Source organism: Streptomyces sp. HB132 (genome assembly GCF_016909575.1).
In the GTDB taxonomy this organism is placed as follows: domain Bacteria; phylum Actinomycetota; class Actinomycetes; order Streptomycetales; family Streptomycetaceae; genus Streptomyces.
Window position 1 is genome coordinate 228,856 of the sequence record NZ_JAFBGA010000002.1, and the last position, 113,515, is coordinate 342,370.

The 113,515-nt window shown below is 70.7% G+C and carries 108 protein-coding genes, 1 tRNA gene and 5 pseudogenes (2 of these 114 running past the window's edge); 54 read left to right on the forward strand and 60 right to left on the reverse strand.

Going from position 1 to position 113,515, the window contains the following annotated elements:
- Both recR and JOC24_RS05295 read right to left on the reverse strand, forming a co-directional pair.
- Positions 1–521, reverse strand: partial view of a recombination mediator RecR gene (gene recR, locus JOC24_RS05290; protein ID WP_031090791.1) — the 5' portion only. The gene continues 79 nt to the left of window position 1, outside the view; only the first 521 of its 600 coding nucleotides appear in the window; its start codon is at positions 519–521; its stop codon lies off the left edge, out of view.
- 61 nt (positions 522–582) lie between these two features.
- Positions 583–918 carry a YbaB/EbfC family nucleoid-associated protein gene (locus JOC24_RS05295; protein WP_205019322.1) on the reverse strand — a complete coding sequence of 112 codons (336 nt, stop codon included), beginning with the start codon at positions 916–918 and terminating at the stop codon, positions 583–585.
- 357 nt (positions 919–1,275) lie between these two features.
- Between JOC24_RS05295 and JOC24_RS05300 the strand changes: the two genes are divergently transcribed.
- Entirely contained in the window at positions 1,276–2,061 is a 786-nt protein-coding gene (locus JOC24_RS05300; protein ID WP_205018937.1) for an SLATT domain-containing protein, read from the forward strand.
- A 40-nt stretch (positions 2,062–2,101) separates the two neighbouring features.
- Here JOC24_RS05300 and JOC24_RS05305 read toward each other — a convergent pair whose 3' ends face one another.
- From JOC24_RS05305 to JOC24_RS05315, 3 genes are all read right to left on the reverse strand, one after another.
- Positions 2,102–2,752, reverse strand: a complete 651-nt coding sequence (locus JOC24_RS05305; protein WP_205018938.1) for a hypothetical protein — start codon at positions 2,750–2,752, stop codon at positions 2,102–2,104.
- A 98-nt stretch (positions 2,753–2,850) separates the two neighbouring features.
- The gene (locus tag JOC24_RS05310) at positions 2,851–3,564 is read right to left on the reverse strand and encodes a GntR family transcriptional regulator (RefSeq protein ID WP_205018939.1); all 714 of its coding nucleotides are present in this window, start codon (positions 3,562–3,564) and stop codon (positions 2,851–2,853) included.
- 91 nt (positions 3,565–3,655) lie between these two features.
- Positions 3,656–5,029: an aspartate aminotransferase family protein gene (locus JOC24_RS05315; RefSeq protein ID WP_205018940.1), complete on the reverse strand. Its 1,374-nt coding sequence runs from the start codon at positions 5,027–5,029 to the stop codon at positions 3,656–3,658.
- Positions 5,030–5,204: 175 nt separating this feature from the next.
- Here JOC24_RS05315 and JOC24_RS05320 point away from each other — a divergent pair, with 175 nt between their 5' ends.
- From JOC24_RS05320 to JOC24_RS05330, 3 genes are all read left to right on the forward strand, one after another.
- The gene (locus tag JOC24_RS05320; RefSeq protein WP_205018941.1) at positions 5,205–5,849 is read left to right on the forward strand and encodes a DJ-1/PfpI family protein; all 645 of its coding nucleotides are present in this window, start codon (positions 5,205–5,207) and stop codon (positions 5,847–5,849) included.
- Positions 5,846–6,340: a MarR family winged helix-turn-helix transcriptional regulator gene (locus JOC24_RS05325; protein ID WP_205018942.1), complete on the forward strand. Its 495-nt coding sequence runs from the start codon at positions 5,846–5,848 to the stop codon at positions 6,338–6,340. The genes JOC24_RS05320 and JOC24_RS05325 overlap by 4 nt, the downstream gene beginning before the upstream one ends.
- Before the next feature lie 77 nt (positions 6,341–6,417).
- Positions 6,418–8,166: a serine/threonine-protein kinase gene (locus JOC24_RS05330; protein WP_205018943.1), complete on the forward strand. Its 1,749-nt coding sequence runs from the start codon at positions 6,418–6,420 to the stop codon at positions 8,164–8,166.
- 5 nt (positions 8,167–8,171) lie between these two features.
- Here the strand turns inward: JOC24_RS05330 and JOC24_RS05335 are convergent, their stop codons facing one another.
- Entirely contained in the window at positions 8,172–9,632 is a 1,461-nt protein-coding gene (locus JOC24_RS05335) for a helix-turn-helix domain-containing protein (protein ID WP_205019323.1), read from the reverse strand.
- 366 nt (positions 9,633–9,998) lie between these two features.
- Between JOC24_RS05335 and dnaN the strand changes: the two genes are divergently transcribed.
- Positions 9,999–11,117, forward strand: a complete 1,119-nt coding sequence (gene dnaN / locus JOC24_RS05340; RefSeq protein WP_205018944.1) for a DNA polymerase III subunit beta — start codon at positions 9,999–10,001, stop codon at positions 11,115–11,117.
- A gap of 24 nt (positions 11,118–11,141) precedes the next feature.
- On the opposite strand, the gene JOC24_RS05345 is transcribed toward dnaN, so the two are convergent.
- Complete coding sequence (locus JOC24_RS05345) at positions 11,142–11,630, reverse strand: hypothetical protein (protein ID WP_205018945.1); 489 nt, start codon at positions 11,628–11,630, stop codon at positions 11,142–11,144.
- A 184-nt stretch (positions 11,631–11,814) separates the two neighbouring features.
- A complete protein-coding gene (locus JOC24_RS05350; protein ID WP_205018946.1) occupies positions 11,815–12,699 on the reverse strand; it encodes a glycoside hydrolase family 19 protein in 885 nt (294 codons plus the stop codon).
- 264 nt (positions 12,700–12,963) lie between these two features.
- Between JOC24_RS05350 and JOC24_RS05355 the strand changes: the two genes are divergently transcribed.
- Together JOC24_RS05355 and JOC24_RS05360 are read left to right on the forward strand one after the other, a co-directional pair.
- The gene (locus tag JOC24_RS05355) at positions 12,964–14,496 is read left to right on the forward strand and encodes a substrate-binding domain-containing protein (RefSeq protein ID WP_205018947.1); all 1,533 of its coding nucleotides are present in this window, start codon (positions 12,964–12,966) and stop codon (positions 14,494–14,496) included.
- Between the two features lie 141 nt (positions 14,497–14,637).
- Positions 14,638–16,833, forward strand: coding sequence for a serine/threonine-protein kinase (locus JOC24_RS05360; RefSeq protein ID WP_205018948.1), 2,196 nt, complete (start codon positions 14,638–14,640; stop codon positions 16,831–16,833).
- A 63-nt stretch (positions 16,834–16,896) separates the two neighbouring features.
- Here the strand turns inward: JOC24_RS05360 and JOC24_RS05365 are convergent, their stop codons facing one another.
- Positions 16,897–18,180: an adenylosuccinate synthase gene (locus JOC24_RS05365; protein WP_205018949.1), complete on the reverse strand. Its 1,284-nt coding sequence runs from the start codon at positions 18,178–18,180 to the stop codon at positions 16,897–16,899.
- 186 nt (positions 18,181–18,366) lie between these two features.
- Here JOC24_RS05365 and JOC24_RS05370 point away from each other — a divergent pair, with 186 nt between their 5' ends.
- Positions 18,367–19,203 (forward strand): diacylglycerol kinase family protein, encoded by an 837-nt coding sequence (locus tag JOC24_RS05370; RefSeq protein ID WP_205018950.1) that lies wholly within the window; start codon positions 18,367–18,369, stop codon positions 19,201–19,203.
- A 17-nt stretch (positions 19,204–19,220) separates the two neighbouring features.
- Here JOC24_RS05370 and JOC24_RS05375 read toward each other — a convergent pair.
- Positions 19,221–19,734: pseudogene (locus tag JOC24_RS05375) on the reverse strand (GbsR/MarR family transcriptional regulator).
- Between the two features lie 191 nt (positions 19,735–19,925).
- Here JOC24_RS05375 and JOC24_RS05380 point away from each other — a divergent pair.
- Complete coding sequence (locus tag JOC24_RS05380; RefSeq protein WP_205018951.1) at positions 19,926–20,312, forward strand: hypothetical protein; 387 nt, start codon at positions 19,926–19,928, stop codon at positions 20,310–20,312.
- On the opposite strand, the gene JOC24_RS05385 is transcribed toward JOC24_RS05380, so the two are convergent.
- The 16 genes from JOC24_RS05385 to JOC24_RS05460 form a co-directional block, all read right to left on the reverse strand.
- Positions 20,295–21,500, reverse strand: a complete 1,206-nt coding sequence (locus JOC24_RS05385) for a cytochrome P450 (protein WP_205018952.1) — start codon at positions 21,498–21,500, stop codon at positions 20,295–20,297. The genes JOC24_RS05380 and JOC24_RS05385 overlap by 18 nt on opposite strands.
- Before the next feature lie 9 nt (positions 21,501–21,509).
- A complete protein-coding gene (locus tag JOC24_RS05390) occupies positions 21,510–22,172 on the reverse strand; it encodes a response regulator (protein WP_205019324.1) in 663 nt (220 codons plus the stop codon).
- Between the two features lie 11 nt (positions 22,173–22,183).
- Complete coding sequence (locus JOC24_RS05395) at positions 22,184–23,497, reverse strand: sensor histidine kinase (protein WP_205018953.1); 1,314 nt, start codon at positions 23,495–23,497, stop codon at positions 22,184–22,186.
- A 73-nt stretch (positions 23,498–23,570) separates the two neighbouring features.
- Entirely contained in the window at positions 23,571–24,446 is an 876-nt protein-coding gene (locus JOC24_RS05400; RefSeq protein ID WP_205018954.1) for an alpha/beta hydrolase, read from the reverse strand.
- 113 nt (positions 24,447–24,559) lie between these two features.
- Positions 24,560–25,756, reverse strand: a complete 1,197-nt coding sequence (gene kynU / locus JOC24_RS05405; RefSeq protein ID WP_205018955.1) for a kynureninase — start codon at positions 25,754–25,756, stop codon at positions 24,560–24,562.
- Positions 25,749–26,597, reverse strand: coding sequence for a tryptophan 2,3-dioxygenase family protein (locus tag JOC24_RS05410; RefSeq protein ID WP_205018956.1), 849 nt, complete (start codon positions 26,595–26,597; stop codon positions 25,749–25,751). The genes kynU and JOC24_RS05410 overlap by 8 nt, the downstream gene beginning before the upstream one ends.
- A gap of 155 nt (positions 26,598–26,752) precedes the next feature.
- On the reverse strand, positions 26,753–27,166 hold the full coding sequence (locus tag JOC24_RS05415; RefSeq protein WP_205018957.1) for a DUF3151 domain-containing protein: 414 nt from the start codon (positions 27,164–27,166) through the stop codon (positions 26,753–26,755).
- A 3-nt stretch (positions 27,167–27,169) separates the two neighbouring features.
- Entirely contained in the window at positions 27,170–28,669 is a 1,500-nt protein-coding gene (locus tag JOC24_RS05420) for an MFS transporter (RefSeq protein ID WP_205018958.1), read from the reverse strand.
- Positions 28,670–28,915: 246 nt separating this feature from the next.
- Positions 28,916–30,094 carry a MalY/PatB family protein gene (locus JOC24_RS05425; protein WP_307792634.1) on the reverse strand — a complete coding sequence of 393 codons (1,179 nt, stop codon included), beginning with the start codon at positions 30,092–30,094 and terminating at the stop codon, positions 28,916–28,918.
- Positions 30,095–30,179: 85 nt separating this feature from the next.
- Complete coding sequence (gene fbaA / locus JOC24_RS05430) at positions 30,180–31,211, reverse strand: class II fructose-bisphosphate aldolase (protein ID WP_205018960.1); 1,032 nt, start codon at positions 31,209–31,211, stop codon at positions 30,180–30,182.
- A 178-nt stretch (positions 31,212–31,389) separates the two neighbouring features.
- Positions 31,390–31,929 (reverse strand): orotate phosphoribosyltransferase, encoded by a 540-nt coding sequence (gene pyrE / locus JOC24_RS05435; protein ID WP_205018961.1) that lies wholly within the window; start codon positions 31,927–31,929, stop codon positions 31,390–31,392.
- A gap of 30 nt (positions 31,930–31,959) precedes the next feature.
- Positions 31,960–32,754, reverse strand: a complete 795-nt coding sequence (locus JOC24_RS05440) for an aldose epimerase family protein (protein ID WP_205018962.1) — start codon at positions 32,752–32,754, stop codon at positions 31,960–31,962.
- A gap of 30 nt (positions 32,755–32,784) precedes the next feature.
- Positions 32,785–33,672 (reverse strand): SRPBCC domain-containing protein, encoded by an 888-nt coding sequence (locus JOC24_RS05445; protein ID WP_205018963.1) that lies wholly within the window; start codon positions 33,670–33,672, stop codon positions 32,785–32,787.
- Positions 33,673–33,757: 85 nt separating this feature from the next.
- Positions 33,758–35,356, reverse strand: a complete 1,599-nt coding sequence (locus JOC24_RS05450; protein ID WP_205018964.1) for a polyamine aminopropyltransferase — start codon at positions 35,354–35,356, stop codon at positions 33,758–33,760.
- A 117-nt stretch (positions 35,357–35,473) separates the two neighbouring features.
- Entirely contained in the window at positions 35,474–35,995 is a 522-nt protein-coding gene (locus JOC24_RS05455) for a DUF2617 family protein (protein ID WP_205018965.1), read from the reverse strand.
- Between the two features lie 301 nt (positions 35,996–36,296).
- Complete coding sequence (locus tag JOC24_RS05460) at positions 36,297–36,572, reverse strand: hypothetical protein (protein WP_205018966.1); 276 nt, start codon at positions 36,570–36,572, stop codon at positions 36,297–36,299.
- 125 nt (positions 36,573–36,697) lie between these two features.
- On the opposite strand from JOC24_RS05460, the gene JOC24_RS05465 reads away from it, so the two are divergent.
- On the forward strand, positions 36,698–37,879 hold the full coding sequence (locus JOC24_RS05465; RefSeq protein ID WP_205018967.1) for a pyridoxal phosphate-dependent aminotransferase: 1,182 nt from the start codon (positions 36,698–36,700) through the stop codon (positions 37,877–37,879).
- A gap of 83 nt (positions 37,880–37,962) precedes the next feature.
- Here the strand turns inward: JOC24_RS05465 and JOC24_RS05470 are convergent, their stop codons facing one another.
- The 3 genes from JOC24_RS05470 to clpB form a co-directional block, all read right to left on the reverse strand.
- Positions 37,963–38,508 (reverse strand): type III secretion system chaperone family protein, encoded by a 546-nt coding sequence (locus JOC24_RS05470; protein WP_205018968.1) that lies wholly within the window; start codon positions 38,506–38,508, stop codon positions 37,963–37,965.
- 70 nt (positions 38,509–38,578) lie between these two features.
- Positions 38,579–39,847, reverse strand: coding sequence for an MFS transporter (locus JOC24_RS05475; protein ID WP_205018969.1), 1,269 nt, complete (start codon positions 39,845–39,847; stop codon positions 38,579–38,581).
- 332 nt (positions 39,848–40,179) lie between these two features.
- Entirely contained in the window at positions 40,180–42,786 is a 2,607-nt protein-coding gene (gene clpB, locus JOC24_RS05480) for an ATP-dependent chaperone ClpB (RefSeq protein WP_205019325.1), read from the reverse strand.
- A 136-nt stretch (positions 42,787–42,922) separates the two neighbouring features.
- Here clpB and JOC24_RS05485 point away from each other — a divergent pair, with 136 nt between their 5' ends.
- Complete coding sequence (locus tag JOC24_RS05485) at positions 42,923–43,324, forward strand: pyridoxamine 5'-phosphate oxidase family protein (protein ID WP_205018970.1); 402 nt, start codon at positions 42,923–42,925, stop codon at positions 43,322–43,324.
- Between the two features lie 200 nt (positions 43,325–43,524).
- Here the strand turns inward: JOC24_RS05485 and JOC24_RS05490 are convergent, their stop codons facing one another.
- The gene (locus tag JOC24_RS05490) at positions 43,525–43,845 is read right to left on the reverse strand and encodes a Rieske (2Fe-2S) protein (protein WP_033296620.1); all 321 of its coding nucleotides are present in this window, start codon (positions 43,843–43,845) and stop codon (positions 43,525–43,527) included.
- Positions 43,842–44,075 (reverse strand): hypothetical protein, encoded by a 234-nt coding sequence (locus tag JOC24_RS05495; RefSeq protein WP_307792636.1) that lies wholly within the window; start codon positions 44,073–44,075, stop codon positions 43,842–43,844. Before JOC24_RS05495 ends, JOC24_RS05490 begins: the two co-directional genes overlap by 4 nt.
- A gap of 125 nt (positions 44,076–44,200) precedes the next feature.
- On the opposite strand from JOC24_RS05495, the gene JOC24_RS05500 reads away from it, so the two are divergent.
- Together JOC24_RS05500 and JOC24_RS05505 are read left to right on the forward strand one after the other, a co-directional pair.
- The gene (locus JOC24_RS05500; protein WP_205018972.1) at positions 44,201–45,211 is read left to right on the forward strand and encodes a helix-turn-helix transcriptional regulator; all 1,011 of its coding nucleotides are present in this window, start codon (positions 44,201–44,203) and stop codon (positions 45,209–45,211) included.
- A gap of 186 nt (positions 45,212–45,397) precedes the next feature.
- Entirely contained in the window at positions 45,398–46,402 is a 1,005-nt protein-coding gene (locus JOC24_RS05505) for a helix-turn-helix transcriptional regulator (RefSeq protein ID WP_374104481.1), read from the forward strand.
- A gap of 31 nt (positions 46,403–46,433) precedes the next feature.
- Here the strand turns inward: JOC24_RS05505 and JOC24_RS05510 are convergent, their stop codons facing one another.
- From JOC24_RS05510 to dnaK, 4 genes are all read right to left on the reverse strand, one after another.
- Positions 46,434–46,880, reverse strand: a complete 447-nt coding sequence (locus JOC24_RS05510) for a heat shock protein transcriptional repressor HspR (RefSeq protein ID WP_033296623.1) — start codon at positions 46,878–46,880, stop codon at positions 46,434–46,436.
- 1 nt (position 46,881) lies between these two features.
- Positions 46,882–48,078 (reverse strand): molecular chaperone DnaJ, encoded by a 1,197-nt coding sequence (gene dnaJ, locus JOC24_RS05515; protein WP_205018974.1) that lies wholly within the window; start codon positions 48,076–48,078, stop codon positions 46,882–46,884.
- 93 nt (positions 48,079–48,171) lie between these two features.
- A complete protein-coding gene (gene grpE / locus JOC24_RS05520; protein ID WP_205018975.1) occupies positions 48,172–48,822 on the reverse strand; it encodes a nucleotide exchange factor GrpE in 651 nt (216 codons plus the stop codon).
- On the reverse strand, positions 48,819–50,672 hold the full coding sequence (dnaK, locus tag JOC24_RS05525; protein WP_205018976.1) for a molecular chaperone DnaK: 1,854 nt from the start codon (positions 50,670–50,672) through the stop codon (positions 48,819–48,821). The genes grpE and dnaK overlap by 4 nt, the downstream gene beginning before the upstream one ends.
- Positions 50,673–50,967: 295 nt before the next feature.
- On the opposite strand from dnaK, the gene JOC24_RS05530 reads away from it, so the two are divergent.
- The 3 genes from JOC24_RS05530 (at position 50,968) to JOC24_RS05540 (ending at position 55,206) form a co-directional block, all read left to right on the forward strand.
- Entirely contained in the window at positions 50,968–51,702 is a 735-nt protein-coding gene (locus tag JOC24_RS05530) for a sugar transferase (protein WP_205018977.1), read from the forward strand.
- Positions 51,703–51,794: 92 nt separating this feature from the next.
- Positions 51,795–54,077, forward strand: a complete 2,283-nt coding sequence (locus JOC24_RS05535; RefSeq protein ID WP_205018978.1) for a (Fe-S)-binding protein — start codon at positions 51,795–51,797, stop codon at positions 54,075–54,077.
- 202 nt (positions 54,078–54,279) lie between these two features.
- On the forward strand, positions 54,280–55,206 hold the full coding sequence (locus tag JOC24_RS05540) for a Yip1 family protein (RefSeq protein ID WP_205018979.1): 927 nt from the start codon (positions 54,280–54,282) through the stop codon (positions 55,204–55,206).
- A gap of 85 nt (positions 55,207–55,291) precedes the next feature.
- On the opposite strand, the gene JOC24_RS05545 is transcribed toward JOC24_RS05540, so the two are convergent.
- On the reverse strand, positions 55,292–55,792 hold the full coding sequence (locus JOC24_RS05545; RefSeq protein WP_205018980.1) for a phosphoribosyltransferase: 501 nt from the start codon (positions 55,790–55,792) through the stop codon (positions 55,292–55,294).
- 6 nt (positions 55,793–55,798) lie between these two features.
- On the reverse strand, positions 55,799–56,374 hold the full coding sequence (dcd, locus tag JOC24_RS05550; RefSeq protein ID WP_205018981.1) for a dCTP deaminase: 576 nt from the start codon (positions 56,372–56,374) through the stop codon (positions 55,799–55,801).
- 475 nt (positions 56,375–56,849) lie between these two features.
- Here dcd and JOC24_RS05555 point away from each other — a divergent pair.
- The 10 genes and pseudogenes from JOC24_RS05555 to JOC24_RS05600 form a co-directional block, all read left to right on the forward strand.
- Positions 56,850–56,923: transfer RNA gene (locus tag JOC24_RS05555), tRNA-Gly, on the forward strand.
- A gap of 380 nt (positions 56,924–57,303) precedes the next feature.
- Positions 57,304–58,050 carry a hypothetical protein gene (locus JOC24_RS05560; protein WP_205018982.1) on the forward strand — a complete coding sequence of 249 codons (747 nt, stop codon included), beginning with the start codon at positions 57,304–57,306 and terminating at the stop codon, positions 58,048–58,050.
- Between the two features lie 130 nt (positions 58,051–58,180).
- Entirely contained in the window at positions 58,181–58,429 is a 249-nt protein-coding gene (locus JOC24_RS05565; protein ID WP_205018983.1) for a type II toxin-antitoxin system CcdA family antitoxin, read from the forward strand.
- Entirely contained in the window at positions 58,426–58,827 is a 402-nt protein-coding gene (locus JOC24_RS05570) for a DNA-binding protein (protein ID WP_205018984.1), read from the forward strand. Before JOC24_RS05565 ends, JOC24_RS05570 begins: the two co-directional genes overlap by 4 nt.
- A 785-nt stretch (positions 58,828–59,612) precedes the next feature.
- Positions 59,613–64,409 (forward strand): RHS repeat-associated core domain-containing protein, encoded by a 4,797-nt coding sequence (locus JOC24_RS05575; RefSeq protein WP_307792638.1) that lies wholly within the window; start codon positions 59,613–59,615, stop codon positions 64,407–64,409.
- A 14-nt stretch (positions 64,410–64,423) separates the two neighbouring features.
- Positions 64,424–64,795: a DUF6193 family natural product biosynthesis protein gene (locus JOC24_RS05580; RefSeq protein ID WP_205018985.1), complete on the forward strand. Its 372-nt coding sequence runs from the start codon at positions 64,424–64,426 to the stop codon at positions 64,793–64,795.
- A 478-nt stretch (positions 64,796–65,273) separates the two neighbouring features.
- A complete protein-coding gene (locus JOC24_RS05585) occupies positions 65,274–65,468 on the forward strand; it encodes a type II toxin-antitoxin system Phd/YefM family antitoxin (RefSeq protein WP_200695608.1) in 195 nt (64 codons plus the stop codon).
- A gap of 28 nt (positions 65,469–65,496) precedes the next feature.
- Positions 65,497–65,862, forward strand: coding sequence for a hypothetical protein (locus tag JOC24_RS05590; RefSeq protein WP_205018986.1), 366 nt, complete (start codon positions 65,497–65,499; stop codon positions 65,860–65,862).
- 29 nt (positions 65,863–65,891) lie between these two features.
- Positions 65,892–66,182 (forward strand): hypothetical protein, encoded by a 291-nt coding sequence (locus tag JOC24_RS05595; protein WP_205018987.1) that lies wholly within the window; start codon positions 65,892–65,894, stop codon positions 66,180–66,182.
- A 631-nt stretch (positions 66,183–66,813) separates the two neighbouring features.
- A pseudogene (locus tag JOC24_RS05600) lies at positions 66,814–67,086 on the forward strand (STAS domain-containing protein); the annotation flags it as partial.
- A gap of 17 nt (positions 67,087–67,103) precedes the next feature.
- Here JOC24_RS05600 and JOC24_RS05605 read toward each other — a convergent pair.
- A complete protein-coding gene (locus tag JOC24_RS05605) occupies positions 67,104–67,613 on the reverse strand; it encodes a DUF5994 family protein (protein ID WP_205018988.1) in 510 nt (169 codons plus the stop codon).
- A 332-nt stretch (positions 67,614–67,945) separates the two neighbouring features.
- On the opposite strand from JOC24_RS05605, the gene JOC24_RS05610 reads away from it, so the two are divergent.
- Positions 67,946–68,644, forward strand: a complete 699-nt coding sequence (locus tag JOC24_RS05610) for a hypothetical protein (RefSeq protein ID WP_239579772.1) — start codon at positions 67,946–67,948, stop codon at positions 68,642–68,644.
- On the opposite strand, the gene JOC24_RS33050 is transcribed toward JOC24_RS05610, so the two are convergent.
- Positions 68,612–68,893: a DUF5994 family protein gene (locus tag JOC24_RS33050; protein WP_239579774.1), complete on the reverse strand. Its 282-nt coding sequence runs from the start codon at positions 68,891–68,893 to the stop codon at positions 68,612–68,614. The two genes, JOC24_RS05610 and JOC24_RS33050, sit on opposite strands and share 33 nt — an antisense overlap.
- 285 nt (positions 68,894–69,178) lie before the next feature.
- Here JOC24_RS33050 and JOC24_RS05615 point away from each other — a divergent pair.
- The 3 genes and pseudogenes from JOC24_RS05615 to JOC24_RS05625 form a co-directional block, all read left to right on the forward strand.
- Positions 69,179–69,715: pseudogene (locus JOC24_RS05615) on the forward strand (DUF5994 family protein); the annotation flags it as partial.
- Between the two features lie 63 nt (positions 69,716–69,778).
- The gene (locus tag JOC24_RS05620; RefSeq protein WP_205019328.1) at positions 69,779–70,042 is read left to right on the forward strand and encodes a hypothetical protein; all 264 of its coding nucleotides are present in this window, start codon (positions 69,779–69,781) and stop codon (positions 70,040–70,042) included.
- A gap of 37 nt (positions 70,043–70,079) precedes the next feature.
- Positions 70,080–70,356, forward strand: a pseudogene (locus tag JOC24_RS05625) (hypothetical protein).
- A gap of 605 nt (positions 70,357–70,961) precedes the next feature.
- Here the strand turns inward: JOC24_RS05625 and JOC24_RS05630 are convergent.
- Both JOC24_RS05630 and JOC24_RS05635 read right to left on the reverse strand, forming a co-directional pair.
- On the reverse strand, positions 70,962–71,225 hold the full coding sequence (locus JOC24_RS05630) for an STAS domain-containing protein (RefSeq protein WP_205018989.1): 264 nt from the start codon (positions 71,223–71,225) through the stop codon (positions 70,962–70,964).
- Positions 71,226–71,660: 435 nt separating this feature from the next.
- Positions 71,661–71,945 (reverse strand): hypothetical protein, encoded by a 285-nt coding sequence (locus JOC24_RS05635; RefSeq protein WP_205018990.1) that lies wholly within the window; start codon positions 71,943–71,945, stop codon positions 71,661–71,663.
- A gap of 18 nt (positions 71,946–71,963) precedes the next feature.
- Here JOC24_RS05635 and JOC24_RS05640 point away from each other — a divergent pair, with 18 nt between their 5' ends.
- From JOC24_RS05640 to JOC24_RS05660, 6 genes and pseudogenes are all read left to right on the forward strand, one after another.
- Complete coding sequence (locus JOC24_RS05640; RefSeq protein ID WP_205018991.1) at positions 71,964–72,356, forward strand: hypothetical protein; 393 nt, start codon at positions 71,964–71,966, stop codon at positions 72,354–72,356.
- A gap of 683 nt (positions 72,357–73,039) precedes the next feature.
- On the forward strand, positions 73,040–73,279 hold the full coding sequence (locus tag JOC24_RS33055; RefSeq protein WP_239579776.1) for a colicin immunity domain-containing protein: 240 nt from the start codon (positions 73,040–73,042) through the stop codon (positions 73,277–73,279).
- Positions 73,280–73,310: 31 nt separating this feature from the next.
- On the forward strand, positions 73,311–73,853 hold the full coding sequence (locus JOC24_RS05650) for a hypothetical protein (protein WP_239579778.1): 543 nt from the start codon (positions 73,311–73,313) through the stop codon (positions 73,851–73,853).
- A 112-nt stretch (positions 73,854–73,965) separates the two neighbouring features.
- The gene (locus JOC24_RS05655) at positions 73,966–74,412 is read left to right on the forward strand and encodes a hypothetical protein (RefSeq protein ID WP_239579780.1); all 447 of its coding nucleotides are present in this window, start codon (positions 73,966–73,968) and stop codon (positions 74,410–74,412) included.
- Positions 74,385–74,471: pseudogene (locus JOC24_RS33060) on the forward strand (DNA-binding protein); the annotation flags it as partial. The gene JOC24_RS05655 and the pseudogene JOC24_RS33060, both read left to right, overlap by 28 nt.
- Before the next feature lie 313 nt (positions 74,472–74,784).
- The gene (locus tag JOC24_RS05660) at positions 74,785–75,618 is read left to right on the forward strand and encodes a PIG-L family deacetylase (protein ID WP_205018995.1); all 834 of its coding nucleotides are present in this window, start codon (positions 74,785–74,787) and stop codon (positions 75,616–75,618) included.
- An 863-nt stretch (positions 75,619–76,481) separates the two neighbouring features.
- On the opposite strand, the gene JOC24_RS05665 is transcribed toward JOC24_RS05660, so the two are convergent.
- From JOC24_RS05665 to JOC24_RS05685, 5 genes are all read right to left on the reverse strand, one after another.
- Positions 76,482–77,003 (reverse strand): GNAT family N-acetyltransferase, encoded by a 522-nt coding sequence (locus tag JOC24_RS05665; protein WP_374104482.1) that lies wholly within the window; start codon positions 77,001–77,003, stop codon positions 76,482–76,484.
- A 325-nt stretch (positions 77,004–77,328) separates the two neighbouring features.
- Positions 77,329–77,538, reverse strand: a complete 210-nt coding sequence (locus JOC24_RS05670) for a hypothetical protein (protein ID WP_205018996.1) — start codon at positions 77,536–77,538, stop codon at positions 77,329–77,331.
- Positions 77,539–77,782: 244 nt separating this feature from the next.
- Positions 77,783–78,553 (reverse strand): polysaccharide deacetylase family protein, encoded by a 771-nt coding sequence (locus tag JOC24_RS05675; RefSeq protein WP_205018997.1) that lies wholly within the window; start codon positions 78,551–78,553, stop codon positions 77,783–77,785.
- 603 nt (positions 78,554–79,156) lie between these two features.
- Entirely contained in the window at positions 79,157–79,756 is a 600-nt protein-coding gene (locus JOC24_RS05680) for a hypothetical protein (RefSeq protein ID WP_205018998.1), read from the reverse strand.
- Between the two features lie 391 nt (positions 79,757–80,147).
- The gene (locus JOC24_RS05685; RefSeq protein ID WP_205018999.1) at positions 80,148–80,291 is read right to left on the reverse strand and encodes an SH2 domain-containing protein; all 144 of its coding nucleotides are present in this window, start codon (positions 80,289–80,291) and stop codon (positions 80,148–80,150) included.
- A gap of 600 nt (positions 80,292–80,891) precedes the next feature.
- Between JOC24_RS05685 and JOC24_RS05690 the strand changes: the two genes are divergently transcribed.
- The 4 genes from JOC24_RS05690 to JOC24_RS05705 all read left to right on the forward strand — a co-directional run bounded on the left by JOC24_RS05690 (position 80,892) and on the right by JOC24_RS05705 (position 86,732).
- On the forward strand, positions 80,892–81,128 hold the full coding sequence (locus JOC24_RS05690) for a hypothetical protein (protein WP_205019000.1): 237 nt from the start codon (positions 80,892–80,894) through the stop codon (positions 81,126–81,128).
- Positions 81,129–81,475: 347 nt separating this feature from the next.
- Positions 81,476–82,402 carry a protein kinase family protein gene (locus tag JOC24_RS05695; protein ID WP_205019001.1) on the forward strand — a complete coding sequence of 309 codons (927 nt, stop codon included), beginning with the start codon at positions 81,476–81,478 and terminating at the stop codon, positions 82,400–82,402.
- Between the two features lie 4 nt (positions 82,403–82,406).
- Positions 82,407–84,608 (forward strand): protein kinase domain-containing protein, encoded by a 2,202-nt coding sequence (locus JOC24_RS05700; RefSeq protein ID WP_205019002.1) that lies wholly within the window; start codon positions 82,407–82,409, stop codon positions 84,606–84,608.
- A gap of 36 nt (positions 84,609–84,644) precedes the next feature.
- Positions 84,645–86,732 (forward strand): serine/threonine-protein kinase, encoded by a 2,088-nt coding sequence (locus JOC24_RS05705; RefSeq protein ID WP_205019003.1) that lies wholly within the window; start codon positions 84,645–84,647, stop codon positions 86,730–86,732.
- Positions 86,733–86,916: 184 nt separating this feature from the next.
- Here the strand turns inward: JOC24_RS05705 and JOC24_RS05710 are convergent, their stop codons facing one another.
- The gene (locus JOC24_RS05710; RefSeq protein ID WP_205019004.1) at positions 86,917–87,798 is read right to left on the reverse strand and encodes a sulfurtransferase; all 882 of its coding nucleotides are present in this window, start codon (positions 87,796–87,798) and stop codon (positions 86,917–86,919) included.
- 274 nt (positions 87,799–88,072) lie between these two features.
- Here JOC24_RS05710 and JOC24_RS05715 point away from each other — a divergent pair, with 274 nt between their 5' ends.
- From JOC24_RS05715 to JOC24_RS05725, 3 genes are all read left to right on the forward strand, one after another.
- Entirely contained in the window at positions 88,073–89,191 is a 1,119-nt protein-coding gene (locus JOC24_RS05715) for an NADH:flavin oxidoreductase (RefSeq protein WP_205019005.1), read from the forward strand.
- 378 nt (positions 89,192–89,569) lie between these two features.
- Positions 89,570–91,234 (forward strand): ABC-F family ATP-binding cassette domain-containing protein, encoded by a 1,665-nt coding sequence (locus JOC24_RS05720; RefSeq protein ID WP_205019006.1) that lies wholly within the window; start codon positions 89,570–89,572, stop codon positions 91,232–91,234.
- A gap of 78 nt (positions 91,235–91,312) precedes the next feature.
- A complete protein-coding gene (locus JOC24_RS05725; RefSeq protein ID WP_205019007.1) occupies positions 91,313–92,005 on the forward strand; it encodes a class E sortase in 693 nt (230 codons plus the stop codon).
- A 78-nt stretch (positions 92,006–92,083) separates the two neighbouring features.
- Here JOC24_RS05725 and JOC24_RS05730 read toward each other — a convergent pair whose 3' ends face one another.
- Both JOC24_RS05730 and JOC24_RS05735 read right to left on the reverse strand, forming a co-directional pair.
- Positions 92,084–94,513, reverse strand: coding sequence for a glycoside hydrolase family 65 protein (locus JOC24_RS05730; protein ID WP_205019008.1), 2,430 nt, complete (start codon positions 94,511–94,513; stop codon positions 92,084–92,086).
- Entirely contained in the window at positions 94,513–95,274 is a 762-nt protein-coding gene (locus JOC24_RS05735) for an HAD family hydrolase (RefSeq protein ID WP_205019009.1), read from the reverse strand. The genes JOC24_RS05730 and JOC24_RS05735 overlap by 1 nt, the downstream gene beginning before the upstream one ends.
- Positions 95,275–95,449: 175 nt before the next feature.
- On the opposite strand from JOC24_RS05735, the gene JOC24_RS05740 reads away from it, so the two are divergent.
- Positions 95,450–95,668, forward strand: a complete 219-nt coding sequence (locus JOC24_RS05740) for a hypothetical protein (protein ID WP_205019010.1) — start codon at positions 95,450–95,452, stop codon at positions 95,666–95,668.
- A gap of 84 nt (positions 95,669–95,752) precedes the next feature.
- Here JOC24_RS05740 and JOC24_RS33770 read toward each other — a convergent pair whose 3' ends face one another.
- Positions 95,753–96,589: a LysM peptidoglycan-binding domain-containing protein gene (locus JOC24_RS33770; RefSeq protein WP_205019011.1), complete on the reverse strand. Its 837-nt coding sequence runs from the start codon at positions 96,587–96,589 to the stop codon at positions 95,753–95,755.
- A gap of 125 nt (positions 96,590–96,714) precedes the next feature.
- Here JOC24_RS33770 and JOC24_RS05750 point away from each other — a divergent pair, with 125 nt between their 5' ends.
- Positions 96,715–97,080: a PH domain-containing protein gene (locus JOC24_RS05750; RefSeq protein WP_205019012.1), complete on the forward strand. Its 366-nt coding sequence runs from the start codon at positions 96,715–96,717 to the stop codon at positions 97,078–97,080.
- Between the two features lie 6 nt (positions 97,081–97,086).
- On the opposite strand, the gene JOC24_RS05755 is transcribed toward JOC24_RS05750, so the two are convergent.
- Together JOC24_RS05755 and JOC24_RS05760 are read right to left on the reverse strand one after the other, a co-directional pair.
- A complete protein-coding gene (locus JOC24_RS05755) occupies positions 97,087–97,821 on the reverse strand; it encodes an N-acetylmuramoyl-L-alanine amidase (protein WP_205019013.1) in 735 nt (244 codons plus the stop codon).
- 93 nt (positions 97,822–97,914) lie between these two features.
- On the reverse strand, positions 97,915–98,556 hold the full coding sequence (locus JOC24_RS05760) for a ScbR family autoregulator-binding transcription factor (RefSeq protein ID WP_205019014.1): 642 nt from the start codon (positions 98,554–98,556) through the stop codon (positions 97,915–97,917).
- A gap of 105 nt (positions 98,557–98,661) precedes the next feature.
- Between JOC24_RS05760 and JOC24_RS05765 the strand changes: the two genes are divergently transcribed.
- Positions 98,662–99,573, forward strand: a complete 912-nt coding sequence (locus tag JOC24_RS05765) for a ScbA/BarX family gamma-butyrolactone biosynthesis protein (protein WP_307792639.1) — start codon at positions 98,662–98,664, stop codon at positions 99,571–99,573.
- A gap of 4 nt (positions 99,574–99,577) precedes the next feature.
- On the opposite strand, the gene JOC24_RS05770 is transcribed toward JOC24_RS05765, so the two are convergent.
- Positions 99,578–100,342: an SDR family oxidoreductase gene (locus JOC24_RS05770; RefSeq protein ID WP_205019016.1), complete on the reverse strand. Its 765-nt coding sequence runs from the start codon at positions 100,340–100,342 to the stop codon at positions 99,578–99,580.
- Positions 100,343–100,606: 264 nt separating this feature from the next.
- On the opposite strand from JOC24_RS05770, the gene JOC24_RS05775 reads away from it, so the two are divergent.
- A complete protein-coding gene (locus JOC24_RS05775) occupies positions 100,607–101,515 on the forward strand; it encodes a quinone oxidoreductase family protein (protein WP_205019017.1) in 909 nt (302 codons plus the stop codon).
- Positions 101,516–101,592: 77 nt separating this feature from the next.
- Here JOC24_RS05775 and JOC24_RS05780 read toward each other — a convergent pair whose 3' ends face one another.
- The 4 genes from JOC24_RS05780 to JOC24_RS05795 all read right to left on the reverse strand — a co-directional run bounded on the left by JOC24_RS05780 (position 101,593) and on the right by JOC24_RS05795 (position 104,691).
- Positions 101,593–101,901 carry an SCO5918 family protein gene (locus tag JOC24_RS05780; protein ID WP_205019018.1) on the reverse strand — a complete coding sequence of 103 codons (309 nt, stop codon included), beginning with the start codon at positions 101,899–101,901 and terminating at the stop codon, positions 101,593–101,595.
- A 64-nt stretch (positions 101,902–101,965) separates the two neighbouring features.
- Complete coding sequence (locus JOC24_RS05785; RefSeq protein WP_205019019.1) at positions 101,966–103,534, reverse strand: DEAD/DEAH box helicase; 1,569 nt, start codon at positions 103,532–103,534, stop codon at positions 101,966–101,968.
- A 303-nt stretch (positions 103,535–103,837) separates the two neighbouring features.
- Positions 103,838–104,041, reverse strand: coding sequence for a cold-shock protein (locus JOC24_RS05790; RefSeq protein ID WP_014155340.1), 204 nt, complete (start codon positions 104,039–104,041; stop codon positions 103,838–103,840).
- Between the two features lie 305 nt (positions 104,042–104,346).
- Positions 104,347–104,691, reverse strand: coding sequence for a MerR family transcriptional regulator (locus JOC24_RS05795; RefSeq protein ID WP_205019020.1), 345 nt, complete (start codon positions 104,689–104,691; stop codon positions 104,347–104,349).
- Between the two features lie 364 nt (positions 104,692–105,055).
- Between JOC24_RS05795 and JOC24_RS05800 the strand changes: the two genes are divergently transcribed.
- Both JOC24_RS05800 and JOC24_RS05805 read left to right on the forward strand, forming a co-directional pair.
- Entirely contained in the window at positions 105,056–105,640 is a 585-nt protein-coding gene (locus JOC24_RS05800; protein ID WP_205019021.1) for a hypothetical protein, read from the forward strand.
- 134 nt (positions 105,641–105,774) lie between these two features.
- Positions 105,775–106,008 carry a hypothetical protein gene (locus tag JOC24_RS05805; RefSeq protein ID WP_205019022.1) on the forward strand — a complete coding sequence of 78 codons (234 nt, stop codon included), beginning with the start codon at positions 105,775–105,777 and terminating at the stop codon, positions 106,006–106,008.
- Here the strand turns inward: JOC24_RS05805 and JOC24_RS05810 are convergent.
- Both JOC24_RS05810 and JOC24_RS05815 read right to left on the reverse strand, forming a co-directional pair.
- Positions 106,002–107,696: a SpoIIE family protein phosphatase gene (locus JOC24_RS05810; RefSeq protein ID WP_205019023.1), complete on the reverse strand. Its 1,695-nt coding sequence runs from the start codon at positions 107,694–107,696 to the stop codon at positions 106,002–106,004. The two genes, JOC24_RS05805 and JOC24_RS05810, sit on opposite strands and share 7 nt — an antisense overlap.
- Positions 107,697–107,772: 76 nt before the next feature.
- A complete protein-coding gene (locus JOC24_RS05815; RefSeq protein ID WP_205019024.1) occupies positions 107,773–108,516 on the reverse strand; it encodes an alpha/beta hydrolase in 744 nt (247 codons plus the stop codon).
- A 162-nt stretch (positions 108,517–108,678) separates the two neighbouring features.
- On the opposite strand from JOC24_RS05815, the gene JOC24_RS05820 reads away from it, so the two are divergent.
- From JOC24_RS05820 to JOC24_RS05830, 3 genes are all read left to right on the forward strand, one after another.
- Positions 108,679–109,164: a peroxiredoxin gene (locus tag JOC24_RS05820; protein ID WP_205019025.1), complete on the forward strand. Its 486-nt coding sequence runs from the start codon at positions 108,679–108,681 to the stop codon at positions 109,162–109,164.
- A 105-nt stretch (positions 109,165–109,269) separates the two neighbouring features.
- Positions 109,270–109,791 (forward strand): hypothetical protein, encoded by a 522-nt coding sequence (locus JOC24_RS05825; RefSeq protein WP_205019026.1) that lies wholly within the window; start codon positions 109,270–109,272, stop codon positions 109,789–109,791.
- 83 nt (positions 109,792–109,874) lie between these two features.
- Positions 109,875–111,308 carry a flotillin family protein gene (locus JOC24_RS05830; RefSeq protein ID WP_205019027.1) on the forward strand — a complete coding sequence of 478 codons (1,434 nt, stop codon included), beginning with the start codon at positions 109,875–109,877 and terminating at the stop codon, positions 111,306–111,308.
- A 187-nt stretch (positions 111,309–111,495) separates the two neighbouring features.
- Here JOC24_RS05830 and JOC24_RS05835 read toward each other — a convergent pair whose 3' ends face one another.
- The gene (locus JOC24_RS05835; protein ID WP_205019028.1) at positions 111,496–111,837 is read right to left on the reverse strand and encodes a MerR family transcriptional regulator; all 342 of its coding nucleotides are present in this window, start codon (positions 111,835–111,837) and stop codon (positions 111,496–111,498) included.
- Between the two features lie 646 nt (positions 111,838–112,483).
- On the opposite strand from JOC24_RS05835, the gene JOC24_RS05840 reads away from it, so the two are divergent.
- Entirely contained in the window at positions 112,484–112,900 is a 417-nt protein-coding gene (locus JOC24_RS05840) for an ATP-binding protein (RefSeq protein ID WP_205019029.1), read from the forward strand.
- 196 nt (positions 112,901–113,096) lie between these two features.
- Positions 113,097–113,515 carry the 5' portion of a cation:proton antiporter regulatory subunit gene (locus JOC24_RS05845; RefSeq protein WP_205019030.1) on the forward strand. The gene runs 52 nt beyond the window's last position, so the window shows 419 of its 471 coding nt (coding positions 1–419); its start codon is at positions 113,097–113,099; the stop codon falls past the right edge of the window.

Consider the following 113,515-nt stretch of genomic DNA (forward strand, 5'->3'; position numbering starts at 1 on the left):
GGCAGTCCGCTGGCCAGCCGCGTGACCCGCAGGCCCATCGGCTTGACCATCCGGGCGAGGTAGGTCGCCGTGGCCTCGCCCTCGAGATTGGGGTCGGTCGCCAGGATCAGCTCCGTGATGGAACCGTCCGCGAGCCGGGCCAGCAGCTCCCGGATGCGCAGGTCGTCGGGGCCGACGCCCTCGATCGGGCTGATCGCGCCGCCGAGCACGTGGTAGCGCCCCCGGAACTCACGGGTCCGCTCGATCGCGACGACATCCTTGGGCTCCTCGACCACACAGATCACCGTGCGGTCGCGCCGGGCGTCACGGCAGATGCCGCACTGCTCCTGCTGGGCGACGTTGCCGCAGATCTCGCAGAAGCGGACCTTGTCCTTGACCTCCAGGAGGGCATGGGCCAGACGGCGTACGTCGGTGGGCTCGGCCTGCAGGATGTGGAAGGCGATCCGCTGCGCGCTCTTGGGACCGACGCCCGGCAGCCTGCCCAGCTCGTCGATCAGCTCCTGAACCACGCCTTCGTACAACGGAACGCCTCTCCTTCTTCCTGCTCGCACCGTATCCGGTACGCCCGGGTAGCCACAGGGGTCAGAACGGGAGACCGGGCATGCCGCCCAGGCCCTGGGCCAGCGGGCCGAGCTTCTCCTGCTGGAGCGCCTGCGCGTTCTCGTTCGCCGCCTGGACCGCCGCGACCACGAGGTCGGCGAGCGTCTCGGTGTCCTCCGGGTCCACCGCGCCCGGGTCGATCACCAGGCCACGGAGCTCGCCGGACCCGGTCACGGTGGCCTTCACGAGACCACCGCCCGCCTGTCCCTCGACCTCTGTCCTGGCAAGCTCCTCCTGGGCCACGGCAAGATCCTGCTGCATCTTCTGGGCCTGCTGGAGCAGCTGCTGCATGTTGGGCTGGCCACCACCGGGAATCACGGTCACTCCTGGCACTTCGACGACGGATTGTTCGGGTATGCCGAGCCTACGTGTTCGCCGGACGCGGCGCCCCACCCGCTGGGGACCAACTCTTTCGGGTGAGTTCTGAAAAGTACCTGCCGGCCTCCTATACCTGACCAGAGGCCATACCCACGCGGGAATACCGCGATTTCGACCCCGCGGCCCACCATTCGGCGGTAGGAAGAGCATGCGTTGCCGTACCTGTACGCAGGGCGAAGGTGACGCAGAGTTACCCGATGGGGCCCCGGTCATATGCCGGACTCCGCCCTTCCAGATCAGGAACCACGCCGGTCCGCGTCGACACGCGCCGGACGCAGAGTGCAGAGGAGTGCCCCGGTGAGTCAGCCGGAGATGCAGCCCGAAGGGCCGCCCCGCAAGGAGTCCGGTGCGGGATCCGGTGCAGGCACCGGAACTGATCAGTCCGGTTCGCGCTACGGTTCGGGCCCCCGGGACCTGACCGGCCGCGCCTTCCCCCTCGGCGACTGGGGTGAACCCGCGGAACGGCTCGACGAGCTCTACCGCTGGGTCGAGGCGGGCGCCATGGAGACCGCCGACTGGTATCTGCGTGACCGGGTCCGGAAGCGGCGTACCGCCAGGCTGCTCCGGCTCGGCACGGCGGCGGGAGTGGTCTCGGGCGCGGCCCTGCCCCTGCTCGACGTGACCGGGGAACTGCACGGTTCCGCCGGCTGGGGCTACCTGGCGCTGCTGCTGGGCGCCGCGTGCATGGCGTGCGACCGGTACTTCGGGCTGACCTCCGGCTGGATAAGGAACCTCGCGACGGCACAGGCCGTGCAGCGGCGCCTGCAGGTGCTGCAGTTCGACTGGTCCTCCGAGTGCGTCCGTGAGGTGCTGGGGCCGACGGAGGGCACCGCCAGCGAGGCCGCGGAGCGGTGCCTGGGGGTGCTGCGCCGGTTCTCGGAGGACATCACGGAGCTCGTCCGCATGGAGACGGCCGACTGGATGGTGGAGTTCCGGGCCGGGCCCGCGCCCATGGGGATGCAGTCGCTGGTGTCGGGCGGGCCCGGAGGCCGACCCGAGCCGGGGGCCGCGCCCGGCCGGCTCACCATGCCCGTGGCCCGGCCCAACATGCCGCGCCAGCGGCCGCCGGAGCCACCCCGCTGAATCCGGAGAGCGGGTCGTCACCGGCGGCCGGTGCCGCCCGTCAGCTGAAAATGATCATCGATCCCTGCGCGAGGCTGCGGGTGGCCGCCGCGTGCAGGCCCAGCCAGACATGCCGTTCCCGGGCGAAGGGGCTCTCGTCGTACGGGGCGGGGGCGGCCGGTTCCTCCAGGGAGGTCGGGCCGGCCGGCGGAACCGGGGTGGCCGGCGGGTTGGCCGGGTCGATGCCGATGGACGGGGCGACGAACTCCAGCTCCCGCAGCAGGCCGTGGGCGGAACCCAGCGGGCCGCCACCCTCCAGGAGCTGGTCGTCGGAGAGCGGGTGGGGGAAGTCCACCGGGACGTACGCCCCGGCGTGGTCGTAGTGCCAGACCAGGTGCGACTCCTGCGCGCTCTGCTCGAACATCTCCAGCAACTGCTCGTAGTCCCCGCCCAGTTCGTCGACGGGCGTGACGGCCAGCCCGCTCAGCTGGAGCAGGTAGGCGCGGCGCAGGAAGTGCAGGGCGTCGTAGTCGAAGCCCGCGACCGGGGCGACGTCCCCGGTGAGTCCTGGCATGTAGGCGTAGACGGGCACGGGCGGCAGCCCCGCCTCGGTCAACGCCTTGTCGTAGACGGCGATCTCTTCGGCGAAGGGGTTGTCGGGGCTGTGGCACAGCACATCGACGAGGGGGACCAGCCACAGGTCACAGGCCACGAAGTCTCGCTCTCCAACGGGTTCGTGATGGTCGGGACAGCGTAATGCGGCCGGGGCCCCTCGCACAGGGCGCGGGGTGTCCTCGGGCCGGTGCGCGCTCAGCTGTGGCCCGGGTGCGGGGGGTCGTCGGCGGCCAGCCGGTCCGCCCAGCTCAGCCCGTGCGCGTAGTAGGCGTCCAGCACCGCGCGCACGGCGGGTCCGTCGGCGGCCGTGATCGCCTCCACCAGGTCCTGGTGGCCGTTCCACAGCCAGTCGCACACGTCGGAGTCCCCCCGGAGGTAGGGAACGGCGAAGACCCACGCCTGCATCCGGAGCCGCTGCAGGAAGTCACTGATGTAGGTGTTGCCGATGACCGCGCCGAGCTCCCGCCAGAACCGCAGGTCGTAGCCGATGAGGATGTCGAGGTCGCCGCCGCGCGCGGCCCGGGTGGCCTCCTCGGCCCTGCGGCGCACGGAGACGAGCGCGGGCCGGTGGGCCGCGAGCACGGCGGGCGCGGAGCCGGTCCCGTCGAAGATCCCGCGGAACACCCCGTCTATGACCAGGGCGCGCGCCTGCACCATCGAACGGTAGTCGGCGACGGTGAACTCACGGACCCGGAAGCCGCGGTGCTGGTCGGACTCGAGCAGCCCCTGCGCGGAGAGGTCGAAGAGCGCTTCACGGACGGGCGTCGCGGACACCCCGTACTGCTCGGCGATCTGCTTGACGGTGAACTCCACCCGTGGCTGCATACGCCCCGCGAGGACCTCGTCACGCAGCGCGTCGGCGATCTGCTGCCGCAGCGTACTGCGGGTCACGCCTCCGCTCGCACCCATGACGCCCCCTCCCGTTCTCGGCTTGGGTCACCATAAGCCAGGGCAAGTGACCGGTTCCGGGCACGGGGGAGGGCGTCGTGTCGGGTACCGCCTAGACGGTGTACTCGTCGGCGACCGAGAGGGCCGTGTCGAGGGCCGCGAGACCTTCCTTCGCCTCCGCCTCGGTGATGTTGCAGGCGGGGACGACATGGGTGCGGTTCATGTTGATGAAGGGCCAGAGGCCGTTCTTCCTGCAGGCGGCACCGAAGGCCGCCATCGGGGCGTTGGCCTCGCCGGTCGCGTTGTACGGGACGAGCGGCTCGCGCGTCTCCCGGTCACGCACCAGCTCCAGCGCCCAGAACGCGCCGAGCCCCCGCACCTCGCCGACCGACGGGTGGCGGCCGGCGAGTTCCCGCAGACCGGGGCCGAGCACGTGCTCGCCGAGGTGCGCGGCGCTCTCGACGGTCTTCTCCTCCTCCATGACCTTGATCGTGGCGACGGCCGCGGCGCAGGCCAGCGGGTGCCCGGAGTAGGTGAGCCCGCCGGGGTAGGGGCGGGTCTCGAAGGTCGCTGCGATCTCGGCGCTGATGGCGACACCGCCGAGCGGCACGTAACCGGAGTTGACGCCCTTCGCGAACGTCATCAGGTCGGGCACGACGTCGTGGTGGTCGGCGGCGAACCACTTCCCGGTACGTCCGAACCCGGCCATCACCTCGTCCAGCACGAAGACGATCCCGTACCGGTCGCAGATCTCGCGGACCCCCGCGAGGTAGCCGGGCGGCGGCGTCATGATGCCCGCCGTGCCCGGGATCGTCTCCAGGACCACGGCCGCGACGGTCGCGGGGCCCTCGAACGCCAGGGTGTCCTCGAGGTGCTGGAGTGCGCGAGCGCACTCCTCGGCCTCGGACCCCGCGTGGAACGGGGAGCGGTAGAGGAACGGCGCCCAGAAGCGGACGACGCCCGCCGAGCCGTTGTCGGACGCCCAGCGGCGCGGGTCGCCGGTCAGGTTGATCGCGGTGGCGGTGCCTCCGTGGTACGAGCGGTAGGCGGAGAGCACCTTGTGGCGTCCGGTGTGCAGCCGGGCCATGCGGACGGCGTTCTCGACGGCCTCGGCGCCGCCGTTGGTGAAGAAGATCTTGTCCAGGTCGCCGGGGGTGCGCTCGGCGATCAGCCGGGCGGCCTCGGAACGCGCCTCGACGGCGAACGCCGGGGCGAACGTGACGAGTTTCCCGGCCTGTTCCTGGATCGCGGCGACGACGACGGGGTGCTGGTAGCCGATGTTGGTGAAGACGAGACCGCTGGTGAAGTCCAGATAGCGGTTGCCGTCGTAGTCCCAGAAGTACGCCCCCTCGGCGCCGGCGACGGCGAGCGGGTCGATCAGGCCCTGGGCGGACCAGGAGTGGAACACGTGCGCACGGTCGGCGGCCTTCACGGCCGCGCCCGCTGCGGGGTCGGCATACGGGGTGCGAGGGGCATCGGGGCTCATGCGGCGAGCGTATGCGGCGGCGAGGCCGTCCTCCATGGCCACTCTGTACGCCATGGGCCGCCCGGCTCGGCAAGGTGTCGGGCTCCCGTCCGCACCACGCCGACCAGTTGACAGCATGCTGTCCTGATGACAGCCTTCTGTCATAGGGTTCCGTGCTTCGCCACCGGAGGTCATCATGACCGGCACGACCGTCCACCTCGCCGTCTACGACACCTTCGCCGACTGGGAACCGGGCTACGCCACGACCCAGCTCACCCGGCACGGCCATACCGTGCGGACCGTCGGCCCGACCGCCGAGCCGGTCACCACCATGGGCGGATCGACCATCCGGCCCGATCTCGCACTGGCCGCACTGCGCCCCGAGGACAGCGAACTGCTGATCCTCACCGGCGCCTCCCTCTGGGACACCGGCGACGCCCTCTCTCCCTTCGCCCGCGCGGCGCGGACGTTCCTGGACGCCGGTGTCCCCGTGTCGGCGATCTGCGGGGCGACCGCCGGGCTGGCCCGCGAAGGGCTCCTCGACGACCGCCGCCACACGAGCGCCGTCTCGTTCTATCTCGCGGCCACGGGATACGCGGGCGGCGCGCACTACGAGGACGCCGACGCGGTGACGGACGCCGGTACGTACGCCGACGCGGCGGCGGACAGCGGTACGCGCACCCCGCGCGGCGCTCTCGTCACGGCGGGGCCGACCGAACCGGTCGCCTTCGCACGCGAGATCCTCGGACTCCTCGGGGTGTTCGGGCCCGAGAAGCTGGATGCCTGGTACCGGCTCTTCCACGACTCGGACGCGAGCGCCTACGAGGTGCTCGAGGGATGAGTGAGACCAACCCCGCGCACGACGGGAACCCCGCCCGCTTCAGCCGTGCCGCGCTGGGAGTGTTCCGCCTCAACGGCCAGTTCCTTTCCGTCGCCGAGGAGTTGGCCGGCCCCGCCGGCCTCACCGCGGCCCGGTGGCAGGTCCTCGGCGCGGTGCTGACCGAACCGCTTCCCGTGTCGGGGATCGCCCGCGCGATGGGGATCACCCGGCAGAGCGTGCAGCGGATCGCCGACCTCCTGGTGGACGGGGGCCTGGCCGAGTACGTCGCGAATCCGGCCCACCGGCGTGCCAAGCTGCTCCGGCCCACCGCGCAGGGCCGTGCCGCGGTGAGCCGGATCGACCCCGCACACGCGGAGTTCGCGGCGCGGCTGGCCGGGGCGCTGGGCGAGGAGGAGTTCGCGCGGACCGTACGGGTGCTGGAGCGGCTCTCGGCCGCCATGGACACCCTGGCGTCCCCGGCCGGAGCGCCACCGGGAACCTCAGGGGGCTGAGATCGGCCTCCTCGGCACGCCCGCCGCTATCCTCGACCCACGGTCCCGCCAGGGCCGCAAGGGGGAGGAAGCGCACCATGGAGAAGCTGGGCTCCGGCGACCCGCAACGCATCGGCAACTACCGCCTGTTGGGGCGTCTGGGCGCCGGCGGGATGGGCCAGGTGTTCCTGGCCCGCTCGGACCGGGGCCGCACCGTCGCCATCAAGCTGGTCCGCCCCGAGCTCGCCGCTCAGCAGCATTTCCGCGACCGTTTCCGGGCGGAGGTGCAGGCCGCCCGGAAGGTCGGCGGTGCCTGGACCGCGCCGGTGCTCGACGCCGGAGTGGACGCCCCGGTGCCGTGGGTGGCCACCGGTTACGTCGCCGGCCCCTCCCTCGACCGCATCGTCTCGGGCCGTCCGGGTGCCCCGGTGGCGGACTCGGGTGCGCACGGTCCGCTCCCGGAACGCTCCGTGCGCGGTCTGGGAGCCGGGCTCGCCGGGGCGCTCCAGGACATCCACGGCGCCGGGCTGATCCACCGTGACCTGAAACCGTCCAACGTCCTGGTGACCATCGACGGACCGCGGGTCATCGACTTCGGCATCGCGCGGGCCCTGGAGACCGCCACCGACGGCGGCCTCACGCGCACCGGTGCCGTGATCGGCTCCCCCGGCTTCATGTCTCCGGAGCAGGTTCGGGGCGACCGCGTGACGACGGCGTGCGACGTGTTCTGCCTCGGCTCGGTGTTGGCGTACGCGGCGACCGGCCGGTTGCCGTTCGGCGCGGCGGACCGCGGGATGCACGCCCTGATGTTCCGGATCGCACAGGAGGACCCGGACCTCACCGGCGTACCCGCCGACCTGGTCGACCTGATCCGGGACTGCCTGGCGAAGGACCCGGCCGCGCGGCCCTCCACGGACACCCTCCTGGAGCGGCTGGGCGACACGGACACGGCGGAGCCGTGGCTGCCGGGCGCTCTGATCGCCGAGCTCGGCAGGCACGCGGTGGAGCTGCTGGATTCCGAGGACCCGGAGGAGGGCCGCCCGGCGGAGGGCCGCCCGGCGGAGGGCCCCCTGGCGGCGCCGCCCGCACCCGTGCCGCCCGCGTCCGCACGCCCCGCTCCTCCCGCGCCGTCGCGGCCCGCCGCCGCGCACGGGCACCCCACGCCAGGGGGCCCCACCCCGCCGACGGCGCGGCGGACCCGGCCACCGGCGTCGTACGGCTACCCCCAACGGCCCGCCCCCACCTACGGATACGGCTACGGGCCCACGCCCCCGCACGGCCCGCGGTCCGGCTTCGCCGCGCCGGCACCCGAGCCCCGCCGCGGAACGGTCTTCACCGTGCTGCTGGTCGCCGTCGCGCTGGTCGTCGCGGTGGGGGCCTGCTGGGCGGTCTACTCCTTCATGCGGAACGGGGAGGGCGGCACCGGGGGGTCCACGGCCCGCGACGCCTCCCCCTCCGGTGCGCACCCGGACGGCACGGGCTCCGACGGCTCCGTCCCTTCCGGATTCCTGGGCGAGTGGTCCGGGAGCATCGACGGCGACTCGGGAGCCTCCACCCGCCGGCTCGTCGTCCGGCAGGGCGAGGTGGGCGAGGCCGTGCTGTCGCTCACCGCCGAGGGTCCGCTCGACACGGGTGGCTCGTACCGCTGCGTGTTCCGGGCCGACCTGGAGAGTGAGCCCGCCTTCGGCGGATCGGTCCGCATCGGGCCCTCTCGGGTCGCCGAAGGCGAACCGATGTCGTCCTGCACTCCCGGAGAGCCAACCGTCCTCACCCTGCTGCCCGACGGAAGCCTGCAACGCGAGATCACGGCCACCGGCAAGAGCCTGACGTACACGAAGTCCGGCTGAGCGGCTCACGCCGCGAGGTCCACCGCCCGGAACGCCAGCCACAGGTCGTACCGCGCACTCGGCGTCCGGAGCAGCGACCGGCTCAACAAGGCCTCCAGCCGGGTGAGCCGCTTGCGCGCGCCGGGGACGGAGATGCCCAGTTCAGCTGCGGCCGGGCTCAGTTGCGCCTCGCAGCGCAGCCATGTCCGCAGGGTCTCCTCACCCGTGGGGCCGGCCTGATCGAGGAGCCGCAGCTGCTGGACGGCCCAGTCCTGGACGCCGGGGGCGCGCAGGACGGCCTCGAGGTCTCCGGGCCCCGCCGCGGGGTCCCCGGGGCTGGGGCCGCACGGCGCCGGAGCGGCCCTGATCCGGAGCGCGAGGTCGACGGCCGCCTGGTCCGAGACCCGGTTCAGGTCCAGGCCGAGGAGCTCCCCGACGAGCTTCAGACGGGCGGCCAGGGTATTGCGGTGGATCTTCAGGTGGCGGGTGGCGTGGGAGGAGAACGCCAGCCAGGACGCGACGGTCGCCGAGAGCTCCTGGCTGCCCGGGTCCCGCGAACGGCGCGGCCGATGGGAGAGCAGGGGCGCGAGCAGTTCGTCGGCCCACCGCACGCCGGCGGCGCCGACGACCAGCGCGGGCTCCGGGGTGGCGCCGAATCCCGCATGGCGTCCGGGGAGCCCACGGGCCACGGCCAGGGCGTGGAATGCCTGTTGGTAGGCGGTCGCGGTGTCGGGCAGCCGCACTTGCTCGCTGACACCGACGACGCAGTCGTCCACCAGAGCGGCGACGGCGGGCCCGAGCGTGTGGCCGCCCGAGTGCCCCTTTGTCCCCACGTCGTCGTCCGCCGGGGTGATCAGGATCAGATGGCGGGCGTAGACCGGGCAGCGCACGATCCAGGTCCGGCCGCCGGAGGCATCCGCGCAGATCCGGGCCACCTCGTCCCGCTGCCCGCCGGAGCACTCGACGACACATACGCGTACGGGGTCGGGGAGCTTCGGCCTCAGCGCGCCCGCCACCTGGCGGGCGATGGAGAGCTGACCGGTCATCAGCAGGTGCAGCACCGCCTCCCGGCCCCTCGACTCCGCGAGGTCCACCCGCCGCCGTCTTCGCTCGACGCTCTCCGACGCCCAGGCCAGGGACAGGGGCATCATCGCGTCGGCCATCAGGGTGCTCAGCCCGTCGGGCATCGGCCTCGGTGCCACGACTGCGAGCACCGGCCCCTGGTCGTCCGTCGTCCGGTCGAGCGGGAGCAGCAGCGCGGCGTACTCCGCGGCGTCGAGGGAGTACGAGCCGGCACCCCGGGCCGTCAGCTCCCGCGCCGCGGCGGCGGCGAGGCCCGCGGCTTCGTGCGCCGGCCACCGCGCGTTCCCGGCCACCGCCTGGAGCAGGGTGCCTTCCCGGTCCAGGATCCCGGCCCAGCCCTTCGCCCGGCGGGCCAGCCCGCGCAGCAGTTCGGGCGACCCGCCGGTACGTGCCAGCCGGTACATCAGAAGCAGGTCGTCGGCCCGTTCCCGCGCACGCACGTGTCCTCCGCTCCCTCCCGGAACCGGAGTGCAGAGTACCGGCCAGGCTGTGCGGTCCGATACCCGTCGCGCGCCCCACTGTGCGAGTTGAATCTCCCCGCGCGGCACCCCTCCCCCTAAAGTCCCCTGCGTGCTCCGGGACGTACGGGAGACGTCGGGGGGCGTCGGAACGTCCCGGATCCGGGGGCCGGAGGGCATGCGAGAGGCGCCCGGGCGGCACGGCGGCAGCGGCTCACGGGGGTGGTCGCTGTCGCCGGTCCGCTGCGACTGTCAGTGGCGCCGCCTAGCGTGGTTCCCGACCAGGTCGCACACCGCACGAGGGGCCCTGCCGTGGAATTCCGCATGGAACGTGGCGCACTGACCGATGCCGTCTCGCGGGCCGCCCGGGTGCTGCCCGCTCGCTCGCCCGTTCCCGTCCTCGGCGGGCTCCTCCTCGACGCGGACTCGGGCCGGCTCCGGGTGTCCGGGCTCGACTTCGAGGCCTCCGCGCGCGTCGAGACGGAGACGCACACCGTCCGGCCGGGGAAGGTGCTGGTCATGGGGCGGCGGCTGCTCGACATCTGCAAGGTGCTGCCCGAGGGCTCCGTGGAGTGCGTGGTGGAGGGCTCGCGCCTCACGGTCACCGGAGACGGCTCCCGCTTCGGTCTCTCGGTCCTTCCCCTCGACGACTACCCGGCGCTGCCGCCGCTGCCGGACGTGTGCGGGACGGTGGACGCCGGGGAGTTCGGGGCGGCGGTCGCCCAGGTGGCGGTGGCCGCGGGACGGGACGACACACTGCCGACACTCACCGGTATCCGTCTCGGCCTGGACGGCTCCACGATGACGCTGGCGGCCACGGACCGGTACCGCTTCGCGGTGCGCACGCTGCCGTTCGAGGCGAAGTCGCCGGACGTGGCGGCCGACGTCGTCGTGTCGGCCCGCCGGCTGACCGAGATCGCCAGGTCGCTCGGCAGGTCCGGACAGGTCGACGTCTCCGTGGACGGGGGCTCGGCCGGCTTCGAGCACGCCGGGACGCGCACGACGGTGCGGCTGCTGGACGGCAGACTGCCGCGTCACGACAAGCTGTTCGCACTGGGGGACCCCGCGGTCGCGGTGCTGGACCGGGCGCGTCTGGTGGAGGCCGTCAAGCGGGTCTCCGTGGTCGCGGACGGCGGGAGCCCGCTGCAGATGACCTTCTTCCCCGGGCCGGACGGCTCCGCACTGCTGCAGGCGGGGTTCGAGGACGACGTGGCCTCGCAGCGGATTCCCGCTGCCTTCGACGGTGCCGCGGAGATGACGGTGGCCTTCAACCCGGCTTATCTGACGGACGCCTTGTCCTCCTTCGAGGACGCGACGGTGAGGATGAGGATGATGGGGCCGGGACAGCGCGCGATGATCACCGGCGGGGAGGGCACGGGCACGCCCACCCACCAGCACCTGCTGATGTCGGTGAAGCCGTCACTGCTCTGACCACCCACGTCCAGGGCCCGCGTCTCACCCCGGGAGGGTCGCCGACACCCCGACCGCGGCCAGCAGCCAGATGGGGAATTCGGGGTCGGCCTGTCCGACGGCGAGACCCAGCCACCGCGCGCCCCCGGGCACACGCCAGACCTGCATGCTGCCCGCCAGGTTGCAGAGCTGCCCGATCGGTTCCGGGGCGGCTCCCGCGTCGTCGTCCCGCTCCAGGAAGGGCCAGAGGTCGACGGTCTCCGGCTCGCCCCACCGCTCGCTCAGCGCGGTCGCCAGAGCGCTGAACTCGACCTCGATCTCCTGCTCCGCGGGCTCGACGACCTCGGGGGAACGGTCGTCCCAGAAGTCCTGGCTCGCCCGCAGGATCAGCAGGTGGTGTCCGGGTCCGCTGCTGCGCGCACCGCTGTCCTCGCTCTCCTCCCCCGCGGGGAAGGGCAGCGTCAGGACGTCGTCGATCCGGGCGAGGCGGTCCGCGGTGGTCGTGGGCGGGTTTCCGGTGCTGTCCGTGTCCATGGTGGGTGATCCTGCCAACCCCCGTGCCGGAGCACGAATCGGGGACGATCCGGGCCCGGGGGAGGCGCCAGGTGCCGGACACGCCGGGGCCCGGCGGAGGCGCCGGGCAGCGGCCGGACGCGCGAAACGGGGGCGCGTCCGGCCGCAGCCGGGCGCGCCCCCTCTCCCCGGGGTGGGGCCGGGCTCAGCAGCTCAGGTTCGAGCCGGGCGTGGTGCCGAGGATCTGGACGAACGCCTTGTACTTGTCGATGCGGCTCTGCACCTGGGCGGGGTTGCCGCCGTTGCACTCGATGCTGCCGTTGATGGACCGGATGGTCTCGCCGAATCCGGCGCCGTTCACGATGGCGTTGTGGGGCGTCATGGTGCCGGGGCCGGACTGGGTGTTCCAGTACCAGAGGCCGGTCTTCCAGGCCACGGCCGCGTTCTGCTCGACCTGCCAGGGGTTGCCGAGCAGGTCGATGCCGAGCGCGTCACCGGCGGCCTTGTAGTTGAAGTTCCAGCTCAGCTGGATCGGGCCTCGGCCGTAGTAGGCGGCCTGTCCGGCCGGGCAGCCGTACGACTGGCTCGTGTCGCAGTAGTGCGGGTAGTTCGCGGTGTTCTGCTCGACGATGTGCACCAGACCGCCGGTCTCGTGGCTGACGTTGGCGAGGAACGCCGCCGCCTCCTGCTTCTTGACCGTGTCGCTGCCGGTGTTGGCGAAGCCGGGGTAGGCGCTCAGCGCCGCGGTGAGGCCGCCGTACGTGTAGAAGGAGTTCCGGCTCGGGAACATCTGGTTGAACTGCGACTCGCTCACGACGAAGCCCGAGGGGTTCGGCTCGTCCGTACCGCCGGACCCGCAGCTGCCCCGGTCGGCCCAGACGTCGGCCGTGCCGGGCCGCTCGTTCTGGGTCCACCACTTCGCGGACCAGTTGTGCCCGTTGTACGAGGCCGATCCTCCGCCCACGTAGACGGAGGAGGCGTTCCAGGCCGGTGCACAGGCGGCGGCCGACGCCGTGGAGGCGGGAAGGACGACGAACATCGTGATGACCGCGCCCAGCGCGGCGATCAGGCTCATGACACGTTTGGCCACGTGATCACTCCTTCGTCGCGACGCCCGCGCCGAGCGTGCGCCGCCATGGGGGGTTACGGCCACTCAAGCGTCGATGGTCTGGACCTGTCAAGGTCTAGACCAGAACTCGGCCCATCGGGCCAGCTGCCAATTCCCTTTCCGCACAAGCTTGTTGAACGCAAAGCGAACTTCGCCGGAAGGAATCCGCACGCTCCCCCACCCCACGCTCCCCGGTCGTACGGTGACGCCGTCCGGCACACTCACCCACGGGGGAGCGCGAGGAACATGGAGTGGTTCAGCCCGGAGAACGTCGTCGCCGTGCTCACCGCCGGCCTGGGCGTCCTCACCTCGGCGGGCGTGCTCTGGTACGAACGCCGGGTCCCGCGCCGCAAGCGCATCGGGTACCGCGTGCAGATGGACACCCCCATCGGCAGCGAGGTCAGCCATGGCCGGGCCAACGTGCGGCTCGGACTCTTCGACGAGACCCCGGACATGGCCGACGCCACCCTCGTCCTGCTGCGCATCGAGAACGACGGATCGCAGTCGATCGGCGACGACGACTACACAGGGCGAGGCGAACTCCAGGGTCTGACGGCGGAGTTCACCGGGCGAACGGTGCGCGGGATCGCCGTGACGCACTCGCCGGACGCCGAGCATCTGATGGACCACTTCACCCCGGCCGCCGGCATGCGGCACGGCGGCTCGGTCATCCGACTGCCACGCGTCCCCCTGAACCGCAACGAGCACTTCAAGCTGCTGGTCCTGCTCACCGGTTCGCACGTGGGCGGCCCGATCAAGATCACCGGCGGAATCAGGGACGGCGTCGTGGCAAGGAACAAGGCCGCCCGCCCCGACGAGAAGCCTCCGCTGTTCGGTCCCGCCGCCCGGATCATCACCGTGGCCCTCACCGCCTGCGTCGTCACGCTCGCCGGCATCATCGTCGTACGGGACGACTCCCCGCCCCCGATGGACTGCGCCACCGGCACCCTCACGGTCACCGGCTCCACCGCCTTCAAGCCGGTCCTGGAGGAGCTGAAGGAGAAGTACGAGGACGAGTGCGAGGGCGCCACGATCCGCCTGGACGTCCATGGCAGCAACGCCGGGGTGCGGAAGCTCGACGCACTGGGCGGCGAGGCAGGCTCCACCGGTTCCCCCGCCATGATCGCCCTGTCCGACGGCCCCGGACCGGCCGCTCTCACGCAACTGCGCGAGAAACGGGTCGCGATCTCGCTGTTCTCCCTCGTCGTCAACGACACCGTGCCGGTGAACGACCTCACCCTGGACCAGATCAGACGCATCCACCGCGGCGAGATCCGCAACTGGAACCAGATCGCCGGCGGCCCCGACCTGGAGATCCGGCTCGTCAGCCGGGACGCCAACTCCGGCACCCGCGAGGTCTTCCAGCGACGCGTGCTCGACGCCAGCGAACTCGCCACGTCCTCCCGCGACTGCGTCACCAAGGACTACGCCGACGCCCCGGTACTCCGCTGCGAACTCGACGGCACGGACCAGGTCCTGGCCGAGGTCGCCGAACTGGACGGGGCGATCGGCTACACCGAACTGCGGGGCGGCGAGGTACCCGACGGGGCGCACCGCGTGTCCATCGACGGAACCGCCCCCTCGGTGGACTCGATCGCCACCAGCAGCTACCCGTACCGGGAGATCGAGTACGCGTACACCTACGGGTCGCCTCCCGCGAACTCCCTGGTCGCCGGCTTCCTGAACTACCTGGACGACTACGGCGAGGAGATCATGCGCGCCAACGGCCACCTGCCCTGCGCGACCCCGAAGGGGATGCGGCTCTGCGGGCAGGACTGAACCCGCGGAAGGACACGGACCCGCGGTACCGGACGCCGGGCCCACGCGCCCGTGGCGGTCACGCCCGACGCCGCGTAACGGAACTGCACCACAGCGTGCTGCCCCCGCCCCGGGCACAGTCCTCTGTGCGAGGATCCGATGGTGGATCAGCTGACACATGACGACCCGTCACACATCGGTCCCTACCGACTCCTCGCCCGCCTGGGCGCAGGGGGCATGGGTGAGGTGTACCTGGCGCGTTCGGCAGGCGGGCGGACCGTCGCCGTGAAGCTCGTACGCTCCGAACTCGCCACGGAACCCGAGTTCCGCCGACGCTTCGCGCAGGAGATCGCGGCGGCCCGCCGGGTCGGCGGTCTGTGGACCGCGGCCGTGCTGGACGCGGACACCGACGCCCCGGCGCCCTGGGTCGCCACCGCGTACGTCCCCGGCCCGTCCCTGCACGCGGTGCTCGCAGGACGGACCGAGCCGCTGCCGGAGCGCTCGGTACGCATCCTGGCCCACCGGCTCGCCCAGGCACTGACCGCGGTCCACACCGCCGGGCTGATCCACCGTGACCTCAAGCCCGCCAACGTCCTGGTCACCATCGACGGGCCGCGCGTCATCGACTTCGGGATCGCCCGGGCGCTGGACGCGGTGACCGCCGACGGCAAGCTGACCCGGACCGGCGCGGTGATCGGGTCTCCCGGCTACATGTCCCCGGAGCAGGTACGCGGCGAGGCGCTCACGCCCGTCAGCGACGTCTTCTCCCTGGGATCGGTGCTGGCGTTCGCCGGTACGCGCCGGCATCCGTTCGGGGCCTCCGAGAGCGGCATGCACGCGGTGATGTACCGGATCGCCCAGGAGCAGCCCGACCTGGCCGGCCTCCCGGCCGGGCTGACCGAACTGGTGGGCGCCTGCCTGGCGAAGGACCCTGCCGACCGCCCGACTCCGGCGGAGGTCGTGGCGCGTACGGACGAGGTGTCCCAGGACACGGAGCCGTGGCTGCCGGGCGGGCTGATCGCCGAGCTCGGCCGCAAGGCCGCCGAGCTGCTGGACTCCGACGGACCGGGGCAGCGGGCCCCGGCCCGGCCCGCCGGGCCGCCCCCGGGCGCGACGCCCCCGCCGCCGACGTCGGCGCCCCGGCCGACCGGGTCCACGCCACCGCTCCCGGCGGGCCCGCCGACCCCCCGGCCGTCCGCGGCGCCCACGCCGCCGCCTCCGGCCGCACCCCCGGCGCGGGCGGCCGGAGGCGCCTCCGCGACGCCTCCCACGGCGCCGCTCACCGGCCCGGACCCGACACCTCCACCGGCGTCGGCTCCCACTCCGGCGGCCTCCGTACCGACCCCGCCCGCCGCACCCGCGCAGCTGGGCGTCTTCGGCGCGCCCCTCGCGGACCCGGGCCCACAGGCCGGTACCCGGCCCGACGGCGGGAAGCCGCGACGCACCGCGCTGATCGTCACCGCGGCGGTCGCCGCCGTCGCCCTGCTCGCCGGCGGGATCACCTACGCGGCCATGCGCGACAGTTCGGACGGTTCGGACGGCAAGGGGTCGAACGCGGGCTCGCCCGGCTCCTCGGCGCCGAGCGAGAAGCCTTCCACGGACCGGGCCACGGACGGTGCCTCCCCCTCGCAGGCGTCCGCTGACCCGTCCGCCGCCGTCGAGGGCGTGGTCGGCAAGGAGTATCTGGGGACCTGGGAGGGCGCGGGCAAGGACAGCGAGCAGCAGCCGTCCTCCTTCCGCCGTATCACCATCACCCAGGGCGGGGTGGGCGCCGATGTCGCCACGACGTTCAACTCGTTCGACGACGCGCTGTGCAACGGCGCCGCCAAGCTGGTCTCCTTCGACAACCTGATGGTGCTGGAGTCCAGGGCGCTCAGCAGCATCCCCGAGGAAGCCTGCTCCGACGGCGGCCGGCAGACGATCCGAGCGGCCGGCGACGGCACGCTCATCTGGACGGACGACGACGGTGAGACCGCGGTGCTGACCAAGAGCGTCGAGAACGCCACTCCCGTCCCCGCCGAGTTCCTCGGGAAGTGGCAGTACGTGGAGACGGGCGGCTCACCGTCCCCCGACAGCTCCACGCTGGAGCTGAGTCAGGGCGCATACGGAGAGGTCGTCGCCAAGTACACCAGCGACGGGCCCTCGTACCACTGCGAGAAGGAGAGCGTCCTCGTCTACGCGAACAGCAAGGAACTGCGCCTCGGCCCGCAGGCCGTGACGGCGGCCGAGCCGGAGGACAAGTGCGAGGGCGCCGGGACCCGCACGGTCCAGATGAAGGGCGCCGACGGTCTGTCGCTCTCCTGGACGGACTCCGACGAGGAGGAGGACGCGCCGTCCACCTACCGGCGCGCCGGCTGACGCCCGACGACCACACGCGTGAGGCCCCCGGCAGCTGCTGCCGGGGGCCTCACGCGCGACGTCCTACAGGAAGGAGTTGATCTCGATGGTCTCGGTGCGGCCGGGGCCGACACCGATCGCGGAGATCGGCGCGCCGGACATCTCCTCCAGCGCCTTCACGTACGCCTGCGCGTTCTTCGGCAGGTCACCGAAGGTCTTGGCCTTCGTGATGTCCTCGGACCAGCCCGGCAGCATCTCGTAGACCGGCTTCGCGTGGTGGAAGTCGGTCTGGCTGTAGGGCAGCTCCTCGACGCGCTTGCCGTCGATCTCGTACGCCACGCACACCGGGATCCGCTCCCAGCCGGTCAGCACGTCCAGCTTGGTGAGGAAGAAGTCGGTGAGGCCGTTGACCCGGGTCGCGTACCGCGCGATCGGGGCGTCGAACCAGCCGCAGCGGCGGTCACGGCCGGTGGTGACACCGCGCTCCCCGCCGATCCGGCGCAGCGCCTCGCCGTCCTCGTCGAGAAGTTCCGTCGGGAAGGGGCCGGCACCGACGCGGGTGGTGTAGGCCTTGAGGATGCCGATGACCCGGCTGATCTTCGTCGGGCCCACGCCGGATCCGGTGCAGGCGCCGCCCGCGGTCGGGTTCGACGAGGTGACGAAGGGATAGGTGCCGTGGTCGACGTCCAGCAGAGTGCCCTGGCCGCCCTCGAAGAGGACGACCTTGCCCTCGTCGATGGCGTCGTTCAGGATCAGCGTCGTGTCGGCGACGTACGGCTTGATCTGCTCCGCGTACTGGAGCATCTCCTCCACGATCTTGCCGGCCTCGATCGCGCGCCGGTTGAAGACCTTGGCGAGGAGCTGGTTCTTCTGCTCCAGCGCCGCCTCGACCTTCTGCTCCAGGATCGACTCGTCGTAGAGGTCCTGGACGCGGATGCCCACCCGGTTGATCTTGTCGGCGTAGGTCGGGCCGATGCCCCGGCCGGTCGTGCCGATCTTCCGCTTACCGAGGAAGCGTTCCGTCACCTTGTCGACGGTGACGTTGTACGGAGTGATCAAATGAGCGTTGCCGCTGATCAGGAGCTTGGACGTATCGACGCCTCGCTCGTTCAGACCGCTCAGCTCGGAGAGCAGGACCGCCGGGTCCACGACGACACCGTTACCGATGACCGGGGTACACCCCGGCGACAGGATTCCGGAGGGGAGGAGATGCAGTGCGTACTTCTGGTCGCCTACGACAACCGTGTGGCCGGCATTGTTGCCGCCCTGGTAACGCACCACATAGTCAACGGATCCACCGAGGAGGTCGGTGGCCTTCCCCTTGCCCTCGTCACCCCACTGAGCACCGAGCAGCACAAGTGCGGGCACAGGCGTACACCCCTTCCGGGCGGGGCATGTCCAAGGTCAGGGGGCGTACGTAAAGGTCGTACCTGCCGTACGACGATGTACGGCAAAGCCTGAGCCGTCGAACCGGGTGCCCCGGAATAGACGAAGCCCCTGGCGCAATAGCGCAAGGGGCTCTTGCACCAAGATGCTACCCGAGGAAGGACCGAGGTGTCGGCTGCAGAGCCCCCCGGCGACGGCGACCACCAGCTACTCGTGCTCATCGACCCCCTTGCCCGCCGCTACGACGGCGAGTCCGTGCGCATCGCGAAGGACGTGCTGAGCGCCGGAGCGCACGCCAAGATCTGCTTCGCGGACGGCCCCGACGAGTTCGCCAGGGCCCTGTCCAGGCGGGGCTCCAGACGTCCGGTGGTCGTCGGCGACGACCACGCGCTGCTGCGCGCGGTGTCCCAGCTCCACCGTGAGCGGGAGCTGGCCGACAGCGTCCTGTCCCTGATCCCGGTCGGCGCGGCGCACACGCTGGAGCTGAGCTACGCCCTCGGCGTGCCCCGGGGAGCGGTCGCGGCGGCGCGCACCGCGCTCGACGGGGCCCGCAGGCGGCTGGACCTCCTCGTCGACGACAGCGACGGAGTGGTCCTCGGCGAGCTCCGCATCCCGGCCGCCGCGCCCTCCACCGGCCCGCCACACACGGTCTGGGACACCTGCCGCACCCTCGTCGCCTCGCTGGTGAGGCCCGCCCCTGCCTCGCCCTCCGGCCCCGCACGGGCCCACCGGCTGCGGGTGGAGGCGGACGGGGTCCTGCTGAACGACCTCGACCAGCCGGTCGAAGGGCTCTCGGTGGCCGCCCAGGGAGGCGGAGGCCTCGCGGACGTGGTGGTCCGCACGGCCTCCGGTGAGACGCGCGCGGCCGAGGCCAAGGCGGTCACGGTCTCCGGGCCCGACTTCCGCTACCGCGCGGACATACAGGTGGCGGGTCCCGTCAGGACCCGCACCTGGACCGTGCACGCGGACGCCTGGGGGCTGGTGCTCCCGACGGCGGGTGGCTGAGCCCGGCACGCACGGCCTCAGCCGGACGTCGTGCGGCTCTCCCGCCACCGGTCCAGGACGCCGACCAGTTCTGCCTGCATGAACTCGAAGAACTCGGCCGTCTCCCTGAGCCGGGCGCCGGCCGGGGTGCCCTCACCCAGGGAGCGTGCGCCGTCCCGCGGGGTGCGCTCCCACCGGGTCAGCACCGTCGCGGTCGGCGAAGGTGGCGTACCAGATCTCGTCGTGCAGGCGGTAGCGGTCCCGGCGTGAACCCGGGTCCCGTTCGCGGCCGACCATGCGGACCTGGCTGAGGTAGTTGATCGCCCCCGACACTGCGGCCGGGCCGATCCTGAGCTGTCTGCCGAGCTCCGCCGAGGTCATGGAGGCGTCGTCGGCGGCGAGGAGCGGAGCGAAGACGCGGGCGGCCATCCGCTGCATCCCGGCCTCGGTCATCTCGGTCATCTCGGCCGCGAAGCGCTCGACGAAGCGCGACACCGCGTCCTCGTCGCGGCCGGCCCCCTCCGCCCCGGGCTCGCCCTTCCCGCCGGTCATGTCTTCCGCCGCCCCCTCCGATCCGGTCACGGCCCGACTTCATACGCTTCCCTGACTTCATAGATTTGTGAAACCTTGTTGCCGGGCCCTTCGCCTCGGTACCGGACCGCATCGGGCCGGCGGGCCTCCGGCGCCGGGGCCTGGAGACGAAGTCGGGAACCGGCCGCGGGCGCGCGCTCGTCCTGAGGATCATGGAGCAGCGTGACGCGGCAGGGTACGGAGGATGTGCGACGGCGGCACTCGGGGCCGCCACGGCCCTGTACGTCTGGGGTTCCTCGGGGCGTACCCGGCGGCACATGGCCGGCGGCTTCGAGGGGCAGGGCAGGGACCTCTCCGTCCTGTGGACGGAGCTGCCCCTCGTCCTGCTCGCCGGGCTCCTGGTCCCCCCGGCCGTCTGGCTGCTGACCATGCGTCTGCTGCACGGGCACGGCCCCCTGCGTCACCGGGCCCTCGTCGCGGCGGTGTGCACGGCGGGCGTACTCGTACTGTCCGCATGGGGCCTGCACACCTGGGCGAACCCGCACGACCCGGACCACGTACGGCTGTCCGACGCCCCCGTGTCAGATCTCGACGCGTAGCTCGCGCAGCCCCCGGATCACGTACCCCGGATTCCACTCCGGCTCCGCCGTCAGCCGCATCCTCGGCGCCTTGCGCAGCAACTCCCGGAAGGATGCGGCCAGTTCGATACGCGCCAGGGGTGCGCCCAGGCAGTAGTGGATGCCCGCGCCGAACGAGATGTGCGGGTTGTCGCGGCGCGCGAGGTCCAGGGTCTCCGCGTCGGCGAAGCGCTCCGGGTCACGGTTGGCCGACGCGAAGAGCAGCGCGACCTGCGAACCGCGCGGAATGACCGTGCCGTCGATCTCGATGTCGTCCAGGACCCAGCGCGCGAACATGGGCACCGGGGTGTCGTAGCGCAGCAGTTCCTCCACGGCGGTCGGCAGCAGGCCGTGGTCGTCGCGCAGGGACGCCAGTTGCTCCGGGTGCCGGAAGAGCATCCACCAACTGTTGACCGTGGCGTTGACGGTGGCCTCGTGGCCGGCGTTGAGCAGCAGGACGCAGGTGGAGATGATCTCCTGCTCGGTCAGCCGGTCCTCCTCGTCGTGGGCGGCGATGAGCCCGGAGATCAGATCCGCCCCCGGGTCCGCGCGCCGGGCGGCGATCAGTTGGCGCAGATAGGCGGAGAACTCGACCGACGCCTGGACCGCGGCCCGCGCCATCTCCTCCGGCGGGTTCAGCTCGAACATCCCGCAGATCGCCGCCGACCACGGCCGCAGCAGCCCCCGGTCGGCCTCCGGGACACCCAGCATCTCGGCGATGACGGCCACCGGCAGCGGCTCCGCGACCGCGCTCAGCAGATCACCGCCACCCGCCGCGACGAAGTCGTCGACGAGCCCGGCGGCCAGCCGCTCCACGGTCGGGACGAGCGCCTCGACCCTGCGGGGGGTGAACGCCTTGGCGACCAGCCGCCGGATCCGGGTGTGGTCCGGGGCCTCCAGGTCGAGGATCCCGTGCCCGTTGAGCGTGTGGAACGGCTCGTGGGCGGCGGGCGGGGCGGTGACGCCGAACTCGTCGTGGCTGAAGCGGTGCAGATAGGTCCGCCCCAGCCGCCGGTCGCGCAGCAGCCCGGACACGTCGGAGTAGTGCGGGATCAGCCACTGCCGCGTCGGCTCGAAGTAGTGCGCCCTGCCGGTGGCGCGGAGCGCGGCGTAGGCGGGGTACGGGTCGGCGACGAACGCCGGGGACCAGGGGTCGAAGGACACGTGCATGGGCAGACGCTACCCGGGCGTGACCAGCCGCGCCTCGTAGGCGAACACGGCCGCCTGGGTGCGGTCCCGCAGCCCCAGCTTCACCAGGATGCGGCTGACGTGCGTCTTGATCGTCGACTCGGCGACCACCAGGTGCGAGGCGATCTCGAGGTTCGACAGTCCCTGGGCGATCAGTACGAGCACCTCCGTCTCCCGCTCGGTGAGGTCGCCGATCCTGGCCATCGCGGGCGGCCTCGGAGCTTCGGCGATCTTCGAGAACTCGGTGATCAGCCGCCGGGTCACCGTCGGGGCGAGCAGCGCCTCGCCCGAAGCCACCACGCGCACACCGTCGGCGAGCTGCCGGGCCGACGCGTCCTTCAGCAGGAAGCCCGAGGCGCCGGCGCGCAGCGCCTGGTACACGTACTCGTCGAGATCGAACGTGGTCAGGACGAGCACCTTGGCGTCCGCGTCGGCCGCGACGATCTCACGGGTCGCCTCGATGCCGTTGAGCTCCGGCATGCGGATGTCCATCAGCACCACGTCGGGCCGCAGGGCCGCGACCTGGGTGACGGCCTGCCTGCCGTCGACGGCCTCACCGACGACCTCGATGCCGGGCATCGCGTTGAGCAGCACCGAGAAACCCTCACGGACCATCGCCTGGTCGTCGACGATCAGGACCCGGATGGACGGGATGGACGCCTCGCTCACGCTCCCTCACCGGCCTCGGCCCGCTCCTGCTCCGCGGGTACGGGGAGGAACACGGCGACCTCGTAGCCGCCGTCCCCGGTGGCCCCGGCCGTCATCTCGCCGTTCAGCATCGCGACCCGCTCCCGCATCCCCGTGATTCCGTGTCCGGCGCCCGGCGACGGCTTGACCAGCCCTCGCGCGGGGCCGTTGACGATCCGCACCCCGAGCCCGCCCAGCACATAGCCGATCTCCACCTTGGCAGTGGCGCCCGGTGCGTGGCGGAGGGTGTTGCTCAGCGCCTCCTGGACGATCCGGTACGCCGACAACTCGACGCCCTGCGGCAGCACCCGCACCGCACCGGTGACCGTCTTCTCCGTCTCCAGTCCCGTCTCCCGGACGTTGTCCAGCAGTCGGTCGATCTCGGCGAGGGTGGGCTGCGGGGCGTCCGGCGCCTCGTAGTCCTCCGCGCGTACGACGCCGAGCACCCTGCGCAACTCGGTGAGCGCGGCCACGGCGTTCTCCCGGATGGTGACGAAGGCCTGTTCGAGCTCGGGCGGCGGGTTCTCCACCCGGTACGGGGCCGCTTCCGCCTGGATCGCGACGACCGACATGTGGTGCGCGACGACGTCGTGCAGCTCACGCGCAATGGTGGTGCGCTCCTCCAGCAGCGTCCGCCGGTCGCGCTCGACGGCGGTGACGGTGCGCTGCACGGTGACCTCGTGCTGTGCCTCACGGCGTACCTGCACCATGGCGACGAGCAGCAGGGCGAAGGCGGAGGTGACGGCCATCGGCGCGGTGTTGGAGAAGCCGGGGCCCATGTTCCCCAGGAAGCTCCCGACGAGCAGGGTGATCAGCCACATCCAGGCGGCGGTACGCGGCCGTGTCCTCGCCGCGACCACGACCAGCACCCCCAGGTGGCAGGCGAACGCGCTCGGCTGCCAGGGCCAGTCGCCGTCGCCCACGATCGCCACCACCGGGGTCGACACGATCGACACCCAGAACGCGAGGACGGGGCGGACCAGCGTCATCAGCAGTGTTCCGGCCGGGAGGAACGCGGTGATGAGGGTCGCGATGCCGAACGGGGAGTAGGTGTTCGCCGCGAAGACGCCCTCCAGCAGCGAGATCAGCGCGACCATGCCCACCACCGCGTGCGGGAACCAGACGGCGCCCTTGTGGAGGGGCTTCGGGAGGCGTCGGATGACGGGCCCGTCCGTGCCCAGCGGGCCCAGCGGGCGGTAGTCGAACACGTTCTGGAACAGGTCCTGCCGCAGGTTGGCTATCGCCGCTGCGGCCACCCGGCGCTCCGGGCTGTGGGTCTTGGTCTCGGTCACGCTTCCACGGTAGGGGCCGCACCCGCCCCGGTCGTCAGCAGTGATGCGGATCCTTCGCCGTCCGTCGCAAGTACTACCAGGCCAGCTGGGCGATCTCCTCGGCCACCACCGCGCAGGCGTCCGCCGCAGGATCGATCAGCGGGAAATGGCCGACCCCGTCCAGCAGCGTAAGTCCCACCATCTCGCCGGCCTTCGCCGCGGCGTCCACGAACGCCTCGGTGACGGCCTGCGGAACCGTGGTGTCCTCCACGCCCTGGACGACGGCCGTCGCGATGCCGGTCGGCAGCAACAGAGCCGGGTCGACGTGTGCGCTCCGCGCCTCGAAGTCGTCGGCGCCGCCCAGGAGCTGGTGCAGCGCGCCCGAGCAGACGTCCAGCTCCACCGCGCTCGCGAAGTCCCCGATCGGCGCCAGGGCGACCACCCCGCGCAGCGGCGGCGCGGCGGGCAGCCGCCACGGCGAACCCTCCGGCAGCACGTGCCGGGCTGCCGCCCACAGGGCGAGCTGCCCGCCCGCCGAGTGACCGGTGACCACGGTCTTGCGCAGGTCCGCCCCCGGAAGCTTCCCGGCCGCCAGCGCCGGCAGGGCGTCCATCGCCGCCGCCACGTCGTCGAAGGTCTCGGGCCAGCGCCCCGCGAGCGGGCCGGCCGAACCCTGCCGCGGGATCCCAACACCGCGCCGGTACTCGACGCTGGCAACGGCGAACCCGCGCCGCGCGAGGAAGTCCGCGAAGGGAGAGACGTGCTGCCGGTCGTACGGCGCCCGCCAGGCCCCGCCGTGCAGGAGCACGACGAGCGGAGTCCCGGTCCGGCCGTCCCGCGGCGCGAAGAAGTCGATCACCTGGTCGGGATGGCTCCCGTAGGCCGCGGACCCGTCGGGCGCGACCACCGGATGTGCGAACGCCGACTCGGTCTCGGCTGCGTCGCGATCACGCGCGGCAGAATCCGACATGCTGCTCCAACCGTCCTGGCCGTGCCCAACTGGACTGACCTGCGGGGACGGTACCAGTACGAAGGACCGCCGCCGTACGGGCCCGGAGCGCGGGCCCGTACGGCGGCGGACGCTCAGGCCGCCAGCACCTCGGCGAGGATCCGCGCCGCCCGCTCGGCGTCGGCGAAACGGACGTAGAGCGGGGTGAAGCCGAAGCGCAGGACGTCCGGGCGGCGCAGATCACCGACCACACCGCGTTCGACGAGCGCGCGCATCACCGCTTCCGTCTCGTCCGCGTTCTCGCACCGCAGCGAGACCTGGCTGCCGCGCTCCGCGTGGGCCGCGGGGGTGACCGGCGTGACCCGGCCCCCGGGCACGTACGCGGCGACGCACTCCAGGAAGAAGTCCGTCAGCGCCAGGGACTTGGCGCGCACGGCCTCCACCGCTACGCCCTCCCACACGTCCAGCGCCGCTTCCAGCGCCAGCATGGACAGGATGTCCGGGGTGCCGACCCGGCCCCGTACGGAGCCGTCCGCGGGCACGTATCCGGGGGTCATCCCGAACGGGTCCGCGTGCGACGTCCATCCGGGCAGCGGGGAGTCGAAGGCGGCCTGGTGGCGCTCGGCGACATACAGGTAGGCCGGCGAACCCGGGCCGCCGTTGAGGTACTTGTACGTGCAGCCGACGGCCAGGTCTACGCCGTGCGCGTCGAGACCGACCGGCAGGGCGCCCGCAGTGTGGCACAGGTCCCAGACGGCGAGCGCGCCCGCGTCGTGTACGGCCGCGGTGAGGCCGGAGAGGTCGTGGAGCCTGCCCGTGCGGTAGTCGACGTGATTGAGCAGGACGGCCGCCGTGCGGGGCCCGAGCGCGGCCGGTACGTCGGACGGGGCGACCGGGACGACACGGTGGCCCGTCATCCGGGCCGCCGAACCGGCGATGTACCCGTCCGTGGGGAACGTCGTCGCGTCGACGAGGATCTCGTCGCGCCCCTCGCCGGCGAGGCGGGTCGCCGCGACGACCGCCTTGAAGACGTTCACGCTGGTGGAGTCGCCCACAACGATCTGTCCGGCGCCCGCCCCGACCAGTGGGGCGATCCGGTCGCCGATCCGCTCGGGCGCGCTCCACCAGCCGCTCTCGTCCCAGGAGCGGATGCGCAGCGCGCCCCACTCACGGGTGATGACGTCCTGCATCCGCGCGGGGACGTGGCGGGGCAGAGCGCCCAGCGAGTTGCCGTCGAGGTAGACGGTGTCGTCGAGGGTGAACAGTTCGCGCAGCCCGGCCAGTCCGTCGGCCGCGTCGAGCGCCTCGGCGCGCTCCTGGAAGTCAGACATGGCTGCGCGCCGTCCACAGCTCGGGGAACACGCTCTTGGTGGCCCGCTTCTCCAGCCAGGCGACACCGGCCGATCCGCCGGTGCCCGTCTTCGAACCCATCGCCCGCCGGGTGGCGGTCAGATGGTCGTTGCGCCAGCGCCACACCAGCTCGCCGACATCGGTCAGGACCTCGCCGAGCCGTACGAGCTCGGCGTTCTGGTCCGTGTCGGCGTAGATCTCCGCCCAGACGGCCTCGACCGCGGGGGACGGCTCGTACTTCCGCGACAGGTCCCTCTCGAGCACCGACCGGGGCACCGCGTACCCACGGCGGGCCAGCAGGGCGAGCGTCTCGTCGTACAGCCCGGGCTCGTGGAGTGCCTTCTCCAGCTCGGCGTGGACGCGGGGAGCGCCGCGGTGCGGCACGAGCATGGAGGCGGACTTGTCGCCCAGCAGGAACTCCATCCGGCGGTACATCGCCGACTGGAAACCGGATCCTTCGCCGAGGGAGCCCCGGTAGGAGTTGAACTGGGCGGGGGTGAGGCCGGCCAACGGCTTCCAGGAGGCGTTCAGCGCCTCCAGCTCCCGCAGCGAGCGCTTCAGTGCGTCGCGGGCGACCGGTATGCGGTCCTCGCGCAGGGCGTGCGCCGCCGTCTCCCACTCGTGGACGATGACCGTGAACCACAACTCCATGACCTGGGTGGTGACCAGGAAGACCATCTCGCCGGGATCGTCCGAGCGAAGGTGCTGGAGGTGGGTCAGGACATCCGCCTGGACGTAGTCCTCGTACGGAGTCGTTCCCGCGAAGTCCAGGTGCGGGGTGTCCGCACCGGTGGCTTCGGGGTCGGGGTTGATGGTCGACATTTCTGTCTCCTCGACACGAGCTTCCGGGTAGCGGTCCGCCCCTTCCTCTGAGGTGGTGGAGCTCCGGTCCCCTGCTCGGCATCCTAACGGCCTTCCGCGGAACGCGTCGGGCCCCGCGGGCTGCTGCCCGCGGGGCCCGGAGGGCGGGGCCCGCCTCAGCTCAGGATGTCTGCGGCGGTCTGCGAGGAGTCGCGCAGGAACGTCGAGCAGCGCTCGTACTCCGCCTCCTCACCGATCGCCTGCGCGGCGCGCGCGAGGGCGTGCAGGGCCCGCAGGAAGCCGCGGTTCGGCTCGTGCTCGAACGGGACGGGGCCGTGGCCCTTCCAGCCCGCGCGGCGCAGGGCGTCGAGGCCGCGGTGGTAGCCGGTGCGCGCGTACGCGTACGACTCGACGACCCGGCCGCCCTCGTACGCCTCGTCGGCGAGCTGCGCCCAGGCCAGCGAGGACATGGGGTACTTCGCCGCGACATCGGCGGGCGCCGTGCCGGCTGCGAGCAGCTCGCGCGGCTCCGGGTCGTCGGGCAGGTGGGTCGGGGCAGGGCCGCCGAGCAGGTTCTCGTGGATGGACATGGCTCAAGTGTGCCCGGACCCGGGTTCCGGCTCCAAGGGCGGGGCGGTGACACCGCAGTGCGTCGAGCACGCCGGCCTGGGTTCGGGCCGGGCCGCCGGAGTCGCCCGTACGGCCCACCAGGCGATCACCGAACCCGCCACCAGCAGACCGGCGCACATCGGCATGGCCCGCCGGAACGTCGAGGCGAACTCCCCCGCGTCGCGGTACGCCTCGGGGCCCATCCCGGCCAGCAGCGGGAGCGCGGCGACCGCGAGCAGCCCGGCGGCCCGCGCCGCCGCGTTGTTGATGCCACTGGCGAGGCCCGCCCGGCCGGTTTCCACGGCGGCCAGGACGGTCGCGGTGAGGGGGGCCACGAGAGTGACCATGCCGAGTCCCAGCACCAGCACGGCCGGCAGGACGTCCAGCGGATAGGAGGCGCCGGGGCCGACCCTCAGCATCAGGAGCATCCCGGCCGCCGCCAGCAGCGGGCCCACGGTGAGCGGGATGCGCGGCCCGATACGCCGCCCGAGGTCGCCCGCCGACGCGGAGAACAGCAGCATGAGGACCGTCGTGGGCAGAAGCGCGGTGCCCGCGCCGAGCGCCGAGTATCCGGCGACCACCTGGAGCTGGATCGCGGACAGGAAGAAGAACCCGCCGAGCGCCGCGTACACACAGAACGTGACGATGTTGACGGACGTGAACTGCCGCGAGGAGAAGATCGACGGCGGGACCATGGGATCGGCCCGGTGCCGCTCCACCCGCACGAAGGCCGCGCCGAGAGCCACACCGCCGACCGCCGCGCCGATCACCATGGCGGACGCGCCCTGTTCCGGGACCTCGATCAGCGCGTAGGTGACCAGGGCGAGCGAGAGCGCCGCGAGGGCCGCGCCGAGCACGTCGAACCGGCCGTGGGCGTCGGGGTCGCGGGACTCCGGCACGTGGCGCAGTGCCACGGGCACGCAGACGGCGGCGAGCGGCAGGTTGAGCAGGAACACCCACCGCCACCCCGGCCCGTCCACCAGCCACCCGCCGAGGAACGGCCCGACGGCCGCCCCGACCCCGCCGAACCCTGACCAGAGCCCCACGGCACGAGCCCGGTCGTCGGGGTGGAAGCTCGCCTGGATGATCGCCAGCGAACCGGGGGTGAGCAGCGCGCCACCGACCCCCTGCAACGCCCGCGCGGCGACCAGCACCCCGGCGTTCGGCGCGATCCCGCACAGCAGCGAGGCCACGGCGAACCAGACCACCCCGACGAGGAAGACCCGTCGCCGCCCGAACCGGTCCCCGAGCGCACCCCCGAGCAGGATCAGCCCCGCCAGGGTGAGCATGTAGGCGTTGACGGTCCACTGCAGGGCGGCCAAGTCGGTGCCGAGGTCCTGGCCGATGCGGGGGAGGGCCACGTTGATCACCGTGGAGTCGAGCAGGGCCATGCCCGACCCGAGCACGGTGGTCAGGACGACCCACCGCCCCACGGGAGAGGCAACCCGGATCCCGCCCCGGTCCGCGCCGTTCGCGTCTGTCATACAGGCAGCATCACCGCTGCCGGTCCGACCGGCCATTCACCGCACCCCGGCCGTCGTGCGCCCCTCCCCCGTCCCGCCCGGACGAAGGGGGTAAGCCCCGGCGCTCGCGGCAGGCGGATATCCATGGCCGGTCCTTCGCCCCCAGGTCCTTCGGGCCACAGACGCTGAACAGCCGGCACGAGCGGTCTCGCCTCGGCTCTCCGCGGGTCCGCCCGCGGGGGCCGGCAGGAAATCGGGGGAGCCCGCCTACACCAGCGCCCTCAGCCCCCGAACCAGCGCCGAGACCCCCGCCTCCGCCTTGCTCCGCGCACACCCCACGTTCAGCCGCAGGAAGCCCGGCGCGCCGTACACCGAGCCCGGCATGATCGCGACCCTCTCCCGCTCGATCAGCACCCGCTGCAGAGCCTCCTCGTCCACACCCAGTGGACGCAGGTCGATCCAGGCCAGATAGCCGGCCTGCGGCGGCTTCCACGCCGACTCGGGAAACTCCGCGTTCAGCCGCTCCCCGACCATCGCCAGGTTTCCGGCGGTGTAGGCGCGAACGGCGTCCAGCCATGCCCCGCCCTCCCGGTACGCCGCGATGTGCGCGGTCAGCGACAGCACCGCGGGCGAGGCGAGTCCCTCGGCCGTCTCCATCCTGCGCAGGTACTCCGCCCGGTCCTCCGGGTTTCCGACGAGCCCGTACGAACCGGTCAGCGCCGGAAAGTTGAAGGACTTCGACGCGGACGTGATGACCGCCCAGCGCCCGTCGGCCCGACCGCCCTCCTCACCCGCGACCCGTACGTACGGAATGTGCGTGTACCCGTCATGGACGAAGTCCGCGTGGATCTCGTCGCTGATCACGGCCACCCCGTACCGCCGCGCCAGCGCAGCCGTCTCACGGAGCTCGGTCTCCGTCCACACCCGCCCGGTCGGGTTGTGCGGCGAACACAGCACCAGGACCTTCGCGTCGGTCCGCGCCAGCTCCCGTTCCAGGGCGGTCATGTCACCCACCGGCACACCGCGCAGCTCCCGCCCGAGCCCGAGGACCGCCTTGCGGAAGCCGTCGTACGTCGGCGTGTGGACGACCACGCCCTCGCCCTCGGCCGTCCACATCTGCAGCAACTGCGACAGCTGGCTGAGCACGGACGGGCCGTAGACCAGGGCGGCGGTGTCGATCGCGGTGCCGTACCGGGTCTCGTACCAGTGCGCGACGGCCGACCGGAAGTCGTCGTGCTGCCAGGTGGTGTAGCCGAGGACCCCGTGGTCGATGCGGGTCCGCAGCGCTGCCAGCACCTCGGGTGCGGTCGCGAAGTCCATGTCGGAGATGGTGAAGGGCAGCAGCCCGTCCACCCCGAACCGGTCGGCGACGTCGTCCCACTGGACGCACCAGGTGCCCCTGCGGTCGATGACGGTGTCGAAGTCGTACTGCACGGACTCACTCACGCGGATCCCCACTCTCTCGGACATGGAACGGGCCCGGCCCCCAGAAGGGAGGCCGGGCCCGCTCGTACATCAGGGACGTACGTGCCTACTTCAGCCTGGTGCCCGCGGAGCGCAGGTTGGCACAGGCTTCGGTGACGCGCACGGCCATGCCCCCCTCGGCGGACTTGCCCCAGCTGCGGGGGTCGTAGACCTTCTTGTTGCCGACCTCGCCGTCGACCTTCAGCACGCCGTCGTAGTTGCGGAACACGTGGTCCACGATCGGGCGGGTGAAGGCGTACTGGGTGTCGGTGTCGAGGTTCATCTTCACGACGCCGTTCTCCAGCGCGGTGGCGATCTCCTCGGCCGTGGAGCCCGACCCGCCGTGGAAGACGAAGTCGAACGGCTGGCTGCCGGCGGGCTTGCCGTACTTGGAGGAGACGCCCTCCTGCAGGTCCTTGAGGAGCTCCGGACGCAGGACGACGTTGCCCGGCTTGTAGACACCGTGGACGTTGCCGAAGGACGCTGCCAGCAGGTAGCGGCCCTTCTCGCCCAGGCCGAGCGCCTCGGCCGTACGCAGCGCGTCGTCGACGGTGGTGTACAGCTCGTCGTTGATCTCGTGCGTGACGCCGTCCTCCTCGCCACCGGTCGGAGTGATCTCGACCTCGAGGATGATCTTGGCGGCGGCGGCCTTGGCCAGCAGCTCCTGGCCGATGGCCAGGTTGTCGGCGAGGGTCTCCGCGGAACCGTCCCACATGTGCGACTGGAACAGCGGGTTCAGACCCTTGGCGACGCGCTCCGCGGAGACGTCGAGCAGCGGACGTACGTAGCCGTCCAGCTTGTCCTTGGGGCAGTGGTCGGTGTGCAGCGCGACCGTGATGTCGTACTTGGCGGCGACGATGTGCGCGAACTCGGCGAGGGCTACGGCGCCCGTCACCATGTCCTTGTTGTACTGGCCGCCCAGGAATTCGGCACCACCGGTGGAGATCTGGACGATGCCGTCGCTCTCCGCCTCCGCGAAGCCGCGCAGTGCAGCGTGCAGGGTCTGGGTCGACGTCACATTGATGGCCGGGTAGGCGAACTTGCCTGCCTTCGCCCGGTCGAGCATCTCGGCGTAGACCTCGGGGGTTGCGATGGGCATCTGTCCGCTCCTTGGGATGTGCGGGTGTTCAGGCTTGGTCCCTGACCTGGGGGCGACGTCATCGTCGCCCTCATCTTCCCAGACTCTCGCTCCGGCTCCACGCTGCCGGTCGGCTACGGGACAGCGCTGGGTGCCCCCGTTTCACGTGAAACGGGGGACACCGCGGGGAAGCCCCAGGTCAGGACAGGTCGAGGTCGGCCGCGGAGTAGACCTGGACGTACGGCAGACCGGCCTCGGCGATCGCCGGAGCGGCACCGCGCTCCACGATCACGGCGACGGCCACGACCTCGCCGCCGGCCTCGCGCACCGCTTCCACCGCGGTCAGCGGAGAGCCACCGGTCGTCGAGGTGTCCTCGACGACGAGGCAGCGACGGCCCTTGACGTCCGTGCCCTCGATGCGGCGCTGCATCCCGTGGGCCTTCTGCGCCTTGCGGACGACGAACGCGTCCAGACTCGTCCCGCGAGCCGCGGAGGCGTGCAGCATCGAGGTGGCCACCGGGTCGGCACCCAGCGTCAGGCCGCCGACGCAGTCGTAGTCCAGCTCGGCGGTGGCGTCGAGCATCGCCTGACCGACCAGTGGCGCGGCCTTCCCGTCCAGCGTGATCCGGCGCAGGTCGATGTACCAGTCGGCTTCCAGACCCGAGGAGAGGGTCACTTTGCCGTGCACCACGGCCTTGTCCTTGATCTGCTGGAGCAGCTCAGCGCGTACGTCAGTCATGTCAACGAGGGTAAGGGCTGACGCAGGAGGTCAGAGCCGTACCCAGCTCCAGGTCGTCGTGATCTCCAGGGGCTCGATCGGGGTGACCAGACGGGGAGCCGTGTTCAGCCCGTTCGGCGGCCCGGACTGCGGCTCCACACAGACCGCTTCCGCCTGCTCGTCGTAGATCACCACCCATTCGTCGCGGCTCCTGACCGTCAGCTCCAGCTGTTCGGGCCAGGTGAGCCGGACGTCGACGCCCTCGGGCATACCGAAGCAGTCGTCCCAGGGGCCGGGGAGGGGATCGATCCGGCTCCCGGTCGGGAGGTGGTTGTCGCCCCGCTCCTCCTGCCAGGCCGCGTCGAAGGCGATCCGCACGTCCTGCTCTCCGAGGTTGCGGAGGAACCAGGGGTGCCACCCGGCCTGTGCCGGGAAGGAGTCGCCGTACGTCTCGATGCCGAGGCTCAGCGTCAGCGATTCCTCGGTCAGCTCGAAGGACTGCGTGACCCGGCCCTCGTACGGCCATGGGTCGGCCAGGTCGTAGAAGAAGGCCGCTTCCGACTCGCCCTGCCGGGCGGACTGCCAGGAGGTGTCCCGTCCGGTGCCGTGGATGGCGTGCGGCGGGGCGTTCAGCGGCATCTGATGCGGCTCGCCGCCGTTACGGAACAGGCCGTTCTCGGTGCGGCCGCACCACGGCACCATCGGGAAGCAGCCGTACCGCTCACCCTGGCGCAGCAGTTCGGTGCCCGCGATCCGCAGGCTGCTGATCCGGCAGCCGTGGACGGGGTCAACGGTCAATTCGACGTCGCCGGCGGTCAGCCGGGCGTTCTTCACAACTCTGCTCACCCCCCGACACTACTGGCGCGGGGCGGCTCCCTACGGCCTCCTGCGCCGCAGAGCCCTGCCCACCACCACGGCCGACGCGATCGCCAGGGCGGCCGCCGGGGCCGCCCAGCGCAGTGTGATGCCCACGGCACCCGACTCGGGCGACGGCACGGGGGCGTACCGGCCGCGCGGCGGCGCGTGGTCGACCTCCTCCGTGCTGCGGCCGATCATGGTGCGGCGGGCGTGTGCGGCCTCGGCTGGAGGCTCGTCGGGCACGGTGAACTCCAGTTCCGCGGACGGATCGAGTGACGGCGGCGGCACGGGCGCGTCGAACACGGACTCCTTGCCGTTCATGGACGGCGAACCGGCGGACGGCGCATCGGTGGACGGCGCATCGGGAGACGGCGAACCGGCGGACTCCGCATCGGCAGACGGCTCCTCCGCGGACTCATCGGCGAGCGGAGTCCCCTGCCCCTGGGCCCCCGGCGCCGCGTCGTCCCGCGTGGCCAGGGACTCCGTCACCAGTTGCTGCGTGAAACGGTCCAGCAAGCGCTGCGCCGCAGCGAGTGCCGCGGACGCGTCCATGTCCGCGAAGCGGCCGTCGCCGCTCGCCGTGCCGGCGAATCCGATCGTCGTTCCACCGTCCGTCTCGGTGAGGCCGATGGTCAGCGCCAGCTTCGCCGAACCCGCGCCCCGCGCCTCCACCCCCTCCCCTGTCACGGAGAAGGAGTCACCCCCGCCGGTGGGCCGCAGCGTCAGCGCCCCGCGGTAGGTGATCGTGTGGCCGTCGGCGCGGAACTTCAGCCGGCCCGCCAGCGGGCCCGCCGACATGTCGGCATCCTGCTGGAGTCCCGGCACGCAGCGTGCGACGCGGGCGGGATCGGCCAGCGTCCGCCGCAGGGACGGGACCGGAACCGGAACGAACACCTCATACTCCATACCGACCGAGCCTACTCAGCCCCGGCCGTCCCGTCAGCGCTTCCACACCCCGCACACCGTGCGGACCGCACCCACCCCGCCGCGCTCACGGTTCCTCCCGGTACCTCGGGTGGATCAGCGTGGACGGCGGCACCCCGTGCCGCAGGGTCCGCTCCGCCGGGCGCCGGCCCGCGAGGAGGTCGGGCTCACCCAGCGTCCGCAGGGCGGGCGCCCCCGGGTCCATGCCGAGCCGTCCCACCGCCTGCCTGGCCGCCAGCACGAACCCCCAGTCCCGAGGTGACTCCGCCCGTCCCGTGACCCGGTCCGGTCCCGCCGCGAATCCGGTGAGACGCCCGTCGACGCGGTACGGCCGGGTCATCAGGCCGCCCGCCCGCACCGACGCCTCCACCGTCCAGAACGTCGACGGCCTGCTGCCCGGCGACCCCGCGTGCACCACCAGCCGGCCGCCCGGCTCCAGCGCCCCGGCGATCAGCCCGTAGAACTCCGCCGCGTAGAGCTTCGTGCTCGCTGTGATCCCCGGGTCGGGGAGGTCCGAGATCACCACGTCGTAGTGGTCGTGCGTGGCCCGCAGCCAGGTGAAGGCGTCCTCGGCGACCGTCGTCAGGCGGGGGTCCTCGTAGGCCTGCCCGTTCAGCCCGGACAGCGCCGGGTCCGTGCGGGCCAGCCGGGTGACGGCCGGATCGAGCTCGACCACCACGACGGATGTGACGTCCGGGTAGCGCAGCACCTCGCGGGCCGCCAGTCCGTCGCCCCCGCCCAGGATCAGCACCCGCCGGTGGGCCCCCTTCATCGCCGGGTGCACGAGCGCCTCGTGGTAGCGGTACTCGTCCCGGGAACTGACCCGGAGCCGGCCGTCCAGGTAGAGGTCGAGCGGGCCACGCCCCGAACCCGTGAGGACGACCTCCTGCACGTCCGTCTGCACGGCGACCCGCACCTCGTCCCCGTACACCGCACGCCGCGCCGCCCGCTCGAAGTCGTCGACCAGGACGGAGGCCGTGGCCAGCAGGGCGATCACCAGGGCGTTGACGCCGATCAGCAGCCAGCGCGACCGCCGGCACAGGTCGCGGCGGAACACCCACAGCACCAGGGCCCCGCCCGCCGCCGCGTTGACAGCGCCGGTGAACAGCGCCCCGGTCAGCTGGCCCATCATCGGCAGCAGCAGGAACGGGAAGGCGAGTCCGCCGACCAGTGCCCCCACGTAGTCGGCGGCGAACAGGTCCGCGACCGCGCCGCCCGCGTCCTGCCGGTCGACCCGCTGGATCAGTGTCATCAGCAGGGGGATCTCCGCGCCGATCAGGATCCCGATGGCGAGCGAGAAGCCGACCAGCGCGTGGCGTGACTCCCCGAGCCAGGCGAAGGACGCGTACAGGATGAGTGCCGATGTGCCGCCGACGAGGGCGAGTGCGGCCTCGATGAGCCCGAATCCCACGGCGGCGCGTCCGCGTAGACGTTTCGCGAGCAGCGACCCGATTCCCATCGCGAACACCATCACGGAGAGCACGACCGAGGCCTGTGTGACCGAGTCCCCGATCAGGTACGAGGCCAGCGCCACCAGCTCCAGCTCGTACACCAGACCGCACGCGGCGCAGATGAAGACCACGGTGAGCACGAGGAACCGGCCGGTCCTCGGCCGTACGGAGAGACTCGTCGCGCCCCCTCGCAACGGCATCTGCTGGTCGATCATGAAACGAACGCTACGTGACGGAAAGGTCGCTGTTTGTCACCCACACGGGTGCAAGTGACGCGCCCGACGCGCGCCCGGCCGGCCGCGCACCACCCCGGACGCACCCGGTCCACGTCCTCACGACACCGCCGCCGGGACTCGCACCCCCACCCGCGTCCGGGTCACGACCAGCTGCCCCTCCTGGGGATAGGCGTGCCAGGTGCGCCAGCCGACCTGGCCCTCCGTCCGATGCGCGAGCATCGCGGTGAAGGCGTAGGGACTGCCGGGGAACGTCCCCGCCAGCCCGTGCGGATGGTCGGACACCAGAGCGAGCAACTCCTGGGCGCGCCCCGCGAAGGAGCCCTCGGAGAGCGTCTCGACGCGCGCCGCGAATTCGTAGTCCCAGTCGCCGAGGCTCTCGGCGACACCGAGCGGCAGCGGGGTGCTGCTGCCCGGCAGACAGGCGACGGTCTCGGAGCACGTACGGCGCTCCTCCTCCAGCAGGACCTGATGGGAGGCGCCGAGCAGCCGCAACTGCACGTTCGCGCCCCCTAGTTCGAGGTCGAGTACGGCCAGGGCGGGCAGCGGCTCCCGCCCCAGCGTCCAGGCCAGGTCGGCGGCTCGGGTATCGGAATAGGCGGTCTGGAGGGTCGTGAGCATGGATCGGCTCCGCTAAACGCACAGGGACACCGGGGCAGGGGGTACCCCCGTGCGACGCACGTGGGGGGAGGGAGCCCGATCCGGCCCAACTGGTGCCCGGGGGCTGAATGTTCTTCACAACGATGCAAGCACGAACTACGTCGCGCTCACAGCGTTTTTACCCAACTTGCCGTGGTTTCCATCCCTCAGGGGGCAGGACGGTTCACCTGTTCCCGGCGCACCCAACGAAAAGGTGTCCGGTGGGAGTTGATCCCCGCCGGACACCACAGGCACGCACCCGACAGGGGCGGGCCGACCCGTCTCAGCTACCGCCGCCCCCGCAGCCGCCGCCACCCCCGCAGGAGTGGCCACCGCCTCCGCAGGAATGCCCGCCGCCCCCGCAGGAGTGCCCGCTGGAGGCACCGCCGCCGGAGTCGCCGGCCCACCAACTGCCACCGCCGCCTCCCCCATCGCTGCCCGAACCGCGACGCGCGCGGCGTCCCGCGACCGGCTTCTTGCGGCCGCCCGACCCCGAGCGGAGGGCGGCGATCCCCACCACCACGAGCACCGCGAACACGATGTAGACGAACAACTCCATCGACCTCACATCCTTCTGTCCCCCGAAGCGAGGTCCCGCTTCTCGACTGCCCGTTGGATTCCCAAGCCCGACCCGAGCGAAAGCGGACTTGAGCAACTCCAGAGCTTGGGCACAGGATGGCGCCCATGACACAGGGACGACCGCTGCTCAACCGCCGCCTCACCGAGTTCGGCACGACGATCTTCGCGGAGATGTCGGCGCTGGCCGTACGGACCGGATCGATCAACCTCGGCCAGGGATTCCCCGACACCGACGGCCCCGAGGAGATCCGCGAGGCCGCGGTCCGCGCGCTGCGCGCCGGCCACGGCAACCAGTACCCACCGGGCCCCGGCGTCCCGGAGCTGCGCTCCGCGGTCGCGGAGCACCAGCGGCGCCGCTACGGACTGGAGTACGACCCCGACGCCGAGGTCCTGGTGACCACGGGCGCCACCGAGGCGATCGCCGCCTCCCTGCTGGCCCTCCTGGAACCCGGCGACGAGGTGATCGCCCTGGAGCCGTACTACGACTCGTACGCCGCCTGCATCGCCATGGCGGGCGGTACCCGCGTCCCCGTCACGCTCCGGCCCCACGAGGGCGCCTACCGGCTCGATCTCGACGAGCTGCGCGCCGCGGTCACGCCCCGCACCCGGCTGATCCTGCTCAACACCCCGCACAACCCGACCGGCACCGTCCTGACCCGGGACGAGCTGGCGGCCGTCGCCGCGCTCGCGTGCGAGCGGGACCTCCTGGTCGTCACCGACGAGGTCTACGAGCACCTCGTCTTCGAGGGCGAGCACATCCCCCTGGCGTCTTTCCCCGGCATGCGGGAGCGCACGGTCACCATCAGCAGTGCGGGCAAGACCTTCTCGTTCACCGGGTGGAAGGTCGGCTGGATCACCGCGAGCCCGGAACTGGTCACCGCGGTCCGCTCGGCGAAGCAGTTCCTGACGTACGTCTCAGGCGGCCCCTTGCAGTACGCCGTCGCCGAGGCCCTGCGGCTGCCCGACAGCTTCTTCGACGCGCTGCGCACCGACCTGCGCGCGAAGCGCGACCTGCTCGGCGCGGGCCTCGCCGAGGCCGGTTTCGAGGTCTACGAGCCCGCGGGTACGTACTTCGTCACCACCGACATCCGCCCGCTCGGCGACGAGAAGGACGGCCTCGCGTTCTGCCGGGCGCTACCTGAACGCTGCGGGGTCGTCGCCGTACCGAACGCGGTCTTCTACGACCACCGCGAGCAGGGCGCGCCCTTCGTGCGCTTCGCGTTCTGCAAGCGCACGGAGGTGCTCACCGAGGCGGTCACCCGGCTGAAGAGCCTGCGGGCGGCCTGACGGGCACGGCAGGGGCCCGGTTCGGGACGCCGGCCTGACCGGCCGCGCACCCCGAACCGGGCCCCTGTCGTACGTCCCGCGGATCAGGCGTCCGTGGGCTCGCCGCCCTCGTCCTTCTTCTCGGCGGGCTCCAGGCCCAGGCGGTCGACGAGCCACTTGTCGAACTCGATGGAGGCCCGCACCCAGCTGACCGTCGAGGAGACGAAGTGCTCCAGGCTGACACCGGTGCCGATGAGCATCTGCGCCTCACCGACCAGCCGTACGGAGGCCGCGGTGCCCTCCTCGCCCTCGTGGGCGTGCGTGTAGACCTTGGGCCACAGGGTGCGGCGGTTCCAGTCGTCGATCGCGTCGAGCAGAACGGCGCGCTGGTCCAGGGCGTGGGGGCGGTCGTAGAAGGTCCGGACCGAGAAGACCTGCTGCTCCTCCTCGCCGCGGAACATGAAGTACGTCCGGAAGTCTTCCCACGGCGCGGCGAGGTCGCCCTCGTCGTCGACGACGAACTTCAGCTCCATCTGCTCGAGAAGCTGCTTGACGAGGTCCTGGTCGGGGACAACGGGGCCCTCGGGTCCTGTCGCCTGCGGTTCGGGCTGGCCCCCGAAGTTGGGGATCGAGGACGGGTCGATAGACATCGCTGGGTACTCCTGTGGATCGCACGTGGTTTCCTGGCTTCGACCCTAGCCGCGATCGCGGCCGGTAGTCCTACGCGCTCAGGGGAATCGTTCCCGCGCTCGTTCCCCTGGCCCGCGACCAGGAGATCGCGACGAGGACCGCACAGAGCGTGCCGACGAGTCCCGCGCCCCCGATCGTCCGGGCGGAGGACCCCGACAGCTCGGCCGCCAGGCCGCCCGCTGCGACACCGATCCCCTGCACGGCGGTCAGCCCCGACCTGGCGAGTCCCAGTGCCTGACCGCGCTGGTCGGCCGGGGTGAGCAGGACGAAGGTCGCCCCCGCGGTGATCTGGTAGGCGGAGCAGAGGCCCGACACCAGCAGCACCAGCAGCGCCGGCCCGACGCCGGGGCCGGCCCAGTAGACGACCAGCGGAAGGTTCGCGCCGACCGCCAGTGGTCCGAGCAGCCGGCGGCGGCGCTCGACGCCGAAGCCCGGACGCCCCAGGAGAGCCGCGCCCAGAACCATTCCGGCCGGATGCGCGGCGAGCAGGAGACCCACGGACGCGGCGCTTCCGCCGGCCTCCTCCGCGAAGGGGGCCGCCAGCCCCTCCGGCAGCACGATGAAGCCCGCCAGCCAGCCGAGCGCGACCAGCGACCGCAGCCTGGGGTCCGACCAGATCAGTGCGGCCGCCCTGCCCACCTGGGTGTGCATCCGCTTCGGCCGCGCGTCGGCGCCCGGGTCGACCGGCCGCGCCTTCACGCCCAGCCTGATCAGTGCCGCGGAGATCAGGAACGTCAACGCGTTCAGCCCCAAGGAGACGTGGCTGCCGAGCCACACGACGAGCACCCCGCCCGCCGCGAATCCGATCAGCTGCCCCGCCTGGTGCGTGATCAGCATGACCCGCTGCCCCCGCTCGTACAGGCGCTCCCCCAGGACGGCCGGCATCAGGGCGCCCTGCGACGCCCCGAACGGCGCCTCGGCGAGCTGTGCCAGCACCAGGAGCCCGGCCAGCAGCGGCAAGGGGGTACCGGGCAGGGCCATCAGTCCGACGAGGACGGCGCGCACCAGGTCGCATCCGATCATGACGGTGCGCCGGGGGAAACGGTCGGCGAGGCCGGAGAGGAGCACCCCGGACAGCAGGGCGGGCAGGCTCGTCAGGGCGTAGGTCGCGGCGGTCCAGCCCGCCGACTCGGTACGTTCGTAGACCAGCAGGGACAGCGCCACCCGCGCCAGTTGGTCGCCCAGCACCGACTGGGCATATGCCGTCCAAAGCGTACGGAATTCACTCAGGCGAATAAGACTTTCACTTCTGCAATCCTTCGGCTCCGCATTCGCCTCGCCGGGTATCCGCTCCGTCATGCGCGCACCTTACCGGCCCCGGAATGCGCGACAGCCTTCCCCGTCGTCAAAGAAATGGGTCCGGAGTGTCCTGATATTGCGCGGAACACGCTCGCCCCCACAAGTACCACTCCGGCTTCCACCGAGGGTGCCGAAATGTATCGCCCCGGCACAAATACAAGGTCCGGACCTTATCGCATCCACCATCCGGCCACGGAATGCGAATTTTCGGCTCGATTTCACAGGCCGCCCCTCCGGCGGTGCGTGCTGGATGCACCCATCAAAGGGGCCGGGGCCCACACACATGTGTCCCCGGCCGGACCCTGGGGCCGGCCGGGGACACGGGAGGGTCCTCAGAGGCTCTTCGTCACCGTCGCGGCCTCCACGGTGAGCCCGTCACCGGACCGGTCCACCCGGACCGTGTCGCCGTCCTTGACCTCGCCCGCGAGGATCTCCTTCGCGAGCCGGTCTCCGATCGCGGTCTGGATGAGACGGCGCAGCGGCCGGGCGCCGTACGCCGGGTCGTTGCCTTCCTCCGCCAGCCAGGCCAGCGCGTCGGGGGTGACGTCGAGGTGGATCCGGCGGTCGGCCAGACGGCCGGCCAGACGAGCCACCTGGAGCCCCGCGATGTGCGCCAGCTCGTCCCCGGACAGGGCGGAGAACACGACCAGGTCGTCGAGCCGGTTGAGGAACTCCGGCTTGAACGAGGCCCGTACGGTCTCCAGCACCCGCTCCTTCTTCACCTCGGGATCGGTCAGGGGGTCCACCAGGAACTGGCTGCCGAGGTTCGACGTCAGGACCAGGATGGTGTTGCGGAAGTCCACCGTCCGCCCCTGCCCGTCGGTGAGCCGTCCGTCGTCGAGCACCTGGAGCAGGACGTCGAAGACCTCGGGGTGGGCCTTCTCGACCTCGTCGAGCAGCACCACGCTGTACGGGCGGCGGCGTACCGCCTCCGTGAGCTGGCCGCCCTCCTCGTAGCCGACGTAGCCGGGCGGGGCGCCGACGAGCCGCGCCACGCTGTGCTTCTCGCCGTACTCGCTCATGTCGATGCGGATCATGGCCCGCTCGTCGTCGAACAGGAAGTCCGCGAGCGCCTTGGCCAGCTCCGTCTTGCCGACACCGGTCGGGCCGAGGAAGAGGAACGACCCGGTGGGCCGGTCGGGGTCGGCGATCCCGGCGCGGGTGCGGCGAACGGCGTCCGACACGGCCCGCACGGCCTCTGTCTGGCCGATCAGCCGCCTGCCCAGCTCGGACTCCATCCGCAGCAGCTTCTGGGTCTCGCCCTCCAGGAGGCGTCCGGCCGGGATGCCGGTCCAGGCGCCGACGACGTCGGCGATGTCGTCCGGGCCGACCTCCTCCTTGACCATGGTGTCCTTGTCCTGGGCGGCCTCCTGCTCGGCCTCGTCCGCCTCGGCGAGCTCGCGCTCCAGGCCGGGGATCTCGCCGTACAGCAGCTTGGACGCGGTGTCGAAGTCGCCGTCGCGCTGGGCGCGCTCGGCCTGACCGCGCAGCTCGTCGAGGCGCTCCTTGAGCTCACCGACGCGGTTCAGGCCCTGCTTCTCCTTCTCCCAGCGGGCGGTGAGACCGCGCAGTTCCTCCTCCTTGTCGGCGAGGTCGCGGCGGATCTTCTCCAAGCGCTGCTTCGAGCCCGCGTCGGTCTCGTTCTTGAGCGCGAGCTCCTCCATGTGCAGCCGGTCCACGGAACGCTGGAGCTCGTCGATCTCCAGCGGTGAGGAGTCGATCTCCATACGGAGCCGGGAGGCTGCCTCGTCGACGAGGTCGATGGCCTTGTCCGGCAGGAAGCGGGACGTGATGTAGCGGTCCGAGAGCGTGGCCGCGGCCACCAGCGAGGAGTCGGCGATCTGGACCTTGTGGTGCGCCTCGTAGCGCCCCTTGAGGCCACGCAGGATCGCGATGGTGTCCTCGACGGACGGCTCGGCGACCAGGACCTGCTGGAAGCGGCGCTCCAGGGCGGGGTCCTTCTCGATGCGCTCGCGGTACTCGTCCAGTGTGGTGGCGCCGACCATGCGGAGCTCACCGCGGGCGAGCATCGGCTTGAGCATGTTGCCCGCGTCCATCGCCGAGTCGCCGCCGGCGCCCGCGCCGACGACGGTGTGCAGCTCGTCGATGAAGGTGATGATCTGCCCGTCGCTCTCCTTGATCTCGGAGAGGACGGTCTTGAGGCGTTCCTCGAACTCACCGCGGTACTTGGCACCGGCGACCATCGCACCGAGGTCCAGCGAGACGAGCTTCTTGTTGCGCAGGGACTCGGGCACGTCGCCCTTGACGATGCGCTGGGCGAGGCCCTCGACGACGGCCGTCTTGCCGACGCCGGGCTCGCCGATGAGCACGGGGTTGTTCTTCGTACGGCGCGAGAGCACCTGCACGACGCGGCGGATCTCCTGGTCACGGCCGATGACCGGGTCCAGCTTGCCCTCGCGGGCGGCGGCCGTGAAATCGGTGCCGAACTTCTCCAGCGCCTTGTACTGGCCCTCGGGGTCGGGAGTGGTCACCCGGCGCCCTCCCCTGCTCTTCTCGAATGCGTCCAGCAGCTTCTCCGCGCCGGCTCCCTGTCCGTCGAGGATCTCACCGGCACGACCGCCCTTCGCGGCGACGGCGATCAGCAGGTGCTCCGTGGAGAGGTAGTCGTCGCCGAGTTCCTTGGCGCGCCGGTCGGCGTCGGCCAGGACGGCGAGCAGGTCGCGGCTCGGCTGCGGTGGTGCGACGGTCGACCCGGTGACGCTGGGCAGTGAGCCGAGGAGCCGTTCGGTCTCCTCGCGCACGGCCACCTGGTCGGCCTCCGTCACGGCCAGCAGGTCGATGATGTTCGCGTTGTCCTCGCCCGCGAGCAGCGCAAGCAGCAGATGCCCGGGGGTCAGGTCCGGATGTCCGTCCTTGACGGCCCTGCTGGTGGCCGCGTTGAGGGCGTCCCGGCTCTTGTTGGTCAGCTCGGCGTCCACGGGCGCTGTCTCCTCCTCGTGCTGGTACTTCACGGAATATGACTCGAACAACGGGTACAAAGTTGAGTCTATTCCACTCAAGGCCGTCGCGGCGCCCCCACGCGCCCTGGAATCCCCGTGTCTCTAGGCTGACCCCATGCCTGACGTACGCAACCCCGGCCCCGAGTACCTCGCCTTCTGGCGGGAGCGCCACGTGTGCACCCTGACCACGCTCCGCCCGGACGGCACACCGCACGTGGTGCCCGTCGGTGTGACGTACGACCCGAAGACGCGGCTCGCCCGCATCATCACCGGCGGGGGTACGAGGAAGGTCGCCAACGTCCTGGCGGCGGGCCCGGAGGGGGCGCGGGTCGCGGTCTGCCAGATGCAGGGGCGCCGATGGGCGACCCTGGAGGGCCGGGCGGTGATCCGTACGGAGCCCGGCGAGGTCCAGGACGCGGTGCGCCGCTACGCGGAGCGCTACGAGCGCACCCCGAGGGAGAACCCGGAGCGCGTCGTCATCGAGATCGCCGTCGACCGGGCACTCGGGAATGCCTGATCGGTTCGACCGAGGAATTCGAGCGGGTAATTCATCCGGGGGGTTCAGCCGGGCAGTACAGCCGGGAATTCCAGCCGGGGGAGTTCACCCGGGAATTCGAGCGATTCCCGGACAGCACAACGGCGCCATCGTGTTCAGGTCACGATGGCGCCGCTGTGTGGGGGAAGTGCCCGAACGACATGGAACGACGGGGGAATCGTTCAGGCACTGCGGGGGGTGGCGGAAATGGCTTCTTGTTCGAACAGCTCGTGGTCACGCTGATCGAGATTCACGAAAATCATGCCGTACCTCACGGCACAGCGGACCGGCTGCGGCGCCCCGCGGGGCCGGCGAAGACAGCGGTAGGCCCGGATGTCGTCATCCGTTTCCATGACGACGACGATCGGCTCTCCGAACAGGGTGACCATCAACGAATCGCCCTGGCGGGTGAGCGCCGTGAGCAGATCGATGAAATGCCACCCTGAGCGGTAGGCCGTAGCCATCTCCCGCCGGAAGGTGCGGTCGTCCGGTGGGGTGGTCATGCGCCTGCTGCGCCCGTCGGCGCACTCCAGCTGATCTCGTCCGAGGCCGCCGCAGGCATACCCCAGCTGATCTCACCGGGCGAAGCCGCTGCCGCTCGAACGGACCAGCTGATCTCACCCGCCCCCGCCGCCTGCTCCGACCAGCTGATCTCACCGGGCCCGGATGCGCTGCCGGCCACGCCGCCCGCCACGCCAAAGGCCAGGGCCGCGGCGAAAGCGCTAGCAAGCACCAAGCGAAGCTTTCGCATATCCATAGTCGGCTTCGTCCTCACTTGTGGATTCCTCTCCCCCGCATCCACGACGATGTCTCACCGAGGCCCCACAACGCCACTGGGACGATGCATCATGTTCCTGCATGTTCAGGAACATGGGGGGTGGAGATATGCCTACAAGTAACACAATGGGGACACATGCTCACGGGGTCACCGACCTGTGCGAGGAGGGAAAACGCCTCTACGCCAGCGCCCTGCGTTCCGGCCGGATTTCCCGCACGGAGGTCGGCCCCGCACCCTGCCTGATGGACTTCGCCCTCCTGCACCCCGATCCGGACGACACGACGTGGCTCAGGCCCGTCCCCCCGTCCGCCGCGCTGGCCCAGCGCCTGCACCCCCTGGAACGGGAGATCAAGGAACGCCGGCGGCGCTCCGTCGAGCTGGCGGAGTCCTTCGAGCCGTTCATGGACATCAGCGCCCAGGACCCGCCGACCACCCACGCCATCACGGTGCTGGAGGGCGGCAACCGGATCAACGCGGCGCTTGACCTCGCCACCGCCGAGTGCCGCACGGAGGTGCTCACCGTCCAGCCGGGCGGAGACCGTGGCGAGGACCGCCTCAGCGAAGGGCTGGAACGCGCCCTGTCGGTCGTCGGCCGGGGCGTCAGCATGCGCACGCTGTACCAGCACACCGTCCGCCACAGCCAGGGGACACTGGCGTACGCGGCCCGCCTGGCCAACGACAAGGTCGAGATCCGCACCCTGGAGGAGCTCATCGAGCGCCTCATCGTCTTCGACCGGACCGTGGCCTTCATCCCCGCCCAGAAGGACGACCAGGTCGCACTCGAACTCCGCCACCCCGGTCTCGTCAACTACCTGGTGAAGGTCTTCGAGCAGCTGTGGAGCCGCGCGTCCCCTCTGCTCGGCGAGGTCGGCTACGACCCACCGACCAAGGGCATCAGCGGTGTTCAGCGCTCCATCGCCCAACTCCTCGTCGAAGGACACGTGGACGACTCGATCGCCCGCCGCCTCGGCATGAACGTCCGTACCTGCCGGGCGCACGTCGCGAAGCTGTCCGCCACCCTCGGCAGCACGAGCCGCGCTCAGCTCGGCTTCCTGATCGCGCGGTCGGGAATCCTGGACCAGGACTCCTGACCGCGCGAGACCCCGAACGTCCCAACCCGGGGCTCCGGGCGCGACCGCATGGCCTTGGAGAGGGCACGGTCACGCCCGGGAAGCGCCGGGTGGGCACGCCGCCCTCCCGACAACTCCACCCTCCCCCCGCGGCCAGGTGTGCGCCACGGTCATCTTGTTGCACTGCATGAATTGAGGGGTCGTCAAATCGCCATTCACGAGGCAAAGCAGGCGCATTCGCACGGTCCGAGAGAGCTCTGCGCCACCGGCCTGCGACTCTACGAGGAGGCAGTGGTCGTGGGGCGCGTTGCCCGCGCGGGCCTCGCGGACGCCCCCTGCCTGATCGACATGGGCCTCGTCCGGCCCGAACCGGGCGACGCCGACTGGATGCGCCCCGTCCAGCCGTCTGCCGCACTGGCGCACCTGCTGCAGCCGCTCACCCGCGAACTGGACGAGCGCATACAACTCGCGGCCGCGCTCAGCCGCTCGCTCACCCCCCTGGCCTCGGTCGCAAGCGCCGACCCCGATCTGGCGATCACCGTGCTGGAAGGGAAGTCGGCGATCGAGGCGGCCCTGCTCGAGGAGACGGCCGTCGTCAGCCATCAGGTCCTGACGGCCCAGCCGGGCAGCGACCGCCCCCAGAACGGGATGGCGCGGGGAGTCGACAACGCCAGGACGGCGATCGGCCGAGGAGCCCGGCTACGGCACATCTACCAGCACCCGGCGCGCTACAGCACGACGATCCGGGACTACCTGGACCAGATCTCCCCCGAGGACCTCCAGGTCCGCACCACGGAACAGACCGTGGAGCGGCTGATCATCTTCGACCGCACCGTCGCGTTCATCCCCGCGGCACCGGACCGCAGAACGGCTCTGCGCATACGTCACCCCGCCCTCGTGGCCTATTTGATCCAGGTCTACGAGGTGCTCTGGGCCCAGGCCACCCCCTTCGCGCAGCCACTGCCCACGGCCACGCCCGGCGCCCGGTTCACGGCCGTCCAGCAGAGCATCGCCCGGCTGCTCGGCGAGGGTCACGTGGACGACGTGGTGGCGCGCAAGCTGGGGATCAGCGTCCGCACCTGCCGCTCCCACATCGCCAAGCTCATGCAGGCCCTGGGCGCCACCAGCCGCACCCACCTCGGAGTCCTCATCGCGCGGTCCGGCATCGTGGACGCCACGTCCACGCGGGAAGGGCCCGTCCCCGAGTCATGAGACTCGGGGACGGGCCCTTCCTCCTGCCGGCTCAGTCCTTGGGCCTCTTCGGCCGCCAGACCACGAGCGCGCCGGCCTGCTGCACGTCCTGGTACGGCACCAGGTCACGCCGGTAGGAGGCGTGCACCTGGGCCTCGCGCTGCTGCATGGCCACCGCCGCGCCGTCCACCGCCGCGGAGAGCTCGGCCACGCGCTGCTGCAGCGCGGCGACCTGGTTCTCCAGCTCGATGATGCGCTTGATGCCCGCGAGGTTGATGCCCTCGTCCTGCGACAACTGCTGCACCGTGCGCAGCAGTTCGATGTCACGGGCCGAGTAGCGTCGGCCACGCCCGGCCGTGCGGTCGGGCGAGACCAGGCCGAGGCGGTCGTACTGGCGCAGCGTCTGCGGGTGCAGGCCCGAGAGCTGGGCCGCGATCGAGATCACGTACACCGGTGATTCGTCGGTCAGCTGGTACGGATTACGTCGACGGCCGTCCATCTCAAGCTCCCTTCGCAGCCTGGAACAGCTCCGCCCGCGGGTCCTCCCCCGCGGTCGCCTTCCGGTACGCCTCCAGCGCGTCCTGCGCCTCCGTGCCGAGATCCGTGGGCACCGCGACCTCGACGGTGACGAGGAGGTCGCCGCGGGTGCCGTCCTTGCGTACGGCTCCCTTGCCCCGGGCCCGCATCGTACGTCCGTTGGGCGTGCCGGCCGGGAGTTTCAGAGTGACCGCAGGCCCGCCGAGCGTGGGCACCTTCACCTCGCCGCCGAGCGCCGCCTCCGGGAAGGTGACGGGCACGGTGACGGTGAGGTTGTCGCCCTTGCGGCCGAAGACCGGGTGGGCGTCGACGTGGACCACGACGTACAGGTCGCCGGCCGGGCCGCCCCGCTCGCCCGGACTGCCCTTGCCGCGCAGCCGGATCCGCTGGCCGTCCGACACCCCCGCGGGGATCCTGACCTGCATCGTGCGGGCGGACTTCGCCCGGCCGCTGCCCTTGCAGACGTCGCAGGGATCCTGGGCGATGAGGCCCCGGCCCTTGCAGTCCACGCAGGGATCGGTCAGCGAGAACCCGCCGCCGGTACCGCGCGAGACCTGACCGGTGCCGACACACGTCGGGCAGACCCTCGGAGTGCCGTTCTTGTCGCCGGTGCCCGAACACGCCTTGCAGGGTGCCTGGCTGGACATCCGCAGCGGGACCGTGGCTCCGTCGACCGCCTCGGTGAAGCTGAGCGTGACCTCGGACTCGATGTCCTGGCCGCGCCGCGGCTGGACGCGTGTGCCCGCACCGCCGCGGTTGAACAAGCCGCCGAAGACATCGCCCAGGCCGCCACCGCCGCCGCCACCGCCGAACCCACCGGCGCCGGCGCCCTGGCCGCCACCCGGGGCGCCTCCGAAGAGGTCGCCCAGGTCGAAGTTGAAGTTGCCGCCCGCACCGCCGGGACCAGCCCGGAAGCCTCCGTTGCCGAAGAGGGCGCGTGCCTCGTCGTACTCCTTGCGCTTCTTGGGGTCACCGAGGACGTCGTTCGCCTCGGAGATCTCCTTGAAACGCTCCTCCGCCTTGGCGTCACCCTTGTTGGCGTCCGGGTGGTACTCGCGGGCGAGCTTCCGGTACGCCTTCTTGACCTCGGCGTCGGTGGCGTCCTTGGGGACGCCGAGAACCTTGTAGTAGTCCTTCTCGACGAAGTCCTTCGTGCTCATCGACGTCCCTCCTTCCGGACGATCGGCCGTGCGGCCGGCCCTGTGGCCGGCCGCACGCCCCGTCGGTGTTCACCGCAGTGGTCGGACGCGATGTCAGACCTCTTCGGTGCCACCGCTCTCCTCGTCGTCTGCCTTCTCTTCCTTCGCCGCAGCGGGCGTGGCACCCGGCTGCGGCTCGGCCACGGCCACCCGCGCGGGGCGGATCGTGCGCTCCCCGATGCGGTACCCGGGCTGCAGGATCGCCACGCAGGTCGTCTCGGTGACGTCCGGCGCGTAGCTGTGCATCAGGGCCTCGTGGATCGTCGGGTCGAAGGGCTCGCCCTCCTTGCCGAACTGCTGGAGGCCCAGCTTCGCGACGACCGTCTCCAGCGATTCGGCCACCGACTTGAACCCACCGACGAGCTCGCCGTGTTCGCGGGCCCGGCCGACGTCGTCGAGCACGGGCAGCAGTTCGGTCAGAAGACCTGCGGCCGCGACCTCCTTGACCATGACCCGGTCACGCTCGACGCGGCGACGGTAGTTCTGGTACTCGGCCTGGAGCCGCTGGAGGTCGGCCGTGCGCTCACTGAGCGCGGTACGGACCTGGTCCAGCTGGGCAGTCAGTGCCGCTGTCTGCTGTACGTCCCCGGCCGGGGACGCCACCTCCTCCTCGGAAGGGGTGGCGGCCTCCGGCTCGGCGTCGTCGGAGTTGGCGCCGGAGGGGACGTCAGGCTTCTCGTCGAAGCCCGGAGTCTCCTCGGTCACGCCGCACCGCCCTTCGTGTCCTTCTCGTCGTCCACGATCTCGGCGTCGACGACGTCGTCGTCGGCCTTGGCCTGGCCGTCGCCCGGCGCGTCGGCACCCGGCGTCGCACCCTCACCCTGGGTGTTGGCGTACATCGCCTGGCCCAGCTTCTGGGAGACGGCGGCGACCTTCTCGGTGGCCGTGCGGATCTCGGCGGTGTCCTCGCCCTTGAGCTTCTCCTTCAGCTCGGTGAGCGCGGTCTCCACCTCCGTCTTCACGTCGCCGGGGACCTTGTCCTCGTTGTCCTTGAGGAACTTCTCCGTCTGGTAGACGAGCTGCTCGCCCTGGTTGCGCGACTCGGCGGCCTCGCGACGGCGGTGGTCCTCGTCCGCGTACTGCTCGGCCTCTTCACGCATCCGGTTGACCTCGTCCTTCGGCAGCGAGGAGCCACCGGTGACGGTCATCTTCTGCTCCTTGCCGGTGCCGAGGTCCTTGGCGGCGACGTGCATGATGCCGTTGGCGTCGATGTCGAAGGCGACCTCGATCTGCGGCACACCGCGCGGGGCCGGCGGCAGACCGGTGAGCTCGAACATCCCGAGCTTCTTGTTGTACGCCGCGATCTCTCGCTCGCCCTGGTAGACCTGGATCTGCACGGACGGCTGGTTGTCCTCGGCCGTCGTGAAGATCTCGGAACGCTTGGTCGGGATCGTGGTGTTGCGCTCGATGAGCTTCGTCATGATCCCTCCCTTGGTCTCGATACCGAGGGACAGCGGGGTCACGTCGAGGAGCAGGACGTCCTTGACCTCGCCCTTGAGGACACCGGCCTGGAGCGAGGCGCCGATGGCGACGACCTCGTCCGGGTTCACACCCTTGTTGGCGTCCTGGCCGCCCGTGAGCTCCTTGACGAGCTCGGCGACGGCCGGCATACGGGTCGAGCCACCGACGAGAACGACGTGGTCGATCTCGGAGAGCTGGATGCCCGCGTCCTTGATGACGTTGTGGAACGGGTTCTTGCAGCGGTCCAGGAGGTCCGCGGTCAGCTGCTGGAACTGCGAGCGCGTGAGCTTCTCGTCCAGGTGCAGCGGGCCCTCGGCGGACGCCGTGATGTAGGGCAGGTTGATCGTGGTCTCGGTCGAGGACGAGAGCTCGATCTTCGCCTTCTCCGCGGCCTCGCGGAGACGCTGGAGAGCCATCTTGTCCTTGGACAGGTCCACGCCGTGCCCGTTGGCGAACTGCTTCACCAGGTAGTCGACGACACGCTGGTCCCAGTCGTCACCACCGAGGTGGTTGTCACCGTTGGTGGCCTTCACCTCGACGACGCCGTCGCCGATCTCCAGGAGCGACACGTCGAAGGTGCCGCCACCGAGGTCGAAGACGAGGATCGTCTGGTCGTCCTTGTCGAGGCCGTACGCCAGGGCGGCGGCGGTCGGCTCGTTGACGATGCGCAGGACGTTGAGGCCCGCGATCTCACCGGCCTCCTTCGTCGCCTGACGCTCGGAGTCGTTGAAGTAGGCCGGAACGGTGATCACCGCGTCGGCGACCTTCTCGCCCAGGTAGGACTCGGCGTCGCGCTTCAGCTTCTGCAGGATGAAGGCGCTCATCTGCTGCGGGTTGAAGTTCTTGCCGTCGATCTCGATCTTCCAGTCAGTGCCCATGTGGCGCTTGACCGAACGGATCGTCCTGTCGACGTTGGTGACCGCCTGGCGCTTGGCGACCTCGCCGACGAGCACCTCGCCGTTCTTGGCGAAGGCGACGACGGACGGCGTGGTCCTGGCGCCTTCGGCGTTGGTGATGACGGTGGGCTCGCCGCCTTCGAGAACGCTGACGACGGAGTTAGTCGTGCCCAGGTCGATGCCGACCGCACGTGCCATTTCAATTCCTCCAACTGACTACTTGAGTGGATCTGACTCAAGGATGCATGACACCCACCCCGGAGTCAAAGGACCTGAGCCACTTACGCTCAATTTATGTGCTCACACCTGTCCTGAACAGGAAGTTTTCGCGTTCGGGTAACCGGCGAAACCCGCCGGAGCACCCCCGGCCCGCGACACCTGCCCTGCACTGAGCGCCACACACACCCCACCCACCATGGCACCGTGGGATCGTTCTGTCACAAACTGCATCGAGACGGTCATACCGTCCCTTCATCGACTCCGGGCAGGTGCAATGCGGAACGCGAAGCAGACTGCGGCACGAAGGAAACGACGCTCCGCCACGCCGGGACCGGCCGGCCGCGCCACCGCGGCGTCCCCGAGCTGGAGGCCCCGGAGCCGGCAACCCCGGAGCGCCGCGACTCCGGCGGCCGCGACGGCCGAGCGCGTCGCGGGAGCCCTGGCGGCCGCGTCCGCCAAGCGGACCCTGGACCTGGTGCTGGGCTCGGCGCTCCTGGCGCTGACGGCACCCGCGCTCGCACTCGCCACCCTGGTCCTCGCCCTCCACCCGCCCCGCGGCCTGGCCCGCGCGCTGCGCCGGGAGACCCGGATCGGCCTCGGCGGCCACCCGTTCGAGCTGCGCTCGCTGCGCACCCGGCGGTTCCGGCTCGACCTGCTGTCCCGGCTGCCCCACGTCGTACGGGGAGAGCTCTCCCTGGTCGGCCCGGCACCTCTCACCCCGGACGAGGCCGCCCTCCTGGGACGCGCCGCCGGGCACTGGCGGCAGAGCGTCCGGCCCGGCCTCACCGGTCTGGCCCAGGTGCGGGCCCGCTCAGGAATGCCCTGGGACGAACCCGCCCTCCTGGACGCTCACTACGCAGAGCATCATGGAACGGGGCTCGACCTGGTGATCCTGGCGCAGTCCGTACGCATCCACCTCCGCGGGGCGGCGCACGGACCGCGGTACCCGGGGAAGGCTCACCTGAGCGACACAGATCACCGTCTGCCCGGCTACAGCGTGGCGGAGTAAGTGGATAGTGTCAGCACAGACTGATTAAGTTACTGCTTAGTAATTGCTTGTACGCGCTGGATCCCACCCTCGCAGGCCCGAGGAGCCCCCAAATGCAACTCGCCGCGATCATCGTGTCGCTGGTGCTGACCGTCGTCGGCGTTGCGCTCATCGCCCGAGCCGTCGCGCAGATCTACCGGTTCGTCCGTCTCGGACAACCGGTGCCGGCAGGCAGCCGCACCGACGACCCCAAGCAGCGCACGATCACTCTGGTCAAGGAGTTCCTCGGCCACACCCGGATGAACCGGTGGGGGATCGTGGGCTTCGCGCACTGGTTCGTCGCCATCGGCTTCCTGACCCTGCCGCCGACGCTGCTCCAGGCGTACGGACAGCTCTTCCAGGCCGACTGGGTGCTGCCGATCGTCGGCAGCTGGCTGCCGTTCGAGCTGTACATCGAGTTCATCGGCATCATGACCGTGCTCGGCATCGTCACGCTGATGGCGATCCGGCTGCTGAACCTGCCCTCCCGCGCGGGCCGCAAGTCCCGTTTCGCGGGCTCCAAGGCCTGGCAGGCGTACTTCGTCGAGTACGTCATCCTCGTCATCGGCCTCGCGATCCTGACCCTGCGCGGACTCGAAGGCGCGATCCACCACGTCGAGGGCTACGAGGCCGCGTACTTCGTCTCGTATCCGCTGGTGCTCGCCTTCAAGGGCATCGCGCTCGGCACGCTCCAGAACCTCATCTACTTCACCGCGATGGTGAAGATCGGCGTCTCGCTGATCTGGATGATCACGGTCTCGCTCAACACCAACATGGGTGTCGCCTGGCACAGGTTCCTCGGCTTCCCGAACATCTGGTTCAAGCGCAACGCCGACGGTGCGGTCGCACTCGGCGCGCTCCAGCCGATGACCACGGGCGGCAAGGAGATCGACTGGGAGGACCCGGGCGAGGACGACACCTTCGGTGTCTCCCAGGTCGAGCAGTTCTCCTGGAAGGGCATCCTCGACTTCTCCACGTGCACCGAGTGCGGTCGCTGCCAGTCGCAGTGCCCCGCCTGGAACACCGGCAAGCCGCTCTCCCCGAAGCTCCTGATCATGTCCCTGCGCGACCACGCGCACGCCAAGGCGCCGTACCTGCTGGCCGGCGGCGGCAAGGACATGGAGGGCAACGAGAAGGCCACCGAGGAACAGCTCGAGGACGTCCCGGCGGCCGCCCTCGCGGAGGCCGAGCGCCCCCTCATCGGCACGCTCGAGGAGAACGGGGTCATCGACCCCGACGTGCTGTGGTCCTGCACCACCTGCGGTGCGTGCGTGGAGCAGTGCCCGGTCGACATCGAGCACATCGACCACATCGTCGACATGCGCCGCTACCAGGTGATGATCGAGTCCGCGTTCCCGTCCGAGGCGGGCACGATGCTCAAGAACCTGGAGAAGAAGGGCAACCCCTGGGGGCTCGCCAAGAAGCAGCGCGTCGAGTGGACCAAGGAGGTCGACTTCGAGGTCCCGATCGTCGGCAAGGACGTCGAGGACCTCGGCGAGATCGACTACCTGTACTGGGTCGGCTGCGCGGGCGCCCTCGAGGACCGCGCCAAGAAGACCACCAAGGCCTTCGCGGAGCTCCTCCACATCGCGGGCGTCAAGTTCGCGATCATGGGCGGCGACGAGAAGTGCACCGGTGACTCGGCCCGCCGCCTCGGCAACGAGCCGCTGTTCCAGCAGCTCGGCCAGGAGAACGTCGCGATGCTGAACATGGCGTTCGGCGAGTCCCTCGACGAGGACGGCCGCGTGGACGACTCGACCAAGAAGGCCAAGGCGACGAAGAAGATCGTCGCCACCTGCCCGCACTGCTTCAACACCATCGCGAACGAGTACCCGCAGCTCGGCGGCGAGTACGAGGTCATCCACCACACGCAGCTGCTCCAGCACCTGGTGGACGAGGGCAAGCTCGTCCCGGTGACCCCGGTCGAGGGCCTGATCACGTACCACGACCCCTGCTACCTGGGCCGCCACAACAAGATCTACACGCCCCCGCGCGAGATCATCGCCAAGGTCCCCGGTCTGCGGAACGAGGAGATGCACCGCCACAAGGAGCGCGGCTTCTGCTGCGGTGCCGGTGGCGCCAGGATGTGGATGGAGGAGCGGATCGGCAAGCGCATCAACAACGAGCGCGTCGACGAAGCCCTCTCGCTCAACCCGGACATCGTCTCCACCGCGTGCCCGTTCTGCCTCGTCATGCTGACCGACTCGGTCAACGGCAAGAAGAACGACGGTCAGGCGAAGGAGTCGGTGCAGGTCGTCGACGTCTCCCAGCTGTTGCTGGAGTCGGTGAAGACACCCGCCGGCCCGGCGGACGACACCGAGACGGCCGACCAGCCGGAACCGGCGCCCGTCAAGTAGCCGTCTCCTCCACGGAAGCGGCCGGACCTGCCTCGGGGGCAGGACCGGCCGCTTCCGTGCGTGTACGGGGTGGCTGTGGGCGACCCCGGGGTACCGCAGGCCCCCCAGGGCCCCCCTAGGGGATGTCACAGCTAGGCCGCAAAGGCACCCCTGTTCCCCCGGCCCACACCCCGCACCAGCGCGGACCAGGTACGTTCGATGTGTGGCTGGATTCAGGATCGGACGCGGCCGGGACAACCGCACACCGCAGCAACACCCGCAGCAGCAACAGCCGTACGGCGCGCAGGCACCATCGCCGCCCTACGGCCGGCAGTCGTGGCCCCCCGCGGGAGGCAACGGCGCACCGTACGCAGGCCCCCAGGGCGCCCCGTACGGCGGCGGGCACGGCGGCAACGGACACGGGGGTGGGAACGGGCAGGCAGGCGGACACGGCGAACCGGAGTACTTCGGCGAACCGCACCACCAGCCGTCGCAGCAGGACCCGTATGCCAACGCCCCGGGGCACACCCAGGCGTTCAGCATCCACGAGGACCCCTACGGCGACGGCAACACCTACCAGGCAGGACAGGCCCCCGCGCAGCCCGCGGGCCCCAGACTGCACTGGAAGCAGCTGCTGGGCGGCATCGTGATGCGGCCGGGTCCGACGTTCTGGCAGATGCGCGACTACCCCGTCTGGGGCCCCGCGATCGTCGTCACGTTCGTCTACGGCCTGCTCGCGCTCTTCGGCTTCGACCAGGCACGCGACGAGGCGATCCACGCGGAGGTCTCCACGGCCGCCCCGTACGTCATCCTCACCGGCGTCGGCTTCGTCATCGGCGGCCTGGTCCTCGGCGCGGTCACCCACACCCTGGCCCGCCAGCTGGGCGGTACGGGTTCCTGGCAGCCGACCGTGGGCCTCTCGATGCTCATCATGTCGATCACGGACGCACCCCGCCTGATCTTCGCCCTGTTCCTCGGCGGCGAGAACTCCCTGGTGCAGATCCTCGGCTGGATCACCTGGCTGGCCGCCGGCGCACTGTTCACCTCGATGGTGAGCAAGTCGCACGACCTGCCGTGGCCCAAGGCACTGGGCGCCTCGGCGATCCAGCTGATCGCGCTGCTCTCGATCATCAAGCTCGGCACGATCTGACGACCGTACGAAAAGGAAAGGGGCTCCCGGTGCCAGGCACCGGGAGCCCCTTTTCCGCGCGGGTGCTATGCGCTCCGGCAGGCGCTCACGAGTCGAGAACCTGCCCGTCCCGACGGACGACCGGCTTCTCCACGCTCCACGGGAAGTTGATCCACTGATCGGTCTTCTTCCACACGTACTCGCACTTCACGAGCGACTGCGGCTTCTCGTAGATGACCGCGCTGCGCACCTCGGCCACGTGATCGATGCAGAAGTCCCGGACCAGCTTCAGCGTCTTGCCCGTGTCGGCGACGTCGTCGGCGATGAGGACCTTCTTCTGCGTGAAGTCGATGGCGTTCGGAACGGGCGCCAGCATGACCGGCATCTCGAGCGTGGTTCCGACCCCGGTGTAGAACTCGACGTTCACCAGATGAATGTTCTTGCAGTCCAACGCGTACGCCAGACCGCCCGCGACGAAGACCCCGCCCCGCGCGATGCTCAGCACGACGTCGGGCTCGAAGCCGTCGTCGGCCACCGCCTGCGCCAGCTCACGCACGGCGGTCCCGAAGACCTCGTACGTCAGATTCTCCCGCATCTCACCAGCCATGCCGTATCACACCTGAGTCCGATGGAAATTCATGTAGGAACGCGAGGCGGTCGGCCCTCGCTGGCCCTGATACCGCGATCCGTAGCGATCGGATCCGTAGGGGAATTCGGAGGACGAGGTCAGCCGGAACATGCACAGCTGCCCGATCTTCATTCCCGGCCAGAGCTTTATCGGCAACGTCGCCAGATTGGACAGCTCCAGAGTGACGTGCCCCGAGAAACCGGGGTCGATGAAGCCGGCGGTGGAATGGGTCACCAGCCCGAGCCGCCCGAGCGAGCTCTTCCCCTCCAGCCGCGACGCCAGGTCGTCGGGGAGCGAGATGACCTCGTACGTCGAGGCCAGGACGAACTCCCCGGGGTGGAGGATGAACGCCTCGTCACCGTCCGGCTCGACCTGACGGGTCAGGTCCACCTGTTCGACGGCGGGATCGATATGCGGATAGCGGTGGTTCTCGAACACCCGGAAGTAGCGGTCGAGCCGCACATCGATGCTCGAGGGCTGCACCATCGAAGCGTCGAACGGGTCAATGCGAACCCGCCCGGCGTCGATCTCGGCCCGGAGGTCCTTATCTGAGAGAAGCACGCACCGAGGATACGCAGAACGCGCGAGCCGACCCCAACCGGACCGCCCCGCGCGCCTGCCTCACACCCCTGACACTCCTCTAGCGCTCCTCGAACGCCACAGGCACGGCCTGCCTCAACCGCGCACAACGCGGACAGCGGATGAGCCGCCCGGGGCCGATCCGCTCGGACCCGAGCTGCTGCATCGGGAACGACGAGGTAGCAAAAACGTGCCCTTCGGCACAGCGGACGACGGTGCGCTCCATCGACTCCATCAAGTCCCTTCCCCAACCAACCATGGACGAGACCGCCACATTAGGGGATGAACAGGACGCCACTCCAGGCGGCACTCCGTCCACCCACGCTACGCCCCCAACTCCCCCCACCCGCAGCCGCATCCACACTCCGGAACGACACACGGACCCCACGGCGGACACGCCGGGGGCCTGCGATGGGGTACAGTGTGGGCGATGCGCAGCTGGTCATCGGCGCGCTTCGCGGGTGTAGTTTAATGGTAGAACATGAGCTTCCCAAGCTCAGAGCGCGAGTTCGATTCTCGTCACCCGCTCCACGAAAAAGCCCCGGGCCAACGGCCGGGGGCTTCTTTGTTGTCTGGACCAGTTCAGGTATCGCGTGCCATATCCGTGCCAGATGCCTGGTCATCCGCCTCTTCACGCCGGGCCCGCACGAGCTGGTCCATGCCAGCCGCGACCTCGCGCTGTCGCTCCAGGCGAGAACGACCAGCAGAACGACGAACCGCATGCCGCTTCCGACGTGGTGGTCCCTTCAGCACCCCTGACCGTGGTCAGCTCCGCGGCCTGCCTGGCACAGACCGCGAGATTGTTCAGATCGATGCCCCTTCGACACAGTTCAGCCTCTTCGGCCAAGAGGTCCGCCCGCACCGCCCTAGACCATGAGAATTGCATCCGCCGTCTGGTCTAGGTTTTGCCTGTGAACCACAGCTGTTCCAACGGCGGCGCACCGCGCGAGCCCGAATTGCCGCCGTACCAGGTAGTCCTGTCGGAGACTGATTGGGGTTCGCTCGAGACGCCTTTTGGGAACGGTGAGGACCTCCCCGAGGTCCTCGCACGGCTGCTGACGCCCGACCCCAGGGTCCAGGTCAACGCTCTGTCAGGACTACGTGAGATGGTCGGCCACCAGAACACCATCTACGAAGCCACTGCCCCCGCCGCCCTGTATGTCGCCGGCATCCTCACCCACCCGGCAGCTATGACCCCCCGGCCCTATCGCAACGTCCCCATTCGCGCGGCGCTGTTGAACTGGTTGGCTTCCACGGCCTACGACGCCTCCGACGAGATTGTGGGCCGCACGGAGCAGTACTCCCCTGGCTTCCTGGCCCCCGGCACCATCGTGGCGTCCTTCCGGGACCTGCGCCCGATGCTCTACCAGGCGGTCTCGCCCTTCCTTCGAGACAGCCACGAGGACGTGCGCGAAGCCGCCGTTATCGCCGCGCTCATCCTCGCCGAGCACCCCGCGCTCGCCGGACACCGCGATCACCTCGCCGTGCACGCGCGCGCCATCCTGGACACCAGCGGCGACGACCCCAACCGGCGTGTTGCCCGGAGGGCTCTCGAAGCGTGGGGCCACGACGCCCCCGACTCCGAGCCTTTCCTGGAGGAGTCCTGGGACTGGGGACCGCACGGTGATGACCGCAGCTATCTCGAACCACCCTTCTGACCGATTCGCACGTGGTCGGCGGGCTCGTACTCCCAGCGCCGGAAACCGCACCCTCCGGTCGCGAAGCCTTGACCAGAAGGATCGGTCCCGCAACGCCAAGCCTGCACGCATACTCCAGTATGCTTGACGTATGTCCTCAACGACTCGCATCACCGTCACGCTCCCCAGCGATCAGGTGGCGGAGCTCCGCAAGCTCACGGACAACGTCTCCGGGTACGTGGCGGAAGCCGTGGCCCGCCAGATCAGGCACCAGCTTCTGGGCGACGACCTCCGCCGTCACGAGGAAGAGCACGGCGGCTTCAGCGACGAGGAGCTCGCCGAGGCCCGCGCGAAGATCTTCGGCTCCGCCGGCACCTCCACGGGCGCGGATGCCGCGTGAGCGAGCGCATCGAAACCGTTGTCCTGGACTCGGAAGGACTCTCTGCCTGGATCGCGCAGGACCGCAAGCTCCTCGCGATGCTTCAGGTCTTCCACGACATGGGAGCCGACCTCGTGATCGGGGCCAACACCATCGTGGAAGCCACCCACTCCCGCACCAACATGCCCCGCCTGAACTGGGCCCTCTCCCGCATCAAGGTGGAGCCCGTCACCGAGCAAGCGGCGAAAGCGGCGGCTGAGCTCCTCAAAGCCGCCGGGCTGCACGGGCACAAGTACGCCATCGACGCCACGGTCGCCGAGGTCGCGCTCCGCCAGCCGAAACCCGTCGCCCTGCTGACCTCCGACAGCGATGACATGACCAAGTTCTGCGGCAACCAAGTCCGCATCGTCCCCCTCTGACCAGTCGGCCCGCCCGGAGCACGCGTCGCACTGCCAGCTCTCGTGCCCCATCCTTGCCCAGCAGAGCGGACAACAGCGGTCAGATACAGCTGCCAGAGACCGGGAGCCATCCACCTGCCCGTTCCGAAATCGCAGGTCAGAGCCCCTCCAACAACGTAAGAACCGTTGATTCCCAAGCTCAGAGCGCGAGTTCGATTCTCGTCACCCGCTCCATGAAAAAGCCCCAGGCCAGCGGCCGGGGGCTTCTTTGTTGTCTAGACCAGTCCAGGGATCGCGCACCAGATCCGCACCAGAGGGTTTTTCGTCGGCCTTCGCGCGGCGGCGTGCGCGGGGTCGCCCAGGCCGTCGGTACACCGTGTTCCGCGAGATAGCACTGACCAGCAGGGCGCGACTGGTCTCGCGAAGACCGCGGAACGTGAGCCATCAGCCCGTTGCTCCCCGGAGCCCCACAGAACGGCCGATGAGTGCCATGGCCATTAGCGAGTGCACCGTGAGGCCACTTTTCGGGCCCTCGTCGCCGCTCGTCCACCACCCCGCCGGGGGTCACTCGGGCAGGCGGCTCGGCCCGAAGCCATCCCGGCAGTCCCTCGCGAAAATCGCAGGCAGCCGCTCTTGGGCGCCCGGTCCCCTCGAAGGCGTGGTCCGCTTCGCCGAGACGGCGACACCGCCGCACCACCCGCTGGTGTGGGTAGGCCAAGAACGACCTTGGCCCCACAGCGCCGGAATGACATCCTGTTCGCTTACGCATTCCGCGAACACAGTTTCGTACGGGGGGAATTCGCGCTGTGGCCGTGACTGTGCCCGACTGGGCCGACACCATGCTCGACGTCATCGGCATCAGCTGGCCGAACGTCGACGAGGACGCCTATCGGGACATGGCCGTCTCGCTGCGTGAGTTCGCAGATGACGTGGAGGACGACGGCTTCCTCGCCAACCAGCATGTGCAGCGTCTGCTGTCGTCCGGCCACGGTGAGGCCCTTGATGCGCTCAACGGCCACTGGGGCAAGGTCAAGGACAAGCACATCAAGGACATCGCCGGCGCCGCCCGGACGATCGCGGGTGCTCTCGACAACGCGGCGATGGCGATCGAGGCCATGAAGTACGCGGCGCTTGTCCACCTGGGTGTCCTGGCCGGCAAGGCGGGCATCTCCATGGCGCTGATACCGGTGACCGGTGGGTTGTCCATGCTCATCGGTGGAGCGGCGATCGCCGTCGCCCAGCAGGCCATCCGCCGCGTCATCAAGGAGTGCATGGAAGAGGTCGTCGGCTACATCGTCTCCGCGATGACCGAGCCCGCCGTCGCCGCCCTGGAGAACATGGCCGCGGACCTGGTGGTGCAGATCGGCGCCAACGCGATGGGGCTCCAGAACGGCGTCGACATGAACCAGGTCGGCCAGTCGGGCAAAGAGGGCTTCAAGGAGGGCGTGGCGGGCGCCAAGGACTCCCTGCAGCTCGCTTCCGCCGGCACGGCGCCCGGTCCTGTGTCCGGCAGGGGTGTTCATATCGAGCACTCGGAGCACGACCGCGCGGGCACGAAGCTGCACCTGGTCAGCATCGACATGCACGGCAAGACCGCGGGCAAGTTGGCCACTGCGAAGTCCCACCACAGCCGGACCCGGGGCAAGGACGACATAGCCGGCGCGCTCGACCCGGTGATCGACAAGGCGATGAAAGCCCTCGGCAAGGCGAACAAAGCGATGGGAGATCACCTCGGCGAATCACTGCCGAAGGCGGTCAAAGAGATCTCCACCATCCAGAAGAAGATCGACCTCGACATCAAGGACGGGATCGGCCCCCCGGGCAAGGTTCGCGATAAGGGCGACGCCACTGACCCCCGCCCCGAGGAACGCCGCGACTCCACCCGCACCAAGCCTGACGCTCTGAACACCGCGAAGGACGATCCTCGGCGCAACAGCATTTCGCTGGAGAAGAAGACCTGCGAGAACGACCCGGTAGACGTCGCCACCGGTGAGATGACCCTGCCCCAGACCGACCTGTCACTGCCGGGGACCCTTCCTCTCGTCCTCCGTCGCACGCACCTCTCCGCCTACCGGTACGGTAAGTGGTTCGGCCGGAGCTGGGCATCCACACTGGACGAACGGATCGAGCTCGACGCGCTCGGCGCCGGTGCGGTCTGGGCCCGCGAGGACGGCTCGCTTCTCATCTATCCGCGGCTGCCGCTGCCCGACGACACCGGCGGCGTCATGCCCGTGGAGGGCGCTCGGCTGCCCCTGCTGCACGGGGGCCAGCACAACGGGCAGACCACTTACCTTGTCACCGACCCGCACTCGGGCCTGACCCGCTCCTTCCAGGGCGGCCCGTACAACGCGTCCCCGGCCTACTGGCTCAGGGAGATCGAGGACCGCAACCACAACCGCATCAGCTTCGCCCGCCTCGGCGACGGCAGCCCCACAGCGGTCGTCCACTCCGAGGGCTACCGGGTCGCCCTGGTCATCGAGGACGCCCGGGTGCGCGAACTGGCGCTGCGCACCCCGGACGGCCCAGTCACCGTCATGCGCTACTACTACGACGCTCCGGGCAACCTCGACGGCGTGGTCAATTCCTCCGGGCTGCCGCTGCGCTTCACGTACGACCCGGACGCCCGGATCACCTCCTGGACCGACCGCAACGGCTCCACGTTCCGCTACGTGTACGACGACGCGGGCCGGGTGGTCCGTACGGTCGGCCCGGACGGCTACCTGTCGTCCACGTTCGCGTACGACACCCACCCGGAGACGGGCGACCGCGTCACCCGGTACACGGACTCCCTCGGCGCAACCAAGGTCCACCAGTTCAACGAACGGCTGCAGGCCGTCGCCGAGGCAGATCCGCTGGGCGGTGTCACCCACCGCACCTTCGACCGCTACGACCGGCTCCTCTCCCGGACGGATCCGCTCGGCCGGACCACCACCTATACCTACGACGACCACGGGAATCCCACCCGCATCGAGCACCCCGACGGCAGCTCGGCCACGGTCGAGTACAACGAGCTGAACCAGCTCGCCGCTGTCACCGGTCCGGACGGCGACACCTCACGCCAGGAGTACGACGACCGGGGCAACCCGACGCTCTTCACCCGGCCGGACGGGTCCACCACTCGCCTCTCCCACGGCCCGAACGGCCACCTCACCGGCGTCGACGACTCCTTGGGCGCGCTGGACCGGCTGCGCTGCGACGCGGCCGGCCTCCCCCTGGCCATCCGCGGCCCGCTCGGCGCGGTCACCCGCTACACCCGCGACGCCTTCGGACGCGCGATAACCATCACCGATCCCCAGGGCCGCATCACCGAGCTGGAATGGACCGTCGAAGGCAAACTCGCCCGACGTACTGACCCGGACGGCGCACAGCAGTCCTGGACGTACGACGGCGAGGGCAACTGCCTCGTCCACAGCGACGCGGCGGGGGGCGAGACCCGCTTCGAGTACACCCACTTCGATCTGGTCTCCGCCCGCACCACACCTGACGGAGTGCGCCAGGAGTTCACGCACGACACCGAGCTGCGCATCTCCCGTGTCACCAATCCTCAGGGTCTGAACTGGGACTACACCTACGACCCGGCAGGCCGCCTCAGCTCGGAGACCGACTTCGACGGCTGCTCGCTCCGCTACACACACGACGCCTGCGGACAGCTCACCTCCCGCACGAACGCCGCGGGCCAGACGGTCCGCTACAAGCGCGACACGGCGGGCCGCGTCACCGCCAAGGACGCCGACGGCGCGGTCACGCGATTCACCTACGACATCCACGGCCGTCTCGCCTCGGCGACAGGCCCGGACACCGAGCTGACGTACGTACGCGACAGCTCGGGCAGAGTCCTGAGCGAGACCTGCGACGGCCGCACATTGACCAACACCTACGACGAAAGCGGGCGCCGTACTCGCCGGGTCACCCCCTCCGGGGCGGTCAGCACCTGGTCCTTCCCAGCCGGTCTGCAGGCCGAGCTGAACGCCTCGGGCCATCAGGTCGTCTTCGCCTTCGACGAGACGGGCCGCGAAACGACCCGCCGGATCGGCGACGCACTGACCGTAGAGCACGACTACGACCTTGCGGGCCGCCTCACCGACCAGCACGTCCGCGCACCGGGCGACCGAATCCTCCAGCGCCGCTCGTACACATACCGCGCCGACGGCCACCTCACCTCGGCCGATGAACTGACCGGCGGGCACAAGCAGCTGGAAGTGACTCGTGACGGCCGGGTCACGGGCGTCACAACGGAGAACTGGTCGGAGCGGTACGCCTACGACGAGGCCGGAAACCAGACCTCCGCGACCTGGCCCGGCGCGGGCGACGCCACCGGTCCACGCGAGTACTCCGGCACCCGCATCACCCGCGCGGGACGCGTCCGCTACGAACACGACGCCCAAGGGCGCGTGACCCTGCGCCAGAAGGCCCGCCTCTCACGCAAGCCCGACACCTGGCACTACGGCTGGGACGCCGAGGACCGCCTGGTCTCCGTCACCGCACCGGACGGCACGCGCTGGCGCTACCACTACGACGCCCTGGGACGCCGCACGACGAAACAGCGCCTGTCGACGGACGGGACGACGGTCACCGAGGAAGTGACCTTCACCTGGGACAGCGACACCCTCTGCGAACAGACCACCACCATCACGGGCTCCACGGACTCCGTCGCCCTCACCTGGGACCACGACGGAGTGAAGCCCATCACCCAGGTGGAGCGCCGCCTCCTCAACCGGGCGGAGGTCGACCTCCGCTTCTTCGCGATCATCACCGACCTCATCGGCACACCACGCGAACTCATCGACGAGCAAGGCAAGGTCGCGTGGCACACCCACGCCGCCCTGTGGGGAACCACCTCATGGAACCGCAGCGCCGACGCCTACACCCCGCTGCGCTTCCCGGGCCAGTACTTCGACCCGGAATCAGGCCTCCACTACAACCGCCACCGCCACTACGACCCCGAATCGGGCCGCTACCTCTCCCCGGACCCTCTCGGCCTGGTCCCGGCCCCGAACACGGTCACCTACGTCGACAACCCGATCCGGTGGATCGACCCGCTGGGGCTGGCGACGTGCCCGCATCTACTCAGTAAGGAGCACCAGCACAGTGTGGTGCTGGGGGTGAACCAAGACCCGGCCCGGGCCTCGAACTCACTGGCCGAGCACCTGCGCGCCAACGGTGATCCGGGAGCCCACACCTACAATGGCAAGCCTTACGACGAGGTCGAGGGGGGCCGGCCGGTCTGGATGACGAACGTCATGAGTGCGGTGGTCGACCGTGACACCACCCTGTCCATAACCCTCGACGGGATGCCGAACAGCAGGGGCGAAACAGGCAACTGGAACACCCCAGAGACCATCGTGGACGCGTTCCAAACCGCCGCCCGGAATGGTGAACCGTTCGGCCCCGACCGACATCAATGGCCGGACGACGGTATGGGGACCGCTTGGGAGATGAGCGTCGTTGCGCGCGGTGTGCGCATGTACGAGTCGGATGTGATGTTCAACGAGCCCGATCCACTCGGGCGCCCCTGGGAGGAAATACGTTGGTACTCAGGTAGCGAGGAAATCAAGGTCCCGAAGCCGGATATCCCCGAGATACAACCTCCTAAGCCGCGTTAGGAATGAAGTAACAGATGACAGAAAAGGAAGACCACACCCAACCCGCAGAGATCGTCGCGGCGGCATGGATGAGCCTCTTCAACCTGGGGGATGATCTGATCGACTCCGCCATGCTCCACGCCGCATACGCCGAACCCCGCCTTCGAGAACTGTTCCCGAAGGTCAGTCACGGCGCCCTGCGCTTCAGCAGGTGTACCCGTTACCCATGGACCAAGGATGTGGGTACGCTGCTCCGTCGCGCGGGCGGTGGCTTCGTAGTCCATCGGCAGTCGGACGGCGCTCTTCTGGGAGAACCCGAATCGGTGGAGGAGGCGGTGGCCCTGATCGTCTCCAACCTCCCCGACGGTTGCGGGCCGGCGATCGACGGAACAGCGGACGATCTCTGAGCGAAGGAACGCATAATGGCCCCTGCGACCCAGAGGCGGGGAACGGCTCCACGAGCTTGAGGCTCCGCACGAGGACTGATGGCCCCACGGGTGCCGACCGCTCAACAGGAATGTGGTTTGCGCCAAGGATTGCCCGCTTCTGGCGCCGTGCCCCATCCGTGCCCTTCGGAGCGGACAACAGCGGTCAAGCACGGCACCCAGAGACCACGCCACCCTTGACCGCTCCAGACAGACATGCAGGTCAGGACCACTACAACCGTTCAAGAACCGTTGATTCCCAAGCTCAGAGCGCGAGTTCGATTCTCGTCACCCGCTCCACGAAAAAGCCCCAGGCCAGCGGCCGGGGACTTCTTTGTTGCCATAAGCCCGATCAGGCACCCCGAGCCCTCTCTGTCTCCGACGTGCCCGTGGCTTCCTCCAGCCGTCGCACCCCACGGGAACGTATGTCAACTATGATAGTTGCTATATGCTTCAGCATATGGAGACGAAGACGTACACCACCATCGACCTGCGCAAGGGGATGGGCGAGATCCTGGACCGGACCCGGATCGCCGGCGAGGCCGCCGCCATCACCCGCAAGGGGAAGACGGTCGCCTACCTGGTGCCGGCCGAGTGGTTCGAGCAGATGGCCCGCGGGCGCCAGCCACACGGGGACCGACACGAGGCGGCCTGACCCACCCCCACACCAAGGAGCACGAACCATGCCCGCCCACGCACTCCACTTCGATGGGTACGAGGGGGAACCCCTTCGGTTGCCGCCCATGCCCGAACACACGCCTCAAGCACTTCGGTTGGCGATCCAGGAACACACTCCGCACCTCCTCCCGGACTTTGAGGCGCACTGGAAGCGCGTCATCGGCGACGCCTTCAACATCACGCCCGTGCCCGCCTTCATGCGCCTGTGGTGGACGCAGTACGCCGTCGCGCGGAATCCCGTCCTCGACTCGCACCTTCGCGACCTCGAAGCCCGCGCCGCCAAGTCCGAGGACCCCGAGGAGTCCCTCCGACTCCTGGAGGAGTACAGCCGCCTCCGGCACGAAGCCGCTGAGAGGAAGCCCGGAGAGTGATCGACGGACCACTCCGGCCGCCTTGGCAAATGGACTGGACGAAGCAGGCGCAGCACGACTTCCAGAACATGCCCGCCGAAGGCAATGACCTGATCATGAGTGCCCGTGCGGAACTGATCACGGCCGAAGACCCGTACTTCCGGGGGATCGACGCCGATGCCTCGCTCCCGCACTGGATGACCGTCCGACCTCTGGCCTCCACAAGCCCCGGCGGCCCCCACATCGTGGACCTGGCCGGCGGACGCGGCTGGCTCATCTACACCTTCATGCGGCGCCACCCCGATCCCCAGATCGTCGTCACCGAAGCCTTCTGGGCCTGACGTCTGCGCTACCGGAGCGTCTGCCGCACAGGTGGCTCCCGTTCCAATTTCCGTCACCCGCTCCAGCACAGAACCTCAGACTGATGCCCCCACAGTCGACGTGCCCCATCCGTGCCCAGCAGGGCGGACAACAGCGGTCAGATACGGCTCGCAGAGACAGGGGCCCATCCACCTGCCCGCCGCAAAACCCCAGTTCAGGTCCCCTCTGGCAGCCCAAGAACCGTTGATTCCCAAGCTCAGAGCGCGAGTTCGATTCTCGTCACCCGCTCCTGAACAAGGCCCCAGGTCATCGACCTGGGGCCTTGTCGTTGTCTAGACCTCTCATGACCTGCCACGCCCTCCCTATCTCGCGAAAATGCCCAGCCCAGAGGGCACGCGGCGCACCACCTCGGGCGGCACCCGGGTCCGCCGGCGGGACGCATAGTCCGTGATCCGGGCCCCTTGCCCGCCCCCCGGCGCGCTCAATGCGGTCAGATTGTGATGGCAGCGAGCAACCCACGGATCCCAAGCAGCGAGGCGCGTGTCTCCCTTCACTCCGCGCGGCGCGTCTACCGCGCCGTAAAGGGATACGCATGCGTCGAGCGTCGAGCGTGCGGGCAACGAGACATACGCGACGTGGTTTCTCCGCACGGCGGGCGAGTTCGACTCCGACACTGTCGCTTGCCTGCGCGAGGCGCTCGGCGATGCCCGTCGGGACGGCGCCGAGCGGGTCCTGCTCGATGTCTCCCAGGTGGGCTTTGGGGACTCCACCTTCCTGCACGCACTTTTCGAGGGGCGTCGCGGACCCGCCGGGCTCGTCCTCGTCGGGCCGCTTCCCTTCCAGATCCGACGCCTGTTCGAGATCACGGGCACTCTGCGTCTGTTCCCCCTCGCGACGGACCGCGGTGGCTCCGGCTTCGTCTGAGCCTTGCCCCTATCTGATCAGGTCGGCTCCGTCGGCGGGCCCGCCGACGGAGGCGGCCCGGCGAGGAGGATCTCGGCGGCCTGACTGGCGTTGTCGGCGTCTACGGCGCGGGCCATGGCCGTGCGGGCGGCCTCCGGTGGCGTGTCCGGCGGGACGACCATCAGGGAGAAGTGGTCGTTGTCACCGCGGGTGATCAGGACGGTGTCGTCGCCGACGGGGAAGGAGTCGAGGTGCACGACCCGGTCGTCGACGACGAGACGGGTCGGGATGCCTTTCCAGGCGGAGGCGTCCAGGCCGATCCGCGCGATGGGCCCGAGGTACTCGGTCAGGGCGGTGATCAGCGGCGGGATCTCCCGCTCGACGTTACGCGAGCGCGGCCACCACGCGCCGTCCAAAAGGCTCTGCCGGGATCCCGTCGTCTCCATCCGGAGCAGCGCGGTGCCCGGCCCGACCGACCGGTGGGTCTCGTCCGGCAGGAGGCGCGGGGGCGTGGGGACATGGTGCGGGGAGACGTTTGTGTCGGTCATCGGTGGTCCGCCCGTCCACGGGTGGTGCCGCTTCCGCCCGGGGCGGCGCCACATCGGACGCCGGACCGGCGGGCGGGGCGACGGCCCCGCACTTTCACCGTACTCCGGAGGACGTGCGGGCGCGCAGCCCTCCGATGGGGAACCGACCGGCGACGGGGCTTCGGACGTACCGTGAGCGTACGGAGGCGTACCGTCTGACTTCGGTCGCGCGGGGAGGGGGGCGGGAAGGACGGTGCCGTCCTAAACGCAAAGAGCCAAAAGCCGAAGCCCCGTCGCCGCCGGGGTACGCCGAAATCCGGATCGTCTCCGCCTCCCCGGACGCCGCCCGCAGAGTGGCCGACATCCTGCGCCACCGTCTCGCCGGCGGGGAGCAGCGCGGCTGCCCCATCCCGGGCAGGGACACCCGCCTCCATCTCACCGTCGACACCACCCGCACCGCCGGGCCGGTCCTGACTGACCGCCAGCCGGCCCTCGCGGGGCACCGGCCCCACGCCGAGGAACATGACCGGGCAGCCGGAGCCGGCGGGCGCACGTGGCGGCCCCGGATGACCTTCGGACGCCACGAGGACGACCGGGCCCCCGACCGCTCGGAGCGCTTCGCAGAGATGCTGCTGGGCGGGCTCCTGGACCACGCCCACGGGCTGCCGCCCGACGGGGTGGGGCCGACCCTCGCCGACGCGGTCGCCCGGATGGGGGGCCGCGATGTGCGGATCCTGCTCCAGGACTATGGGCAGCGGAATCTGGTCCCCCGCGCCGGCGACGGACTGGAGGACGGCGATCCCGTGCCGATCGACGGTTCGGCGGCCGGTCGGTGCTTCCTCACCTCGCGTGCGGTCGAGATGCCGCTGGCCGACGGAGTGCGGGTCCACGTCCCGCTGCTGGACGGCGGCGACCAGGCCGGCGTCCTGGACGCGGTCGACGACGACGGGCTCCGCCTCCTGCGCAGGCTCGCGGCCCTGGCCGCCGCCACCTGCAGACCAAGAACGGCTACACCGACCTCAGGGCGAAGTGGTCCTTGTCGCCAAGGGTGATGAAGGACCCTCCCGGGCGTGCGTGTCCAGGCCGACGCGCGTGATGGGACCGAGGTGCGAGGTGAGCACCTCGATCAGGTCGGACAGGTCGGTCGCGACGTCCCGGGAACGGGGCCACGACCCACCGACGAGAACGCCTTCGAGGCACCGCGCGGTCTGCCGCCGGAGCAGCTCCGTGCCGGGGCTTGACCGCTCTGTGGATCTCGTCCGGCAGGAGCTTCGGCGGAAAGGAGCTGCCGGACCACCCATGGTGGTCCGCCCTGTCCGCGCGTGGCTGCCGGCACCTCATGGCCGGCGAGACACCGCTGTCGTCTCACGGTACGCGCGTGCCCGCGGTCACGCCCGCGACCGCCGACCGGGCGGATGCTCCCGGCCCGGGAAAACGGCTGGACGGAGACCGCTCGTCCGCCCCCGGCGCGGAGTAGGCTGAACGCACCGGGAGTAACTCGAACACCCGCTCCCACGCGGACGTCGTTTCCGGCGATCAAGACACTGGGCCGCTCTGCAGGGCGGCCCGGAGACGGGTCCGCGATCATGACCACCACCCTCGCACCCCCACATTCGGCGCGCCTTTCGCTGACGCCGCAGACCACACCCGCCGGTCTCCTGGACGGCGCCTGGTGGCCTCGCTCGCGTGACCTCGCCGCTGAGCTTCCGCCCCTGGTCGACGCGCTTGGAGAGCGCTTCGGACGCATCACACGGGTCACGGTGAACCCCACCCGCTGGCCCGTCGTCCCGCACAAGGTTCCTGCCACCGGGCACACCGTGCACGTCGGCTGGTTCACCGAACAGGATCCCGACAAGATGATCCTGCTCTCCTACACCGTCGGCCGCGTCGACCTGCTGGTGATTCCACCCGAGACCGAACCCGCCGCAGCCACCCGGCTCATGACGGCGGCCGCCATCCCCGGCAGCGTCCTCACCGCCGGTTTCCTGATGTCCGACGAAGCCGCGACCGGCCGCCGTATGCGCGACGCCCGCAGCAGCGAGGACGCCTGGGAGACGGACGGAGGGGCCGGCCTGCCGCCCCTCCGGCACCCGGTCGTCGGCGCGCGGATGATTCCGCTGCCGAAGAACACACCCGGGACAACCCACCCGCCGGCCTCTCGCTCGCCCGTGACGGGACCACGCCCCTTGTACCGCACCGACACCCTCCTGCCCTCGGCCGGACAGGCCGAGATCCGCATCGTCGCCGCCACCCCCGAAGCCGCCCGCGCGGTCGCCGAGGTGATCCGCCGCTCGTTCGCCGGGACGGAACAGCGCAGCTACCCCGTCCTCGACGGCGGCACCCGCCTCCACCTCACCGTCGACACCGAAACCGGCGCAGAGCCCGCCCGCGCCTGGCTCACCACCAGCAGATCGTCCCCTCTCACCGGCGCCCACGTCGACGAAGTCTGAGCGGCATCGGACCTTCATGCGACGAAAGGACCTGGTCATGGCGACACTCCGCGAGCGACAGCTCCATCGCGAACGGGCCCTGACCGCCCTCTACGAAGCCACCGAAGGCAACCGGCTCCTCGGCATGACGGGGCGGAAGCTGCGCGACGACTGGCGCGTCCCGGAGGAAGACCTGGCCGCCGCCTGCACCTACCTCGTCGGCGAGGGCCTGATCACCGTCGACTGAGCACCGGATAACACACCCGCGATGGCCTCCCTCACCCACCAGGGAATTTGCCGTATGTATGGAGGCCGAAGAACATGAGCGCGGCTGAGCCGGACTACCCCGGCTGCCCGCTCTCGCCTCCCGGCCCGCCCGGCCGAGAAGTCGTACGATTGAACACGGATCAAGCACGCTCACGTGTGACGATCCGGAAGGGCGGCCCCGACGCAGTAAATGCGCCGGGGCCGTTGTGACGACCGCCGCCAGGCCCGCGCACCCGGCGCCTCGGACGTGGCACCGGCCGGTACGTCGGCGCCCGTCGCCCCTCGCGACGCCAGTCAGCGCCAGCCGGGAGATCCGCCGTTTGGGGGCCGCGCGCTGTCGCGGGACCCAACCCCTTCCGTCGTCTGTTGCATGGCGCAGAGCAGCGGGGGCGCCAGGCGGCAGTGGATCAGAGTCCTGCGAGGTGCGGGTCGCGGAGGTGGGGCGGGACGGCGGTGCCCTGGTTCGCGCGGTTCCCCGTGCGCAAGGAGAACCGCTTCGAGCATGGGGACGCAGGTCAGGAGTACGAACGTCACGACCGGCCTGCCGCCGTCACAGAGCCGGCATGGGCCCGCTGCCGTCGGTGCAGCGGCGTTCAGAAGGTGCTGAACGGCCCGGGAGCGGCTCGCGAGTCTGAGGCGGGGTCTCCCTGCTGGGGCCACCAGTCGAGGACGGTCAGGAAGCGGAGTCGCAGAAGGTGACCCGGGAGGTGTCCAGGACGAGCCCGGTGCAGCCGTCGTCGGCTGCTGAGGCCGGCAGTCCCCGCAGCGGGGCGGCGCTGAAGTGGTCGATCTCTCCGGCAAGGCGGACGACCAGGATGGTGCAGGAGCCGACGACTATGACGCCGGGCGTGGTGTCCGAGCCCGAGTCGTGCACGACAGGAGGAGCAGGGGCGACGAGAGCGGCGGACAGTATCGGTGCGGCGCTTGAAGTACTCACATCCCCGTCAACGCCTCCCACCCGGGGCCGGGGAACGAGCCACGCGACCCTTTCACCCCGTGTGACCAGCACCGATCCCCGACAAAGGGGGATTCCACCCGAACGAGGCAGGCGGACACCCACGACGCGACCGCTGCCCTCCAGGACCGCGCCCCGAGTGGGACCGGCTGTGAGGGGGGAGCGTCTCCCAGGGCATCCTGCCGACTGGAGACTTCGGTGACCGTGGACTTCGACAGGAGACCTGTTACGTGCCCCATCCATGCCCAGCGGAGCGGACAACAGCGGTCAGGTACGCTCCCTGGGACCGTAGCCAACCATCCCGTCCAACGGGAAAGCGCAGGTCAGAGCACCTCCGGTTGCCCACGAACCGCTGATTCCCAAGCTCAGAGCGCGAGTTCGATTCTCGTCACCCGCTCTTCGCCAACCGGGCGTCCATCACCCCCGCCGCTCCGGACGGGAATCGAACGGCGGCGAGCGCAAGATCGAATCCGTCGACGGCCGCCATCCGCGCGGCCAGGCGCCCCGGATCTCGCTGGTGGCGACGGGAACAGCCACCCGGTAGAACGTCTCCCACAGCACGTCGCGGACCAATCGCTTGCGGGCCCGGGTGATCGCCGACGCGGTCGGCGGCTCCCAGGGGCGCCCCACACGCCGAACCGCGACAGCGACCTGGCGACCTCCGAAGCGGGGCGGGTCCAGGATCACTGCCACGGAAATCATGAACAGAAGGTAATTCACATGCGCGCCCGCTTGAACACCAGCACCACCACGGACCCCAAAATTGCACAGGGGATCACCGCACTCACCGATGGGCACGAATACGTGGTGCTCGAAATTTCCGCTCGTTTCGGGATGGCCACCTCCTTTCGCGTCGAATTCATTGATCACGGGCTGAGACAGTCCGCACTTTTCGACACTCGAGTCTTCACCGTAACTTCCCACTCCCTACCGCCGACCTGGCAATACTTTCAGCTTGAATCCGGCTCCTTCTCCCTGTGCCCGCAACCTTGGAACGAGCCCGGTTTCTGGGACGACTACTACGACGGGGACCCGCTTGCCGTCGCGGTGTACGAACACGAGCGGGCGGCGATCCTGACCCATTCGCAGTCGCTGACCGAACGCAGCTGGTGACCCGTGCAAAGTAAATGTGGGTTCATCAACCGCATGACCCAGGAGATGATAATGCCGCACACGTATGACGATAAATTCCGGCCCGGGTTCCGACTTCTTGACAAACAAATCCGAAGAATCAACGACAAGGCGTTCCTGTGGTGAACGGCGCACGGGGCGGAACCGGGGACGCCATGAGCGTCCTCGATGGACATACACGTTACAACGAGAAATGGCTCGCGCAGGGAGACAAGAGGATCGTCCCGGTGCCGACAGGAAACCGCACCGACCGCTCACTCGTCCGGCGCCTCGCCGACGGGTGCCGGACAGCGGGGGTCGGCGCCGGTCCGGCCGTCGATCCCCGGAACGGTTCGGCTGCCTGCGCCGACCGTCCGGCGTCGGACGGTCCCCGCCTCCTCGGGATGCCCCCGCCTCTCCTCCTCTTCACTGCGGACCTCACGGGAGCGATCCTCTTCCCCTCCCCCGGTTACGCACTGGTCGCCGGTACATCAGCGTTCCTCGCGGGAGCGGTCCCGGAAGGGGTGGATCAAGGCCGGGCCCGCTTCGGCCGCTACGCGCGGGCCGCAGCGGGGAAATGGCCCGGTCCGAAGTCGGCAGCCCGGTCTTTCCCCCCTGCTCACATCGCTTGGAAGCGCCCGGGTGACGTTCCTGCGGGCACCGCCACAGCCCGGCAGCTCACGCTCATGCGCGATGTGGCGGAGAACCGGTGCACGGCGGCGGATTTCGCTGCCGGCTGGTTGGTCGCACGACGGCACTCGCAGCAGCAGGGCGAACGGGTCCGCGATCCGTTGGGCACGCTCCTCGACCGCGTCTTCTCCTTGTTGGAGGACTACTCCATCGACCCGGAATCCACCGGGCCCGATGACCTTTCGGACGAAGAGTTGAGGCACGCCGTGGTTCAACTGATGCGGCAGGCGGAGTGATGCACGGATGGGACTCCGAACAGTGACGCACATGGACGACAGCCTGCCCACCGAACTCCATCGACTCCGTCACCGCCCCGGCGCCGACTACACCCCGCCCGTCCTCTCTCTCTTCGTCGTTCACGCCTCAGGCGACGCCGCAGAGTACGAGCAGCGTCTGCGTTCCGCCCTTGCGCCTGCTGTCCGACTGCGGGGCACCGCGGATTTCGAGCAGGGGAGTCTGCCGGTCGACGACGTTCCGGACTGGTTCGGGGCCATCAGCTCGGGGGACGAGCAACGCGCCCCGCAGTTCGCCAGGACCGGCCGTGACGGATACGTGGAGCACACGAGGGGAGGCCGGCCGTGGGAGTTGCAGGACTGGCTGTACCGCTTCGACCCCGATGAGGACTCCCGGGGCTGGGAGTGGTGGGACGCCACACCGGCCGGACCGTCCCGCGTCCACATCTGGGTGGACAGCCGGGGGGAATCCTTCTTCGGCTGCCAGGAACTGCTCTGGGCCGCCTACACAGCGGGCGCGGACCGGGTCGACGGCCCCACTCTCCAGCAGTCCACAGTATGGTCGGCAGAGCGGTGACCTACGCGCTGACACCGCTCGGTGAGGGCTGGACATGCGAAGCAATGCTCGGATGAGGGCACTCCTGCAGGGGACGGACACCACAGGACTGAGCTCTCAGGACATTCCTCCCATGTTCCGTGAAGTCGTGGAGCGAGGTTGGTCGTCGACACCCGCCGGCGGGCGGGTGCTGACCGGCCTGCTCCCGGAGTACGTTCCGCACTGCTCCGACCGGCTAGCGGAGGAGACCACGGTCAACGGCAGGGGAATGACGGATTACGACCTGCCCGCCGCGCCTGACGAACGCGCACCCCTCCTCGTACGGAGGTGCCTGGCCTACGCCGCCGCCTGTCTGCGGGGCGCGCGGGATCACTTCGGCGACACGGCGGTGAAGTCCTACGTCTCGTTCTCCTTCGCCGACACCGACGAGGCGCTACTGACCTCCAACGTCACCTTCTGCACACCGCTGCCCGACGTCCGCCCGTACATCCCGGATCTTGAGGACGTCGTGGACGCGGCGGTCGCGGAGTTTTCCGTGGAGGACTGCTCCCGCGGCAGCCGAAGGCGGTTGCCCTGCTGACCTCGGACAGTGACGACATGGCCAAGCTCCGCGGCAGGCAGGTTCGCATCGTCCCTCTCCGAGCCACCGGCCCGCTTCGAGGAGCAGCGCCTCGGAGGGCTTTCAGGGACGACCCGAGGCACGCACCGTGGCGGACCCCGCCCATCGCCGGCGCCCGTGCCCCTGAGAACGCCGACGCGCGGAAGGCCGAGCGGTCGCACCGGGAACAGGTGGTCCGGCTCGCACGGTTGCATCGATCGAAGGACCGGCGCCGCACGGGCGGGGAACACGGCTACCGCAAGGTCGTCCCCCACCAGGGCCCGGTCCCCAGGATCGCGGTGTGCCCGCCGCGCGTCCGGACCGATACGTAGTTCCGCAGGAGGACTGTTTTTCATGACTGACCGGCCCTTGACGCTCATGGCAGTACACGCCCACCCCGACGACGAGGCCACCGGAACCGGAGGAGTGCTCGCGCGGTACGCCGCGGAAGGCATCCGCACGGTTCTCGTGACCTGTACCGACGGCGGTTGCGGCGACGGGACGGCGGGCACCAAGCCGGGCGATCCCGGGCATGACCCGGCGGCCGTCGCCTCGATGCGCCGGCGGGAACTCGAGGCGAGCTGCGACGTCCTGAAGATCAGCGACCTGGAGATGCTGGACTATGCCGACTCCGGAATGATGGGCTGGCCGAGCAACGACGCACCCGGAGCCTTCTGGCAGACCCCCGTCGAGGAAGGCGCCGCCCGACTCGCGGAACTCATCGGGCATTACCGACCCGACGTGATCGTCACCTACGACGAGAACGGCTTCTACGGTCACCCCGATCACATCCAGGCCAACCGCATCACGATGGCGGCGCTGGAGATGACCGCTCTGACACCGAAGGTGTACTGGACGACGATGCCCCGCTCGATGATGCAGCGGTTCGGGGAGACCATGCGCGAGTTCCAGGAGGACATGCCGGAGCCGGATCCCGCCGAGGCCGCCGCGATGGCCGAGATCGGCCTCCCCGACGACGAGATCACCACATGGGTGGACACCGCCGCCTTCAGCGATCAGAAGTTCGATGCGCTGGCCGCGCACGCCAGTCAGGGCGAGAACATCTTCTTCCTCAGGATGGGCAAGGAGAGGTTCGGCGAGTTCATGGGTACGGAGACCTTCGTACGCGTCAAGGACTCCACCGGCGCGGCCGTACCCGAGAACGATCTCTTCGCCGGACTGCGCTGACCCCCGGCCCGCCCGGTCCCGGGACACCACGGTCCTGTCTCGCCGTCCCACTCCGAGGAGCGGGCGCGTCCACGTGGGCCGCGCCGAGTTCCCCGACCGGGCCGACGGCACCCGATTCAATATGACGGGGCCGTGTCACGACGCTCCGGTGGGACCGGATGACAGCGGTCTCCAGGGGCCTCACCGAGACCGTGAGTCAACGACCGTCACCCCAGATCCAAGGCCGCATCCGCCCGAGGTCTGGGGTGATTCCCGGGCTCGGGCCACGCGTACGGTCCTCGTCGCCCGCTTCACGGCCTGCGCACGGTGGCCGGTCAATCGTCATCTCCACCCTCCGCCAGCTTCCTCACCGCACCGGGGAGGACTAGGGCACACACAGTGACGGACTCCTGCGCCTGCTTCGTGCGGGAATCCGCGGACCTCCGATCGAGCACAGCAACTGGATCAGCGCCATCACCGGAGCACCGATCCGGCTGACGCCCCCACCCGGTACCGCGACTGCGCGGAGCCCGACGTGCTGCTGGGCGTCCGGCTTCTCCCTGAGCAATCACCGCACACTGCGCCGGACAGTCGTGTGTGAAGAGCGACCGGGAGGTCCGTGCCCCGTTCTCGCAGCAACCGACAAGTACCGACCGACGTCTCTTGTCCGCACGAGGGATGACCCCGAGACCGACCGCCGCGGCGTCCCGCGCGGCTCGGGTCCGGGCAGGACGCGGTGGCCTTGGAGCGGCCCTTCTCCGGTTCCACCGGTTCGAACCACCGCGCATCCGCTACGGGCTTCGAACCGGCCTCCATCCCGGGCTGCTCCACCTCGCGTCCACGGCGACGTACTTGAGACGGCCCTGAACCTCATGCCGAGGCGTTCAGCGAGACAAGTCCTTGCGCATGAGCGTGCACATGGTCTCGTACCGGCGCAGTGAACCGTCCGCCGCCTCCACGTCCCAGGCGTCGGGTCGGCTGCCGTAGGCCACGTACCCCAGGCGTTCGTACAGCGCCCGGGCGCGCGGATTGCTCTCCTCCGCCCCGAGCTCCGCACGTCGCAGACCGCGGGCCCTGATGCGGTCCTCCGCAGCGCCTACGAGTACGGCGCCCAGACCGCACGACTGGAGGGCCGGGAGCACCCCGAGCTGCCACAGCGTGCCCGCGCCTTCCGTGACCTGGTAGTCGACGCCGCCGATCGCCACCGGAAGACCCACCGGGGTGCAGACCGCCAGGTAGTCCACCTCGCCGGCTTGCGCACGCTCCAACTCACGCGCCACCTTGACCAGATGGGTCGCCGAACCGGACCACGAACAGGCCGGCAGGTCAGCGGGCGTCAGATCACGGACAACGACACGCACGACGACCTCGGCCACCTCGGCTGCCTCGGCCGGCAAGAGACTCATGCGCCCCATCCCAGCACTGCGGAGGAGATCCGCACAGTGGATTTCGGGGCAGCGCACGATCCCGAGAAGCGCGCGCCACCACGCGCCGGTCAGGGCGGTCAGGGCGGTCAGGGCGGTCAGGGCGGTCAGGGCGGTCAGGGCGACCCTCCGTAGACCCGGTCGGCTCCACTCCGGAGGTGCGTCCTGCCGGCTCGAGCCCTCCTGTCGGCTCACGTGCCCGGCTCCTCGTGGGGCATCGCGACAAGGCCGGAGGCCCGGGCGTACCAGGTCATCGACGGGGAGGTCCGTAGAAGCTGGGGGCCGCGCGCACCGGGCCGACGGAGTCTCAGGAGTAGAAGTTGGCCCAGTACTCGTCATGACCGCACGCGAAGGCCTCTGGCCGCTCCGCCCTCAGCACTTCGTACCGGGCGACGAAGGCGTCCAGAGCCTCGTGGAGCGAGCGGCCCGGACGATCCCGCAGGATCATGACGCCGCGGAGGATCTGGTGGCTGAGAATCTGATCGTCGACAAGACTGACCGTCGCGCCGTTGGTCATGCCTGGATCGAAGCCGGGCGACGGCCTCTCGGCAAGCCTGGTGCACCCCCGCCGTGCAGCAGCGAGGGGCGGCTACCGCAACGAACACCCATGTGCCGGGAGGCGACGGCCGGGGCGGCGGCCACCGCGGCGTCGCCGCCGGTGAAGAGATCCGCCTCCGACCGTTCCGCCGGCCGCCCTGTCGCAGGAGAGGGCGCGCGGCCGACGCCGGTAGCCGGCCTCGTCGTCGCCCGACGGGTCTCACTCACCGCACGGGGAAGCCGAAGGAGTACCCCTGTTGCCTCAGCCAGGGCAGCACCTCGCGCAGAGCGGCCAGGGTCTGGGAGCGGTCTCCTCCGGCGTCGTGGAAGAGGACGGTCGGCCCGTTGGCGATCTCGCTCTTGACGGTGGCGACCATGGTGTCCACGCCGGGATGTTCGAAGTCCTTGGAATCGACGTTCCAGCCCAACGGCCGCATCCCCCGGGATGCGGCGAGCTGACGGCTGTACGGGGTGAAGGCACCGCCCGGGGCCCGGTAGTACTGAGGCCGTACGCCTCCGGACGCCTTGGTGATCATGCGTTCGGCCTCCAGGATCTGCTGGGACTGGTACTCCTCGGACCGGGTGTCCATCGTGGTGTCGTGCGAGACCGTGTGGTTGCACAGCCGGTGCCCGGCCGCCACGACCTTCTTGACCAGGTCCGGATGAGCCTGCGCCTGCGTGCCCACCATGCAGAACGTGGCCTTCACGCCGCTGTCCTCCAGCAGTTGCAGCACCTGCGGCGTCCAGACCGGGTCCGGTCCGTCGTCGATGGTGATGTTGACGCCCCGGGCCCCGCGGTCCGAGGCGTGCGCGATGTCCGCCGCCACCTGACCCTGCGAGCGGGCATCCGGCGCTGAGACACGTGCTTGCGGCTGCCGTCCTCCGGCGGGGTCGGCCTGCGCGGTCCACACCGAGGTGGCAGCGGCCAGTGCCGTCACCCCGAGCCCCGCCGCGAGAAGCCGACCGTGCCATCCCCTTCCCTTGTGCCTTGCCATGTCTGCCTGCCCCTTCGCTGCCCCGCCCGATGCCGTGCCCCCATGAAGTCACACGAACACCCCTGCGCGATTCCCCTGTTACCGACCGCGGACGAACCCGCAGGGAGCGGACGACAAACACAGGCGATCCGCGACACGCGAGGAGGCAACCGACTCGAAGAAGTACCGCTCAGGGCGGCGCACGACGATCCGCACGGACTCCGACGGAGGGGCTGCGGCGCCTCCGTCCGCGGCCCCGCGAGCAGGGCCGGAGGTCGTCGCCCACCCGGTCTGCTCGACCGTGACCGACGAGATCCGCCGGCCGTTCGGACAGTCCCGACCTCGGTCCGGGCCACCGGGTGACGAGGTAGGCGACAGCGTCCCGGTCCACCGCGCTCGGCGTCGACTGCCTGACCGGCCGAACGGCCGATGGTCCACGGCTGCGGATCCGCCTGAACGGCACCATGAAGGAGTCCAGTTGGTCCTCACCCGGCGCCGACAGCCCGCGGGCTCACGCGGACGGCGTTCGGGCCGGTGGCCTGCCCACGCTGCCGTGAACGCAGAAGAGCCCGTCAGCAAGCTGACGGGCTCCCACGACGGATCGAGACCTAACCTGCCATCAGGTCAGATCGTCGGTGTCTCATCGACCATCTCCTTGTGCGGTTCGACAACGAACCTCCAGCCATCGCTGGGCTCCAGGAACCGCACTCGGGTCGGGTAGATGTCCATGGCGCGGCGGTCCCGGTTCTGGCTGCTCGTGTTCTTCCGCCCCCGGGCCGGCTCCTCGTAGAGGTCGACCTTGACGTCCGGCACGGCGACGGTTTCCTCGCTCCAGCGCTGAACGATCCCCGCGCCGAACGCATCGCGCGCGGCGGAGTACAGGGCCTCCAGGGATTCCTTGTTCCCGTTCGGCACGAAAAGGGCGAGGTTCAGGAGGACGCCCGCACTCTGGAGAACCTCGATCTCTTCGCCTGCCTTGTCGGCGACCCAGATCCCGGACTCTTCGGCGTTGTCGGGGAGAACATGAATTTCCGTACCGAAGATCGTCCTCGCGACGAAGGACCCTCCTTCGAAATTCTTACCCGGCTCAGTAAGGAAAGCCGGTGCGTAGCAGTCGAGAGGAAGGTCATCCGTCTCCGCCGAGACGAAAATACTGTCCTGGAGGCCCAACTCCGATACCTCTCCGCCCGTGAGACGTCGAGCCGTAACCTTCTCGGTGTTCACGCCATTCCCCTTTTTTCGTGGCGCCGATAATTCCATCTGAACTCTATCACGGAAAACGAACGGCCAGAGCCTTGCGCACGCTCCCCCAGCCCCATTCTTCCGCCACGAAAATGGGGAAAATCTGGAGGACGCCTTCGTCACGAACAAGGAACAAAAACTGCCGCTTACCCTCCGTCCGGGTCAGGCCGCGAAGTGGCTGGACCCGGACGAGTCCACGATGGGAACGCCGCCCATCCGGGCACTCCTGATGACGATCGCCCAGGTCGGCCGCGCGAGGAGGTTCATCGGCCCGGTACGCCCGCGACGGGGTGAAGGGGTGCACCAGGAATCCGGTGCGCCCGAGCCGGACATTCCCGAGATCAAGCCGAATCCGTCTGATATCCCTCCCCCGCTACTCGAAGATGAATTCTTTGGCAGGAATGAAGCGCGCCAGGAAGGCGCCGAGGTCGCGGCAGCGGCAAACCCGCCATTCCGCCCGGTGGCGGGCGATCGTATCGATCCAGCCATTCTGCGGGTCGCAAACCTGTCGCGTCACCTTTCACTCCTGAGATCCGCCCACACGGTTCTGCAGCCGCCGGTGTACTCGACACCTCTGACCCCGCGGCTCCGGAAGGGTCTTTCCTCACGGGGCGGGCGGACATCACATGCGTCACGGGGCCGAAAGAACTCTCGTCGACGGGGCAACCACTGCCGAATACGTACGCGGCAGTCAGCGTGCCGGCGCAGATACTGACTCGCTCGCCGTTCCCGTTGCGCGGTTACGCCTCTCGGAGCCGAGAGAGCCGTCGGATCGCTCAGGCGGCGCCCCTGTGTTCGGACACGGGGGCGGGGCGCCGGTCGGAAGGCTGCCCACGCGGTGGCCGGCCCCCGGCGAGCAAGGTTCCCTCGATCGCGCGAAACCCTGCCCCGGCGGCCCCCGGCCTGTGGGAACATGCACCCATGACTTGCATCCGAAGGGACCGTGCCGCGTAGATCACCGGCTTCACTTCGACCGCGCGAACGCGGCCGGGGAAGCCCTTGGGTGCGGTATCGCGATGTCCCGGGCCTGTCGGGGGCGGCGAATGCCGCCGTCCGCGTGCTCGAACGGGAGCGCTTGTCTCCGGGCATCGTGTCAGTGGCACTGAGCGTATGGTCCGTGCGTGTCCATGGCACCGAGCGCCGCTGGAGTCGGCCGGAGGCGGAGTTCACCTGCCCCTGCTGCGGTGAGGGTTGGGCACGGGACAAGCTGGCGGAGGCTCTGCTGATGCTTCCGCCCCGCGCTGCCACCGAACTGCGGGCGAAGATCGAGCGCCTGGACGCGGTGTTGCTGGAGCGCACGCACCACGACCCGGCGTCAGAACCGGAGTTGGCGTGGTGGCATCGACGGTGCTGACCGCTTCGACGCGTCCGCCCCGCTGCCCTGAGCGACATCCTCGCGAACCTCCCGGTCCGGCAGACCGGCAGACCGACACCGGCGGACTCTCGCAGAACGTGCCCACTGGACGGCGGGACGACTGGACGACGGGTGGCACACCTGGGCACGTACAGCCCGCGGCGACCGTCCCACGGCCCGTCGCGGGCGCCACGGCCCGTTGCGGGCGCCACCGCCCGAGAGGCGCGCTCCGGCTCCGTCCCCACTCGGCGATCCGCTCCTGAGGCCCCGTCGCAACCCTCCCGACCGCCCCCGCCGTCGCGCCGGTAGTCTCGTCTGGCGGCTGTCACGGGTGGGGGGATTCGCATATGGAACGAGTGCACACGGAACGCTCGCGCCCGGACGGGGTGCGACGGATCGGCCCGTACCACCTCATCACCCGCATCGATGCGAGCGGTCCCGGCCAACCCCCGGTGCCTGAGCGCCGGTTCGTCGGACGCAGCGCGGACGGTGATCGCACGGTACTCATCAGCGCACCGCTCGACGGCGCCGATCCGGAGCGCTTCCTCGTCGAGGCCGACGCGGGCCGCCGGCTCATGGGCCCGTGGGTGCTGCCCGTCGCCGAGTTGGCCTCCCCGTCCGAGGCTCCCTGGTACGCCTCTCCGTACCTTCCCCTGCTCCCGCTCCCGGTGGCTCTCGCCGTACACGGCGGCCCGCTGCCCGAGCGGACGGTCCGCGCCCTGGGCGCGGCCCTGGCCGAGACCCTTGCCGGCGCGCACGCCGTCGGCATCGTGCACGCCGGCCTGTCCCCCGCCTCGGTGCTCCTCGCCTGGAACGGACCGCGTCTGAGCTGCTTCGGCGCGGTCCGCACGGCTGCCCCGGACGGTGAGCAGCGCACCGGCCTGCCCGGGCTGGAGCCGGGCAGCCTGCCCCCCGAGCAGGCGTCGGGCGGGCGGCCCAGGCCCCCCGGCGACGTCTACGGGCTGGGCGCGGTCCTGGCATACGCGGCGACCGGTCACACCGTCCCCGACGCCACGGAACTCCCCGCCTCACTGCGGTCGTCGGTCGCGCGTTGCCTGACGCGCGACGCCGCCGCCCGGCCGACCGCGTCCGAACTGGTGGGCGCGTTGGCCCAAGTGGCGTCCACCCCCACGGCAACGGTCCTGGACTCGGCCGGTGTGCTGCTCGGCCCTGGCTGGCTGCCGAGCCGGGTGGTCGCGGCCGTCGCGCGCCAGTCCGCGGAGGTCCTCGCCGCGGAAGTCCGTACTCCGCTCCCACCGACGGCCAGGATCTGACGCGATGCTCTCCCCTCTGACCCATGACGATCCGGCCGGCCCGACCGGCTTCCGGCTGCTCGCACGGCTGGGCCACGGCGGCATGGGAACCGTCTACCTGGCCCGTTCGGCGGGTGGGCGCACCGTCGCCCTGAAGACCATGCACCCGTCCATCGCGAACGACCCGGCGGCACGCACCCGCTTCCGCCTGGAGACGGACGCGGCACGCATCATCGGCGGCCACCACGGCGCCGTCGTCGTCGACGCCGACCCCCTTGCGCCCTCCCCCTGGCTGGCCACCGAATACGTCCTCGGTCCGCCCCTCGACGACGCCGTCGAACTCTGCGGCCCCCTGCCCCAGGAGTCCGTCCGCGCCCTGGGCGCCGCACTCGCCGGGGCCCTCGCGCAACTCCACACCTCCGATGTCGTCCACCGCGACCTGAAGCCCTCGAACGTGATGGTCACCGCCTACGGCCCGAAGATCATCGACTTCGGCATCGCCCGCGCGTCCGGTGACGACCGCCTCACCCGTGCCGGGTCGGCCGCCGGTACCCCCGCCTTCATGTCCCCCGAGCAGGCCGTCGGACAGGAACACACGTCCGCGGGCGACGTGTTCGCCCTCGCGGGGGTCCTGCTCTACGCCGCCACCGGCCACGGGCCGTTCGGCACCGGGCAGCCCGCGGACCTGCTCTACCGGGTGCGCTACGCCGACCCGGACCTCACGGGCCTTCCCCAGGGTTTGGCCGCGGTCCTCGGCCCCTGTCTGTCCAAGGATCCGGCCGGACGGCCCACCACTCACGATCTCGTCACACAACTCCACGACGGCCAGGGCCACTTCGCCGACCACCTGCCCGACGCTCTCCTGGCCGACATAGCCAGGCGGGCTTCGGAGGTCTGGCAGTACCGGCCTGAGCGGCTTCCCGCTCCCGTCGATCACTCAGCCGCCGAGACCGTCCTGGCCACCACCCCGCCCGGGTTGAGCCGCCGCAAGCTCCTCAGCATCAGCGGCGGCTCCCTGCTGGCCACGACGGCGATCGGCGCAGGCGTGTGGGCGGCGACGCGGGACCGGGGCCCGGACGCACCGACGTCCGCCGGCTCGGGCGGCGCACCCGCACCTCTGTGGCGGAGGAACATCGTGACGGCGGCAGCCGACAGGCTGGGGCGTCCGATGGTGGTCGGCGACAAGTTGATCGTCACCACCGACGACGGGGTGAGCGCCGTCGAGACGTCGAGCGGACGCAACCTGTGGTCCGGCAACCAGGTGCTCAGTTCCTGGGACGTCGCCACGGACGGATCCAGGGTCTTCGCGGTGGACTACTCCCTGGACCCCGGGGAAGGGCTGCGCATCGCGCAGATCGACATCGAGGACGGCGCCCTGATGGATCCGGTCGTCACCGACAAGGCGTACAACGGGAAACTGGTGGGCAACCAGCTGCTCGCCGTCGTCGGTGACGTCGCGTGGCTGCTCACGGCACGGGTGCGCAAGGAGGACACCGCAGAGTCGAGCGGCGTCGGGCCCGAGCGGGGCTGGATCATCGCCTCCTTCTCGCTCTCGACCGGCAAGCGGCGCACCGAACTGGTCCTGGACGCGGCCTTCCCCGAGGAGTTCCCCTGGGTGACCGGTGTGCGAACGGCCGGCTCGAGCCTGGTCCTCTTCTTCCGTACGGAATCCGGCGGGGTCGACGCGCTCGTCTGCGACACGCGCACAGGGACCGTCGTCTGGCGGGCGCCCCTCGGTCTGGACGCCGTGGATGCCGCCCGCAGTCCCGTCGCCGCGGACGCCAAGCACCTCTACACCGCCTCGGACGCGGTGCGGGCATGGCGCATGACCGACGGCAAGGAGGCGTGGAGCTACCAGGGGGCGAAGCAGACCGCGTACGGTCCCCCGGCGGTGAAGGACGGAGTCGTCTACGCGGTGGAAGCGGACGGAGACCGGACTCTCGTGGCCATCGGCGCGGACACCGGCGAGCTCCTGTGGCGGGAGAAGAGCCCCGTCGCGTCCGGGCACGAGCTGAAGGTGGCGCCCACTGTCGGCGACACGCACGTCTACAAGCACTCCAGGGCGGGGCTGCGCGCGATCGATCTCCGGACCCGTGAGACCGCCTGGCTGCACCCCGAAAGTCTCGACAAGTTCAGCGCCGTGATCACCGGCGGGCTGCTCGTCGGCATCGGCGAAGGACCCACGGTGGCCCTTCCGCTGGAGCCGTCGGACCATGCCTCCTCCTAGGCTCCACCCATCACCACGAAGGGCTCGGCTCACACCATGCAACCTCTCGGTTTCGGCGACCCGATCCGGCTGGGGCCGTACCGCATCGCCGGAGTACTCGGCGAGGGCGGCATGGGCAAGGTGTACGTGGGTCACGACAGCTCAGGCCGCCTCGCCGCCGTCAAGGTGCTGCGTCCCGAACTCGCGCACGACCGCGACCTCGCCCGGCGGTTCCTGCGCGAGGCACAGACCGCACAGGCGGTGACCAGCAGCGGCGTGGCACGCGTCGTGGGCTCGCAGACCGAGGGCGGACGGCCCTGGATCGCCACCGAGTACCTGTCGGGGCCGACCCTGGAGCAGGCGATCACGGAGCACGGGCCGCTGGACGACGCCGGCGTACGCGCGCTGGCAGGGGCCCTGGCATCGACCCTGCGGGAGATCCACGCGGTGGGGCTGGTCCACCGCGACCTCAAGCCGGCGAACATCGTGCTCACTTCGTCCGGTCCCCGCATCATCGACTTCGGCATCGCACGCCCCGAGCACGGCCTCACCCTGACCACCACGGGCCAGGCACCCGCCACCCCCGGATACGGGGCACCGGAGCAGATTCTGGGGCAGCGCGTCGGCCCGTCGGCCGACGTGTTCTCCCTCGGTGCGGTCCTGGTGTACGCGGCAAGCGGCAGGCAGGCGTACGGAGGTACGCACGTCGCGGCCGTGCAGTACGAGGTGGTGCACGGAAGCCCCGCCCTCCAGGACGTGCCGCAGGCGCTCCGCCCCCTCATCGCACCCTGCCTGGCCAAGGAGGCCGCACACCGTCCCCACCCCTCCGCGGTCATCCAGGCGTTCGCAGCCCCTCGTGGCGCGAACCGGTTGTGGAGGAGCGGAGTTGTCGGCAGGCAGATCAAGGAGTACGAAACGCGGGCACAGCGGTTCACCACGCTGCCGAACACCGTGGTTCCGGAGGCGAGGCCGTCACGGCGGCGCCTCCTCGCCTCGTTCGCCGCAGGCGGAGCGGTACTGGCAGTGGGTGGAGGCGCGACGGCCTGGTGGCTGAACAGGGGGCCCGGTCTGCCCGAAGCCGCGGACGCCGCGCCGGCGAAGCTGCTGACTCCCGACGAGTACGAGCGCGGGGCACCGCCGACGCCGCTGTGGGGGCCGCTGAAGGCCGCCGCTCCGAGCGCGTCCGTGCTGTTGCCCGTGCGGGACGTCGTCATGGTCGCCGGACTGTCGGGAGGACTCACGGCGCACCGGGTGACCGACGGCCGGCAGAAGTGGAAGCTTCCGCAGGTGTCCCCGTCCGCGGGCTTCCTGCGGCTGACGGCCGGGGAGTTCGTCGCGGCCGACGCCGACGGCAACGTCCTCGCCTTCGACGCGTCCACCGGTGAGCAGAAGTGGAGCGTCCCGGCGAGCGCGCGACGGCTGCTGGCCACAGCACCCGACGCGGAGCTCGTGTACGTCCTGACGAAGGACGACGAGGTGGCTGCCGTCGGCACCGAGGACCGCGAGGTCCGCTGGACCGCGGGCGCCCCCGCGGGCGTCGTCGTCGACCCGGCGTCCGTGGCCGCCGCCGCGCCCGGCCGGCTGGTCGTCTGCACGGCGGACGGGTCCTACTTCGCCCTCGACTCGGCGAACGGCGAGGCGGCCTGGCAGCTGGGCGGCCATGCCGGGACGGCGCTGACCCCCGCCGTCGAGGGCCGATTCGTCTACGTCGGCGGGAAGTCACTCCTGGCGCTCGACCTGGAGACCGGGGACGAGGTCTGGTCGGCGTCTTCGCAGTCGTTGAACCCCGATCAGGACGGGTGGGGCTCTCCCGTGACGACCGACGACCACATCGCCGCCATCGACGACGGCCGCCTCTACAGGGTCGACAAGGCGTCCGGTACGGACAGCGGACTCATCTCGTGGCCGGACGGCACAGTCCCGTCCCGCACACCACCGGTCGTCCAGGGACACACCCTCTGGATCGTCGAGGGGGGCACCTCGTCAGGCGTGTCGGCCTTCGGGAACAACCCCGGCAGCGAATCGGACGGCGACCTCATGTGGACGTACGAACCCGACTCGGAAGGGCCCTGGCACGCGGCAGGCGCGGGCAATCGGGTGTTCCTGCTCAACAGGGGGTCGCTCGTCGCCCTGCCGGTGTTCTGAGCGTACGGTCACCGCCCGGACCTCCGGCCCGTCACCGTACGGGGGTGCCGGGGACGAGCCGACCCGCAGCCAGGTGCCGAACGGACGTGGCCGAGATGCCGACGTCCGCTGCGGGCAGTGTGGTTGCCGCCCGTGCGGCAGCTCCGCCCTCGGTCGGTGAGCTGCCCGCCGTGACCCCCTCCGGTCACCGTGGGCCGAATGCCCCGGGGGCCTCGCCGGTGGCCACCGGGCGGTCGGATGGCAGGCCCCATTCGCTCCACGAACCGTCGTACACGGCGAGGTCGCGATAGCCGGCCAAGGCGGCCCCCAGCGCGAGGACGCAGGCGGTGACCCCGGAGCCGCAGCTGAAGTACAGCCGCTCGCGGCCCCCCACCACCGCCTCGAACACCGTGCGCAGCTCGTGAGCCGGCCGCATCACACCGCCGTCCCGCTGGAGCCTTCCGAAGGGGAGGCTGACGGAACCCGGCATGTGACCACCTCGCAGACCTGGGCGCGGCTCGGGCGCCGTACCGGCGTAACGCTCCGCGGTGCGGGCGTCGAGGACGGCGGCGGCCGGGTCGGCGAGGGCGGCGGTGACAGCGCCGGCGTCCACGACCAGACCTCGCCGGGGCCGGGCGGTGAAGGTGCCGCGTGGCCCGTCGTACGCGGCGGGCGACGGCTCGACCGGACGGCCCGCCGCGATCCAGGCGGGCAGACCGCCGTCGAGGACGGCGACCCTGTCGAAGCCCATGGCGCGCAGCATCCACCAGGCACGGGCGCTGGAGTAGACGCCCTGCGCGTCGTAGACGACGACCGTGTCGGTGTCGTGCACGCCGAGCGCCCGCAGCGCCTCGGTGAACTCCTCGGTACCGGGCATGGTGTGCGGCACGGCGGAGGCGTGGTCGGACAGCTCTCCGTCGAGGTCGAAGGGACGGGCCCCGGGGATGCGCACGGCCGCACCCCGGTGGGCGCCGACGGAGGCGTCGAGGAGGACCACGCCCTCCCCGAGCCCGGCCTGCGGGCCGGCCCCGACGAGGGGGCCGTACGGCCCGGCGTCATTGGTGTCGGCGTGTGTCGTCGTGCTCATGCGCACCTCCGGAGGAATCGGCGGGCCGCCACCGGCTGCTGTCGGAGAACCGGCCCGCCGCACTTTCGAGTTCGGCTGCGACATCCTCCTCCGTGGCCCCGTCTGCCGCGGAGCCCGCCCAGGCGCGGCCCCGACCCGGCGTCGGATCCTGCGGGCCGTCGGCCGACCGGTCGGGGAGATCTTGGCCACATCGGGTCCGGCGTCGGGATGCCGGAGCCGGGTGCGCATGTTGGCGAGGGATGGATCTGCCCCCACGCGACGAACAGGACACGCAGTGACAGACGAGAACGCCCGCCGTGCGACAGACGCTCTCTCGCGCCCCTTCTCGGTCCGCGGACTGACCTCCCGGAACCGGATCGCCATGGCGCCCATGACCCGGCAGTTCTCTCCGAACGGCGTCCCGGGCCAGGACGTCGCGGACTACTACGCCCGCCGCGCCGCCGGCGGCGTGGGACTGATCATCACCGAGGGCACCTACGTCGACCACGCCTCCGCGGGCACCAGCGACCGGGTCCCGCTCTTCCACGGCGAGGACGCGCTCGCGGGCTGGGCGGGAGTCGTGGACTCCGTGCACCGGGAGGGCGGGGCGATCGTTCCGCAGCTGTGGCACGTCGGTGTCACGCGCGCCGAGGGCGCACCGCCCGTGGCCGACGCCGAGCCGGTCGGCCCGTCGGGCGTGTCCCTGTCCGGCGAGCCCAAGGGCCGCGCGATGACGCAGAAGGACCTCGACGACGTCATAGCCGCGTTCGCGGACGCGGCGGCCGCCGCGGAGCGCCTCGGCTTCGACGGGGTGGAACTGCACGGGGCACACGGCTACTTGATCGACCAGTTCCTCTGGTCGGGCAGTAACCGCCGCACCGACGCGTACGGCGGCGGCATCGTCGCCCGCACCCGTTTCGCGGCGGAGATCGTGGCGGCGTGCCGCGCGGCCGTCTCCGACTCCTTCCCCCTCTTCTTCCGCATGTCCCAGTGGAAGATGGACGCCTACGAGGCGAAGCTGGCCGGGACGCCCGAGGAACTCGACACCCTCCTCACGCCGCTGGCCGAGGCCGGTGTCGACGTGTTCCACGCCTCCACCCGCCGCTACTGGCTGCCGGAGTTCGACGACTCCGACCTGAACCTCGCCGGGTGGGTGAAGAAGATCAGCGGCAGGCCGACGGTCACCGTCGGCTCGGTCGGTCTGGACGGCGACTTCTTCGGCGCCTTCCAGGGCAACAGCTCCTCGGTCACCGGCATCGACCAGTTGCTGAACCGGATGGAGCGTGACGAGTTCGACATGGTCGCCGTCGGCCGTGCGCTGATCGCCGACCCCGAGTGGGCGGCGAAGACCCTGCGCGGGCGCACGGAGGACATCACGCCGTTCGGGGCGGAGATGCTGAAGACCCTGCGCTGACCGGGCGCGGGGCCGGGGGCACGGCGGGTGAGCATCCTGGCGTGCCCCCTCGGCGTCCTCCGGCGCGGCGACCGGTCCGGAGAAATCAGGCGCCCCCGTGCCGGGTCCGGGGTAGGGTTTTCAGGTCCTGTCGTCTCCGATAGAGGTGGACGTTGCGCATCTGAGGTCCGCGATCATCGCGCGGTACGGCCCCTGCCGTAGCCCGTCACGCCCTGTCGGCTCTCCTGCCGCCGCGTGACCCACCGCGTGGATGCGACCTCGGTGCATGAACCGTCCCCCGTCGTCCGGAGGACCGCACCCCTCTCCTCTCCCGGCCGGTCGCCGCGTGGTGCTCGCACACGAAGCCCCTGTTCACACGCTTGCGACTGCGAGGACCACATGACCCATCCCACCACCCCCGCCGCGTCCCTCAGCTGCTCCGCCCTGTCCTTCCGGTGGCCGGACGGCACCGAGGTCTTCGACGGGCTGTCCCTCAGCATCGGCCGGGGCCGCACCGGGCTCGTCGGGACCAACGGATCGGGCAAGTCCACCCTGCTGCGGCTGCTGGCCGGCGTGCTGAAGCCGTCCGCGGGCTCGGTGGCCGTCGGCGGACACCTCGCCCACCTCCCGCAGAACATCACCCTCGACACGGACCGCCGCGTCGAGGACGCCCTCGGCATCACCGAGCGGCGTACGGCGCTGCGCGCGATCGAGGCCGGCGACGTCGCCGATGAGCACTTCGAGACGGTCGGCGACGACTGGGACGTCGAGGAACGGGCCCTGGCGACCCTGGGGTCGCTCGGCCTCGGCGACATCGGCCTCGACCGCACCGTGGGTCAGCTGTCCGGCGGCGAGACGGTGCTGCTGCGGCTGGCGGCACTGCTGCTGGAGCGCCCCGACGTCCTGCTCCTCGACGAGCCGACCAACAACCTCGACGTGTTCGCGCGCCGCCGGCTGTACGAAGCCGTCGAGTCCTGGCGCTCCGGCGTGCTCGTCGTCGTCAGCCACGACCGTGACCTGCTGGAACGGGTGGACCGCATCGCCGATCTGCGCGCCGGTTCGGTGAGCTGGTACGGCGGCGGCTGGTCGGCCTACGAGGAGGCCCTGGCCACCCAGCAGGAAGCGGCCGGACGCATGGTGCGGGCCGCCGAGTCCGACGTACGCCGTCAGAAGCGCGAGCTGGAGGAGGCGCGTACCAAGGTCGCCCGCCGCCAGCGGCACAACAAGAAGATGGACGCCGAGCGGCGTGCGCCGAGGATCGTCGCCGGGGCGCACAAGAGGTCCTCCCAGGAGGCGGCGGGCAAGCTCCGCGGGCTGCACGAGGACCGGCTCCAGGACGCGCGGGAGCGGCTGGACACCGCGTCGGAGGCGGTCAGGGACGACGCCGAGATCCGGGTGCGGCTCCCGCACACCGCCGTTCCGGCGGGCCGTACGGTGCTGAGCGTGCAGGGGCTCACCCCCCGCTTCGGCAGGCTGCGGGAGGGCTCGCTCCACGTCCAGGGGCCGGAACGCGTCGCACTCGTCGGCCGCAACGGGGCGGGCAAGACGACACTGCTGCGCACCCTCACCGGGGAGCTCGCGCCTGCGTGCGGCGAGGCCCGGACCCATGTGCCGCTGCGCTTCCTGCCGCAGCGCCTCGACGTGCTGGACGACGGGCTGAGCGTCGCCGCGAACGTGGCCCGGACGGCGCCCGGGACCACCGACAACGAGATCCGGGCGCAGCTGGCCCGCTTCCTGTTCAAGGGAGCGCGCGCCGAGCAGCCGGCCGGCACGCTGTCGGGTGGTGAACGCTTCCGCGCCGCCCTCGCCGCGACGATGCTCGCCACACCGGCACCGCAGCTGCTGATGCTGGACGAGCCGACCAACAACCTGGACCTGGCCAGTGTGCGGCAGCTGACGAGCGCGCTCGGGGCCTACGAGGGCGCGCTGCTGATCGCCGGGCACGATCTGGCGTTCCTCGAGTCGGTCGGCATCACCCGCTGGCTGCTCGTGGGGGAGGAACTGACGGAGCTGGGAGCCGAGGAGGTGCGCGAGCTGCTGGGCGCACCCGACGCGATCGTGTAGCCGGTGGTGTACTGGAAGGGTGCGGGTCGACGCCAGGACCCGCCCCGGACACCACCGGCCACCGATCCGGATCACGCCATGCACCGTCCCCATGTCCTCCGAGACGTTCCCCGGGCCCTCGCGGGCGTCGCCGTCGTCCTGCTCGCGGCCGGCGGCCCGGCCGTGGCGGCGGCCACCGGGCCTCCCCCGGTCGCCGCGGCGGCGGTGGCGGCACCCGCGGGCCGGTCCACCGGACCGCCGTCCGACCGGACCGCCCCCCGTACGGAGACCGCGGAGCTCACCATCCCGTCGATCGGAGTGACGGACCTGCGCGTCGTTCCGTACGAGGGGACGACGGACGACGGGCCGGGGACCCGCATCCAGGACCGCGGGGTGGCCGCAAGCCCGTACGGCGAACACGGCGGCGTCGGGCCGGGTGAGATCGGGAACTACCTCGTGACGGCCCACCGGCTCTCCGCCGGCGGCCCGCTCCGTGAGCTGCCCGCGCTGGAGAAGGGCGACGCGGTCCTCGTCACGGAGGGCGGCACGGTCTACGAGTACCGGATCACCGAGAACCGGCAGACATCCTTCCGGTCCGAGCGCTCGCTCGCCGAACAGCGTGCCGAGGTGCCGGGCGAACCCGGTGAGGAGCCGACCCGCGCGATGATCACCCTCTCCTCCTGCGCGACTCCCGAGGACGACGCTGCCGGGAACCTCTGGCGCGACGCCCACCACAATCCTGAGCACCGCATCGACAGGGTCGGCGTGCTCGTGTCCTCCCGGCCCGCCTGAACCACCCCGCCTGCCCCGGGCCCGCTGAACCGGCCCGCACGGACCGGCCGCACCGACCGGCCGTGGCGGCGGGGCCGTTCACGAACCTCCGGGCATGTCGGTCGGCAGCTCCAGCCACCGCGCCGTACCCGGGTCGACGACGTACGCGCTGCCGTCCAGCCTGACCCTTACGCCCGGGCGCTCCGAGTCCGGCACGGCGATCCGCAGACGCTCGGCCCGCAGGCGCAGGTCGACGTCCCAGTGCCGGCGGAACCGCAGCCGCATCCGGAACTTCGAGAGCTGGGGCAGCGTGGCCGGCGCGAGCCACAGGGCGTCGCCACGTGTCTCCAGGCCGGTCATCCCGCGCTGTACGAAGTCGAGGGTGCCCGCCATGGCCCCGAGGTGGATCCCTTCCTCGGTCGTACCGCCCTGGATGTCCGCCACGTCGCCGATCAGCGCCTCCTCGCAGTACGCCCATGCGTCGTCGCGGTGCACCCGGGCCAGCACCCAGGCGTGGACGAGGGAGCTGAGCGTGGAGCCGTGGCTCGTGCGCCCCACGTAGTAGTCGACGGTGGTCCGCCAGGTCTCGTCGTCGAGTTCGTGACCCAACCGCCGGAACAGGGCGGCGAGTTCCTTGGGCGAGAAGAGGTAGCCGAGCATCAGCACGTCGGCCTGCTTCGACGCCTGGTAACGGTTGACGGTGTCGCCCTCCGCCTCCAGGATCCGGTCGAGGCGCCGGATGTCCCCGTACCGCCCCCGGTACCCCTCCCAGTCCAGCTCCGCCAGATCCCCGTACCGGTCGAACTGGCTGATGACACCGCGGTGGTGGGGCACGTGCAGCCGTCGGGAGACGTCGTCCCAGCGGTCCAGTTCCGCCGGGTCCAGCCGGATCAGTTCGAGGAGCTGGCGGCGGCGGCTCGGGGGCAGGTCGCGACAGAGCTCACCGGCCCGTGCGAGCACCCAGGCCGCCGTCACGTTCGTGTACGTGTTGTCGTCCAGCCCCGCCGCGTCGGAGTCCGGATAGGCGTCGTGGTACTCGTCGGGCCCGACAACACCCCGGATGCGGTAGCGGCCGACGGTCTCGTCCCACTCGGCGCTGTCCGCCCAGAAGCGGGCGATCTGCATCAGCATCTCGGCGCCCTTGGAGTAGAGGTACTCCGTGTCGCCGGTCGCCTGGCAGTACTGCCACACGTTGTACGCCACCGCCGTCCCGACATGGTGCTGCAGCCGTGACCGGTCGGGCAGCCAATGCCCTGAGCGGGGGTTGAGATGCACCTCCTGGGTCTCCTCGCGCCCCTCGTCGGCGCTCTGCCACGGATACATCGCCCCGGCCCTGCCCGCCGCGCGCGCGGCGGCGCAGGCAGCGGGCAGCCGCCGGTGGCGGTAGTCGAGCAACCCCCTGGAGATCTCGGGAAGATGCAGGTTCAGGAAGGGCAGGACGAACAGCTCGTCCCAGAAGACGTGCCCCCGGTACGCCTCCCCGTGCAGCCCCCTGGCGGGCACGCCGACGTCGAGTTCCGCGGTGTGCGGGGAAAGGGTCTGGAGCACGTGGAAGAGGTGCAGCCGCAGGATGCGTCCGGGCTCGCCCGGCACCTCGAGCTTGACCTGCTGCCACAGATCCGCCCAGGCCCGGCGGTGCGAGGCCAGCAGCCGGGCGTACGGCGGAGCGCCTTCGACCGCGGACACGGCGGCCCGCAGCGGACTGCCGATCGCCGGGTCCCGGGAGGTGAAGAGGGCGACCGTCTTGTCGACGACCGCGTCGGAGTCCGGGGACAGCGGGAGCAGCAGCGTCTGGTGGACCGCGCGCGGCTCCTGCCGGGCTTCGGCCCGGTGCTCGCCGTTGCGTTCCGGACCGCAGGAGGCGACGGTGCGGGCGGCCAGCGCGACACCGATGTCCGACTCCACGGTGCGGCAGCGCAGCCACACCGCCTGCTCCGGCTCCGCGCCGGTCTCCCACCCGGCGAGGTGGCGGTTGGCGAGCTCCCGGTAGCGCGCGACTCCCGCGTTGCGCACGTCGCCGTCGATCCCCGACTCCACCTCCAGCTCCCCCGACCAGCCCTCGGCGGTGAACACGGTGTGCAGCGCGGCGAGATGAGGATCGCCCATGTGCACCAGGCGCTCCTGCCCGACCGTCAGCCGCCGGCCCTTGCGGTCCTCGTACACCGAGTGCCGGGACAGCGTCCCGGCACGCAGGTCGAGCGACTGCCGGTGGTCCACGAGGTGGTCGTGGTCGGGGGTGAGCCACGGGCCGGGGCGGGCGCCGGCGGGATGGATGCGGAAGCGCAGCGGCAGCCAGTCGGGAAGGTTGACCATGTCCTCGTTCTCGACCCGGCGGCCCTGGACGGAGGAGGTCAGCCGGTTGTAGCAGCCGGCCACATACGTACCCGGGTAGTGCGCCTCGCCCGCGGGTGTCTCGGGCGCGGCGCCCCGGGTGGCGAAGTAGCCGTTGCCCAGGGTGCACAGTGCTTCACGCAGCCGCTCCTTCTCCGGGTCGTATCCCTCGTACGCCCAGATCCAGCCGCGCGCCATCAGTCCTCCCCGTTGATGAGCAGGTCCCCCGGGTCGGCCACCACGAGGTCGGCACCGTGACGGCGCAGATCTGCGGCGCCCTCGGGGCTGTCCGACCGGTCCACGCCGACGACCAGCCCGAACCCACCCCGCCGGCCGGCCTCCACCCCTGCCAGCGCGTCCTCCACGACGGCGGTGTCCCCGGGCGGGACCCCCAGGCGCCGGGCCGTCTCGGTGAACAGTGCCGGGTCCGGTTTGCCCGGCAGGTCCAGGCGGCGTGCCTCGTTCCCGTCGACGACCGCCGTGAACAGGTCGAGGAGACCCGCCGCGGCCAGCAGCTCGGTCGCGTGCCGGGAGGCCGACGCCGCGGCGAACGGCACACGGGCGTCGTGCAGCACGTGCAGGAGGCGGACCGTCCCGGGCCAGACCGCGATCGGTCGGGTGCGCAGGCTCCGGGTGAACGCCTCGTCCTTGCGCGCGGCGACGGCCCACACCGTCCCCGTGCCCGGGGAGTCGTCGGGGCTGCCTTCGGGAAGGTCGAGCCCCCTGGACGCGAGGAAGGCGGCGGCGCCGTCCATGCGCGACCGGCCGTCGACGTAGCGCCGGTAGTCCTCCGTCCCGTCGAAGGGCCGCTGCCCTTCATGGGTGTCCAGACAGGCATCGAACGCGACCTTCCAGGCCGAGGCGTGCGCGGGGGCGGAGTCGGTGATCACGCCGTCCGTGTCGAAGACCACGGCGTGTACGGAGAGCAGGACTGAGGCCGGTGACGGTGCGCGTGCCATGACCGGGTGGTCCCTTCGTCGAGGCGTCCCCCGTTCCATGGCACCAGGTTCCCGTCCGGACCGCTCCTTGTGGCCACCGGGGCGGATCCGCCGCTCCGACGGCAGGCTCTCGCGGCGACCACGGTAAAAAGTCGCAAAGGTGTCTCTACGTCCCCTTCGGAGCTACCGTAAAACCATGGCCAGAACCAAGCTTCAGAGCGACAGACAGGCGGAGTACGTGTGTCCGGCCTGCAAGCAGCCCGTCGCGACCACGCTGGCGCGGCACAAGACCCTCGGCATCTACGTCCCGCACTGGGGACCCGGACCGTGTCACAACCCTGAGTGCCACAGCTACGAGGCGGAGTCCGGCGCATCGTCCGGCGCCGCCCGGGACCTGGGCTCCGTCGGCCGGTGAGGGACGTTCGCGGTCGGATCTGATCCGAACGGCGGGGCCGGCCTCGTCCGGGGGACACGTGTCCCTCGCGGTGGGTGCCACGGCTCAGGCGTCCAGGCGGATGCGCTGACCGGGGAAGACGAGGTGCGGTCCCTGGTCGAGGACCTCACGGTTCAGTTCGTACAGCGCGTGCCAGCCGCCGGCCACGTCCGCTCGCTCCGCGATCACCGAGAGGCAGTCGCCCTTCTCGACGACGTATGTCTCCGCGTCGGCCAGGTCCTCGGAGTGCTGGGCGACGCCGCTGTCGGACGTGCTGTCGTACCCGCTGCCGTTCCCGTCGGCGCTCGCGCTGCCCGTTTCGTCACCGGACGACGCGCTGCCGGACGCGGCACTGCCGGACGACGCGCTGCCGGAGGTGCCGGACGACTCCCGCTGCGGGGCCGGCTGTGCGGTGTCGTTCCGGTCGCCGTTGCCGGACGGGGCGGACGACGAGGAGGACGAGCCCGACGCACCGAGGCGACCGCAGGTGGGCCAGGCACCCATTCCCTGGGAGCGGGCGACGCGTTCACCGACCGCGATCTGCTCGGACCGGGTGGCGAGGTCGGCACGGGGTGCGTACTGCCCGCCGCCGTACGCCCGCCAGGTGGAGGGGGCGAACTGCAGTCCGCCGTGGTAGCCGTTGCCGGTGTTGATGTTCCAGCGGCCGCTGCTCTCGCACTCGGCGATGCGGTCCCAGTCCGTACCGGCCGTGACGGTCGGCGCGGTGACGGTCGGCGCGATGGCGGCCCGGACCGGGACGGCCGGGGCCGGCGCCGCCTGGGCGGGGGCCTGGGCCGGGGAGTCCGCGGCGCTGCGGCCGGAGAGGCCCAGCACGCTCAGGAGAACGAGCAGAAGTGCGAGCACCGATTCGACGGGCCGCTTGGCGAGGGGTGATGCCGGCATGACGGTATTCCTCCGCTGTGCTCCGGATGGTGTGCAAGGGCACGAACAGATAAGCCGCCGATATGCTTTTCCTTGGGCTTTGACGCGTTCAACGCCCGCACATTCACTCGGGTGGGGGGCATCTCATGGCACTGTTCGGTAACGCGCACACCGTCGATCCGGCTGCCGCGCAGCGTGACTACGCGCGGCTTCTCGGGCAGGGAGAGCAGGTGCACGCCGCGTATCTGCTGATCCGCGACACGATCCTCTTCACCGACCGCAGGCTCGTCCTCATCGACAAGCAGGGAATCACCGGCAAGAAGGTGGAGTACCACTCCGTCCCGTACCGGAGCATCACGCACTTCGCGGTGGAGACGGCGGGCACCTTCGACCTTGACGCCGAGCTCAAGATCTGGCTCTCGGGCTCCGCCACCCCGATCCAGAAGACGTTCACCAAGGGCGTCGACATCTACGAGGTGCAGGCCGTCCTCACCCAGTACGTCGCGCGCTGAGGGCCGCTACCGCTTCACGTCCCGCAGTCCGGCCATCTCGGCCCGGACGGCGGGCAGTGCCGCGTAGAGCGCTTCGCCGGGGCAGTACGTCTGGAAGGTGTCGCGGTGACCGGCCACGGCGTGGAGGTGGACGACCTCGCCGCGCTCGTACACGCTGTCGTCGTTCGTCGAGACCATCCGCACGAACCCCTGTGGGTCGACGGCGCGGTCCAGTTTCCACGCGCCCACCTTCGCGATCCCCTCGATGAGCGCCTTGGGCACCGGCACGCCGGGGCCGAAGGTGCCGAGGGCCGCGATGCCGACGCTGTGCGCGTTGAACCCGGTGGTGTGGGCCCCTCGCACGGAGCGCCCGACGCCGCCCGCCCGTCCCTCGTATATCGTCCCGCAGCGGTCGACGACGAAGTTGTAGCCGATGTCGTCCCAGCCCTCGCCCCGGACGTGCATCTCCTCCATGGCCCGGAGCATCTTGGGGGCGTCGGCGCAGTCGTACCGGTTGGTGTGCCCGGTGTGATGGACGAAGACGGCCTTCACCGTCCCCGTGTACACCGCGTCCTCCTTCACCATGCTCTCGTCCGCGTGCCACTGCGCCCGGCTGACGATCGCGGGCCGCGGGGCCCCGGCCGGAGCGGCCTGCTTCGCGGTGGCGTTCTCGGGTGCGCCCAGCCGCACCGGCGCGTCCCTGAAGACCAGGAAGGCCAGCGGCACGACCATGGCGCACACGGCGGTTCGGCGAAGCCACATAGGGCCACCATGCGCGCTGACCAGCCACGTCGCAGGAACCCGCGTCCGATCGGGTGACATGCGGCACCGCGTCGCACATCACCCTCCGAGCGGTCAGGAAGCGGCGACCGCCTGCTGCTCCATGATCCGTGCCGCGCGGTGCGGGGACGTGTCGAGCCGGGCCAGCACGCCGGGGACCGCGTTGTTGGGGAGGATGAGCTCGAAGAGCGCCGATATCTCGGCGACCAGGTCCGGCGGCTCGGCCATGGACTCGGTCACCAGCTGAACCCCGGTCCACGCCCCGACGACCAGCCGGGACGTGGCCTCCGGATCGACGTGCGGAAGGAGCTCACCGCGCTCCTTGGCCTCGGTCAGCATCTCCGTCCCGATGGCGATCCAGTCCGGCCAGCGGGTACCGAAGAGGCTGCGCGCCCGTGGGTCGACGGACAGCCGGATCGAGGCGCTGAGAAGGGGCTCCCGGGGCAGCCGGTAGGCGAGCAGGAGCGCCATGTCCACCCACTCCTGCAGCTTGAAGGTCTGCGGAGTGACCCCGTCCGAGGTCACCGCCTCCTGGAGGACACCGCGGGCCAGCTCTTCCTTCGAGGTGAAGTGGAAGTACAGCGCACCCCGTGTGAGACCGGCCCGGTCGAGGATCGCGGCGATGGTGGCCGCGTCGTAGCCGTGCTCGTCGAAGACCTCGGCGGCGGCTTGCAGAAAGATCCGGCGCGTGCGGATCGCCCGTTGCTGTCGTGCCAACTCGCGCTCCCCTTTGAACGTGCATAACGCTACTTCAAAAAGTACCGGTGAGCCGGTATCATATCAGCGCCGTAACACCTATTTTGCGCCATGTCCGGGAGGGCCGTGCCCGACATACCCGCTGTTCCGTACCCCCCGCTCTCCGCGGCCGAGGGACGGAACGGCATCCGCAAGGAGTACGTCCACCTGGGACGTTCCGACATGGTTCTCCTCACGTCCTGGCAGCGCGAGGAAGATGGCGAGTTCTCGCTCTCCGCGAGGTGGCCGGCGCCCGCCGGCGGTCCGGCCTACGACATGCGGATGCTCACACAGACCGTCCGGCAGAGCGGTCTGACCATCGCGCATGCGGCGTACGGCGCACCCCTTTCCGATCACACCGTGCTGAGCTACTTCGACTTCACGGTCGCGCCCGGCTTCGCAGTACCCGCCGACGCGCCCTGCGACCTTACTGTCGAGGTCACCGTAAAGAATGCCAAGGTGCGTGGGAACAGGGTCAGTTCACTGGACATGGACTTCCGCATCCTCCGGGACGGCCGCTTGGTGGCCCGCGCGGATTCCGAGTTCGGCTGGCTCTCGACGCGCGTCTACCGCCGGCTTCGCGGCGAGCACTTCGACGTCGACTGGAACGCGTGGCCGTTGCCCGCTCCGGTCGAACCCCGCACCGTCGGCCGGAGCACGCCCGTCGACGTGGTCCTGTCGGCCGGTGACCACCCACGGCACTGGCAGTTGCGCAACGACGTGGACAACGCGGTGCTCTACGACCACCCGGTGGACCACGTCCCGGGGCTCGCCCTCATGGAAGCGGCGCATCAGGCCGCGAACGCCGCGCTGTACCCCGCGCCCTTCGAGCCGACCAGCGTCACCAGCGCGTTCGAGCGGTACGCCGAGTTCGACCGCCCCTGCTGGATCGAGGCCGAGACCCTGCCGGCCGCCCCCGGAGAGACCTCCGTCGTGGTCACGGCGACGCAGGAAGGAGAAACGGTCTTCCGGGGCCGGCTGAGCGGACCCTGCGGCTGACGGCCTACTGGTTGACGAAGCCGCCGTCCACCGGCATGACGGTGCCGGTGAGGAAGGGACAGCGGTCGCTGAGGAGCCAGGCAGCCGCGTTCGCGATCTCCTCCGGCTCAGCCGTACGCCCTTGCGGCGTAAGGCTGTTGACCATCTCCTCCAGGCCCGGGTTGCGCCCGAACCAGTCGGCCGTGATCTCACTGCGGGTCGTGCCCGGCGCCACCGCGTTGACCCTGATGCCCTGTTGGGCGTACTCGTCCGCAGCGGCCCTGGTGAAGCCCACGACGGCGTGCTTGGCCGCTATGTAGGGCGCGGCCGCCGGTATGGCCACCAGGCCGCCCACACTGCTGTTGTTCACGATGGAGCAGTTGCCCGCGTTCGTCAGCATGGCCGCGATCTCGTGCCGGAGGCAGTTCCAGACGCCGCGCACGTTGACGTCCATGACCGCGTCGTAGACGTCATCACCCATGAGGTGCAGGGGAGTTCGGTCGCCTCCGAGTCCCGCGTTGTTGAAGGCCGAGTCCAGCCGCCCGTAGGTGTCGACCGCGAAGCCGACGGCTCGGGCGGCGTCCTGCGCCACCGTGACATCACAGACGACGTACGACGCCTGGGCGCCCTTGTCGCGCAGTTCGGCCACCAGCGACGCCAGTCGGTCCTCCCTGCGCGCCGCCAGGACGACCGTCGCGCCCTCCTCGGAGAACACCCGCGCCGCCGCCGCACCGATTCCGCTGCTCGCCCCGGTGATCAGGACGACTCTGTCGTGGAGAAGATCGCTCATGGCCGCAGTCTCGCAGGCCGTCCTGGCCGCGGCCATGGGCGATTCCGTACCGCCCGGTCCTCCTCCGGCCCGCCACCGCTCCGGTGCGTACGGGAGGCCGGGCGTTACGGCGGGGACTGCCCGTTCCATGCCCCCGGACCCCGACACAGGGTCACCGCAATAACAAACCGTTTGTACTGTTTTGGCGAGTCTCCTCAGGAAATACCGGCAGCGGATCACAGGCTCCACGACCGGCCCGGAGGGCCCCCTGCGATACCGTGCGGCATGCTCGCTGTCCAGTTCGACCGCTTCGGTGGTCCAGAAGTGCTCCGCACCGTGGAACTGCCCGCCCCCGTGCCCGGCCCCGGAGAGGTGCTCCTCACCGTCGAGGCCGCAGGGGTGAACTTCGCGGACACCCATCAGGTGGACGGCTCCTACCTCGGCGCCGACGCCCTGCCGTACGTCCCGGGCAGTGAGGTCGTGGGCCGCACCCCGGACGGCAGGCGGGTACTGGCCCGGGTCTCGCACGGGTACGCGGAACAGGTGACCGCCAAGGAGTCCGCCGTCCTGGAGATCCCGGAGGAACTCGGTGCCGCCCAGGCACTCGCCCTGATGATGCAGGGGCTGACGGCCTGGCACCTGCTTCGGTCGTCGGCCCGCCTGCAGCGGGGCGAGACCGTCGTCGTGCACTCCGCGGCGGGCGGTGTCGGCAGCCTCGCCGTCCAGCTGGCCCGGGAGTTCGGAGCGGGCCGGGTACTCGCGCAGGTCTCCACCCCCGCCAAGGAACGACTCGTCCTGGACCTGGGCGCGGACGCGGTGATCAGCTACCCCCTCGCGGAGAAGGCGGACGTCGTCCTGGACGCCGCCGGCGGGGACCTCTTCGACCGGGCTCTGGACTCCCTGGCGTCGTACGGCCGCCTGGTGACCTACGGCAACGCCGCCCGCACCGGCTTCACCCCGGTCGATCCGGGCCGGCTGGGCCGGCTCAACGCATCCGTCGTCGGATTCTGGCTGCGCCCGGCCCTCGCCGCTCCGGGCGCGGTGAGCGGTCCCCTCAAGGAGCTCTTCGCCCTGGTCGCCGCGGGCCGTCTCAAGCCCGTGCCCGGCGGCAGCTACCCGCTCGCCGATGCCCGGCGCGCCCATGAGGACCTGCTCGCACGCCGGACCACGGGGAAGCTGGTCCTGACGCCCTGAGCGGGCCAGGGCCCGGACGCACCGCACCCCCCGGGCCCGGAGGCCTCGGGGGGTGCGGTGCGCGGAAGCACGACGCCTCAGGCGTCGCCGGGCGTCCCGAGCAGGGCGGACGCGTTCTCCAGCGGAGTGAGGGGCACCGCGGGCGCGGGCGCCTCCGCCGGGCGGCAGGTGAAGCCGAGACGCGACAGCGCCCTGGTCACCTCGCCGGCGGTGAAGTCCCTGCGGTCCTGGCGGGTGATGATCTCGCCGACCTGCTTGACGGGATAGACACGGCGGCTGATGACCACAGCGTCACCGGTGACGGGCTCGGGCTTGACGCCCTTCATGGAGTCCTCGACCTCGTTCTTGAAGAGGTCGAAGGGGAAACGGGCGATGACACAGCGCATGGTGCCTCAACAGGATGGTCGCGGTGAATGCGGGAAACGGTCGGCCGGAGTTCCGGCCGGACGACTACGCGGCCTTGTTGGTCCGGCGCTGCGCTGCGGCGGCACGCGCCTGCGGCGTAGCGGTGTTGGCGTTCGAGCGGCGGCCCTGGCCGGGGCGCGCACCTCGCCGGCCGCGAGGCCCGGAACCGCTGCCCTTGGGGCGTTCCGAGACCGGTGAGGTGATCGTGACGGGCACACCAGACGGTGCCTGGGCTCCGGTGATGCGGTTGAGCTCCGCCTCGCCGGAGCGGACCTGGGCGACCTGCGGCGTGATACCGGCGTCGGCCATCAGCCGGGTCATCTCGCGGCGCTGGTTGGGCAGCACGAGCGTGACGACGCTGCCGGACTCCCCGGCGCGCGCGGTACGCCCGCCGCGGTGCAGGTAGTCCTTGTGGTCGCTGGGCGGGTCGACGTTGACGACCAGGTCGAGGTTGTCGACGTGGATGCCCCGGGCGGCGACGTTCGTGGCGACCAGCACCGTGACATGACCGGTCTTGAACCGGTCCAGGGTGCGGGTCCGCTGCGGCTGCGACTTCCCGCCGTGCAGCGCGGCCGCCCGCACACCGCTGTGCAGGAGGTGGTCGGTGAGCTTGTCCACCGCGTGCTTGGTGTCCAGGAACATGATCACCCGGCCGTCGCGGGCGGCGATCTCGGTCGTCGTCGCGTACTTGTCGGCGCCCTGGACGTAGAGCACGTGGTGCTCCATCGTCGTCACCGCGCCGGCGGCGGGGTCCACCGAGTGGACGACCGGGTCGTTCAGGTAGCGGCGGACCAGCAGGTCCACGTTGCGGTCCAGGGTGGCCGAGAACAGCATCCGCTGGCCGTCGGGGCCGACCTGGTCCAGCAGCTCGGTGACCTGCGGCATGAAGCCCATGTCGGCCATCTGGTCGGCCTCGTCGAGGACGGTGATGGCGACCCGGTCGAGCTTGCAGTCGCCGCGCTCGATGAGGTCCTTGAGCCGGCCCGGGGTGGCGACCACGACTTCGGCGCCGCCGCGCAGCGCGCTGGCCTGGCGGCCGATCGACATGCCGCCGACGACCGTGGCCAGCCGGAGCCTGAGGGACCGGGCGTACGGGGTGAGCGCGTCGGTGACCTGCTGGGCCAGTTCCCGGGTGGGGACGAGGACCAGTGCGAGCGGACGGCGCGCGTCGGCGCGGTTGCCCGCCGTGCGGGCCAGCAGGGCCAGGCCGAAGGCGAGCGTCTTGCCCGATCCGGTGCGTCCTCGGCCGAGGACGTCCCGTCCGGCGAGCGAGTTCGGCAGGGTGGCCGCCTGGATCGGGAACGGCACCGACATGCCTTCGGAGGCCAGCGCCGCCAGCAGGGGCGCGGGCATGTCCAGGTCCGCGAAGGACTCCGCGGCGGGCAGGGCGGGGGTGATGGTCACCGGCAGGGCGAACTCACCCGTGACGGCGGAGGAGCGGCGGCCGTAGCCGCCGGAGCGCTTCGGTCCACCGGAGCGGCCCTGCGAGCCCGGGGCGCCCTGTCGGCCGGATCCCGCCGAGCGGAACCCGTTGGCGGTACGGCTGCCGGCGGACCCCCCGGAGCGCGTCCTGGAGAATCGGTCGTTCGTGCGAGATGTGCGATCGCGGTTCAATGGAGAACCTTTCCCTCGAATGGCACGTATCGAGGGATTCTTCCGGGCGGCTGCAGCCATGTACGGCGCCAGGAATCAAGAATCGCAAGAACGAGCCGGTGAAATATCGAATAACGGAATGCGTCCGCCGGATGAACCAGCAGGATTCGGCACTCCATATGACTGCAGTGACGCACCGCGCCTCGCGCACGCACCGGGAATTACCCACTCGGTGCGACGCCCCTGGCAGCGGCCGGGAAAACGCAACGAGCTGGGGCCCGCACCCGAAGGTGCGGGCCCCAGCTGCGCCGTACGCCTGTGTGATCAGGCGGGGGTGATGTTCTCCGCCTGCGGGCCCTTCTGGCCCTGCGTGACGTCGAAGTTCACCTTCTGGCCTTCCTGGAGCTCGCGGAAGCCCTGGGCGGCGATGTTCGAGTAGTGGGCGAACACGTCAGCGCCGCCACCCTCCTGCTCGATGAAGCCGAAGCCCTTTTCCGAGTTGAACCACTTAACGGTACCGGTAGCCATGTCTAATCTCCTTCGGGGCGTTGCCCGTGGGCCCACACTGTGCGAGCCCGACGTCGCCGCAAATGATTGCCCCGTCCGGAAAAGACCGGAAATACAAAAGTGCGCCCACCGAAGTGCTGACGGTGAGTGCACTTGAAGTTTTGGGAACCACAACTGCAACTGAGATCAACAGTAGCACGATTCGGGTCCGAGCGAGCTGTACGCCATATCACTACGGCTTCACTCCGTCACGCACGGCATAAACCCTCACCGCTCATAGCGCGTATTTCTGTGCCCGCCGAAACAGATATGCACCCGCACCCCGGTCAGGAATCCGTGCCGCCCCGGTCCGACGCCGGCCGGCGCAGTTGCTCGTTGAGGCGCAGGGCCTCCTCGAGCTGGTCCTCCAGGATCACGATGCGGCAGGCCGAGTCGATCGGCGTGCCGGCGTCCACCAGCTCCCGGGCGCGGGCCGCGATGCGCAGCTGGTAACGCGAGTAACGGCGGTGGCCCCCCTCGGAGCGCAGCGGGGTGATCAGGCGGGCCTCACCGATGGCCCTGAGGAAGCCTGGCGTCGCACCGATCATCTCGGCGGCCCGCCCCATCGTGTACGCGGGGTAGTCGTCGTCGTCGAGACGGTCCGAAGCTTGCGACGGGGATTCCGGGGGCATCTGCACCTCTTCTGCTGCGCACCGGACCACCGATATGGCCTGGCTGCACAAGAAAGCCTAGGCGTACGGATAGGACATGTCTATTGCCGCCAAAACAGCTTTCCCCGGTCTCCGGCGTCGCACGCACGGCGCCCACTGTCGCGCGGCGCCCCGGCGAACTGTCGCGCGGCGCCCCGGCGGGAGCCCTCCGTAATCGCACGGCAACCCCAACAGGGCTGACCGACCGGTCAGTTGTCCGCGGACCCGCGAAAGGTCATACTGCACGGGTAGCCCTTCACGCATCCCCCGTCGTGAAGGGCTACGTTGATGCGCGGCCCCCGGAACCGCCCGGGTCGCGCGGCCCGCGACCCGGAGCACACACAGCATGAGCGGCACGGACAGGACCACGACGACGGCCCGCACGGTCACGGACGTCCTGCAGCCCCGCAATGTGCTGCTCGTCGGCATGCTCGGCATCGGACTGGCCTCCGCCGGGGACTGGACCGGGCTCCCCTGGGGCTTCCTCGGCGCCCTCTGCGCCGGCCTCGTCCCCGCCGGCTACATCGAGTGGGAGCGCGGGCGCGGCACCTGGGGCGACCGGCACGTGGTGGACAGGACCCAGCGGGCGCCGATCTTCCTGGTGATCCTGGGTTCGCTGGGCACCGGTGCGCTGATCATGGTTCTCGGCGGTGCACCCCCCGGCATCCTGATCGCGATGATCTCCCTGTGGGTCATGACGACGGTGCTCCTGGCGGTCAACACGATCTGGAAGATCTCGGTCGACTCGGCGGTCGCGTCGGCCGTGGTCGCCCTGCTCACCGTCACGCACTCCCTGTGGTGGCTGTGCGCCGGCGCCGCCGCCCTCGCCGTGTGCTGGTCGCGGGTGGCCCTGCGCTACCACTCGGTGGCCCAGACGGCCGCGGGTGCGGCCGTGGGGGCCGCGACGGCGGCCGGCTTCCTCTTCGCCTGAGCCACGGGATCCGCCCGGACCACGCGTGCGGGCAACCGCCCCGGAGACCCGGAGGGCCCCCGATTGCGGACCCGCCCCGGAGCCGGTTACGTGGACGAGGGGACCGCACAGCGATGTGACCCGGAGGCGGACGAATGCCCAGGAAGACCTCGAGCTCCAAGGCGGGCCTGCTCCTGAGTCTGGGAAGCAGCGCGATCGCCGTCGTACGGACCCTCAAGCAGATGCGCCGGACGCGCGGCACCCGGGACAGGCTGACCACCGCGGACACCGTGGCGGGACTCCTGCCCCTGATCACGTCGGCCCTGATCGTCCTGCGCCGGCTGCGCGGACGCTCCGCGCGGCGCTCCCGCGCGGAGGGCGGTCAGTAGACGCGGCTGCGCGAGACGAGCACCGCGATGTCGTCCTCCGCCGTGTCGGCGAACCGGTCCACGATCTCGTCGAGCAGGTCCTGCAGCCTCCCGCTCGGCGGCATCGTGAGTTGCGCGAGCCTCGCGATCGACACGTCGATGTCCTCGCCCCGGCGCTCCACCAGCCCGTCGGTGTACATGAACAGGACCGTCCCGGGACCACAAGGCACCACCGTCGTCCGGTAGCCGCCGAAGCCCGTGCCCAGGGGCGGCCCCACCGGCAGTCGCGCCACCCGCGCCCCGGCGGCCCCGGGATCGAGGAACACCGGCGGCGGATGGCCCGCGCTGGCCACCTCGCAGACACCCCGCCGCCGGTCGACGACCGCGACCAGGCAGGTCGCGGCACGGTCGAGGCCGGACTGTTCGACCGCCCTGTCGAGCCGCTCCAGAACGCGGTGCGGCGGCTGGTCGTCGTCGGCCATGATGCGGAGCATCGAGCGGTAGTTGCTCATGGCCACGGCCGCCTCCACCCCGTGGCCCATCACGTCGCCCATCACCTTCATGTGCCGTCCACCCTTGAGGGGGATGGCGTCGAACCAGTCACCGCCCACCACCGCGCCCTCGCCCGCGGGAAGGTACAGGGAGGCGATCTCGATGCCCGGGTTGGGCACCCGCGGCTCGGACAGCAGGGACCGCTGGAGTTCCCGGGCGACGTGGTGTTCGTGCGCGTAGCGGTTGGCATGGTCCACATCGACCGCGGCGCGGCCCGCGAGGGTCCGGGCGACGACGACGTCCAGCCCCTCGGTGAAGGGCGGCGAGTCGCCGGCCCGCAGCAGGCTGAGCGCTCCCAGCGGGTGCCCTCGGGCGGTGAGCGGTACGACGACCACCGAGTGCAGACCGTTGGAGCGGTAGGCGGCGACCCGCTCGGGGGTGGGTGCCGCGCGGCCGATCTGCTCGTCGCCCCACAGGTTCTCGATCACCGGGGCGTCGGCGGCCAGGCAGCGGGGCACGGACGCGTCCTCCTGGTAGTCGATGTCCGTTCCCGGCCCGCCGAACCGGGCGATCTCGTCGGCGAGCTCCGGGACGGCGGCCACACCGGCCCGTCGCAGCCGCATCGCTCCGGGCGGCGGCTCGCGACGGTCGTGCCCGTCGTCCTCGCGGATCATCTCCACGACGGCGACGTCGGCCATCACGGGCACCACGAAGTCCGCGAGTTCCTGGCAGGTGGTCTCCAGGTCGAGCGTCGTCCCCACGCTGACGGCTGCGTTGTCCAGGAGTGTCAGATAGCTCCTCGCCCTCAGCAGTTCCGCCCGCTCGTCATGGGTGGCCGTGACCTCCTGGATGATCACGACAAGTCCCAGTGGCCGCTCGCCCGCTTCCAGGCGGTGGCAGGCACCGCGCCAGAACCGCCGTGTCATGACGGAATCCGCCCAGGTCTGCCCGGTGGTCGTGATCTCACGGGGCCGGCCGTCGGCCAGCACCTGGCGCATGACGTCGAGCCTGATGTCGACCTCGGGCAGCACCTCTGCGACGGTCCGGCCCAGGTGCGCGGCGGCCGGAAGGCCGTTGAGCCGTTCCAGTGCCGTGTTCACGTACAGGTAGCGCAGCTCCGTGTCGAAGACCGCGATCCCGGCCGGGCTGCTGCCGATCAGCCCCGCGAGCACCGCCACGTCGACGGGTACCGGGTCGTCCTGCTCTTCGGCCTGCAACGGAGCCTCCAGAGGGTGCGTGCCCCGCGGGAGTGCGGCGCGGCCGGTCCTCACAGGCCACCGGGCACCCGGACCCTCATCGTCCGCCGCCCCGCTCCGCCACGCATCTCCGTGCGCCCGGCCCCCCGGCGCCGAGACCGTCCAGTGACAGCGTCCCCTCGGAGGCCGCCGCCCCCCGCGGCAGCCCGAACGCCGCCTCGACCCGTTTCGGGACCGGAGCCAGCCCCAGCAGTCCCGTCACCAGCAGCCCCGCCAGGTGATGCCAGGCCGGTGCCCGGCGGATCATCGCGTGGTCGCTGCCCGGAATCGTCACCAGGCAGGTGCGGGCACCCGCACGTCGCGCCCTGGCCGTCAGCGACTGGGACGCCAGGGGGCTGGTCACCCGGTCCTCGGTGCTGTGCAGCAGAACGACGTCGCGGCCCGCCAGCTGGGTCACCGGATCACCGGGCGGGCACCACGGGGCGAGGCCCACCACCGAGCGGACCAGCGGGTGCCCGGCCGCGTGGAGGGCGGCGCGGGCGCCCATGGAGTGGCCGAGGAGGACCACCGGGATCTCGCCCGCCTCGCGCCGCAGGCCGTCCAGCACCCGCAGGACGTCGTGCAGCGGGTCCTCGCGGGTTCCGTTCCAGCCTCGGTGGGTGTAGCGGACACGCTGCACCCGCACCCCGGGGTCGCCGCGCACCGCACGGGACACCACGCGCGAGACCGGCAGCATCCGCAGCCCGGGCAGGTTCAGGACCCCGGGCGCCGGCGCCGCCAGGCCCGTCTCGTAGCCGCCGTGGAGGATGAGCACCGCTGCCGAGGGCGGTCTTTCGGCCACACGTACCTCCGGATCCGGGGGTGCGGGGCCGATGCCCTCGCACTCACCCCATGTTCGGTGCCGGACGACGTACGGATGGGCCGAACGTGTCGATGCGTGGAAAGTGCCGTTCACTGTACGAGGCACAGACCCTTCCCGTACGCGACCCGAGGAGCCTTCGACATGGCGTCAGGACCACAGATCGGCCGGCCCGCACCGGACTTCACCCTGCCCGGCGGCACTCTCACCGACGACACCTTCGAGCGGCGCGACCACACGCTCTCGGCCGCGCGGGGCCGGGCCGTCGTGCTCGCCTTCTACCCGGGTGACAACACGGCCGTGTGCACCAAGCAGCTCTGCTCCTACTCCTCGGGATTCGAGACCTTCGAGGGCCTCGACGCCGAGGTCTGGGGAATCAGCCCACAGGATGTGGACAGCCACGAGTCCTTCGCCCGCGGCTTCGGCCTGCGGATGCCCCTGCTCGCCGACGCGGGCCGGGAGACCGCCCGGGCCTACGGGGTCGCCGCGCCCGGCATCGGCGTGCGCCGTTCCGTCTTCCTGATCGGGCCGGACGGTGTGCTGCGGTGGAAGCACGTCGCCCTGCTCGGCGCCACCTTCCAGTCCCTCGACACGCTCGCCCAGCAGCTTTCCGGCATCCGAACTCCGTGAAGACTGCCGGACTCCGGCAGTGTCCATGCGCGGTCCGCCATGGGACCATTCAGGCAGTTCGACGGAAACCTGTCGGGGGACAGCACACACCGGGGGAGTGATCACGTGACCGTTCTTCTGGGTCTCGGCATTGCGGGAATCGTGCTCCTCACCCTCTCCCTGGTCTTCGACGGAATCCTCGAAGGGCTCCTCGGCGACGCACTGGGTGGGCTGCTGAACGGCTTCTTCGACGGCCTGCTCTCACTGCCCGTCATCGCCGGCTTCCTGTCCATGCTCGGCTTCGGGGGTGCGATCGTCCTCGGCACCACCGGGGCCGGCCTCCCTGTGGCACTCGTGGCCGGCACCCTGGCCGGCTTCGTGGCGGCCTGGCTGACATGGAAGTTCAGCCAGGCCCTGATGCGCGATCAGACCACGGCCACACCGCGCGGCGACGACCTCGTCGGCACCTCGGGGTCCGTCGTCACCCCGATTCCGGCCGACGGTTACGGCGAGGTCCTCCTGCGTCTCGCGGGCCAGACCGTGAAGTTCTCCGCGAAGAGCGCCGTTCCGGTCGAACGCGGCGCCGAGATCTGGGTGGAGGCCACGCTTTCGACCACCTCGGTCACGGTCCGCCCCGTCGAGCGCTGACCACACCGAGCCATACGCCTGTCCGAAACCCGTACAACCGAACACACTGCCGTCCCGTCGGGAGGGCAGGGGGGACACCTCTCATGAGTCCAGTAGTGATCGCCGTCATCGGCATTGTCGTACTTCTCGTGCTCCTGGCCCTCGCCGTGATCACCCGGTACAAGGTCGCGGGCCCCAGCCAGGCCTTCATCATCACGGGGCGCCGCGGCAAGAAGTCCACCGATCCGGTGACCGGCCGCACCAGCATCGACAACAGCGGCCAGAAGGTCGTCGTGGGTGGCGGCGTCTTCGTCGTGCCCTTCGTCCAGCAGAAGTTCACCCTGGACCTCTCCAGCCGGCACATTCCCGTCGCCGTGCGCGGCGCCGTCACACTGCGCGGCGTGAAGTCCAACCTCGAAGGCGTCGCGATCGTCAAGGTCGGCGGCAGCGAGGACGCGATCCGCGCGGCGGCCCAGCGCTTCCTCCAGCAGCAGAACGGCATCGTCGGCTTCACCCAGGAAGTGCTCTCCGGAGCGCTCCGCGCCATCGTCGGCCGCATGTCCGTCGAGGACATCATCCGTGACCGCGCCGCGTTCGCCGGGCAGGTCGCCGAGGAGGCGGAGGCCAGCCTGTCCGGCCAGGGCCTGATCCTGGACGCCTTCCAGATCCAGGACATCACCACCGAGGGCTCGTACCTCGAGGACCTCGGCCGGCCCGAGGCCGCCCGCGCCAAGCAGGAGGCCGACATCGCCGAGGCGATCGCCCGGCGCGCCTCCGAGCAGGCCCGGCTGAAGGCGGCCGAGGAGATCGCCATCGCTGAGCGGACGTTCTACCTCAAGCAGGCCGAGATCAAGGCCGAGACCGAGGCCGCCGCGGCCAAGGCGAACGCCGCGGGCCCGCTCGCCGAGGCGGCCCGCCAGCAGGAAGTCCTCACCGAGCAGGAGAAGGTGGCCGAGCGCCAGGCCGCCCTGACCGACCGCGAGCTCGACACCAAGGTCCGCAAGCCCGCCGACGCCGCCCGCTACCGCGCGGAGCAGGAGGCCGAGGCCCGCCGCATCGCCCAGGTCAAGGAGGCGGAGGCCGACGCGGAGCGTTCCCGCCTGACCGGTCAGGGTGAGAAGCTCCACCGTTCGGCCCTCGCCGACGCCGTACGCATCGAGGGCGAGTCCGAGGCCGCCGCCATCGCCGCGAAGGGTTCCGCCGAGGCCGAGGCCATGCAGAAGAAGGCCGACGCCTTCGCGCAGTACGGCGACGCGGCCGTCCTCCAGATGCTGGTGGAGGTGCTCCCGCAGGTCGTCGCCAAGGCGTCCGAGCCGCTGAGCGCCATCGACAAGATGACGGTCATCTCGACGGACGGCGCCAGCCAGCTGTCCCGCACCGTGACCGACAACGTGGCCCAGGGCCTGGAGCTCCTCAACTCCACCACGGGCGTCGACCTGGGCTCGCTGCTCCGGAATCTGCAGGGCAAGGCGGGCGGCTCCGCGCCGGTGGTACCCGCCCCCGCGGCCGACGGCGAGAAGATCGAGATCAAGGACTGACCGCTCGCCCGTCCTCACGTGCCCGGCCGGTGTTCCCTGACCGGCCGGGCACTCGCATGTCCGATCCCGCCGAATGGACGGCGGCGCGGCCGTCGGCCCCGGCGGGGTGGGCGGCACAGGGGCCGGGGCGGTGTCCGACGGACCCGGAAGCACGGGGGCGTGGGCGCCTCGCGGCACTCGCGCCCGTTCAGGCACCCGCCCGGGCGGAAGAGGACCCGGACGGTGAGTTGCGCAGTTCCTCGTTGATGCGCTGGGCCTCTTCGAGCTGGTCCTCGAGGATGACGATGCGGCAGGCAGCGCCGACGGCCACGCCCTGGTCGACGAGCTCACGGGCACGTGCGGCGATCTTCAGCTGGTAGCGGGAGTACCGGCGGTGTCCGCCCTCCGAGCGCAGCGGGGTGATCAGGCGCTCCTCGCCGAGTGCGCGCAGGAACGCGGGTGTGGTGCCGAGCATCGCTGCGGCGCGGCCCATGGTGTAGGCAGGGAAATCGTCGTCGTCCAGACGGCGGAAGGAATCGTCTGCGGGCATCTAACCTCTCTCGAAACGCACTGGAGGGGCCTTGGTGCCGTACGGCACCAAGGCCCCGAAGGAAACTGCTACACCATCTGCCGGCCGTTCACCGCGCCGGCCTTCTGTGTCCGCACGGCCGCCCTCGAAGGGGTCGGGGGTGCGGGGATCGCGTATGCGTGACCGGAGACCACCTGCCTATCGATGTCCTGCGGTACCCGGCTCGGATTCCTCCGCCCGGGCGATCCTGATGGTGGTCAACTCCTCCGTTCTTCCCTCTGTGTCACTTGCTGGCCGTGCACTGCTGATGGCGGCCCCTGATCACCGCGGGCCACCCGGTCCGGTCGCCAGTCCCGTCACCGTCCTTCGACCACTGGCTTCGGAACTCCACCACCGCACCGTCCTGCGAACTGCGTGTGGCCGACCGGCGGTTCTTCCCTGCCGGACCTTCTCTGCTCTGGCCACGAGGAAGACGTTAATCCTGGAGAGCGCGGATGTCTACTCCCGCCACGACAGATTTTCTGTGCGTCGGGACGGCGCTGTTCTGCTGCGCCAACCGTTCGAAATCTCCACCGGATCGCGTGCCGGAGTAGTAAAGGCCGTTCGAGTGGGCAGGCGAACCGTCCAGGAGAAAGCGGATCAACCGAGCATGGTGGGGTGCAAGCGCATGAGCGACACGATGATCCCCAGTACCTCGACGGCCCCCGCGCGGACCGTGGTACGGGGCGACAGCACAGACAGCATCCACTGGGCCCGCAAAGCGGCCCGCACGTTCACCGACCGCCTCTCCCCCGCGCCGGACCCGGACCTGGCCGACACCCTCGTGCTCGTGGTCTCCGAACTCGCCACCAACGCGCTGCGCCACGGCGGAGGCCGGTTCACCCTTCGCCTGTCCGCCGGACCCGGCACCGTGACCGCCGCGGTCAGCGACCCCAGTCCGGCACGTCCGCGCGGGCGGACCCCCGACCTGGACGGCGCCACGGGTGGCTTCGGGTGGCACATGATCAACCGTCTCACCGAGGCCCTGACCATCACCCCCGGCCCCGGAGCCGGGAAGACGGTCTGCGCACAGTTCGCCCGGTAGCCCGGCCCGTCACGAGGCGGCGCTGCTCCTGTCACGGTCGGTCCGTTCCGGCCGCCCCTGACAGGAGCAGCGCCGCTTCCGCGTCTCCGCACGCGGAAGCCCTCCTCGCGGATTTTCGCGGCCGGATAAGGTAATGGGCGACTAAAGAGATGATCAAAAGCGTCGCACCGCCGTCGCGTGCTCCTCGGAGGAAGCCATGGGAACCCACCGCACATCGCTGCCAGGAGTCGGCGTGCAGTACGACTACACCACCGAATCGGGGCAGCACATCTCCGTCGTCGTGCATCACGACGGGCGGCGGTTCCTGGGCTTCTACGAGAAGGACGACCCAGATTCGTGCGTGCTCTCCGTGCCCCTGACCACCACCGAGGCCACGGGGCTGGCGCATCTCATCGACGCTGCGCCGATCGACGCCGTACGGACCGAGGGCATCGACCTGGTCACCGAGCACATTCCGCTCGGGACCCGCTCCCCCTACGGCGGCCGACTGCTCGGGGACACCCGGGCGCGGACGCGGACGGGGGCCTCGATCGTGGCCGTGCTGCGTACGCACAGCGCACACCCGTCGCCGGGTCCGGACTTCCGGCTGGCCATCGGGGACACGCTCGTCGTTGT

Bases quoted from the DNA above. Each gene is read 5' to 3' on its own strand.
- JOC24_RS05310 (WP_205018939.1), bottom strand. From the start codon at position 3,564: ATGGGTGCGAGCGGAGGCGTGACCCGCAGTACGCTGCGGCAGCAGATC.
- JOC24_RS05315 (WP_205018940.1), bottom strand. From the start codon at position 5,029: ATGAGCCCCGATGCCCCTCGCACCCCGTATGCCGACCCCGCAGCGGGC.
- JOC24_RS05320 (WP_205018941.1), top strand. From the start codon at position 5,205: ATGACCGGCACGACCGTCCACCTCGCCGTCTACGACACCTTCGCCGAC.
- JOC24_RS05325 (WP_205018942.1), top strand. From the start codon at position 5,846: ATGAGTGAGACCAACCCCGCGCACGACGGGAACCCCGCCCGCTTCAGC.
- JOC24_RS05330 (WP_205018943.1), top strand. From the start codon at position 6,418: ATGGAGAAGCTGGGCTCCGGCGACCCGCAACGCATCGGCAACTACCGC.
- JOC24_RS05335 (WP_205019323.1), bottom strand. From the start codon at position 9,632: ATGTACCGGCTGGCACGTACCGGCGGGTCGCCCGAACTGCTGCGCGGG.
- JOC24_RS05345 (WP_205018945.1), bottom strand. From the start codon at position 11,630: ATGGACACGGACAGCACCGGAAACCCGCCCACGACCACCGCGGACCGC.
- JOC24_RS05355 (WP_205018947.1), top strand. From the start codon at position 12,964: ATGGAGTGGTTCAGCCCGGAGAACGTCGTCGCCGTGCTCACCGCCGGC.
- JOC24_RS05380 (WP_205018951.1), top strand. From the start codon at position 19,926: ATGGAGCAGCGTGACGCGGCAGGGTACGGAGGATGTGCGACGGCGGCA.
- JOC24_RS05385 (WP_205018952.1), bottom strand. From the start codon at position 21,500: ATGCACGTGTCCTTCGACCCCTGGTCCCCGGCGTTCGTCGCCGACCCG.
- JOC24_RS05400 (WP_205018954.1), bottom strand. From the start codon at position 24,446: ATGTCGGATTCTGCCGCGCGTGATCGCGACGCAGCCGAGACCGAGTCG.
- kynU (WP_205018955.1), bottom strand. From the start codon at position 25,756: ATGTCTGACTTCCAGGAGCGCGCCGAGGCGCTCGACGCGGCCGACGGA.
- JOC24_RS05410 (WP_205018956.1), bottom strand. From the start codon at position 26,597: ATGTCGACCATCAACCCCGACCCCGAAGCCACCGGTGCGGACACCCCG.
- JOC24_RS05415 (WP_205018957.1), bottom strand. From the start codon at position 27,166: ATGTCCATCCACGAGAACCTGCTCGGCGGCCCTGCCCCGACCCACCTG.
- JOC24_RS05420 (WP_205018958.1), bottom strand. From the start codon at position 28,669: ATGACAGACGCGAACGGCGCGGACCGGGGCGGGATCCGGGTTGCCTCT.
- fbaA (WP_205018960.1), bottom strand. From the start codon at position 31,211: ATGCCCATCGCAACCCCCGAGGTCTACGCCGAGATGCTCGACCGGGCG.
- pyrE (WP_205018961.1), bottom strand. From the start codon at position 31,929: ATGACTGACGTACGCGCTGAGCTGCTCCAGCAGATCAAGGACAAGGCC.
- JOC24_RS05445 (WP_205018963.1), bottom strand. From the start codon at position 33,672: ATGGAGTATGAGGTGTTCGTTCCGGTTCCGGTCCCGTCCCTGCGGCGG.
- JOC24_RS05450 (WP_205018964.1), bottom strand. From the start codon at position 35,356: ATGATCGACCAGCAGATGCCGTTGCGAGGGGGCGCGACGAGTCTCTCC.
- JOC24_RS05455 (WP_205018965.1), bottom strand. From the start codon at position 35,995: ATGCTCACGACCCTCCAGACCGCCTATTCCGATACCCGAGCCGCCGAC.
- JOC24_RS05460 (WP_205018966.1), bottom strand. From the start codon at position 36,572: ATGGAGTTGTTCGTCTACATCGTGTTCGCGGTGCTCGTGGTGGTGGGG.
- JOC24_RS05465 (WP_205018967.1), top strand. From the start codon at position 36,698: ATGACACAGGGACGACCGCTGCTCAACCGCCGCCTCACCGAGTTCGGC.
- JOC24_RS05470 (WP_205018968.1), bottom strand. From the start codon at position 38,508: ATGTCTATCGACCCGTCCTCGATCCCCAACTTCGGGGGCCAGCCCGAA.
- JOC24_RS05475 (WP_205018969.1), bottom strand. From the start codon at position 39,847: ATGACGGAGCGGATACCCGGCGAGGCGAATGCGGAGCCGAAGGATTGC.
- JOC24_RS05485 (WP_205018970.1), top strand. From the start codon at position 42,923: ATGCCTGACGTACGCAACCCCGGCCCCGAGTACCTCGCCTTCTGGCGG.
- JOC24_RS05490 (WP_033296620.1), bottom strand. From the start codon at position 43,845: ATGACCACCCCACCGGACGACCGCACCTTCCGGCGGGAGATGGCTACG.
- JOC24_RS05500 (WP_205018972.1), top strand. From the start codon at position 44,201: ATGTTCAGGAACATGGGGGGTGGAGATATGCCTACAAGTAACACAATG.
- JOC24_RS05510 (WP_033296623.1), bottom strand. From the start codon at position 46,880: ATGGACGGCCGTCGACGTAATCCGTACCAGCTGACCGACGAATCACCG.
- dnaJ (WP_205018974.1), bottom strand. From the start codon at position 48,078: ATGAGCACGAAGGACTTCGTCGAGAAGGACTACTACAAGGTTCTCGGC.
- dnaK (WP_205018976.1), bottom strand. From the start codon at position 50,672: ATGGCACGTGCGGTCGGCATCGACCTGGGCACGACTAACTCCGTCGTC.
- JOC24_RS05530 (WP_205018977.1), top strand. From the start codon at position 50,968: ATGCGGAACGCGAAGCAGACTGCGGCACGAAGGAAACGACGCTCCGCC.
- JOC24_RS05535 (WP_205018978.1), top strand. From the start codon at position 51,795: ATGCAACTCGCCGCGATCATCGTGTCGCTGGTGCTGACCGTCGTCGGC.
- JOC24_RS05545 (WP_205018980.1), bottom strand. From the start codon at position 55,792: ATGGCTGGTGAGATGCGGGAGAATCTGACGTACGAGGTCTTCGGGACC.
- JOC24_RS05565 (WP_205018983.1), top strand. From the start codon at position 58,181: ATGTCCTCAACGACTCGCATCACCGTCACGCTCCCCAGCGATCAGGTG.
- JOC24_RS05580 (WP_205018985.1), top strand. From the start codon at position 64,424: ATGACAGAAAAGGAAGACCACACCCAACCCGCAGAGATCGTCGCGGCG.
- JOC24_RS05585 (WP_200695608.1), top strand. From the start codon at position 65,274: ATGGAGACGAAGACGTACACCACCATCGACCTGCGCAAGGGGATGGGC.
- JOC24_RS05590 (WP_205018986.1), top strand. From the start codon at position 65,497: ATGCCCGCCCACGCACTCCACTTCGATGGGTACGAGGGGGAACCCCTT.
- JOC24_RS05595 (WP_205018987.1), top strand. From the start codon at position 65,892: ATGGACTGGACGAAGCAGGCGCAGCACGACTTCCAGAACATGCCCGCC.
- JOC24_RS05605 (WP_205018988.1), bottom strand. From the start codon at position 67,613: ATGACCGACACAAACGTCTCCCCGCACCATGTCCCCACGCCCCCGCGC.
- JOC24_RS33050 (WP_239579774.1), bottom strand. From the start codon at position 68,893: ATGGGTGGTCCGGCAGCTCCTTTCCGCCGAAGCTCCTGCCGGACGAGA.
- JOC24_RS05635 (WP_205018990.1), bottom strand. From the start codon at position 71,945: ATGATTTCCGTGGCAGTGATCCTGGACCCGCCCCGCTTCGGAGGTCGC.
- JOC24_RS05640 (WP_205018991.1), top strand. From the start codon at position 71,964: ATGCGCGCCCGCTTGAACACCAGCACCACCACGGACCCCAAAATTGCA.
- JOC24_RS33055 (WP_239579776.1), top strand. From the start codon at position 73,040: ATGCGCGATGTGGCGGAGAACCGGTGCACGGCGGCGGATTTCGCTGCC.
- JOC24_RS05650 (WP_239579778.1), top strand. From the start codon at position 73,311: ATGGACGACAGCCTGCCCACCGAACTCCATCGACTCCGTCACCGCCCC.
- JOC24_RS05655 (WP_239579780.1), top strand. From the start codon at position 73,966: ATGTTCCGTGAAGTCGTGGAGCGAGGTTGGTCGTCGACACCCGCCGGC.
- JOC24_RS05660 (WP_205018995.1), top strand. From the start codon at position 74,785: ATGACTGACCGGCCCTTGACGCTCATGGCAGTACACGCCCACCCCGAC.
- JOC24_RS05665 (WP_374104482.1), bottom strand. From the start codon at position 77,003: ATGAGTCTCTTGCCGGCCGAGGCAGCCGAGGTGGCCGAGGTCGTCGTG.
- JOC24_RS05670 (WP_205018996.1), bottom strand. From the start codon at position 77,538: ATGACCAACGGCGCGACGGTCAGTCTTGTCGACGATCAGATTCTCAGC.
- JOC24_RS05675 (WP_205018997.1), bottom strand. From the start codon at position 78,553: ATGGCAAGGCACAAGGGAAGGGGATGGCACGGTCGGCTTCTCGCGGCG.
- JOC24_RS05695 (WP_205019001.1), top strand. From the start codon at position 81,476: ATGGAACGAGTGCACACGGAACGCTCGCGCCCGGACGGGGTGCGACGG.
- JOC24_RS05700 (WP_205019002.1), top strand. From the start codon at position 82,407: ATGCTCTCCCCTCTGACCCATGACGATCCGGCCGGCCCGACCGGCTTC.
- JOC24_RS05705 (WP_205019003.1), top strand. From the start codon at position 84,645: ATGCAACCTCTCGGTTTCGGCGACCCGATCCGGCTGGGGCCGTACCGC.
- JOC24_RS05710 (WP_205019004.1), bottom strand. From the start codon at position 87,798: ATGAGCACGACGACACACGCCGACACCAATGACGCCGGGCCGTACGGC.
- JOC24_RS05720 (WP_205019006.1), top strand. From the start codon at position 89,570: ATGACCCATCCCACCACCCCCGCCGCGTCCCTCAGCTGCTCCGCCCTG.
- JOC24_RS05725 (WP_205019007.1), top strand. From the start codon at position 91,313: ATGCACCGTCCCCATGTCCTCCGAGACGTTCCCCGGGCCCTCGCGGGC.
- JOC24_RS05730 (WP_205019008.1), bottom strand. From the start codon at position 94,513: ATGGCGCGCGGCTGGATCTGGGCGTACGAGGGATACGACCCGGAGAAG.
- JOC24_RS05735 (WP_205019009.1), bottom strand. From the start codon at position 95,274: ATGGCACGCGCACCGTCACCGGCCTCAGTCCTGCTCTCCGTACACGCC.
- JOC24_RS05740 (WP_205019010.1), top strand. From the start codon at position 95,450: ATGGCCAGAACCAAGCTTCAGAGCGACAGACAGGCGGAGTACGTGTGT.
- JOC24_RS33770 (WP_205019011.1), bottom strand. From the start codon at position 96,589: ATGCCGGCATCACCCCTCGCCAAGCGGCCCGTCGAATCGGTGCTCGCA.
- JOC24_RS05750 (WP_205019012.1), top strand. From the start codon at position 96,715: ATGGCACTGTTCGGTAACGCGCACACCGTCGATCCGGCTGCCGCGCAG.
- JOC24_RS05755 (WP_205019013.1), bottom strand. From the start codon at position 97,821: ATGTGGCTTCGCCGAACCGCCGTGTGCGCCATGGTCGTGCCGCTGGCC.
- JOC24_RS05770 (WP_205019016.1), bottom strand. From the start codon at position 100,342: ATGAGCGATCTTCTCCACGACAGAGTCGTCCTGATCACCGGGGCGAGC.
- JOC24_RS05775 (WP_205019017.1), top strand. From the start codon at position 100,607: ATGCTCGCTGTCCAGTTCGACCGCTTCGGTGGTCCAGAAGTGCTCCGC.
- JOC24_RS05780 (WP_205019018.1), bottom strand. From the start codon at position 101,901: ATGCGCTGTGTCATCGCCCGTTTCCCCTTCGACCTCTTCAAGAACGAG.
- JOC24_RS05790 (WP_014155340.1), bottom strand. From the start codon at position 104,041: ATGGCTACCGGTACCGTTAAGTGGTTCAACTCGGAAAAGGGCTTCGGC.
- JOC24_RS05795 (WP_205019020.1), bottom strand. From the start codon at position 104,691: ATGCCCCCGGAATCCCCGTCGCAAGCTTCGGACCGTCTCGACGACGAC.
- JOC24_RS05800 (WP_205019021.1), top strand. From the start codon at position 105,056: ATGAGCGGCACGGACAGGACCACGACGACGGCCCGCACGGTCACGGAC.
- JOC24_RS05805 (WP_205019022.1), top strand. From the start codon at position 105,775: ATGCCCAGGAAGACCTCGAGCTCCAAGGCGGGCCTGCTCCTGAGTCTG.
- JOC24_RS05820 (WP_205019025.1), top strand. From the start codon at position 108,679: ATGGCGTCAGGACCACAGATCGGCCGGCCCGCACCGGACTTCACCCTG.
- JOC24_RS05830 (WP_205019027.1), top strand. From the start codon at position 109,875: ATGAGTCCAGTAGTGATCGCCGTCATCGGCATTGTCGTACTTCTCGTG.
- JOC24_RS05835 (WP_205019028.1), bottom strand. From the start codon at position 111,837: ATGCCCGCAGACGATTCCTTCCGCCGTCTGGACGACGACGATTTCCCT.
- JOC24_RS05840 (WP_205019029.1), top strand. From the start codon at position 112,484: ATGAGCGACACGATGATCCCCAGTACCTCGACGGCCCCCGCGCGGACC.